Source organism: Actinoplanes utahensis (assembly GCF_016862455.1).
GTDB classification, from domain to species: Bacteria; Actinomycetota; Actinomycetes; order Mycobacteriales; family Micromonosporaceae; genus Actinoplanes; species Actinoplanes utahensis.
The window spans coordinates 57,672-173,014 of sequence record NZ_BOMZ01000079.1; the positions used below are offsets into that span (position 1 = coordinate 57,672).

At 71.7% G+C, this 115,343-nt stretch carries 97 protein-coding genes and 3 pseudogenes (2 of these 100 cut by a window edge); 67 read left to right on the forward strand and 33 right to left on the reverse strand.

Annotated elements, in window-relative coordinates; translation table 11 throughout:
• From Aut01nite_RS27020 to Aut01nite_RS27040, 5 genes are all read left to right on the forward strand, one after another.
• Positions 1-262, forward strand: partial view of a hypothetical protein gene (locus tag Aut01nite_RS27020; protein WP_043523677.1) — the final stretch only. It extends 818 nt beyond the left edge of the window; the window shows 262 of its 1,080 coding nt (coding positions 819-1,080); its start codon lies beyond the left edge, outside the window; the stop codon is at positions 260-262.
• Between the two features lie 130 nt (positions 263-392).
• On the forward strand, positions 393-821 hold the full coding sequence (locus Aut01nite_RS27025; protein ID WP_201775473.1) for an MmyB family transcriptional regulator: 429 nt from the start codon (positions 393-395) through the stop codon (positions 819-821).
• Between the two features lie 109 nt (positions 822-930).
• The gene (locus Aut01nite_RS27030; protein ID WP_043523676.1) at positions 931-1,200 is read left to right on the forward strand and encodes an Atu4866 domain-containing protein; all 270 of its coding nucleotides are present in this window, start codon (positions 931-933) and stop codon (positions 1,198-1,200) included.
• A gap of 84 nt (positions 1,201-1,284) precedes the next feature.
• Positions 1,285-2,325, forward strand: coding sequence for an LLM class flavin-dependent oxidoreductase (locus Aut01nite_RS27035; protein ID WP_043523675.1), 1,041 nt, complete (start codon positions 1,285-1,287; stop codon positions 2,323-2,325).
• Positions 2,322-3,005 (forward strand): NADPH-dependent F420 reductase, encoded by a 684-nt coding sequence (locus tag Aut01nite_RS27040; protein ID WP_043523674.1) that lies wholly within the window; start codon positions 2,322-2,324, stop codon positions 3,003-3,005. The genes Aut01nite_RS27035 and Aut01nite_RS27040 overlap by 4 nt, the downstream gene beginning before the upstream one ends.
• Before the next feature lies 1 nt (position 3,006).
• Here Aut01nite_RS27040 and Aut01nite_RS27045 read toward each other — a convergent pair whose 3' ends face one another.
• Complete coding sequence (locus Aut01nite_RS27045) at positions 3,007-3,192, reverse strand: hypothetical protein (protein WP_043523673.1); 186 nt, start codon at positions 3,190-3,192, stop codon at positions 3,007-3,009.
• 40 nt (positions 3,193-3,232) lie between these two features.
• Here Aut01nite_RS27045 and Aut01nite_RS27050 point away from each other — a divergent pair, with 40 nt between their 5' ends.
• Together Aut01nite_RS27050 and Aut01nite_RS27055 are read left to right on the forward strand one after the other, a co-directional pair.
• Entirely contained in the window at positions 3,233-3,691 is a 459-nt protein-coding gene (locus Aut01nite_RS27050) for an FG-GAP-like repeat-containing protein (protein ID WP_052163419.1), read from the forward strand.
• A gap of 26 nt (positions 3,692-3,717) precedes the next feature.
• Complete coding sequence (locus Aut01nite_RS27055) at positions 3,718-5,073, forward strand: FG-GAP-like repeat-containing protein (protein WP_052163418.1); 1,356 nt, start codon at positions 3,718-3,720, stop codon at positions 5,071-5,073.
• 83 nt (positions 5,074-5,156) lie between these two features.
• Here Aut01nite_RS27055 and Aut01nite_RS43735 read toward each other — a convergent pair.
• Positions 5,157-5,252: pseudogene (locus tag Aut01nite_RS43735) on the reverse strand (DNA-binding response regulator); the annotation flags it as partial.
• 144 nt (positions 5,253-5,396) lie between these two features.
• Here Aut01nite_RS43735 and Aut01nite_RS43740 point away from each other — a divergent pair.
• Both Aut01nite_RS43740 and Aut01nite_RS27065 read left to right on the forward strand, forming a co-directional pair.
• Entirely contained in the window at positions 5,397-6,383 is a 987-nt protein-coding gene (locus tag Aut01nite_RS43740; RefSeq protein WP_236642600.1) for an SRPBCC family protein, read from the forward strand.
• Entirely contained in the window at positions 6,380-7,555 is a 1,176-nt protein-coding gene (locus tag Aut01nite_RS27065) for a zinc-dependent alcohol dehydrogenase (RefSeq protein ID WP_043523671.1), read from the forward strand. The genes Aut01nite_RS43740 and Aut01nite_RS27065 overlap by 4 nt, the downstream gene beginning before the upstream one ends.
• A 230-nt stretch (positions 7,556-7,785) precedes the next feature.
• Here Aut01nite_RS27065 and Aut01nite_RS27070 read toward each other — a convergent pair whose 3' ends face one another.
• From Aut01nite_RS27070 to Aut01nite_RS27080, 3 genes are all read right to left on the reverse strand, one after another.
• Positions 7,786-8,358, reverse strand: coding sequence for a beta/gamma crystallin domain-containing protein (locus Aut01nite_RS27070; protein ID WP_152628573.1), 573 nt, complete (start codon positions 8,356-8,358; stop codon positions 7,786-7,788).
• Between the two features lie 131 nt (positions 8,359-8,489).
• On the reverse strand, positions 8,490-9,002 hold the full coding sequence (locus Aut01nite_RS27075) for a hypothetical protein (RefSeq protein ID WP_043523669.1): 513 nt from the start codon (positions 9,000-9,002) through the stop codon (positions 8,490-8,492).
• Positions 9,003-9,005: 3 nt separating this feature from the next.
• Entirely contained in the window at positions 9,006-9,593 is a 588-nt protein-coding gene (locus Aut01nite_RS27080; protein ID WP_052163417.1) for an RNA polymerase sigma factor, read from the reverse strand.
• Between the two features lie 270 nt (positions 9,594-9,863).
• Between Aut01nite_RS27080 and Aut01nite_RS27085 the strand changes: the two genes are divergently transcribed.
• The 14 genes from Aut01nite_RS27085 to Aut01nite_RS27150 all read left to right on the forward strand — a co-directional run bounded on the left by Aut01nite_RS27085 (position 9,864) and on the right by Aut01nite_RS27150 (position 44,874).
• Positions 9,864-10,862, forward strand: coding sequence for an ABC transporter substrate-binding protein (locus Aut01nite_RS27085; RefSeq protein ID WP_201775467.1), 999 nt, complete (start codon positions 9,864-9,866; stop codon positions 10,860-10,862).
• Positions 10,863-10,990: 128 nt separating this feature from the next.
• Entirely contained in the window at positions 10,991-12,322 is a 1,332-nt protein-coding gene (locus tag Aut01nite_RS27090; RefSeq protein ID WP_236642599.1) for a lysine N(6)-hydroxylase/L-ornithine N(5)-oxygenase family protein, read from the forward strand.
• Complete coding sequence (locus tag Aut01nite_RS27095) at positions 12,319-12,570, forward strand: phosphopantetheine-binding protein (protein WP_052163416.1); 252 nt, start codon at positions 12,319-12,321, stop codon at positions 12,568-12,570. Before Aut01nite_RS27090 ends, Aut01nite_RS27095 begins: the two co-directional genes overlap by 4 nt.
• Positions 12,567-12,779 (forward strand): MbtH family protein, encoded by a 213-nt coding sequence (locus Aut01nite_RS27100; protein WP_043523667.1) that lies wholly within the window; start codon positions 12,567-12,569, stop codon positions 12,777-12,779. The genes Aut01nite_RS27095 and Aut01nite_RS27100 overlap by 4 nt, the downstream gene beginning before the upstream one ends.
• A 56-nt stretch (positions 12,780-12,835) precedes the next feature.
• A complete protein-coding gene (locus Aut01nite_RS27105) occupies positions 12,836-27,457 on the forward strand; it encodes a non-ribosomal peptide synthetase (protein WP_043523666.1) in 14,622 nt (4,873 codons plus the stop codon).
• A complete protein-coding gene (locus Aut01nite_RS27110) occupies positions 27,454-34,716 on the forward strand; it encodes a non-ribosomal peptide synthetase (protein WP_052163415.1) in 7,263 nt (2,420 codons plus the stop codon). The genes Aut01nite_RS27105 and Aut01nite_RS27110 overlap by 4 nt, the downstream gene beginning before the upstream one ends.
• Before the next feature lie 2 nt (positions 34,717-34,718).
• Complete coding sequence (locus tag Aut01nite_RS27115; protein ID WP_052163414.1) at positions 34,719-36,353, forward strand: ABC transporter ATP-binding protein; 1,635 nt, start codon at positions 34,719-34,721, stop codon at positions 36,351-36,353.
• Positions 36,346-38,004 (forward strand): ABC transporter ATP-binding protein, encoded by a 1,659-nt coding sequence (locus Aut01nite_RS27120; protein ID WP_043523665.1) that lies wholly within the window; start codon positions 36,346-36,348, stop codon positions 38,002-38,004. The genes Aut01nite_RS27115 and Aut01nite_RS27120 overlap by 8 nt, the downstream gene beginning before the upstream one ends.
• A 1-nt stretch (position 38,005) precedes the next feature.
• Entirely contained in the window at positions 38,006-38,758 is a 753-nt protein-coding gene (locus tag Aut01nite_RS27125) for an alpha/beta fold hydrolase (protein WP_043523664.1), read from the forward strand.
• 1 nt (position 38,759) lies between these two features.
• Positions 38,760-39,563 (forward strand): siderophore-interacting protein, encoded by an 804-nt coding sequence (locus tag Aut01nite_RS27130; protein ID WP_043523663.1) that lies wholly within the window; start codon positions 38,760-38,762, stop codon positions 39,561-39,563.
• Positions 39,547-40,572: a FecCD family ABC transporter permease gene (locus tag Aut01nite_RS27135; RefSeq protein WP_043523662.1), complete on the forward strand. Its 1,026-nt coding sequence runs from the start codon at positions 39,547-39,549 to the stop codon at positions 40,570-40,572. Before Aut01nite_RS27130 ends, Aut01nite_RS27135 begins: the two co-directional genes overlap by 17 nt.
• Positions 40,569-41,624: a FecCD family ABC transporter permease gene (locus Aut01nite_RS27140; protein WP_043523661.1), complete on the forward strand. Its 1,056-nt coding sequence runs from the start codon at positions 40,569-40,571 to the stop codon at positions 41,622-41,624. Before Aut01nite_RS27135 ends, Aut01nite_RS27140 begins: the two co-directional genes overlap by 4 nt.
• The gene (locus Aut01nite_RS27145) at positions 41,621-42,424 is read left to right on the forward strand and encodes an ABC transporter ATP-binding protein (RefSeq protein WP_043523660.1); all 804 of its coding nucleotides are present in this window, start codon (positions 41,621-41,623) and stop codon (positions 42,422-42,424) included. Before Aut01nite_RS27140 ends, Aut01nite_RS27145 begins: the two co-directional genes overlap by 4 nt.
• Before the next feature lie 101 nt (positions 42,425-42,525).
• Positions 42,526-44,874, forward strand: coding sequence for an acylase (locus Aut01nite_RS27150; protein WP_043523659.1), 2,349 nt, complete (start codon positions 42,526-42,528; stop codon positions 44,872-44,874).
• 63 nt (positions 44,875-44,937) lie between these two features.
• On the opposite strand, the gene Aut01nite_RS27155 is transcribed toward Aut01nite_RS27150, so the two are convergent.
• On the reverse strand, positions 44,938-45,696 hold the full coding sequence (locus Aut01nite_RS27155; protein ID WP_052163413.1) for a DUF72 domain-containing protein: 759 nt from the start codon (positions 45,694-45,696) through the stop codon (positions 44,938-44,940).
• A 56-nt stretch (positions 45,697-45,752) separates the two neighbouring features.
• Positions 45,753-47,195, reverse strand: a complete 1,443-nt coding sequence (locus Aut01nite_RS27160) for an alpha,alpha-trehalose-phosphate synthase (UDP-forming) (RefSeq protein ID WP_043523658.1) — start codon at positions 47,193-47,195, stop codon at positions 45,753-45,755.
• Between the two features lie 27 nt (positions 47,196-47,222).
• Here Aut01nite_RS27160 and Aut01nite_RS27165 point away from each other — a divergent pair, with 27 nt between their 5' ends.
• Positions 47,223-47,582 (forward strand): hypothetical protein, encoded by a 360-nt coding sequence (locus Aut01nite_RS27165; RefSeq protein ID WP_043523657.1) that lies wholly within the window; start codon positions 47,223-47,225, stop codon positions 47,580-47,582.
• On the opposite strand, the gene Aut01nite_RS27170 is transcribed toward Aut01nite_RS27165, so the two are convergent.
• Both Aut01nite_RS27170 and Aut01nite_RS27175 read right to left on the reverse strand, forming a co-directional pair.
• A complete protein-coding gene (locus Aut01nite_RS27170) occupies positions 47,518-48,417 on the reverse strand; it encodes a YhjD/YihY/BrkB family envelope integrity protein (RefSeq protein WP_043523656.1) in 900 nt (299 codons plus the stop codon). The two genes, Aut01nite_RS27165 and Aut01nite_RS27170, sit on opposite strands and share 65 nt — an antisense overlap.
• Before the next feature lie 202 nt (positions 48,418-48,619).
• Entirely contained in the window at positions 48,620-49,657 is a 1,038-nt protein-coding gene (locus Aut01nite_RS27175) for an FAD-dependent monooxygenase (protein WP_043523655.1), read from the reverse strand.
• A 282-nt stretch (positions 49,658-49,939) separates the two neighbouring features.
• Between Aut01nite_RS27175 and Aut01nite_RS27180 the strand changes: the two genes are divergently transcribed.
• Positions 49,940-50,527 carry a hypothetical protein gene (locus tag Aut01nite_RS27180; protein ID WP_043523654.1) on the forward strand — a complete coding sequence of 196 codons (588 nt, stop codon included), beginning with the start codon at positions 49,940-49,942 and terminating at the stop codon, positions 50,525-50,527.
• Positions 50,528-50,713: 186 nt separating this feature from the next.
• Here Aut01nite_RS27180 and Aut01nite_RS27185 read toward each other — a convergent pair whose 3' ends face one another.
• On the reverse strand, positions 50,714-51,829 hold the full coding sequence (locus Aut01nite_RS27185) for an NlpC/P60 family protein (protein WP_152628572.1): 1,116 nt from the start codon (positions 51,827-51,829) through the stop codon (positions 50,714-50,716).
• 3 nt (positions 51,830-51,832) lie between these two features.
• Between Aut01nite_RS27185 and Aut01nite_RS27190 the strand changes: the two genes are divergently transcribed.
• Both Aut01nite_RS27190 and Aut01nite_RS27195 read left to right on the forward strand, forming a co-directional pair.
• Complete coding sequence (locus Aut01nite_RS27190) at positions 51,833-52,342, forward strand: hypothetical protein (protein WP_152628571.1); 510 nt, start codon at positions 51,833-51,835, stop codon at positions 52,340-52,342.
• A gap of 95 nt (positions 52,343-52,437) precedes the next feature.
• Entirely contained in the window at positions 52,438-53,502 is a 1,065-nt protein-coding gene (locus Aut01nite_RS27195) for a hypothetical protein (protein WP_152628570.1), read from the forward strand.
• Positions 53,503-53,505: 3 nt separating this feature from the next.
• Here the strand turns inward: Aut01nite_RS27195 and Aut01nite_RS27200 are convergent, their stop codons facing one another.
• Positions 53,506-54,486, reverse strand: coding sequence for a helix-turn-helix transcriptional regulator (locus Aut01nite_RS27200; RefSeq protein WP_063958737.1), 981 nt, complete (start codon positions 54,484-54,486; stop codon positions 53,506-53,508).
• A 355-nt stretch (positions 54,487-54,841) separates the two neighbouring features.
• Between Aut01nite_RS27200 and Aut01nite_RS27205 the strand changes: the two genes are divergently transcribed.
• The 3 genes from Aut01nite_RS27205 (at position 54,842) to Aut01nite_RS44900 (ending at position 58,215) form a co-directional block, all read left to right on the forward strand.
• The gene (locus tag Aut01nite_RS27205) at positions 54,842-55,939 is read left to right on the forward strand and encodes a DICT sensory domain-containing protein (protein WP_043523652.1); all 1,098 of its coding nucleotides are present in this window, start codon (positions 54,842-54,844) and stop codon (positions 55,937-55,939) included.
• Between the two features lie 236 nt (positions 55,940-56,175).
• The gene (locus Aut01nite_RS27210; RefSeq protein WP_043523651.1) at positions 56,176-57,672 is read left to right on the forward strand and encodes an MSCRAMM family protein; all 1,497 of its coding nucleotides are present in this window, start codon (positions 56,176-56,178) and stop codon (positions 57,670-57,672) included.
• Between the two features lie 291 nt (positions 57,673-57,963).
• Positions 57,964-58,215, forward strand: coding sequence for an 8-oxoguanine DNA glycosylase OGG fold protein (locus tag Aut01nite_RS44900; protein ID WP_373871554.1), 252 nt, complete (start codon positions 57,964-57,966; stop codon positions 58,213-58,215).
• Between the two features lie 73 nt (positions 58,216-58,288).
• Here the strand turns inward: Aut01nite_RS44900 and Aut01nite_RS27215 are convergent, their stop codons facing one another.
• On the reverse strand, positions 58,289-59,428 hold the full coding sequence (locus Aut01nite_RS27215; RefSeq protein WP_043523650.1) for an acyl-CoA dehydrogenase family protein: 1,140 nt from the start codon (positions 59,426-59,428) through the stop codon (positions 58,289-58,291).
• A 398-nt stretch (positions 59,429-59,826) separates the two neighbouring features.
• Positions 59,827-60,459 carry a DinB family protein gene (locus Aut01nite_RS27220; RefSeq protein WP_052163410.1) on the reverse strand — a complete coding sequence of 211 codons (633 nt, stop codon included), beginning with the start codon at positions 60,457-60,459 and terminating at the stop codon, positions 59,827-59,829.
• Positions 60,460-60,721: 262 nt separating this feature from the next.
• Between Aut01nite_RS27220 and Aut01nite_RS27225 the strand changes: the two genes are divergently transcribed.
• Together Aut01nite_RS27225 and Aut01nite_RS27230 are read left to right on the forward strand one after the other, a co-directional pair.
• Complete coding sequence (locus tag Aut01nite_RS27225; protein WP_052163409.1) at positions 60,722-61,726, forward strand: ATP-binding protein; 1,005 nt, start codon at positions 60,722-60,724, stop codon at positions 61,724-61,726.
• An 83-nt stretch (positions 61,727-61,809) separates the two neighbouring features.
• A complete protein-coding gene (locus tag Aut01nite_RS27230) occupies positions 61,810-62,547 on the forward strand; it encodes a hypothetical protein (RefSeq protein ID WP_204037700.1) in 738 nt (245 codons plus the stop codon).
• A gap of 70 nt (positions 62,548-62,617) precedes the next feature.
• Here the strand turns inward: Aut01nite_RS27230 and Aut01nite_RS27235 are convergent, their stop codons facing one another.
• A complete protein-coding gene (locus Aut01nite_RS27235; RefSeq protein ID WP_043523647.1) occupies positions 62,618-63,415 on the reverse strand; it encodes an NAD(P)H-dependent oxidoreductase in 798 nt (265 codons plus the stop codon).
• Positions 63,412-64,029 carry a TetR/AcrR family transcriptional regulator gene (locus tag Aut01nite_RS27240; RefSeq protein WP_201775466.1) on the reverse strand — a complete coding sequence of 206 codons (618 nt, stop codon included), beginning with the start codon at positions 64,027-64,029 and terminating at the stop codon, positions 63,412-63,414. Before Aut01nite_RS27240 ends, Aut01nite_RS27235 begins: the two co-directional genes overlap by 4 nt.
• Before the next feature lie 336 nt (positions 64,030-64,365).
• On the opposite strand from Aut01nite_RS27240, the gene Aut01nite_RS27245 reads away from it, so the two are divergent.
• Positions 64,366-65,325: a diacylglycerol/lipid kinase family protein gene (locus tag Aut01nite_RS27245; protein ID WP_052163408.1), complete on the forward strand. Its 960-nt coding sequence runs from the start codon at positions 64,366-64,368 to the stop codon at positions 65,323-65,325.
• Between the two features lie 33 nt (positions 65,326-65,358).
• Here the strand turns inward: Aut01nite_RS27245 and Aut01nite_RS27250 are convergent, their stop codons facing one another.
• Positions 65,359-67,485 carry a sensor histidine kinase gene (locus tag Aut01nite_RS27250; RefSeq protein ID WP_052163407.1) on the reverse strand — a complete coding sequence of 709 codons (2,127 nt, stop codon included), beginning with the start codon at positions 67,483-67,485 and terminating at the stop codon, positions 65,359-65,361.
• 301 nt (positions 67,486-67,786) lie between these two features.
• On the opposite strand from Aut01nite_RS27250, the gene Aut01nite_RS27255 reads away from it, so the two are divergent.
• The 6 genes from Aut01nite_RS27255 to Aut01nite_RS27280 all read left to right on the forward strand — a co-directional run bounded on the left by Aut01nite_RS27255 (position 67,787) and on the right by Aut01nite_RS27280 (position 73,050).
• Positions 67,787-68,788 carry an MEDS domain-containing protein gene (locus Aut01nite_RS27255; protein WP_043523644.1) on the forward strand — a complete coding sequence of 334 codons (1,002 nt, stop codon included), beginning with the start codon at positions 67,787-67,789 and terminating at the stop codon, positions 68,786-68,788.
• Positions 68,789-69,058: 270 nt separating this feature from the next.
• Positions 69,059-69,865 (forward strand): PRC and DUF2382 domain-containing protein, encoded by an 807-nt coding sequence (locus Aut01nite_RS27260; RefSeq protein WP_043523643.1) that lies wholly within the window; start codon positions 69,059-69,061, stop codon positions 69,863-69,865.
• Between the two features lie 64 nt (positions 69,866-69,929).
• Positions 69,930-70,103 (forward strand): CsbD family protein, encoded by a 174-nt coding sequence (locus Aut01nite_RS27265; RefSeq protein ID WP_043523642.1) that lies wholly within the window; start codon positions 69,930-69,932, stop codon positions 70,101-70,103.
• Positions 70,104-70,331: 228 nt separating this feature from the next.
• Positions 70,332-70,658, forward strand: a complete 327-nt coding sequence (locus tag Aut01nite_RS27270) for a hypothetical protein (protein ID WP_043523641.1) — start codon at positions 70,332-70,334, stop codon at positions 70,656-70,658.
• A complete protein-coding gene (locus Aut01nite_RS27275; protein ID WP_152628569.1) occupies positions 70,655-72,382 on the forward strand; it encodes a WXG100 family type VII secretion target in 1,728 nt (575 codons plus the stop codon). The genes Aut01nite_RS27270 and Aut01nite_RS27275 overlap by 4 nt, the downstream gene beginning before the upstream one ends.
• Positions 72,379-73,050, forward strand: a complete 672-nt coding sequence (locus Aut01nite_RS27280; protein WP_043523640.1) for a hypothetical protein — start codon at positions 72,379-72,381, stop codon at positions 73,048-73,050. The genes Aut01nite_RS27275 and Aut01nite_RS27280 overlap by 4 nt, the downstream gene beginning before the upstream one ends.
• Before the next feature lie 55 nt (positions 73,051-73,105).
• Here Aut01nite_RS27280 and Aut01nite_RS27285 read toward each other — a convergent pair whose 3' ends face one another.
• Complete coding sequence (locus Aut01nite_RS27285; protein WP_043523639.1) at positions 73,106-73,510, reverse strand: RDD family protein; 405 nt, start codon at positions 73,508-73,510, stop codon at positions 73,106-73,108.
• A gap of 356 nt (positions 73,511-73,866) precedes the next feature.
• Between Aut01nite_RS27285 and Aut01nite_RS27290 the strand changes: the two genes are divergently transcribed.
• A complete protein-coding gene (locus Aut01nite_RS27290; protein WP_043523638.1) occupies positions 73,867-74,166 on the forward strand; it encodes a hypothetical protein in 300 nt (99 codons plus the stop codon).
• A gap of 110 nt (positions 74,167-74,276) precedes the next feature.
• On the opposite strand, the gene Aut01nite_RS27295 is transcribed toward Aut01nite_RS27290, so the two are convergent.
• On the reverse strand, positions 74,277-75,197 hold the full coding sequence (locus Aut01nite_RS27295) for a hypothetical protein (RefSeq protein WP_043523637.1): 921 nt from the start codon (positions 75,195-75,197) through the stop codon (positions 74,277-74,279).
• Between the two features lie 154 nt (positions 75,198-75,351).
• On the reverse strand, positions 75,352-76,425 hold the full coding sequence (locus tag Aut01nite_RS27300) for an FAD-dependent monooxygenase (RefSeq protein WP_043523636.1): 1,074 nt from the start codon (positions 76,423-76,425) through the stop codon (positions 75,352-75,354).
• Positions 76,426-76,506: 81 nt separating this feature from the next.
• Here Aut01nite_RS27300 and Aut01nite_RS27305 point away from each other — a divergent pair, with 81 nt between their 5' ends.
• The gene (locus tag Aut01nite_RS27305; RefSeq protein WP_043523635.1) at positions 76,507-76,998 is read left to right on the forward strand and encodes a TetR/AcrR family transcriptional regulator; all 492 of its coding nucleotides are present in this window, start codon (positions 76,507-76,509) and stop codon (positions 76,996-76,998) included.
• A gap of 201 nt (positions 76,999-77,199) precedes the next feature.
• Here Aut01nite_RS27305 and Aut01nite_RS27310 read toward each other — a convergent pair whose 3' ends face one another.
• The 4 genes from Aut01nite_RS27310 to Aut01nite_RS27325 form a co-directional block, all read right to left on the reverse strand.
• Entirely contained in the window at positions 77,200-77,442 is a 243-nt protein-coding gene (locus Aut01nite_RS27310) for a hypothetical protein (protein WP_152628568.1), read from the reverse strand.
• 229 nt (positions 77,443-77,671) lie between these two features.
• Positions 77,672-78,226 (reverse strand): GAF domain-containing protein, encoded by a 555-nt coding sequence (locus tag Aut01nite_RS27315; protein ID WP_043523634.1) that lies wholly within the window; start codon positions 78,224-78,226, stop codon positions 77,672-77,674.
• A complete protein-coding gene (locus Aut01nite_RS27320; RefSeq protein WP_043523633.1) occupies positions 78,223-78,522 on the reverse strand; it encodes a hypothetical protein in 300 nt (99 codons plus the stop codon). Before Aut01nite_RS27320 ends, Aut01nite_RS27315 begins: the two co-directional genes overlap by 4 nt.
• Positions 78,523-78,602: 80 nt before the next feature.
• The gene (locus tag Aut01nite_RS27325; protein WP_043523632.1) at positions 78,603-80,237 is read right to left on the reverse strand and encodes a methyl-accepting chemotaxis protein; all 1,635 of its coding nucleotides are present in this window, start codon (positions 80,235-80,237) and stop codon (positions 78,603-78,605) included.
• A 334-nt stretch (positions 80,238-80,571) separates the two neighbouring features.
• On the opposite strand from Aut01nite_RS27325, the gene Aut01nite_RS44415 reads away from it, so the two are divergent.
• The 8 genes and pseudogenes from Aut01nite_RS44415 to Aut01nite_RS27360 all read left to right on the forward strand — a co-directional run bounded on the left by Aut01nite_RS44415 (position 80,572) and on the right by Aut01nite_RS27360 (position 86,445).
• Positions 80,572-80,706: a hypothetical protein gene (locus Aut01nite_RS44415; RefSeq protein WP_268871691.1), complete on the forward strand. Its 135-nt coding sequence runs from the start codon at positions 80,572-80,574 to the stop codon at positions 80,704-80,706.
• Between the two features lie 26 nt (positions 80,707-80,732).
• A pseudogene (locus Aut01nite_RS43745) lies at positions 80,733-80,990 on the forward strand (CorA family divalent cation transporter); the annotation flags it as partial.
• A gap of 195 nt (positions 80,991-81,185) precedes the next feature.
• Positions 81,186-81,497 (forward strand): WXG100 family type VII secretion target, encoded by a 312-nt coding sequence (locus tag Aut01nite_RS27335; RefSeq protein WP_043523630.1) that lies wholly within the window; start codon positions 81,186-81,188, stop codon positions 81,495-81,497.
• A gap of 7 nt (positions 81,498-81,504) precedes the next feature.
• Positions 81,505-83,223, forward strand: a complete 1,719-nt coding sequence (locus Aut01nite_RS27340; protein ID WP_043523629.1) for an alpha/beta hydrolase — start codon at positions 81,505-81,507, stop codon at positions 83,221-83,223.
• The gene (locus tag Aut01nite_RS27345; protein WP_043523628.1) at positions 83,220-83,741 is read left to right on the forward strand and encodes a hypothetical protein; all 522 of its coding nucleotides are present in this window, start codon (positions 83,220-83,222) and stop codon (positions 83,739-83,741) included. The genes Aut01nite_RS27340 and Aut01nite_RS27345 overlap by 4 nt, the downstream gene beginning before the upstream one ends.
• A 252-nt stretch (positions 83,742-83,993) precedes the next feature.
• A complete protein-coding gene (locus tag Aut01nite_RS27350; RefSeq protein WP_043523627.1) occupies positions 83,994-84,578 on the forward strand; it encodes a hypothetical protein in 585 nt (194 codons plus the stop codon).
• 863 nt (positions 84,579-85,441) lie between these two features.
• Positions 85,442-85,618 carry a 50S ribosomal protein L32 gene (gene rpmF, locus Aut01nite_RS27355; protein ID WP_083998621.1) on the forward strand — a complete coding sequence of 59 codons (177 nt, stop codon included), beginning with the start codon at positions 85,442-85,444 and terminating at the stop codon, positions 85,616-85,618.
• A 485-nt stretch (positions 85,619-86,103) separates the two neighbouring features.
• Complete coding sequence (locus Aut01nite_RS27360) at positions 86,104-86,445, forward strand: ArsR/SmtB family transcription factor (protein ID WP_052163404.1); 342 nt, start codon at positions 86,104-86,106, stop codon at positions 86,443-86,445.
• On the opposite strand, the gene Aut01nite_RS27365 is transcribed toward Aut01nite_RS27360, so the two are convergent.
• Positions 86,430-86,729 (reverse strand): hypothetical protein, encoded by a 300-nt coding sequence (locus Aut01nite_RS27365; RefSeq protein WP_043523624.1) that lies wholly within the window; start codon positions 86,727-86,729, stop codon positions 86,430-86,432. The genes Aut01nite_RS27360 and Aut01nite_RS27365 overlap by 16 nt on opposite strands.
• A 204-nt stretch (positions 86,730-86,933) precedes the next feature.
• Between Aut01nite_RS27365 and rpmB the strand changes: the two genes are divergently transcribed.
• The 10 genes from rpmB to Aut01nite_RS27415 all read left to right on the forward strand — a co-directional run bounded on the left by rpmB (position 86,934) and on the right by Aut01nite_RS27415 (position 95,298).
• On the forward strand, positions 86,934-87,167 hold the full coding sequence (gene rpmB, locus Aut01nite_RS27370) for a 50S ribosomal protein L28 (protein ID WP_043523623.1): 234 nt from the start codon (positions 86,934-86,936) through the stop codon (positions 87,165-87,167).
• Positions 87,167-87,334, forward strand: a complete 168-nt coding sequence (gene rpmG / locus Aut01nite_RS27375) for a 50S ribosomal protein L33 (RefSeq protein ID WP_043523622.1) — start codon at positions 87,167-87,169, stop codon at positions 87,332-87,334. The genes rpmB and rpmG overlap by 1 nt, the downstream gene beginning before the upstream one ends.
• On the forward strand, positions 87,334-87,639 hold the full coding sequence (gene rpsN, locus Aut01nite_RS27380; RefSeq protein ID WP_043523621.1) for a 30S ribosomal protein S14: 306 nt from the start codon (positions 87,334-87,336) through the stop codon (positions 87,637-87,639). The genes rpmG and rpsN overlap by 1 nt, the downstream gene beginning before the upstream one ends.
• 49 nt (positions 87,640-87,688) lie before the next feature.
• The gene (locus Aut01nite_RS27385; protein ID WP_043523620.1) at positions 87,689-87,976 is read left to right on the forward strand and encodes a (2Fe-2S) ferredoxin domain-containing protein; all 288 of its coding nucleotides are present in this window, start codon (positions 87,689-87,691) and stop codon (positions 87,974-87,976) included.
• Positions 87,977-88,333: 357 nt separating this feature from the next.
• The gene (locus Aut01nite_RS27390) at positions 88,334-89,062 is read left to right on the forward strand and encodes a class I SAM-dependent methyltransferase (RefSeq protein WP_043523619.1); all 729 of its coding nucleotides are present in this window, start codon (positions 88,334-88,336) and stop codon (positions 89,060-89,062) included.
• A gap of 139 nt (positions 89,063-89,201) precedes the next feature.
• Positions 89,202-89,966: an ATP-binding cassette domain-containing protein gene (locus Aut01nite_RS27395; RefSeq protein ID WP_043523618.1), complete on the forward strand. Its 765-nt coding sequence runs from the start codon at positions 89,202-89,204 to the stop codon at positions 89,964-89,966.
• A complete protein-coding gene (locus Aut01nite_RS27400; RefSeq protein ID WP_052163403.1) occupies positions 89,963-90,724 on the forward strand; it encodes an ABC transporter ATP-binding protein in 762 nt (253 codons plus the stop codon). The genes Aut01nite_RS27395 and Aut01nite_RS27400 overlap by 4 nt, the downstream gene beginning before the upstream one ends.
• A 34-nt stretch (positions 90,725-90,758) precedes the next feature.
• Entirely contained in the window at positions 90,759-92,261 is a 1,503-nt protein-coding gene (locus tag Aut01nite_RS27405; RefSeq protein ID WP_043523617.1) for an ABC transporter substrate-binding protein, read from the forward strand.
• On the forward strand, positions 92,258-94,021 hold the full coding sequence (locus Aut01nite_RS27410; RefSeq protein WP_201775465.1) for an ABC transporter permease subunit: 1,764 nt from the start codon (positions 92,258-92,260) through the stop codon (positions 94,019-94,021). Before Aut01nite_RS27405 ends, Aut01nite_RS27410 begins: the two co-directional genes overlap by 4 nt.
• On the forward strand, positions 94,018-95,298 hold the full coding sequence (locus Aut01nite_RS27415) for an MFS transporter (RefSeq protein ID WP_052163402.1): 1,281 nt from the start codon (positions 94,018-94,020) through the stop codon (positions 95,296-95,298). Before Aut01nite_RS27410 ends, Aut01nite_RS27415 begins: the two co-directional genes overlap by 4 nt.
• Before the next feature lie 190 nt (positions 95,299-95,488).
• Here the strand turns inward: Aut01nite_RS27415 and Aut01nite_RS44905 are convergent.
• The 9 genes and pseudogenes from Aut01nite_RS44905 to Aut01nite_RS27455 form a co-directional block, all read right to left on the reverse strand.
• Positions 95,489-95,566, reverse strand: a pseudogene (locus Aut01nite_RS44905) (methyl-accepting chemotaxis protein); the annotation flags it as partial.
• Positions 95,567-95,741: 175 nt separating this feature from the next.
• Positions 95,742-98,933: a choice-of-anchor M domain-containing protein gene (locus Aut01nite_RS45080; RefSeq protein WP_152628566.1), complete on the reverse strand. Its 3,192-nt coding sequence runs from the start codon at positions 98,931-98,933 to the stop codon at positions 95,742-95,744.
• 117 nt (positions 98,934-99,050) lie between these two features.
• Positions 99,051-99,899, reverse strand: coding sequence for an anchored repeat-type ABC transporter permease subunit (locus tag Aut01nite_RS27425; protein WP_043523616.1), 849 nt, complete (start codon positions 99,897-99,899; stop codon positions 99,051-99,053).
• A 2-nt stretch (positions 99,900-99,901) separates the two neighbouring features.
• Positions 99,902-100,624: an anchored repeat-type ABC transporter ATP-binding subunit gene (locus Aut01nite_RS27430; protein ID WP_043523615.1), complete on the reverse strand. Its 723-nt coding sequence runs from the start codon at positions 100,622-100,624 to the stop codon at positions 99,902-99,904.
• Positions 100,621-101,505: a choice-of-anchor M domain-containing protein gene (locus Aut01nite_RS44420; protein ID WP_043523614.1), complete on the reverse strand. Its 885-nt coding sequence runs from the start codon at positions 101,503-101,505 to the stop codon at positions 100,621-100,623. Before Aut01nite_RS44420 ends, Aut01nite_RS27430 begins: the two co-directional genes overlap by 4 nt.
• Positions 101,506-101,515: 10 nt before the next feature.
• On the reverse strand, positions 101,516-103,060 hold the full coding sequence (locus tag Aut01nite_RS27440) for an anchored repeat ABC transporter, substrate-binding protein (RefSeq protein WP_043523723.1): 1,545 nt from the start codon (positions 103,058-103,060) through the stop codon (positions 101,516-101,518).
• Between the two features lie 35 nt (positions 103,061-103,095).
• A complete protein-coding gene (locus Aut01nite_RS27445; RefSeq protein ID WP_052163400.1) occupies positions 103,096-104,619 on the reverse strand; it encodes a TIGR03773 family transporter-associated surface protein in 1,524 nt (507 codons plus the stop codon).
• Positions 104,620-104,657: 38 nt separating this feature from the next.
• Complete coding sequence (locus Aut01nite_RS27450; RefSeq protein ID WP_043523613.1) at positions 104,658-105,707, reverse strand: WxL protein peptidoglycan domain-containing protein; 1,050 nt, start codon at positions 105,705-105,707, stop codon at positions 104,658-104,660.
• Between the two features lie 100 nt (positions 105,708-105,807).
• Positions 105,808-107,259 carry a choice-of-anchor M domain-containing protein gene (locus Aut01nite_RS27455; RefSeq protein ID WP_043523721.1) on the reverse strand — a complete coding sequence of 484 codons (1,452 nt, stop codon included), beginning with the start codon at positions 107,257-107,259 and terminating at the stop codon, positions 105,808-105,810.
• Positions 107,260-107,541: 282 nt separating this feature from the next.
• Here Aut01nite_RS27455 and Aut01nite_RS27460 point away from each other — a divergent pair, with 282 nt between their 5' ends.
• From Aut01nite_RS27460 to Aut01nite_RS27495, 8 genes are all read left to right on the forward strand, one after another.
• Positions 107,542-108,990 (forward strand): type III PLP-dependent enzyme domain-containing protein, encoded by a 1,449-nt coding sequence (locus Aut01nite_RS27460; RefSeq protein WP_043523612.1) that lies wholly within the window; start codon positions 107,542-107,544, stop codon positions 108,988-108,990.
• Positions 108,987-110,306: a pyridoxal-phosphate dependent enzyme gene (locus Aut01nite_RS27465; RefSeq protein ID WP_043523611.1), complete on the forward strand. Its 1,320-nt coding sequence runs from the start codon at positions 108,987-108,989 to the stop codon at positions 110,304-110,306. Before Aut01nite_RS27460 ends, Aut01nite_RS27465 begins: the two co-directional genes overlap by 4 nt.
• A 1-nt stretch (position 110,307) precedes the next feature.
• Positions 110,308-111,540 carry an aminotransferase class V-fold PLP-dependent enzyme gene (locus Aut01nite_RS27470; protein WP_083998613.1) on the forward strand — a complete coding sequence of 411 codons (1,233 nt, stop codon included), beginning with the start codon at positions 110,308-110,310 and terminating at the stop codon, positions 111,538-111,540.
• A gap of 77 nt (positions 111,541-111,617) precedes the next feature.
• Complete coding sequence (locus tag Aut01nite_RS27475) at positions 111,618-112,388, forward strand: class I SAM-dependent methyltransferase (protein ID WP_052163399.1); 771 nt, start codon at positions 111,618-111,620, stop codon at positions 112,386-112,388.
• 135 nt (positions 112,389-112,523) lie between these two features.
• Positions 112,524-112,922, forward strand: coding sequence for a Fur family transcriptional regulator (locus tag Aut01nite_RS27480; protein WP_152628565.1), 399 nt, complete (start codon positions 112,524-112,526; stop codon positions 112,920-112,922).
• Positions 112,923-113,063: 141 nt separating this feature from the next.
• Positions 113,064-114,050 (forward strand): metal ABC transporter substrate-binding protein, encoded by a 987-nt coding sequence (locus Aut01nite_RS27485; RefSeq protein ID WP_043523718.1) that lies wholly within the window; start codon positions 113,064-113,066, stop codon positions 114,048-114,050.
• A gap of 1 nt (position 114,051) precedes the next feature.
• On the forward strand, positions 114,052-114,807 hold the full coding sequence (locus Aut01nite_RS27490) for a metal ABC transporter ATP-binding protein (protein WP_043523609.1): 756 nt from the start codon (positions 114,052-114,054) through the stop codon (positions 114,805-114,807).
• Positions 114,804-115,343 carry the 5' portion of a metal ABC transporter permease gene (locus Aut01nite_RS27495; RefSeq protein WP_043523608.1) on the forward strand. 348 nt of this gene lie beyond the right edge of the window, so 540 of the gene's 888 nt are visible here — the first part of the coding sequence; its start codon is at positions 114,804-114,806; its stop codon lies beyond the right edge, outside the window. The genes Aut01nite_RS27490 and Aut01nite_RS27495 overlap by 4 nt, the downstream gene beginning before the upstream one ends.

Sequence of the window (115,343 nt, forward strand, 5' to 3'; positions counted from 1 at the left end):
CGAGACCGTTCGCGTCGAGGTGTTCGGCCCCACCGGCGCGGTGGTCCGGCACATCGAGTCGCGGCACGCCACCCGGGTGACCGGCGACCCGCTCAGCAACCGGGTGGCGTACACGGCCGGCGGCCGGACCGTGGAGGTCGACACCGTCACCGGCGACATCGTGCGGACGACGGAAAAGGCTTTCGGCGCCCGGTACGACGGCTCCGGCAACCTCGTCACCGTCGACGCGAACGGCGTACCCCGCTGGCTGCCGGCGACCTGACCACCCCACAGGCTCAGGGAGGTCCCGGCGCCGTCGCGCTCAGGAGGGCGAAAGCCTCCGCGGAGCGGGATCGAGGGTCGGCTGGAGGACGGCGAACTGCTGGTGGGGCGCGCTACGAACGGCGAACGCGCTGGCGACGGCGCCGCACAGCGGTTTCGCACGGTTCGACAACCTGGCCCGGATGGTGTTCGCCGACCCGGCGGGCCGGGACTTCTATCCGGAGTGGGACCGGGCCGCGCACAGTTGTGTCGCCGAGATCCGTGCCGCGTACGGCGTCGATCCGTCGTCGCGGCGCATCGCGACGGTGGTGGGCGAGCTGAGCCGGGCCAGTGACGAGTTCGCCCGGCTGTGGCGGTTGCACGAGGTCCGGAGCAAGACCCAGAAAGGCAAACACCTCAGGCATCCGCGAGCCCGGCCGCCGAGGCCTTCCAGCGGCTGCGCGCGTCGATTGCGGCGCGCGGGCACGCCGAGTCCCCGGCCGCGGTGTGACCCGTCGAGGGGCGCCGCGGTCCTGGGAGTGACGCACCCAGGCACCGGCCGCCGGATCCGGGCACGCTGAGGTGGCGCACCGTTCGGCGAGAACCACCGGGTCCCGCCGGCGGCCGAACCGTGAGGAGCCGTCGTGATCATCCGTGTTGTCGCCCGGCCGCGGGCGCTGTAGCGCAGACGTGCGTCGCGTCCGGCGAACGTACCGGGACCTGGATCGACCGGGCCGCTGGCTGCACCAGGAACTGCTTGCCGAAGGCCGGTACGACGAGACGCGTGGCGGGCGCCGGCACGCCTACACCGGCCGTCACCGGCTCGACGGGGACCGCATCGACTACCTCGACGACTCCGGGTTCTACGCGATCGGCAGTTTCCTCGGCGAGGAGCTCTACCACGCCGAGTTCGTCATGCGGCACGGAGGAGGCGGGCGGGGCACGCCCCCTGCCCGGTGACCGGGGTGCGGGCATAAATCCGCGGGTCGTAAGGTTTACCGGACAGAATTTGCTTGACGAATCAAATAGTTGGAGGGCTGTGCCATGACGGACCTCATCATGGGTCTCGACACCTTCGGCGACGTGCCGGAGGACGACTCCGGCACCCTCATCTCGCAGGCCGCGGCGATCCGGCAGGTCATCGACGAAGCCGTGCTCGCCGACGAGCTCGGCGTCGACGTGATCGCGCTCGGCGAGCACCACCGCCCCGAGTACTCGATCTCCACCCCGGAGACCGTGCTCGCCGGCATCGCCGCGAAGACCTCCCGGATCACCCTCGCCTCCGGCGTGACCGTCCTCAGCTCCGACGACCCGGTACGCGTCTTCCAGCGCTTCGCCACCGTCGACGCCATCTCCGGCGGCAGGGCCCAGGCGATCCTCGGCCGCGGGTCGTTCACCGAGTCGTTCCCGCTGTTCGGCTACGACATGAGCGACTACGACGTGCTGTTCGAGGAGAAGCTCGACCTGTTCGTCAAGCTGCTCGACGAGAAGCCGGTCACCTGGAACGGCGCCACCCGGCCCGCGCTCACCGACGCCGAGGTCTTCCCGCACACCGAGTCCGGGCGGCTGAGCACCTGGGTCGGCGTCGGTGGCTCCCCGCAGTCGGTGGTGCGCACCGCCCGGCACGGGCTCCCGCTGATGCTCGCCATCATCGGCGGCCAGCCGCAACGCTTCGCGCCCTATGTCGACCTCTACCGGCGTGCGGCCGAGCAACTGGGCACGGTCGCGCACCCGGTCGGGATGCACTCGCCCGGCTTCCTCGCCGACACCGACGAGCAGGCCAAGGAGCTGTTCTACCCGTACTACAAGGTTCAGCGGGACCGGATCGGCGCGCTGCGCGGCTGGCCGCCGCTGCGCCGGCAGGAGTTCGACGCCGAGGTGGCGGACGGCTCGCTCTACGTCGGCTCACCGGACACCGTGGCCCGCAAGATCGCGGCCGCCGTCACGGCGCTCGGCATCGGCCGGTTCGACCTGGTCTACACCGTCGGAGCGCAGCCGGTCAGCGCCCGCATGCGCGCCGTCGAGCTGTACGGCGCGAAGGTGATCCCCATGGTCCGCGACATCCTGGCAGGTGAGCGGCGATGACCACGATCGGCATCCTCGGCGCCGGCAAGCTCGGCACCGTGCTGGCCCGGCTCGCCCGGGCAGCCGGGCACGACGTCCTCCTCGCCGGCTCGGGGGAGCCGGCGAGGATCGCCCTGATCGCGGAGATCCTCACCCCCGGCGCGACGGTGGTGACCGCGGCCGAGGCCGCCGAGCGCGCCGACATCGTGGTGCTGGCGCTGCCGCTGGGCCGCTACCGCACCATCCCGGCCGGTGCGCTGCGCGGCAAGCTGGTGATCGACGCGATGAACTACTGGTGGGAGGTCGACGGCGTCCGCGACGACCTGACCGACCCGCGGACCTCCTCCAGTGAGATCGTGCAGGAGTTCCTGCCCGGCGCCACGGTGGTCAAGGCGTTCAACCACATGGGCTACCACGACCTGGAACAGGAGGCCCGCGCCGCCGGAGCGCCCGGCCGCAAGGCGATCGCGCTCGCCGGCGACGACCCCGCCGCCGTCGCGCGGGTGGCGGACCTCGTCGACGCGCTCGGCTTCGACCCGGTGGCCGCCGGGCCGCTGGCCGAGGGCGTCCGGATGGAGCCCGGGACCGAGCTGTTCGGCGCGAACACCGGCGCGGACGAGGTCCGCGCCATGCTGAATCGGTTCGCGGACACCGAGCGGGGACGCCTCGTCAGCGCGGCCCGGGCGACCGGGCACGTCTGAGTCACCGGCTGAAGGCGCACGACGGCATGCCGTCCGGCGGGTGCACCGGTGCGGTGAGGTCCCCGCCGGCGACGTACCCCCAGCCGTCCCACTGCTGCTCGGTGCCGGCCTCGGCCCGGTCGCCGCGGGTCGACGGGGCCCTGCTGTTGTACGCCCACAGCGGTGACAACGCGGCCCCGTACGGCACGGGCCGGTCGATCGGGAGTGGCTGGGCCTCGTTCCGGCACGTGACCGTCGCCGACGTCACCGGTGACGGCAAAGCCGACATCCTCGGTGTCGCCTCCGACGGGACGCTGCTGCTGTATGCCCACAGTGGCGACAATGCGGCCCCGTACGGCACGGGTCGTCAGGTGGGCACCGGCTGGGCGGGCTTCTCGCATGTCACGGCTGCTGATGTGACAGGTGACGACAAGGCGGACGTGGTCACGGTCAGCCCGGACGGCTCGCTGCGGGTGTACGCCCACGGTGGTGACAACGCTGCCCCGTACAGCGGTGGTGCTGTTCTCGGTTCGGGCTGGCAGGGCTTCGACCGGGTGATGGCCACCGACGCCACCGGTGACGGCAAGGCCGACATCGTCGGCACGCACCCCGACGGCAGCCTCTACCTCTACACCCACAGCGGCGACGACACCGCCCCGTACGGCACCGGCCGCCTGATCGGCAGCGGCTGGAACACCCTCGCCTGACCCGACACCCCGAACGGAGTACGGACATGACCAGCTTCCTTCACCGGCGGGGCGCGACCACGGCTCTCGCCACCGCCGCCCTGATCGCCGGACTGCTGACCGGCACGGCCACCCCGGCGCACGCCTACGCCACCGTCGCCTGCAGCGCGGCGGGGGTGACCGCCGCCGACAACGCTCTCGCCGCCTCGCTCAACTCCCGGTTGCAGGCCCGGATGCGCAACCAGATGACCGGCTACCGGGTGTCCTGCGCCCGTGCCGTCGTCGCCGCCGTGCAGGCCCGTGGGCTGGACCGCCGCGCCGCCACGATCGCGGTGGCCACCGTCATCGTGGAGTCGACGATCCAGAACATCTCCGAGGAGGTCGACCACGACAGTCTCGGCCTGTTCCAGCAGCGGGCGTCCTGGGGCAGCCGGCAGCAGCGCCTCGACCCGGCCTGGGCGACCAACGCGTTCCTCAACAAGATGCTCAGCCTGTACCCGGACGGCTCCTGGCGGACCCGCCCGGTCGGTCAGGTGGCCCAGGCAGTGCAGGTGTCGGCCTACCCGAGCCGGTACGAGCCCGAGGCCGCCGACGCCGCCGTCATCACCGGGGCGCTGTTCGCCGGGTTCGGCGGGGTGGCGGCCGGGGATGTGACCGGGGACGGTTACGCGGATCTGGTCGGTCGCAGGTCCGACGGCACCTTGGCGTTGTATCCGAACAACGGTGCCGGGGCCACGGCGCCGTACGGCCCGAACCGGGTGGTGGGTTCCGGTTGGCAGTCGATGTCGACGTTCCGGGTCGCCGATGTCACCGGGGATGGCAAGGCCGACATCGTGGCGGTGGGTGCTGATGGGGCCTTGCTGTTGTACGCCCACAGTGGTGACAACGCCGCCCCGTATGGAACCGGCCGGGCGATCGGCAGTGGGTGGGCTTCGTTCCGGCACGTGACCGTCGCCGATGTGACCGGTGACGGCAAGGCGGACGTTCTCGGTGTCGCCTCGGACGGGGCGCTGTCGTTGTACGCCCACAGTGGCGACAACGCCGCCCCCTACGGCACCGGGCGTCAGGTCGGGACCGGCTGGGCCGCCTTCGCTCATGTGACCGCCGCAGATGTCACCGGTGACGGCAAGGCGGACGTGGTCACGGTCAGCCCGGACGGCTCGCTGCGGGTGTACGCCCACGGTGGTGACAACGCTGCCCCGTACAGCGGTGGTGCTGTTCTCGGTTCGGGCTGGCAGGGCTTCGACCGGGTGATGGCCACCGACGCCACCGGTGACGGCAAGGCCGACATCGTCGGCACGCACCCCGACGGCAGCCTCTACCTCTACACCCACAGCGGCGACGACACCGCCCCGTACGGCACCGGCCGCCTGATCGGCAGCGGCTGGAACACCCTCGCCTGACCCCGGGCAGGGAGACAGCTCCGGTCCATGGTCGTCAGCTCGCGTGGTCGTGGTGGGCCCCTCAGCCGAGGGGCCCACCACCGTGTGTGTGTCGGTGGCATCCGGATGTCGGCTACCACAACGTCGGGCTGATGCTCCACCACCGCGGCCAGCAACGCGTCGCCGTCGCCTACGGCTGCGCAACGGCACCCACGTAGGGGGAGTGGGCCGGCCGGCGGTTCAGCGGGATTTCGGGGGGTACACCAACCCGGACAGGCTGCGCGCCACAGGCCGCCGTGGGCCGGGCGGCGCGGCTGAGAGCGATGCGAACACGGAGGCTGCCCGTGACTCGACTGGCAACCCGAGAACAGGCGAACGACAGACAGGACCAGATGCAGCGGCGGGGCCGCGGACTCGGCTGGATGAGTCTCGGCCTGGGCGTGGCACAGCTGGCGGCGCCGGACGTGGTGCGCCGGATCAGCGGCGTGGACGACTCCGCGACCGCGCGGGCCGTGGTGCCGCTGGTCGGAGCACGCGAGTTGATCCACGCGGCCGGGCTCCTGACGAGCCGGCGGAAGGGCGCCTGGGCGTGGACCCGGGTCGCGGGCGACGCGATGGACCTGACCGCGCTGGGGATGGCCCTGGCTCACCGTGGCGGGAGCCGCCGGCGGCGGCTGCTCGCCGTGACCGGCGTCGTCGCCGGGATCACCGTGATCGACCTGCTGACCGCGGTGCGGGCCATCCGAACGAAGGAGCCGGCGGTGCACGGCGCACGCAGAGGAGGAACCATGGAGTTGACAGCGGCGACGACCATTCGCAAACCCGCCTCGGAGGTGTACGCGTTCTGGCGTGATCTGGAGAACCTCCCGACGTTCATGGCGCACCTCGAGCAGGTCCGCGCCACCGGTGACCGGACGAGCCGGTGGACCGCCGACGCCCCGTTCGGCAAGGACGTCGGATGGGACGCGGAGATCACCGAGGAGTCACCCGGCGAGAGGATCGCGTGGCGCTCGATCGGCAACGCCGACGTGCCGAACTCCGGCACCGTACGGTTCGTGCCCGCCCCCGACGGGGTGAGCACCGAGGTGCACGTCGCCCTGACGTACGACATCCCGGGCGGCACGATCGGCAAGGCGGTCGCGAAGTACTTCGGCGAGGAGCCGCACCAGCAGCTCGACGACGACCTGCGCCGGCTCAAGCAGGTGCTGGAGACCGGCGAGGTGGTCCGCTCCGACGGCGCGCCGTGGGGCAAACGGGCGCGTAAGGAGTTCCCGCAGCGCCCGGCACAGCCGCTGTCGGACGCCGAGCTCGCGAAGGGAGCGGACGCATGAGGGCGAACACCTGGGCCGGCCGTAACAAGGTCGAGGTCCGTGACGTGCCGGACCCCAGGATCCTCAACAAGCGGGACGCGATCGTACGGATCACCTCCACCGCCATCTGCGGCTCGGACCTGCACCTGGTCGACGGCTATGTGCCGACGATGCAGGACGGCGACATCATGGGTCACGAGTTCATGGGCGAGGTGATCGAGGTCGGCTCCGGGGTGCCCGGGGACAAGTTGCGGGTCGGGGACCGGGTCGTCGTGCCGTTCCCGATCGCCTGCGGCGCGTGCGCGGCCTGCGCCGCCGAGCTGTACTCCTGCTGCGAGAACTCCAACCCGAACGCCGGGATCGCGGAGAAGATGTTCGGTCACCCGACCGCCGGCATCTTCGGCTACTCGCATCTGACCGGCGGTTTCGCGGGCGGCCAGGCACAGTACGCGCGGGTGCCGTTCGCCGACGTCGGCCCCCTCAAGATCGAGTCCGATCTGAGTGACGAGCAGGTGCTGTTCCTGTCCGACATCCTGCCCACCGGGTACATGGGCGCCGAGATGTGCGACATCCAGCCCAGCGACGTGGTGGCGGTGTGGGGCGCCGGACCGGTCGGACAGTTCGCCATGGACAGCGCCCGGGTGCTCGGCGCCGCCAAGGTCATCGCCATCGACAAGCAGCCGTACCGGCTGCGGATGGCGGAGGAGGCGGGCCACATCCCGGTCAACTTCGACGAGGTCGACGTACGCTCCCGGCTGCTCGAACTGACCGGCGGGCGCGGACCCGACAAGTGCATCGACGCGGTCGGCCTGGAAGCGGACCACGGTAGCGCGCACGTCGCCGCGTACGACCGGATCAAGCAGGCCGTCCGGTCGGAGACCGACCGCCCGCACGCGTTGCGCCAGGCCATCATGTCGTGCCGCAGCGGCGGCGTGGTCTCGGTGATCGGCGTGTACGGCGGCCTGCTCGACAAGTTCCCCGCCGGCGCGTGGATGAACCGGTCGCTGACCCTGCGCACCGGTCAGTGCCATGTGCAGCGCTACATGAAGCCGTTGCTGCAGCGCATCGAACGCGGTGAGATCGACCCGACCCGGATCATCACCCACACCCTGCCGCTGGACGAGGCCGCACGCGGCTTCGAGATGTTCAAGAACAAGCAGGACGACTGCGAGAAGGTCGTCCTCAAACCCTGACGGACGACCGCGGGCGTGCCGGTGGCCGTGTCCTCGGCGCGCCCGCACTGACGGCGATCCGTCGCCCGCCACCGGACCGCTGCTGCTCCTGGGGGAGTGGCCGGAAACCCCTTCGCGGGGCGCTCTTCTCGATGGCGGCCGGCAGTGCGGAATGGCCGGCCCCGGGTCGGGCCGGCCATTCTTCGTCCCTTGCGGATTCGCCGCGGATGGCATTTACGGAACGGTGGTTATCAGCTCCAGCGCTCGGAACTCGCCTGGTTGTTCATGACGCCCAGGTTGTTACGGCTTCCCGCGTAACCGGTCGAGGAGCCGGTGTGGTTGTTGTGCTCCCAGTAGTTGACCCAGCAGTTCGCGTAGGTGAGGTTCGAGGAGACCCGGTCGTTCCAACCGGACGGCATGCTGTTGACGAAGTAATCCACGTCGGTCGACGTGGCCGTGCATCCGTTGTCCCCCGACCAGATGAACGACGTCCCGCCTGTGCCCGTGCCGTCGTAGTCGATGCTGAGCACGGTGGCGGCCTGGGCAGTGGTGGCCTGGTGGGATTTGACCTTCTCGGTCTCGTTGAGCCGGCCCTGGAAGCTCCGGTCGGTGAGGGCCTTGCCCGCGGTGTCCGGCGCGTCGGTGATGTACCCGCCGGTGGCCGCGGCGACGGCCTTGGTGAAAGTGGTGTGACACGTCATCGTGTTGCCCGCCGAAAGGTTGATGACGCAGGTCTTGGCGGGAGCGGCCGCCTGTGCCGGTGACGCGACGAGAAGCGCCCCCAGCACGGCGACGGCAGCACCCAATGTTGAGAACAGACGCATTTAATTCCCCCATAGACTGGATTTTCCCCGCAGTAAATCCAGTGGGGAACATTTCCAGTTTCATTGATCAGCGGCAATGTGTCCGGCTGTCGGTTATCGGACGCCGCCTGGCGGGAACTGATCTTCTTCTGCTATTCGGCCAGCCTGGGGAGGCCGAGCGCCCGGCACACCTCGCCGGCCGCCGGGAACACCGCGATCTCGCCCGATTTCAGGACGCAAGCGCTCAACGGAGGCACCTCGTGGGCGGCGCTCGGGTCGGTCTCCGCGTGCAGCTGCTTGTCGCCCGCCCGCAGGAAGCCCTGCCGGAACAGGTCGGCGCAGGCCGCCACCGGATCGCGGAACTCCTGTTTCCCGGACTCGCCGGACGGCACGGCCCGGGCCATCTCGGTGAAGCCGTCGGAACTCAGCTCGGCCACGCCGTAGCAGCGGATCACCTCGCGCTGCTCCGGCTCGCGATCGGCCAGGTAGGCGACGGCGCCGCCGGTGGCGAGCACCACCGCGACCCCCGCCACCGGGGCCAGCAGCCGGCGCCACCGCCGGGCCGGAGCCGGTTCCGGCGCGATCGCGTTGAGCAGCGCGGCCTTCCGCCGGGCCCGCTGTGCGGCAGGCATGCTCCGGGCCCCGGGCACCTCGTTGTCGATCATCTCTCACTCCTTGCCTTCGGCGGCGACGGCTTCTGCTAGACGGATTGGCATCAGGGCGCGCAATCGGGCGCGCGCCCGGGACAGCCGGGACCGGACGGTGCCGACGGGGACGCCGAGCGCGACGGCCGCCTCCTCGTAACTGAGGCCCGACCACACGCACAGCGACAGCACTGCCCGGTCGGCCGGCGCGAGCCGGTCGACGGCTCGCAACAGGCGCCGCATGGCCCGCTCGTCGTCGAGCCGCCCGGCGAGATCCTCGGCGAAGTCGGGCGCCGCGTCGGGCGGCCGGACCCGGGCGACCATCCGCCGGTATCGCCGGGAGGATCGGTCCGCGGCGCGAGCCGCGTTGTTGGCGACCCCGAGCAGCCAGGGCAGCACCGAGTCGTTGGCCAGCCGGACCCGTGGCCGGTGCCGCCAAACCTCGAGGAAGACCACCGACGTCAGATCCTCGGCGGCGGCCCAACTCGCCGTCCGCCGGAAGCAGTGGTTGTAGACCGCGTCGGCATGCCGCTCGAACAGCACACCGAACGCGTCGGTGCTTCCGGCCAGCACCTCGCCCCACAAGCCGGCATCGTCTCGTGCGTCGCTCATACCCCTCCATGTCCGCCCGGACAGGATGGGTTCCATGCTTCGCGCCTGCGCCGAGCGGGCGGCGTCCAAAGGTAGGCCGGGTGGCGAGGCCCGGTCCATCGCCGTGCGGGATATGGAAAACCGGCTGCTCGACAACCGGCATCGAGACTGATCGTTGTGACGCGTCGCGATCCATCGAGCACTACTAGCTTCGTGCACAGCCCCCCGAGTTGTGTGACCGCCAAGGTGTTGCTTAGGTTAGGCACACCTAAGACGTAAGGGCGACCGAACATGTCTATCAAGCTGCGCGCATTCACTTCCGTGCTTGCTCTGGCCCTCGCCGGTGGCTCTCTGGCCGCCTGCGGTGCGGACGAGAAGGAGGACGCTCCGAAGACCGGATCGTCGTCCGCCGCTGCCGTATATCCGGTGTCCATCACGCACAAGCTCGGCACCACCACTGTGGAGAAGGCGCCGGAGCGCATCGTCGCGCTCTCCGACGCCGACCTGGACGCCCTGCTGCTGCTCGGCATCCAGCCGGTGGGCGTCGGCGCCTCGGTGCACGACGGTGGCATCACCCCGTGGGCGAAGCCGAAGCTGACCGGCAAGCCCACCGTGATCGAGGTCGGGGAGAAGGGCGTGAACGCCGAGGCGGTCGCCAAGCTCAACCCCGATCTGGTGCTGGCCGGTGGCGACTACTACATCGACGACGAGTACAAGGCGCTCTCGCCGCTGGTGCCGACCACCGCGTACGAGGCGGGCCCGGTCGAGGACTCGTGGCAGACCACATTGCGCCAGGTCGCCAAGCTGGTCGGCAAGACCGAGCAGGGCGAGCAGGTCATCAAGGACGTCGAGGCGAAGGTCGCCGGCGTGAAGACGCGGTACCCGGCTCTGGCCGGTAAGACCTTCACCCTGGCGCAGGCCTTCGAGGCGGGCACCATCGGCGTGCTGCGCTCGCCGGAGGACTCCGGCGTCAAGGCGTTCAACGCGTACGGCATGGAGCTGGCGCCGGCCGTCAAGGCGCTCAAGAGCGAGGACTTCGCGGTCACGCTGAGCCTGGAGAAGGTGGCCACCCTGGACGCCGACGTGGTGATGGTCTACGCCGTCGAGGAGCAGTTCAAGACGGCGCTGGAGTCCAACACGCTGTTCAAGAACCTGACCGCGGTGCAGAAGGGTCACTACGTGGCGCTGGACCTGGAGCAGTTCACCGCGCTGCGCAACCCCAGCCCGCTGGCGATCCAGTACTCGATCGACACGGTGCTGCCGAAGATCGCCGAGGCGGCGGCCAAGTGACGGAAGCGGCGGCCTGGTCGTGTGACCGGGCCGCCGCTTTACTGCCGAAGATTAGTTAGGTTAGCCTAACCTCCTCAGCCCGCTTCGCTCCTGGAAAGGGCGTTCCCTTGGTTCCCTCGGACTCTACGGTGTACGACCTGGTCGGCATCGGTTTCGGACCGTCCAACCTGGCCCTCGCCATCGCTGTCGAGGAGCACAACACCCGCGCCGATCGGGTCGAGGACCGCATCGAGGCGGTGTTCCTGGAGAAGCAGGACGACTTCGGCTGGCATCGCGGGATGCTCTTCGAGAACGCCACGATGCAGGTCCACTTCCTCAAGGACCTGGTCTCGATGCGCAATCCGGCCAGCGACTTCAGCTTCGTGTCCTACCTGCACGCCCACGACCGGCTCGCCGACTTCGTCAACTACAAGTCGATGTACCCGCTGCGCGTGGAGTTCCACGACTACCTCAGCTGGGCGGCCGGCCGGATGAGCCACACCGTCGCGTACGGCCACACGGTCACCGACGTCGTGCCCGTGCTCGACGACGACGGTCAGGCCTGGGCGGTCGACGTGCTCACCACGCACGCCGGCGGCACCCGGGTGGTCCGGGCCCGCAACGTGGTGGTCGCGGTCGGCCTCGAGTCGAGCCTGCCGCCCGAGGTCACCGCCGGTGAGCGGGTCTGGCACAACCTCGACATCCTGCACCGGGCGGCCACCTTCACCGAGCCGCTGCCGCGGCGCTTCGTCGTGGTGGGCGCCGGGCAGAGCGCCGCCGAGTCGGTCGCCTTCCTGCACGAGCGGTACCCGAGCGCCGAGGTGTGCTCGGTCTTCTTCCGGTACGGCTACAGCCCGGCCGACGACAGCAACTTCGCCAACGGCATCTTCGACCCGGCCGCCGTCGACCTCTACTACGACGCCCCGGCCGACGTGAAGCGGATGCTGTTCGACTACCACCGCAACACCAACTACTCGGTGGTCGACGGCGACCTGATCACCGAGCTGTACCGCACGGCGTACCAGGAGCGGCTGCTCGGCAAGGAGCGGCTGCGGATGATGAACGCCTCCCGGATCGCCGAGCTGCGACCACGCCCGGACGGGGTGGAGGTCGTGGTGGAGCACCTGCCGACCGGCGAGCTGACCCCGCTGAGCGCCGACGCGATCGTGTTCGCCACCGGGTACCGGCCGGTCGACGCGGGCCGGCTGCTCGGCGCCACCGGGCCGCGCTGCCGCCGCGACGACGAGGGGCTGCTGCGCCTCGGCCGCGACTACCGGGTGGCCACCGACGAACAACTGCGGGCCGGTGTCTACCTGCAGGGCGGCACCGAGCACGTGCACGGCATAACGTCCACGCTGCTCTCCGCCGTGGCCGTCCGCTCCGGCGAGATCGTCGCCTCGGTCGCCGCCGGGCTCGCCGAGCGCCACCCGGTTCCGGCCGCTTCGCAGTGCGCCCTCGTCACCGCTGGAGAGATTCGATGAGCGACCTTCCCACCTCGGCCGGCGAACTGCACGAGCAGATCGCCCAGGTGATCGACGAACCGGCCGACAGCTTCGGCCCGGACGACGACCTGATGGACGTCGGGCTCGACTCGATCCGCCTGATGATCCTGGTCGAGCGCTGGCGCTCCGGCGGCATGCACCTCGGCTTCGTGGAACTCGCCGAGCAGCCCACCGTCAACGGATGGTGGGCCCTGATGACCGCACAGAAGGAGAGCCTGGCCCGATGAGCACCAACCCGTTCGAGGACGACGACGCCACCTACCTCGTGCTGGTCAACGACGAGGGCCAGCACTCCCTGTGGCCCTCCTTCGCCGACGTGCCGGCCGGCTGGACCGTCGCACATCCCGAGGACAGCCGGGCCAACTGCCTGGAGTACGTGGAGAAGAGCTGGACGGACATGCGCCCGGCCAGCCTGATCCGCGCGATGAACGCCTGAACCACCCCGCGTATGAGCCCGCCGCCGAGACCGGCGGCGGGTCCTACCGCCGTGCCTTGAACCTGGAGATCGACACCGTGACTGCCTCGCTGCCCTTGACCGCCGCCCAGGCCGGGGTCTGGTTCGCCCAGCAGATCGACACCACGAATCCGATCTTCAACACCGGCGCGGGCGTCGCGATCGACGGCGTGCTCGACGTCGCGGCGCTGGCCGAGGCCGGGCGGCGGCTGGTCGCCGAGACCGACGTGCTGCGGGTGCGCATCGACGGCCCGGACGACGAGCCCGTCCAGATCATCGACGACGCGATCACCGGTTCGCTCACCGTGGTGGACCTGCGCGGCGAGGCCGACCCGGACGCCGCCGCCGAGGCGTGGATCCGCGCCGACCTGGCCGACCTGATCGACCTGCGTACCGGGCCGATCTTCCGGCACGCCCTGCTGCGGCTGGCCGACGACCGGCAGATCTGGTTCCAGACCTGCCACCACCTGGCCCTGGACGCGTACACCTTCGCCCTCCTGATCAACCGGCTGGCCCAGCTCTACACGGCGCTGGCCGCCGGTGAGCAGCCCGCGCCGGCGACGTTCCGGCCGCTGAGCGACATGGTCGAGGCGGACGTCGCGTACCGCGCTTCGGAGCAGTTCGCCACCGACCGCGAGTTCTGGTCGCGGCGGTTCGCCGACCGCCCGGCGGTCGCCGGGCCGGCGCCCGGCACCGCGACCACCGCGCATTCCTTCCTGCGCGCCGAGCACCGGCTTCCCGAGCAGGTCACGGCCGGCCTCACCGCACTCGCCGCAGAGGTACGCGCCACCCGCGTCGAAGCGCTCTTCGCCGCGGTCGCGGTCTACCTGCACCGGCTGACCGGCGTCTCCGACGTGGTGCTGGGCCTGCCGGTGATGGGCCGCCTCGGCTCGGTCACCGCCAAGGTCCCCGGCACCGCCGTGAACGTGCTGCCGCTGCGGCTGCACGTCGGTGAGCGGGCGAGCATCGGTGAACTGATCGCCTCGGTGACCGCCGAACTGAAGGCGATCCGCCGGCACCAGCGGTACCGCGGCGAGGACATCCGCCGCGACCTCAAGCTGCTCGGCGGCGACAAGCGCTTGGTCGGGCCCTGGGTGAACATCAAGCCGTTCGGCGCCGCGCTGTCCTTCGGCGGCAATCCGGGGCACCCGGTCTACCGCTCGGCGGGGCCGGTCGACGACCTGTCGATCACCATCGACGACCGCGGCGACGGGCGGCTCGGGCTGACCGTGGACGCCAACCCGTCGCTCTACTCACGGCAGCGGCTCGACGAGCACGCCGAGCGGCTCGCCGAGTTCCTGCACCGCTTCGCCACGCTGGAGCCGGCCCGGCCGGTCGGCACGCTCGACGTGGTCACCCGCGCCGAGTGGGATCGGCTGCTCGCCGACGGCGCCGGGGAGTCCGCCGGACTGCCGGACGCGACCCTCACCACGCTCTTCCGGGAACAGGTGGCCCGTACGCCGGACGCGGTGGCGGTGACCGACGGCGCGTCGTCGCTGACGTATGCACAGCTCGACGCCGCGGCCGCGGAGCTCGCCGCACGGCTGGCCGCGACCGGGGCGCGACCCGGCACCATCGTCGCGGTCTGCCTCAAGCGCTCGACGCGGCTGCTGGTCGCGCTGCTCGCCGTCGCCCGGACCGGCGCCGCCTACCTGCCGCTGGACCCGGACTTCCCGGCCGAGCGCCGGGCCATGATGATCGAGGACGCCGCGCCGGTGCTGGTCCTCACCGAGGACACCGAGCTGAGCGGCGCCGGTGGCCCGGCGCCCGAGGTCCGGGTGAGCCCGGACGCGCCGGCCTACGTGCTCTACACCTCCGGCTCGACCGGGCGGCCCAAGGGCGTCGTGGTCACCCAGCGCAACCTGGTCAACTTCCTGCTCGCGATGCGGCGGCTCGTGCCGCTGAGCAGCGCGGACCGGCTGCTCGCGGTGACCACGGTCAGCTTCGACATCTCCGGGCTGGAGCTCTACCTGCCGTTGCTCAGCGGCGCGCGCGTGGTGCTCGCGCCGAAGGAGACCGTGCAGGACCCGGCGGTGTTGGAGGCGCTGGTCGCCTCGTCCGGGGCCACCGTGCTGCAGGCCACGCCGACGCTGTGGCGTGAGATCGCCGGCGCCGCGCTGCCGGGCGTGCGGGCCCTGGTCGGCGGCGAGGCGCTGCCCGCCGAGCTGGCCGACGAACTGCGCGCCGACACCGCCGGCGTCACCAACCTGTACGGGCCGACCGAGACCACCATCTGGTCCACCGCCGCGGAGATCACCACCGGTGGCACGCCGACCATCGGCCGGCCGATCCTGAACACCCAGGTCTACGTGCTGGACGCGGCGCTGCGGCCGGTGCCGTACGGCGTGGCGGGGGAGCTCTACATCGCCGGTGACGGCGTGGCGCTGGGCTACCTGGGCCGGGCCGGGCTGACCGCGGGCCGGTTCGTCGCCGACCCGTTCGGCCCGCCCGGCACCCGGATGTACCGAACCGGCGACCTGGCCGCCTGGCGTGCCGACGGCACCCTCGACGTGCTGGGCCGCGTCGACCACCAGGTCAAGCTGCGCGGCTTCCGGATCGAGCTCGGCGAGATCGAGGCGGCCCTGCTGGGCCACCCGGCGGTGACCCGGGCGGCCGTGGTGCTGCGCGACGGCCGGCTGGTCGGCTACGTGGTGGGTGACGCCGATCCGGGGGCGCTGCGCACGTTCGTCGGGGATTTCCTGCCCGACTACATGGTCCCGGCCGCGGTGCTGGTGCTCGACGAGCTGCCCACCACGCCGAACGGCAAGCTGGACCGCAACGCGCTGCCCGACCCGGTGTTCCAGGCGAGTGCCGCCGAGACCGCGCGCACCGTGGTGGAGGAGGTCCTCTGCGGGATCTTCGCCGAGGTGCTGGGTCTCGACACGGTCGGCGTCCGGGACGACTTCTTCGACCTGGGCGGGCACTCGCTGCTCGCCGCCCGGGTGGCGGCCCGGGTCCGGGCGGTGCTCGGCCGGGAGCTCACCATTCGCGACGTGTTCGACGCGCCGACCGTGGCCGGGCTCACCGGCCTGCTCAAGCGCTCCGCCGGGCTGCCGCCGCTGGTCGCGCTGCCGCCCGTCGAGCGGCCGCCGCTGTCGGCGGCGCAGCGCCGGATGTGGTTCCTGCACCAGCTCGACGGCGCCGACCCGACCTACAACCTGCCGCTCGCCCTCACCCTGACCGGACCGCTGGACGTGGCCGCGCTGCGCCGGGCCGTCACCGCGGTCGTGGCCCGGCACGAGCCGCTGCGCACCGTGTACGCCGTCGACGAGGGCGTGCCCTACCAGGTGGTGCTGCCCGCCCCGGAGGTCGAGCCGACCTTCGTGGACGATCTGGCCGAGGCGGTACGCCGGCCCTTCGACCTCGCCGCCGACCTGCCGATCCGCGCCCACCTGCACCGGGTGTCCGCCGACGAGCACGTGCTGCTGCTCGTGGTGCACCACATCGCGGCGGACGAGTGGTCGCTGACCCCGCTGCTCACCGATCTGGTGGCCGCCTACCGGGGCGAGCCGCTGGTAGCGCCCGCCCTGCGGTACGCCGACTTCGCCCGCTGGCAGGCCGGGCTGTCCCTGGACGACCAGCGGGAGCACTGGCGGTCGACGCTGCGCGACCTGCCCGGCCCGCTGGACCTGCCGACGGACCGGCCGCGCACCGCGACACCGTCGGCCGCCGGCGCCACGGTGACGGTCACCCTGCCGGACGGGCTGCCCGCCGCCCTGCGCGCGCTGTGCCGGGCCACCGGCACGACCATGTTCATGCTGACCCACGCCGCGACCGCCACCCTGCTGCACCGGCACGGCGCCGGCGACGACATCCCGCTCGGCACCCCGATCGCGGGGCGGCCCGACCCGGCCGTGGACGACCTGGTCGGCCTCTTCGTCAACACGCTGGTGCTGCGTACCGACCTGTCCGGCGATCCGGCCTTCACCGAGCTGCTGAGCCGGGTCCGTGCCGTGGACCTGGCCGCGCTGGCCCACGCGGACGTGCCGTTCGACCAGGTGGTGGACGTGGCCGCGGGGGAGCGCCGCGAGCTGTTCGACGTGATGGTCTCCTACCAGCACGCGCTTCCGGTGATCGGGGAGTGGCCGGTGCGGTTCGTCGACACCGGCACCGCCAAGTTCGACCTCTCGATCGACCTGGCCGAGCGGGACGACGACATCCTCGCCACCTTCGAATACCGCACCTCGCTCTTCGACCGGGCGACCGTCGAGGCGCTCGGTGCGCGCCTGATCCGGCTACTCACGGCGGTGGCCGCGAACCCGGACGTCCGGGTCGGCGCCGTCGACCTGCTCGGTGCGGACGAGCGGGCCGCGCTGCTGACCTGGAGCACCGCGACGGACCGGCCGGTTCCCGCCGAGTCGGTGGTGGACGTCTTCCGGCGCCAGGTCGCGGCCACGCCGGACGCCACGGCGGTGGTCTTCGGCGCCGAGACGCTGACCTTCGCCGCGCTCGCCTCCCGAGTGGACGCGCTCGCCGCGCGGCTGGTCGCGGCGGGCGCCGGGCCGGAACGCGTCGTGGCGGTGCAGCTGCCACGGTCGGCCGACTCGGTGATCGCCTGGCTGGCGGTGCTGGCGTCCGGTGCGGCGTACCTGCCGATCGATGTCGACCTGCCGGCGGAGCGGATCGAGTTCATGCTCGCCGACGCACAGCCCGTGGTGGTGCTGCGAGACCTCGATCTCGCCGGCGAGCCCCCGGTGTTCTCCGCGCCGGGGATTCACCCGCGGTCGGCGGCGTACGTGCTGTTCACCTCCGGGTCGACCGGGCGGCCCAAGGGTGTCGTGGTGCCGCACTCGGCGGTCACCAACTTCTTCCACCACCACGCGCGGGTGATCTTCCCGGCGCTGTCGGACGGACGGCGGATCCGGGTGGCGCTGACCGCGGCGCTCTCCTTCGACACCTCGTGGGAGGGCGTGCTGTGGCTGCTCGCCGGGCATGAGCTGCACGTCGTCGACGACGAGACCCGCCGCGACCCATGGCTGCTCAACGACTACGTGGCCACCCGCCGGATCGACTTCCTGGACGTCACGCCGTCGCTGGCCGATCGGCTGGTGGCCGAGGGACTGCTGACCGACGAGCGGCACGTTCCGGCATCGCTCGCCCTCGGCGGTGAGGCGGCGGGAGCGGCGCTCTGGACCGCGCTACGGGAATCCTCCACCACGGCGATCAACCTGTACGGGCCGACCGAATGCACCGTGGACACCCTGCTGGCGTGGGTGTCCGACAGCGAGTCCCCGTCGGTCGGCCGCCCGATCGGCAACACCCGAGCGTACGTGCTCGACGGCTCACTCCAGATGGTGCCGCCCGGCGTGGTCGGCGAGCTGTACCTGGCCGGGGCGCAGCTGGGGCGGGGCTACCTGAACCGGCCGGGGCTGACGGCCGAGCGGTTCGTGGCCGATCCGTTCGGCGCGCCGGGCACGGTCATGTACCGCACCGGCGACACCGTGCGGTGGACCGCCGACGGCAGTCTGGACTACGTCGGCCGCTCCGACGACCAGGTGAAGATCCGCGGCTTCCGGATCGAACTCGCCGAGATCGAGAACGTGCTGCGCACGTTCCCCGGCGTGGAGCAGGCCGTCGTCATCGCCCGCGAGGGGACGGCCGGCACGCCCAAGCGGCTCGTGGCGTACGTGGTCGGCGAGACCGACGGGGTGCGCGAGCACGCGGCGTCGCTGCTGCCGGACTACATGGTGCCGGCGGCGTTCGTCGAGCTGGACGTGCTGCCCACCACCACGGCCGGCAAGGTGGACCGCAAGGCGCTGCCGGCGCCGGTCATCACCGCCGCCACCGACGTCGCCGCCCCCCGCACCCCGCTCGAACAGGCCCTCTGCGACCTGTACGCCGGTCTGCTCGGCCTGCCCGCCGTCGGTGTGCACGACGACTTCTTCGCCCTCGGCGGCGACTCGATCGTCTCGATCCAGCTGGTCGCCCGGGCCCGCGCCGCGGGCCTGCGGATCACCCCGCGCCAGGTCTTCGACAGGCGGACACCGGCCGCGCTCGCCGCCGTCGCCGAGGTGGCCACCGCGACGGTGACCGACGCCGGCGGGACCGGCGAGGTGCCGCTCACCCCGATCCTGGCGTGGGCCCGCGACCTCGGCGTCGACCTGGACCGGTACAGCCAGGCGATGCTGGTGTACGCGCCCGCCGACCTGACCGCCGAGCGCCTGCGGGACGCGGTGCAGGCGCTGCTGGACACGCACCACCTGCTGCGGGCTCGGTGGACCGGCTCCGCCCTGGAGGTGCCGGACGCCCGGGACGCCGCCGGCCTGATCAGCGAGTCCGATCTCGAACCGGCCGCCGCGCTGGCCGCGGCGGTGGACCGGCTGTCGCCGCGCGACGGCGTGATGCTGCGGGTCGTCCGGTTGCCGGAACGGCTGCTCCTGGTCGCGCACCACCTGGTCGTCGACGGCGTCTCGTGGCGCATCCTGCTCGACGATCTGGCCCGCGCCTGCGCCGGCGAGCGGCTCACCCCGGCCGGCACCTCGTTCCGCACCTGGGCCCGCGCCCTTCCGCAGGCGGCGGCCGAGCGGACCGGCGAGCTCGGCCACTGGCTGGCGGTGACCGAGGGCGCGCCGGTGCCGCCGGTGCCCGAGGACGTGGCCGGCAACCTGACGGAGCTGACCGTCGAGGTCGGTCCCGAGGTGACCCGGGCGCTGCTCACCACGCTGCCCGAGGCGTACCACGCCGGCGTGCCGGACGTGCTGCTCGCCGCGCTCGCCCTGGCCGCCGGCCGGCCGCTGCTGGTCGGCCTGGAGGGGCACGGCCGTGAGGAGCAGGTGGTGCCGGGCGCCGACCTGACCCGTACGGTCGGCTGGTTCACCACCGAATACCCGGCGGCCATCGACACGGCCGGCGTGGCCGGCGCCGCCGCGATCAAGCGGGTGAAGGAACAGCTGCGCGCCGCGCCGGACCACGGCATCGGCTACGGCCTGCTGCGCCATCTCACCGACAGCGGCCTCGACGGCCGCCGTCATCCGGAGATCCTGGTCAACTACCTGGGCCGGTTCGACGGCTCGACCGGGCAGCCGTTCTCGCCCGCTCCCGAACTGCCCGCCCCGGCGGTCACCGTCGACGCGGACATCCCGGTGCACTACCCGATCAGCGTCAACGCCGGCACCGTGGACGGTCCGGACGGGCCGGTGCTGCGGATGCGGGTGTCCTACCTGCCGCACCGGGCGCCGTCGGTCGCCGACCTGATCGACCGGTGGGTGGGCGCGCTGACCGCCCTGGTCCGCGAACCGGGGCCGGGCGGGCGCACCCCCTCCGACTTCCCGCTGCTCGACCTGCGCCAGCACGAGGTGGAGGAGCTGGAGCGCCGGGTGCCCGGCCTCGTCGACGCCTGGCCGCTGTCACCGCTGCAGGCCGGCATCCACTTCCTGTCGTCGTTCTCCACCGACTCCGCCGACGTCTACCTGGTGCAGGAGCAGTTCGAGCTGACCGGCCCGCTGGACGTCGAGCGGTTGCACGCGGCCATGGACGCCCTGCTCGCGCGGTACCCCAACCTGCGGGGCGCCGTGCACGACCTCGGCCGCGGCCCGATCCAGGCGATCCCCGCCGAGGTGACCGTGCCGTGGCGGCACGTCGACCTGACCGGGGGCGGCGATCTCACCGCGCTGCTGGCCGCCGACCGTGCCGAGCGCTTCGACCTGAGCGCGCCGCCGCTGCTGCGGGTCACGCTGGTCACCACCGCCCCCGACCGGCACCTGATGGTCTTCACCCAGCACCACCTGCTGATGGACGGCTGGTCCGGGCCGCTGGCGATCCGGGACCTGTTCACCTTCTACGCGGGCGGCAATCCGCCGGCCGTGCGCCCGTACACCGATCATCTCGCCTGGCTGGCCCGGCAGGACACGGCGGCCAGCGACGCGGCCTGGGGCGCCGCGCTGGCCGGCGTCGAGGAGCCCACACTCGTCGCACCGGACGCGACCGGGGCGGCGGTGCCGCGGGTCGCCGAGGCGTTCCTGCCGATCGAGGGATTGACGGCGGTGGCCCGGTCGCGGGGGATCACCCTCAACACCGTGATCCAGGGTGTCTGGGCGGTGCTGCTCGGCCAGGTCACCGGGCGCGGCGACGTCGTCGCCGGCGCCACCGTCTCCGGCCGGCCCGCCGACCTGCCGGGCGCCGAGACGATGGTCGGCCTCTTCATCAACACCATTCCGGTACGCGTCCAGCCGTCGCCCGCCGACACCTGGGCGTCGCTGCTCACCCGGCTCCAGGCCGAGCAGGCGGAGCTGCTGGAACACCAGCACGTCGGCCTCACCGACCTGCACCGGATCGCCGGGCTGCCGCGGCTCTTCGACACGCTCACCGTCTTCGAGAGCTACCCCGTCGACTCGTCCGAACTGGCCGCGGGCAGCGGGCTCACCGTCCGGGCCGGTATCCCGCTCGACGCCACGCACTACCCGCTGAGCCTGGTCGTCATCCCGGAGGACCGGCTGCGGCTGCGCCTGGAGTACCGGCCCGACCTCTACACCGAGGACGCCGCCGCCGAACTGCTCGGCCGGGTGGTGCGGCTGCTGGAATCGGTCGCCGCCGACCCGGACCGGCGGCTGGCCTCGGTGTCGGCGCTCGACTCCGCGGAACTCGCCGCGCTGGAGGCGTGGAACGAGACCGCGTCGCCGGTTCCGGCCGAGTCGGTGATCGATGTGTTCCGCCGTCAGGTGGCGGCCACGCCGGACGCGCCGGCGCTGGTCTTCGAGAACGAGACGCTGACGTTCGCCGCGCTGTCGGATCGGGTGGACGCGGTGGCGGCGCGCCTGGTCGCGGCGGGCGCCGGGCCGGAGCGTACGGTCGCGGTGCTGTTGCCGCGGTCGGCGGATTCGGTCGTGGCGTGGCTGGCGGTGCTGGCGTCCGGTGCGGCGTACCTGCCGATCGATGTCGACCTGCCGGCGGAGCGCATCGAGTTCATGCTCGCCGACGCCGCTCCGGTCGTGGTGCTGCGCTCCCTCGACCTCGCCGGTGACGGTGGGGCGCCTCCCGCGCGGATCGATCCGCGGTCGGCGGCGTACGTGCTCTACACCTCCGGGTCGACCGGGCGGCCCAAGGGTGTCGTGGTGCCGCACTCGGCGGTCACCAACTTCTTCCACCACCACGCACAGGTGATCTTCCCGGCGTTGTCGGACGGACGGCGGATCCGGGTGGCGCTGACCGCGGCGCTCTCCTTCGACACGTCGTGGGAGGGTGTGCTCTGGCTGCTCGCCGGGCACGAGCTGCATGTCGTCGGTGACGAAGCTCGCCGCGACCCGCGGATGCTCAACGACTACGTGGCGCTCAACAAGATCGACTTCCTGGACGTGACGCCGTCGCTGGCGGACCGGCTGGTGGCCGAAGGGCTGCTGACCGACGAGCGGCATGTACCCGCGTCGCTCGCCCTCGGCGGCGAGGCGGCCGGTGCGGCGCTCTGGACCGCGCTGCGCGAGTCGCCCACCACGGCGATCAACCTGTACGGGCCCACCGAATGCACTGTCGACACCCTGCTCGCCTGGGTGTCCGACAGCGCGTCGCCGCTGGTGGGGCGGCCGATCGGCAACACCCGCGCGTACGTGCTGGACGGCGCGCTGCGGCCGGCTCCGCCCGGCGTCGCCGGTGAGCTGTACCTGGCCGGCGCCCAGCTGGGACGGGGTTACCTGAACCGGCCGGGGCTGACGGCCGAGCGGTTCGTGGCCGACCCGTTCGGCGCGCCGGGCACGGTCATGTACCGCACCGGCGACGTGGTCCGCTGGACGTCCGAGGGCAGCCTCGACTACGTCGGCCGGGCCGACGACCAGGTGAAGATCCGCGGTTTCCGGATCGAGCTGGGCGAGATCGAGAACGTGCTGCGTACGTTCCCCGGCGTGGAGCAGGCCGTCGTCATCGCCCGCGAGGGGTCGGCCGGCACGGCCAAGCGGCTCGTCGCGTACGTGGTGGGTGCGGAGCTGGACGGGTTGCGCGAGCACGCGGCGTCGCTGCTGCCGGACTACATGGTGCCGGCGGCGTTCGTCGAGCTGGACACGCTGCCGACCACCACGGCCGGCAAGGTGGACCGCAAGGCGCTGCCGGAACCGGACTTCGCCGCGTTCACCGTGACCGCCGCCCCGCGCACACCGGTCGAGGAGGTGCTCTGCGGCCTCTACGCGGACCTGCTCGGGCTGCCCGCCATCGGGGTGCACGACGACTTCTTCGCCCTCGGCGGGCACTCGCTGCTCGCCACCAGCCTGGCCGCCCGCATCCGGGGCACGCTGGGCGCGGCGGTCACCATCCGGGCGATCTTCGAGGCGCCGACCGTGGCCGGCCTGGCCCGGCGCCTGACCGAGGCCGCCGACCCGCGCCCGGCCCTGACCGCCCGCGAGCACGGCGACCGGCTCCCGGTCTCGTTCGCGCAGCGGCGGCTCTGGTTCCACGACCGGCTCAACGGGCCCAGCGCCGCCTACAACGTCGCGTTCGCGCAGACGCTCACCGGGCCGCTCGACGTGCCCGCGCTGACCGCCGCGCTCGGCGACGTGGTGGCCCGGCACGACAGCCTGCGTACCGTCTTCGGCGACGAGGACGGCCAGCCGTACGCCCGTCTGCTCCCGGCGGACGGCACACCGCTGGCGGTGGTGCGCTGCATTCCCGAACGGCTCGACGCGCTGCTGGCCGAGGCCGGCGGCGAGCCGTTCGACCTGGCACGCGGGCCGCTGTTGCGGGCCACCCTGTTCGTGACCGGCGAGCAGGAGGCGACCCTGCTGCTGCTGTTGCATCACATCGTCACCGACGAGTGGTCCGAGGGTCGGCTGATGAGCGACCTCGGCATCGCGTACGCCGCCCGGCAGGCCGGCACCGCGCCCGGCTGGACCCCGCTGCCGGTGCAGTACGCCGACTACGCCCTCTGGCAGCGGGACCTGCTCGGCGACCCGGCCGACCCGGACAGCCGCGCCGCCCGGCAGGCCGCCTTCTGGCGCGACGCGCTGGCCGGTGCCCCCGAGGAACTGGCCCTGCCCACCGACCGGCCCCGCCCGCCGGTGCCGTCCCACACCGGCGGGATCGTCACCTTCGACGTGCCCGGCACGGTGCACCAGCGGCTGCGCGGGCTGGCCCGGGAGACCGGGACCACCGCGTTCATGGTGGTGCAGGCGGCCACCGCGGTGCTGCTCAGCCGGCTCGGCGCGGGCGACGACATCCCGCTCGGCAGCCCTCTGGCGGGCCGCGACGAGGAGGTCCTCGACGACCTGGCCGGCTTCTTCGTCAACACGCTGGTGCTGCGCACCGACGTCTCCGGCGACCCGACGTTCCGCGACCTGGTGACCCGGGTCCGCGCCGCCGACCTGGCCGCGTTCGCCCACGCCGACCTGCCGTTCGAGCGCCTCGTCGAGGCGGTCAACCCGGAACGCTCGGCCGCCCGTAACCCGCTCTTCCAGACCATGCTGGCCTACCAGCACGTGCCCGCCGAGGTGCCGGGCCTGCCCGGCCTCACGGTCACGTCGCGGCCGATCGACACCGGGACGGCCCAGTTCGACCTGGGCATCGTGGTCACCGAACGGCACGGGGTGGACGGCCTGGCCGGCGCCGTCGAGTACGCCGCCGACCTCTACGACCGCGACAGCGCCGCGTTGCTGGCGGCACGCCTGGTGCGGCTGCTCGACGAGCTGACCGCGGCGCCGGACCGGCCGATCGGCACGGCCGGGCTGCTCACCCCGGACGAGCGTGCGGCGGTCCTGGCGGCCGGTCGTGGCCGCGTGGTGGGGCATCCGGCCGGCACGCTGCCGACGCTCTTCGCGGCGCAGGCGCGACGCACTCCGGAGGCGGTCGCGCTGGTCGACGGAGCGATCTCCTACACGTACGCCGAACTGGACGCCCGCACCAACCGGGTGGCCCGGGCGCTGCGGGCCCGCGGCGCCGGACCGGAGCGGATCGTGCTGGTCAGCCTGCCCCGCTCGGCGGACCTGATCGTGGCCGAGCTGGCGGTCAGCAAGGCGGGCGCGGCGTACCTGCCGTTGGAGCCCGGCCAGCCTGCGGAGCGGCTCGCGGCGATCGTCGACGCGGCGCGGCCGGTGCTGACCCTCGACGGGGAGCTGCCGGAGGACGCCGACTCCTCGGCGCTGGAGAGCACCCCGGAGCCGCTGCACCCGGCCTACGTGATCTTCACGTCCGGCTCGACGGGCCGGCCCAAGGGCGTGGTGGTGCCGCACGCCGGGCTGGCCGCGATGGCCGGCACCTTCCACGAGACGCTCGGCCTGCGTCCGGGCAGCCGGATGACGCAGTTCGCGTCGCCCAGCTTCGACGTCACCATCGCCGAACTGGTCGCCACCCTGACCTGCGGGGCCACCCTGGTCGTGGTGCCGCAGGAGCAGCGGCTCGGCGAGGACTTCGCGGCGTTCGTCACCGAGCACGGCATCACCCACTTCGCGGTGCCGCCGTCCGCGCTCGGCGCGATCCCGGCCGGGAGCATCCCGGCGCACGTCACCGTGGTGACCGGCGCCGACCGGTGCCCGCCCGAGCTGGTCGAGCGGTGGGCCGCCACCAACCCCATGATCAACGCGTACGGGCCGACCGAGACCACGGTCAACGCGACGTTCTGGGAGTGCGGGCCGGGCCCGGTGCTGATCGGCCGGCCGGACCACGACCGGACCGCGTACGTGCTGGACCACCGGTTGCGGCCGGTGCCGCCCGGCGTGCCCGGCGAGCTGTACCTGGGCGGGGCGGGCCTGGCCCGCGGCTACCTGGGCCAGCCGGGCCTGACCGCGCAGCGCTTCGTCGCCGACCCGTTCGGTGCGCCGGGCAGCCGCCTCTACCGCACCGGCGACGTGGTGCGCTGGGTGGACGGGCAGCTGGAGTTCCTGGGCCGCGCCGACGAGCAGGTCAAGATCCGCGGCTTCCGGATCGAGCTCGGCGAGATCGAGTCCGTGCTGCGGGCGCATCCCGCCGTCGAGCAGGTGGCGGTGGTGGTCCGGCCGGCACCCGGCGCCGTCTCCGAGGAGCCGGGACAGCGTTCCGGATCAGCCGGGCAACGGCACCTGGTCGCGTACGTCGTGGGGAAGGCCGACGGGCTGCGCGAGCATGTGGCGGCGGCGCTGCCGGACTACATGGTCCCGGCCGCGTTCGTGGCGCTGGACGAGCTGCCGCTCAACGCGGCCGGCAAGGTGGACGCCAAGCGCCTGCCCGAGCCGGTCTTCGCCCCGGCCGAGACGGTGGCCGCCGAGTCCCCGCTCGAACAGCGGTTCTGCGACCTCTTCGCCGAGCTGCTGGGCCTGAGCGAGGTGGGCGCGACGGACAGCTTCTTCGCGCTCGGCGGTGACTCGATCGTCTCCATCCAGCTGGTCTCGAAGGCCCGTGCGGCCGGTCTGCGGATCTCGCCGCGGCAGGTCTTCGAGGCGAAGACCCCGGCCGGCCTGGCCGCCGTGGCGACGGTGGACGAGGCGACGGCGGCGGAGTCGCCGGACGCCGGGCTCGGCGACGTGCCGGTGACCCCGATCGTGGGCTGGCTGCGCGGGCTCGGCGCCCCGATCGAGCGCTTCCACCAGGCGATGCTGCTGCGCGTGCCGGACGAGGTGACCGGCGACGACCTGATCCCGGCGCTGCAGGCGGTACTGGACCGGCACGACCTGCTGCGCGCCGGCTGGACCGGTGAGCGGCTGCACGTCCCGGCGCCGGGCGCCGTCGACGCGGCCACGCTGATCCGGCCGGCCGCCGGCGACCTGCACGCCGCCTACGCGGCCTCGGTGGACCGGCTCGAACCGGCGAACGGGGTCATGCTCCAGGCGGTCACCGCACCGGGCCGGCTGCTGCTGGTCGCGCACCACCTGGTGGTGGACGGCGTCTCCTGGCGGATCATCGTGCCCGACCTGCAGCAGGCCTGGGAGGCGGTGGCCGCCGGCAAGCGCCCGGACCTGGCGCCGACCGGCACCTCGTTCCGCACCTGGGCGACCGGTCTGCGGGCCGCGGCGGGCGCGCGGGCCACGGAGATGGCGTTCTGGCGCCGTACCGTCGAAGGTCTTGATCGTGTGGTCTGGCACGGCGAGACGCGGGAGCTGGTCCGGACGCTGCCGCCGGAGCGGACGGCCCCGCTGCTCACCACGGTGCCGGCGGCGGTGCACGGCAACACCCAGGACGTGCTGCTCGCCGCGCTCGCCCGCGCCCTGGCGCCCGGCGGCGACCTCGTCGTGGAGCTGGAGGGGCACGGCCGTGAGGAGCAGGTGGTGCCCGGCGCCGACCTGTCGCGCACGGTCGGCTGGTTCACCACCACCTATCCGGTACGCGTCGGCGGTGACCTGAAGCAGGTCAAGGAGCAGTTACGGGCGGTGCCGGACAACGGCATCGGCTACGGCCTGCTGCGCGACCGGATCGGCCACGTGAACCCGCCGGTGCTCTTCAACTACCTGGGCCGGTTCACGGCCGGGGACGGCATGTGGGCGCCGCACGACGAGGATCCGGGAACGGTGCCGGACGGGATGCCGCCCGGCCACGGCCTGGACGTCACCGTGACCACGCTCGACGGCGCGGACGGCCCGACGCTGCAGGTGCACTGGTCCTGGCCGTCGGACGCACACACCGAGGCGGAGGTGCGGGGCTTCGCCGAGGCGTTCGAGGCGGCGCTGGACGCGCTCGCCGCCGGTGACCTGGACGCGGGCCTGACCCCGTCCGACCTGCTGGTTCAGCTGAGCCAGGACGAGATCGACGACTTCGAGAACGAGTGGGGCGACCTGTGAGCGACAAGCCGGCTGGACTGCAGGACATCCTGCCCCTCTCCCCGCTGCAGGAGGGCTTCTACTTCCTGTCGCAGTTCGACGACGCGGACGTCTACACCGTGCAGCAGGTCCTCGAGCTGGACGGCCCGGTCGACGCCGACCGGCTGCGGGACGCGATCGCCGGGCTGCTGGAGCGGTACCCGAACCTGCGGGCCGCGTTCCGGCCGCGCAAGACCGGCGAGCCGGTGCAGCTGATCCCGGCCAAGCTCGAGGTGCCGTTCTCGGTCGTCGACCTGCACCCGGCGGCCCTGCCGCGGCTGCTGGACCAGGAGCGGGGGCGCCGGTTCGACCTGGCGAAGCCGCCGCTGCTGCGCTGGGTCCTGGTCCGGCTGGGGGAGGACACCCACCGGCTGGTGCTCACCGCCCATCACATCCTGCTCGACGGCTGGTCCGGTCCGCTGCTGGTGCAGGACCTGCTCGCCCTGTACGCGGGTCGGGCGCTGCCGCCCGCGCGGGCGTACCGTGACCATCTCGCCTGGGTGACCCGGCAGGACACCGCGGCGGCGCGCCGGGCGTGGGCCGCGCATCTGGCCGGCGTGGACGAGCCGACGCTGCTCGCCCCGGCACGGCCGGAGCGCCGCGCGGTCGTGCCCGTCGAGGTGTCGGCCGCGGTGCCGGCCGGGCCGCTGACCGCGTTCGCGCGGGCCCACGGCGTCACGCTGAACACCGTCGTGCAGACCCTCTGGGCGATCCTGCTGGGCCGGTTCACCGGCCGTGACGACGTGGTGTTCGGCGCCACCGTCTCCGGCCGGCCGGCGTCGCTGCCCGGCGCCGGTGAGATGGTCGGCCTCTTCATCAACACCGTCCCGGTCCGGGTGCGGCTGCACCCCGCGGACACGTTCCTCGACACGGTGCAGCGGGTGCAGGCCGAGCAGGCCGGGCTGCTGGACCACCAGCACCTGAGCCTGTCGCAGATCCAGCGGCAGGCCGGTGGCGGCACGCTCTTCGACACGCTCGTGGTCTTCGAGAGCTACCCCGTCGACGACGACTCGCTGGCGGCCTCGCAGGAGTCGGCCGGCCTGCGGATCACGGCGGTGACCGGGCGCGACGCCACCCACTATCCGGCGACGCTGACCGTGGTGCCGGACCCCGAGCGGGTGACGTTCAGCCTGGACTACCGGCCGGACGAGTTCTCCCCGGAGTGGGCGGCGAGCCTGCTGGAGCAGCTGACCGGCCTGGCGGCCACGCTGGTCGCCGACCCGTCGGCGCGGCCCGCCTCGGTCGACACCTGCCCGCCGCCGCTCGTCGGGGAGATCACGGCCGGGCCGGACGAGCCGGTGACGGACGTCTTCCGGCGGCAGGTGGCGGCAACGCCGTCGGCGACCGCGCTGGTGTCGGGCGGGTCGTCGCTCAGCTTCGCCGAGCTCGGCGCCCGGGTGGACGCGCTCGCCGCGAGCCTGGTGGCGCGGGGCGCCGGACCCGAGCGGGTGGTGGCGGTCGTGCTGCCGCGCGGGGTGGACGCCATGGTGGCGTGGCTGGCGGTGCTGGCCGCCGGGGCGGTGTACCTGCCGATCGACGCGGGCCTGCCGGCCGAGCGGATCGACTTCATGATCGCCGACGCGGGCGCGGTGGTGGTGCTGCGCGCCGGCGCCGGCGCCGAGCCCGGCCCCGCCGAACTGCCCGAGGTACGGCTGGAGAACGCGGCCTACCTGCTCTACACGTCCGGATCGACCGGCCGGCCGAAGGGCGTGGTGGCCGACCACGCCAACCTCGCCAACCTCTACGCCGCCCAGCGGGCGATCTTCCCGGCCGACCGGCGGATCCGGGCCGCGCTCACCGCCGCGCTCTGGGTGGACACCGCCTTCGAGGGCCTGCTCTGGCTGATCGCCGGCCACGAGCTGCACCTGATCGACGACGAGACCCGGCACGACCCGGCGCTGCTGGCCGAGTACGTCGCCACCCGGCGGATCGACTACCTGGACGTCACGCCGTCCTTCGCCGAGCCGCTGCTGCCGCTGCTCACCACCGCGCCGCGGTACCTGGTGGTCGGTGGTGAGGCGACCGGCCCGGCGCTCTGGTCGAGGCTGCGGGAGACCGGGAGCACGGTGGTCAACCTCTACGGGCCCACCGAGTGCACCGTGGACGCGCTCGTCGCGTACGCCGCCGACAGCGAGACGCCGCTGGTCGGGGGGCCGATCCGGAACACCCGCGCGTACGTGCTGGACGCGGCGCTGCGCCCGGCCGACACCGGTGAGCTCTACCTGGCCGGCGCCCACCTGACCCGCGGCTACCTGGGACGCGCCGGGCTGACCGCGACCCGGTTCGTCGCCGACCCGTTCGGTGCGCCGGGCGCCCGGATGTATCGCACCGGCGACCTGGTCCGGCGCGTCGGCGCCGGCCTGGAGTTCGTCGGCCGCACCGACGACCAGGTCAAGCTCCGTGGTTTCCGGGTCGAGCTGGGCGAGGTGCAGGCCGCGCTGGAGGCGGTGCCGGAGGTCCGGCAGGCCGCCGTGGTGGTCCGCGCGAACCGCCTGATCGGCTATGTGACCGGCGACGTCGACCCGGCGAAGCTGGCGGCGCGACTGACCCTGCCGGAGCACATGGTGCCGGCCGCTTTCGTGGTGCTCGACGCGCTGCCGCTGACCGCGGCCGGCAAGGTGGACCGCCGGGCGCTGCCGGAGCCGTCGATCAGCGTCGGCGCGGCCGCCGCCCGCAACCCGGTGGAGGAGACCCTCGCGGGCCTGTTCGCCCAGGTGCTCGGACTGCCGGCGGTCGGCGTCGAGGACGGCTTCTTCGCCCTCGGCGGCGACAGCATCCTCAGCCTCCAGCTGGTCGCTCGCGCCCGCGCCGCGGGCCTGCGGATCACCCCGCGACAGATCTTCGAGCAGCGTACGGTCGCCGCCCTCGCAGGCGTGGCCGAGCCGGTCACCGCGCGGGCCCGTCCGGCCGTGGCGGCGACCGGCCCGGTGCCGCTGACCCCGGCCGTCGGGTGGCTGGCCGAGCAGGGCGTGCCGGCCCGGTTCAGCCAGTCGATGCTGTGGCGGACCCCGGCCGGGCTGACCCGTACCACGCTCACCGGGATGCTGCGCACCCTCGCGGATACCCATGAGCTGCTGCGGGCCCGCTGGGTCGGCACCCACCTGGACGTCCCGCCGCCCGGCGTGACACCGCACCTGACCGTGCTGCCCGGCGACGCCGACGTGGAGCACGCCCGCGCCGAGGCGGTGGCCCGGCTCGACCCGGCCGCCGGGGTGATGGCCGTCGCGGTCTTCTTCGACGCGGGCGACCGGCCGGGCCGTCTGCTGCTCGTCGTGCACCACCTGGTGATCGACGGCGTCTCCTGGCGGGTGCTCGGGGACGACCTGCGCACCCTCGGCGAGGGCGGCACGCTCGCCCCGGCGCCGACCTCGTTCCGGGCCTGGGCGACCGGGCTGGCCACCGTCGACCGCACCGCCGAGACGGGGTACTGGGCCGAGGTGCTGGCCGGCGACGAGCCGCCGCTGGGCGACCGGGCCGTCGACCCGGCGATCGACACCGTCGGCGCCAGCCGGGTGGTCTCCGTGACGTTGCCGCGGCTGACCGAGGTCGCCGCGCGGTTCCGGGCGACCGTGCAGGAGGTGCTGCTCGGCGGCCTGGCGGTGGCGCTCGCTCCGCGTACCGGCGGGTCGATCCGGGTGCAGCTGGAGGGCCACGGCCGGCACGAGGAGGCCGTCCCGGGCGCCGACCTGTCCCGCACGGTCGGCTGGTTCACCACCGAGTACCCGGTTCGCCTCCAGGTGGGCCGGGAGAAGCCGTCCACCGCGGTCAAACGGGTGAAGGACCAGCTGCGGACGGTGCCGGGAGACGGGCTGGGATACGGGTTGCTGGGGCTGCCCGCCACCGCCGCCCAGGTGCTCTTCAACTATCTCGGGCGGTTCGAGGACGCCGCCGAGGGCGGCGACTGGACGGCCGTCGACGGACTCGGCGGGGACGCCGACCCGGACAGCCCGATGACGCATGTTCTCGAGATCAACGTGGCGGAGACCGGGGGAGCGCTGACGGCGCACCTGGCGTACCCGGAGGGCGTGCTCGACCAGGCGTCGGTGGCGGAGATCGCCGCGCGCTGGGATGCGGCGCTCACCGAACTGCGGGACGCGCCCGGCGGGCGCAGCACCGCGGACCTGCCGTTGCTGAGCCTCACCCAGGACGACGTCGACGACCTGGAGCGGCGCTACCCGGATCTGACCGACGCCTGGTCCCTCGCTCCGCTGCAGCGCGGCCTCTACTTCCTGTCGTCCTACGACGAGGCGGCGGGCGACGTCTACACCGTGCAGCAGGTCCTCGACCTGTCCGGCCCGCTGGACGCCGCACGCCTGCGGGCGGCCGCCGCGGAGCTGTTCGAGCGGCACCCCAACCTGCGGGCCGGCTTCGTGACCAGCCCGTCCGGCGTACCGGTGCAGGTCATCCCGGCGCACGTCGAGCTGCCGTGGCGCGAGGTCGACGGCGGCGACCTGGACGAGATCCTGACCGAGGAACGCGGCCACTTCGACCTGTCCCGGCCGCCGCTGCTGCGCTGGACCCTGCTGCGGCACGGCCCGGACAAGCACCAGCTGATCAGCACCGAGCACCACATCCTGCTGGACGGCTGGTCCGGTCCGCTGGTGGTGCAGGACCTGCTCCGCGTCTACGCCGGCGCCGCCGGGAAGACGGCACGTCCGTACCGGGAGCATCTCGCCTGGCTGGCGACCCGGGACGTCCGCGCCGCCGAGCGGGCGTGGCGGGACGCCCTGGACGGGCTGACCGAGGCGACCCGGGTGGTGCCGCCGGACGCGGGCGAGGCGGCCGGGCCCGGCTATCTCGACGCGCGGCTGCCCGATGAGCTGCGGACCCGCCTGACCGCGCTGGCCCGGGAGCGGGAGGTCACCCTCAACACCGTGGTCCAGGCCGCCTGGGGCGTGCTGCTCGGCGGGCTGACCGGCCGCGACGACGTGGTCTTCGGCGCCACCGTCTCCGGGCGCGAGTCCGGGCTGGACGGGGTCGAGGACATGATCGGCTTGTTCATCACCACCGTGCCGGTACGGGTCCGGCTGCGGACCGGGGAGCCGTGGCACGAGCTGCTCACCCGGCTGCAGGGCGAGCAGTCCCGCCTGCTCGAACACCACCACCTGGGTCTCGCCGAGATCCAGCGGGCGCACGGGCGCGGCGAGCTGTTCGACACGCTCACCGTCTTCGAGAGCTATCCGGTGGACGCCGAGGGGCTCGCCGCCGGCGAGGCGTCGGCCGGGCTCACCATCGAGGGTGTACGCCAGCACGACGCCACCCACTACCCGCTGACCCTGGTCGCCGGCGACGAGGACGGGCTGGTGCTCAACCTGGAGTACCGCCGCGACCTGTTCACCGCCGAGCAGGCCGGCACCCTGCTGGACCGGCTGACCGGCATCCTGTCCGCGCTCGCCGCCGACCCGGCGCTGCCGGTCGGCCGCACCGACGTGGTGGCGCCCGCGGAGCGGCAGCGGATGCTCGTCGACTGGAACGCCGACCGCACCCCGGTCACCGCGTCGACGCTGCCGGCGATCCTGAACCGCTGGGCCGCCGAGACCCCGTCCGCGCACGCCTTGACGGTCCGCGACGAGACCCTGACCTACGCGGCGTTCGCCGCCCGGGTCAACCGGCTGGCCCGGCTGCTGATCGAGCGCGGGGCGGCGCCGGAGCGGCGGGTCGCGCTGCTGCTGCCGCGGGGCGTGGACATCGTGGTGGCGATCTGGGCGGTGCTGGCGTCCGGTGCGGCGTACGTGCCGATCGACCCGGACTACCCGGCCGACCGGATCGCGCTGATGCTGGACGACGCCGACCCGGTGCTGGTGCTCACCGATCGTGCGCACGCCGGGCTCCTTCCGGCGTCGTCGCCACGGCTGCTGGTGGAGGACGACCCCGCGGCCGGCTACGACGGCACCCCGGTGCCGACCGATCTCACCCCGGACAACGCGGCCTACGTGATCTACACGTCGGGCAGCACCGGCCGGCCCAAGGGTGTCGTCGTGCCGCACCGTACGGTGGTCAACCTCTTCGCCAACCACGACCGTGACGTGCTCACCCCGGCCCGGCTGGACCGGCCCGGCGGCCGGCTGCGGATCGGGCACAACTGGTCGTTCGCCTTCGACGCCTCCTGGCAGCCGATGCTCGGCCTGCTCGGCGGGCACCACCTCGACCTGGTCACCGAGGAGGTCCGGCGCGACCCGGCCGCGCTCGTCTCGTTCATCAGGGACCGGGGGATCGACTTCATCGAGCTGGCGCCCTCGCACCTGGAGCAGCTGCTCGCCGCCGGCCTGGCCGAGGGCGGCCGGACCGGTCTCTCGGTGCTCGGCGTCGGTGGTGAGGCGATCCCGCAGCCGCTCTGGGAGAAGATGCAGCACCTGCCGGGCACTGCCGCGTTCAACTTCTACGGGCCGACCGAGTGCACCGTGGACGCGGTGGTGGCGAACGTGCGCGACTCGGCACGGCCGCTGATCGGCCGGGGCGTCACCAACAGCAGCCTCTACGTGCTGGACCACGCGCTGCGGCCGGTGCCGCCGGGTGTGGACGGCGAGCTCTACATCGCCGGGGCGCAGGTGGCCCGCGGCTATCACGGCCGGCCGGACCTGACCGCGGGCCGGTTCGTGGCCGACCCGTTCGGGCCGCCCGGCACCCGGATGTACCGCACCGGCGACGTGGTGCGGTGGACGGCGGACGGGCGGATCGACTTCGTCGGGCGTACCGACAACCAGGTCAAGATCCGGGGCTTCCGGATCGAGCTGGGGGAGATCGAGGCCGCGCTCGCCGCGCACCCCCGGGTCACGCAGGCCGCTCTGGACGTACGCGACGACAACGGTGTGAAGCGGCTCATCGGCTACGTGGTGGCGCCCGCCGACCTGGCGCCCGGTGACCTGCGGGCGTTCCTGGCCACCCGGCTGCCGGCGCACCTGATCCCGGCCGCGTTCGTGGTGCTCGGCGCCATGCCGGTCACCGTGAACGGCAAGATCGACCGGGCGGCGCTGCCGGCTCCGGTGATCGAGGGCAGCGGCCGGGCGCCGGTCACCGAGACCGAGCGGGTGCTCTGCGAGACGGTGGCCGAGGTGCTCGGCGTGTCCGGTGTGGGCGCCGACGACGACGTGTTCGACCTGGGTGCGGACAGCATCTCGGCGATGCGGCTGGTGGCCGTGGCGCGTACCCGTGGGGTGAGCCTGCGGACCCGTGATCTGTTCGCGGGCCGCACGGTGGAGGCCGTGGCGCGCCTCGCCGAAGCTCAGGTTAGGCTGCCCTAATCATGAGGCGGATTCTGGGCTGGGCCCTGCGCGACAGCGGCCCACGACTGAGTGTCGCCTGGCTCTTCGGGCTGCTCTACCAGGGCGGTCTGCTGGCCCTGCCGATCTGTCTGGGCCGCGCGCTCGACCAGGGCATCCGGCCCGGCGACGACGGGCGGCTGCTGTTCTGGGTGGGCGCCCTGCTGGCCGTCTCGGTGGCGCTCACCGCCGGCGAGTTCGGGATGCGCTGGTTCGGCGTGCTGGGCGCCTCGCGCACCGGCAACCGGCTGGTCGCCCGCCTCGCCGACCACGTGCTGCGGCTGGACCGCCACGGCGTCCAGCGCTACGGCTCCGGCGACCTGATCACCCGGTCCACTCGCGACGTCGAGGCGGTGCACACCTTCCTGGCCGGGGCGCCGACGCTGCTCAGCGGCCTGCTCGGCTGCGCCGCGGTGATCGTCTCGATCGCTCTGCTGGAGCCGGTCCTGGCCGTCGTCGGCCTGGCCACCCTGCCGCTGCTGGTGCTCGTCAACCTCTGGTACCCGCCCCGTTTCGAACGCTCCAACCAGCAGGTCTCGCAAGCGCACGCGGAACGCGCGGACGCGGTCGAGGACCTGCTCACCGCCGGCCTCGCGGCCCGCGGCCTGGGCGGCGAGCACATGCTGGTACGGCGCCATCACGAGCGCAGCGCGACGGTGACCGACCGGACGCTGAGCCTGGCCCGGATCACCGCGAACTGGTCCGCGCACGCCCCGTTCCTGCCCGCCCTCGCGCTCGCGGTGGGTGTGCTGGTCGGCGGTCTGTCCGTGCTGGACGGCGCCCTGACCGTCGGCGGGCTGGTCACCTTCGCCGGCTGGATGAGCCTGCTCAGCCTGCAGGTGGAGCGGATCACCGGCCGGTTCGCCCAGGTCGGCGCGGGCTGGACCGCCGCCGGCCGGATCGCCGAGGTGCTCGACATCGCGGTCGCGGTGACCGACCCGGACCGGCCCGTGCCGCTGCCCGCGCGCGGCGACCTGATCGCCACCGGCCTGCGCGCCGAGCTGCCCGGGCGCACGCTGACCTGGCCGGACCTGCACGTCACGGCGGGCGAGTTCGTCGCGATCACCGGGCCGGTCGGCACCGGCAAGACCACCCTGCTGCGCCTGCTGGCCCGGCTGGAGGACCCGGCGGCCGGAACCGTGCGGTACGGCGGTGTGCCGCTGCCCGGCGCCGCGCTCACCGACCTGCGCGCCCGGATCACCGGGGTTCCGCAGCGGCCGGTGCTGCTCTCCGGCACCATCGCCGACAACCTGCGGCTCGGCCGGCCCGAGCTGACCGACGAGGAGCTGCGGGCCGCGTGCCACGCAGCGGCCTTCGACGTGGACGCGCTGCCCGACGGCTACGCCACCGAGGTCGGCGAGCGCGGCGACGCGCTCTCCGGCGGCCAGGTCCAGCGGCTCGCCCTGGCCCGCGCGCTGCTGCGCCGCCCGTCCGTGCTGCTGCTCGACGACGTGACGTCGGCCGTGGACGGACCGACCGAGACGGCCCTCCTGGACCGGCTGCGCGGCTGGCTCCCGGACGCCACCATCATCGCCGCGACCTCGCGCCCGGCCGTCGCCGAGCGCGCCGACCGGGTCATCGAGCTGCGGTCCGACCTCGCGGAGGTGGCGCATGGCTGAGATCCGGATGCTGAACGAGGAACCCGAGCTGCGCGGCGTGCTGCGCCGGGTCTGGCCCTACCTGCGGCCGCACCGCCGGCTGCTGACCGCCGGGGTCACCGTCAACCTGCTCTCCACCCTCGCGCTCAGCCTGGTGCCGGCCGTCGTCGGCCGCGCCACCGACGCGCTCCTCGACCTGGACCGCGATCGGCTCCTGCAGCTGTGCGCGCTGCTGTTCGTCCTGGTCATCGCCCGGATGGTGCTGCTGCGCCAGGCCGAGATCCTGCTGGTGCGCCTGGGCGAGCGAGTGGTCCGCGACCTGCGCGACCGGGCGGTGGAGCGGCTCGCCGCCGCGCCGTTGCGCTTCCTGGAGACGCACCGCGGCGGAGACCTGCTGCAGCGGGTCACGGTCGAGGTCGCCGAGCTGGCCGCCTTCGTACGCCAGCAGATCCCCGACCTGATCTCGCTCACCGGCTACGTCGTGTTCACCGCCGTGGTGCTGTTCACCTCGTCCTGGCAGCTCGCGTCGCTGCTGGTGGTGCTCTTCGCGCCGGCGATGTGGCTCATCGGGCGGCGCTTCCGCCGGGCCGCCGGCGACGCGTACGCCGGGGAGGCGGCCGCCGAGGCGCAGGTCACCGCCGCGGTGCGGGAGACCCTGGAGGCCCGCGAGCAGGTGCAGGCAGCCGACGCGGCCGGTCCGTGGCGGCAGCGGCTCGGCGAGCGCCTGGACGCCTGGTTCGCTGCGGTACGGCGTACCCAGAAGGCTCTGACCTGGCTGGAGACCGCCTGGATCGTGCAGGGGGTGGTGACCGCCGGACTGCTGCTGGCCGGCGGCGCGATGGTCGCGGCGCAGACCGTGACCGTCGGCGTGGTGGTGACGTTCGTGCTGGCCAGCCGGGAGCTGTTCAGCTCGGTCGACGACCTCACCTACGTGGCCGGTGAGCTGGTCGGCTCGCAGGTCGGCCTGGCCCGGCTGCTCGACCTGCTGGACGCGACCGAACCGCCGGCGCGCGAGCGGACCGGCGGCGGCGCGGGATCGGATCTGGCCGTCGAGGGCGTCTGCTTCGGCTACGGCCCGGACCGGGTGCTGCACGAGGTGAGCCTGGAGTTCCCGGCTGGTTCCCGGGTGGCCCTGGTGGGCGAGACCGGATCCGGCAAGACCACCCTCGCCAAGCTGCTCTGCGGGCTCTACACCCCGGACGCCGGCACGGTCCGCCTCGGCGGCACCGACCTGGCCGGGATGGACGAGCGGGAGCTGCGCCGCCGCCTGGTCCTGGTGCCGCAGCAGGTGCACCTGATCACCGGGACGCTCGCCGAGAACCTGTTCACCGACGCGGACCCGATGCCGGCCGTCCGGCAGCTGGGGCTGGCCGACTGGGTGGCGTCGCTGCCCGACGGCCTGGACACCCACCTCGGCCCGCGCGGCGCCCACCTCTCCGCCGGGGAGCGGCAGCTGATCGGGCTGATCCGGGCCGCCCTGCTCACCCCCGACGTGGTGATCCTCGACGAGGCCACCGCCGACCTGGACCCGGCGACCGCGCACCGCATCGAGACCGCGGTCGCCCAGCTGCACACCGCCCGCACCCTGATCGTCATCGCCCACCGGCAGGCCACCATCGAGCGGTTCCCGTGCGTGGTACGCCTGGCCGGCGGCGTCCTGGCCGGAGCCTGAGATGTTGCACCACGAGAAGTTCGGATCCGGGCAGCCGGTCGTGCTGGTCCCGGGCGGCGGCGCCCGCGGCCGCACCTACGCGCTCTACCAGGTGCCGGCCCTGGTCGAGGCGGGCTATCAGGTCTACATCGTCGACAACCGGCCGGATGCGCGGACCATCGGCGAGCTCGTCGCCGACCTGGCCGCCTTCGTGGAGCGGGTGGTCGGCGGCCCGTGCCGGCTGGCCGGCTCCTCGATGGGCGCGCACACCGTGCAGGAGCTGCTGGTCGCCCGCCCCGATCTGGCCGTGCAGGGGGTGCTGATGGCGTCCCGGGCCCGGCCGGACGCGTTGTCGAAGGCGTACGCCGGCGCCGAACGTGAGCTGCGCGCCAGCGGCATCACCCTGCCGCCCGGGTTCGAGGCGCTGATCCGGGCCATGCAGAACCTGTCGCCGCGCACCCTCGCCGACGAGCAGAAGGCACAGGACTGGCTGGAGATCATCGAGCTGGCCGGCTCGTCCGGCCCGGCCACGCCGGAGGTGGCGGCGGTCGACTGGGACACCGACCGGCGCGACGCGTACCGCACGATCACCGTGCCCACCCTTGTCGTCTCCTTCGCCGACGACCTGGTCACGCCGGCCGCCCGCGGCCGTGAGCTCGCCGACAGCATTCCGGGCGCCCGGTACGCCGAGATCCCGGACGCCGGCCACTACGGCTACCTCGAACAGCCCGGCCCGGTCAACGAGGCCCTTCTCGCCTTCTTCAAGGAGATCTGACATGAGCACCGAAGTCCGCGAGATCGAACTCGTCTGGCACGACCTGGTCCCGCGTCTGCTCACCGTGGTGCGCAACGAGCGGATCACCCCGAAGATGGCCCGGATCACGCTGACCGGCGACGACCTGGACGTCTTCGCGTACGCCGCCCCCGAGGACCACGTCAAGGTGTTCTTCCCGGAGCCCGGCGCCGAGCTGCCGGCGATGCCCACGATCGGTCCCGAGGGCTTCGAGCCGCCCGGCCCGGACGGCCCGCAGCCGATCTTCCGCGACTACACGGTGCGCTACGTGCGCCGCGACGCCAAGGAGATCGACATCGACTTCGCGCTGCACGGGCACGGGCCGGGCGCCACCTGGGCCTCTACCGCGCGGCCCGGGCAGCGGATCGGCGTGCTGGGCCCGCGGGGGTCGTACCTGAACCCGCTCGACTTCGACTGGTACCTGGTGGCCGGCGACGAGACCGCCCTGCCCGCGCTGGGCGCCTGGCTGGAGCAGCTGCCGGCCGGCAAGCCGGTGATCGCGTACGCCGAGGTGGCCGACCCGGCCGAGGAACAGGACCTGGTGCGATCCGCCGACACCACGCTGACCTGGCTGCACCGCAGCGCCGGGCAGTCGCTGGGCGCCGCCCTCGCCGAGTTCCGGGCGCCGGCCGGCGCCGGCTACATCTGGGTGGCCGGCGAGGCCACCGCGCTCAAGCCGATCCGCCGGCACCTGCGCTCGCTGGGGCTGCCCCGCGACCACGTCGAGGTGGACGGCTACTGGAAGCGCGGCATCGTCAACCTGGACCACCATGACGCTGACGACTGACACACCGGGACGGACCGTCCCCAAGCGCCTCCTCGGCCTGCTCGGGCTGGTCCTGCTCGCGGCGTTCGCGGTGCTGCTCAGCTTCGCCCTCGGCGCGCAGGACCTGCACCCGGCCGACGTGTGGCGGGCTCTGGTCAGCCCGGACGGCACCGACGCCACCGCCGTGGTCCGTGAGCTGCGCGCGCCGCGTACGGTCCTCGGCGTGATCGTCGGCCTCGCCCTCGGCGTGGCGGGCGCCCTGATCCAGGGACACACCCGCAACCCGATCGCCGACCCGGGCCTGCTCGGCGTCTCGGCCGGCGCGTCGTTCGCGGTGGTCCTCGCCATCGGCGTGTTCAGCGTCGAGGCGTTCGGCGGCTACATCTGGTTCGCCTTCGCCGGCGCGCTGATCGCCAGCGTCCTGGTCTTCGGGGTGGGCGCCGGCAGCCGCGACGGGCCCACCCCGGTCACCCTGGCGCTGGCCGGCATGGCGGTCAGCGCCCTGCTGTCGTCGTTCACCTCGTCGATGCTGGTCACCTCACCGGAGACACTGAACGTCTTCCGTTTCTGGATCATCGGCTCGCTCTCCGGCCGGGAGATCGAGACCGCCTGGCAGGTGGCGCCGTTCGTCGCGGCCGGCCTGCTGCTCGCCGCGGTGAACGCGCCCGCGCTCAACGCGCTCAGCCTCGGTGAGGACGTCGCCCGCGGCCTCGGCCAGAGCGTCGTCGCGGCCCGGGTCGCCGGCGTCGCCGCGATCATGCTGCTGACCGGCGCGGCCACCGCGGCCTGCGGCCCGATCGGGTTCGTCGGGCTGTTCGTGCCGCACCTGGCCCGCCTCCTCACCGGCCCCGACCACCGCTGGCTGCTGCCCTTCTCCGGCCTGCTGGGCGTCACCGCGGTGCTGCTCGCCGACGTGGCCGGCCGGCTCGTCGCCCGGCCCGCCGAGATCCAGACCGGCATCGTGCTCGCGGTCGCCGGGGCGCCCTTCTTCATCTGGCTGGTCCGCCGGGTCAGGCTGGTGCAGCTGTGACCGACCAGCTCATCCTTCCCGGCCGCCGGGTGGTCCGCGCCGGCCCGGTCTCCGCCTCGGTCCCGCTGCGCCCGGTCCTGGTCACCGTGCTGGCGCTGGCCGGTGCGCTCGGCGTCGCGGTCCTCGCGGTCGGGCACGGGGAGTTCCCGATCCCCCCGGCGACCGTGTGGGAGGTCCTCACCGGCGGCGGCACCCGCATCGAGCGGCACATCCTGCTCAACCTGCGGCTGCCCCGGGTGGTCTGTGCGCTGCTCGTCGGGGTCGCGCTGGCGATCGCCGGCGCGCTCACCCAGACCTTCGCCCGCAACCCTCTCGCCAGCCCGGACGTGCTCGGTATCACGGCCGGCGCGTCGGCCGGGGCGGTCGCCGCGATCGTGCTCGGCGGGGTGGCCGGCTCGCTCGGTGTGCCACTCGCCGCGCTGGTCGGCGCCGGGATCAGCGCCACCCTGGTCTACCTGCTCGCCTGGCGGCGCGGCCTGGACGGCTTCCGGCTGGTTCTGATCGGTTTGGGCATCGGTGAGATCCTGCGCGGCTTCATCTCCTGGGTGCTGATCCGCGCCGAACTGGTCGACGCCACCCGGGCCAACATCTGGATCACCGGATCGCTCGCCGGGCGGGACTGGTCGCACGCCGAGCCGTTGGCTCTCGCGCTGCTGGTGCTGGTGCCGCTGGCGCTGGCCGCCACCATCGCGCTGCGGGTCCTGGCGTTCGGTGCGGAGACCGCCCGCGGCCTCGGCGTACGCCTGCAGCGTGCCCAGCTGTTCGTGGTGGTGATCGCGGCCGCGCTGGCCGCCGTCGCGGTCGCCGCCGCCGGGCCGATCGAGTTCGTCGCCTTCGTCGTGCCGCAGATCGCCCTGCGGCTCTGCGGCGGCAGCCGGCCGCCCCTGCTCGCCTCGGCGATGCTCGGCGCGCTGCTGGTGGTCGGCGCCGACCTGGTCGCTCAGATCGTGGTGGCGCCGAAGGAGCTGCCGGTCGGCCTGCTCACCGCGATGATCGGCACCCCGTACCTGCTCTGGCTCCTGCTTCGGCGATCAAGAAAGGTGAGCGGATGAACGCCCGCCTGCGTGGCGAGGGCCTGCACCTCGCGTACGGGGACCTGACCGTGATCGACGGCCTCGACGTCGACGTGCACGACGGGCTGGTCACCACCATCATCGGGCCCAACGGGTGCGGCAAGTCGACGCTGCTCAAGGCGCTCGGCCGGCTGCTGCGCCCGACCGGCGGGCAGGTGCTGCTGGACGGCCGCCGCATCGACCGGACCCCCACCCGTGACGTGGCCCGGGTGCTCGGCGTGCTGCCGCAGTCGCCCACCGCGCCCGAAGGGCTCACCGTCGCCGACCTGGTGATGCGCGGCCGGCACCCGCACCAGACCTGGTTCCGGCAGTGGTCGCGCGACGACGAGGACCAGGTCGCCGACGCGCTGCGCTGGACCGACATGCTGGCGTACGCGGACCGCCCGGTGGACGCCCTCTCCGGCGGTCAGCGCCAGCGCGCCTGGATCAGCATGGCGCTGGCCCAGGGCACCGACCTGCTGCTGCTGGACGAGCCGACCACCTTCCTCGACCTGGCCCACCAGATCGACGTGCTGGACCTGGTCCGCCGGCTGCACGCCGAGATGGGCCGGACCGTGGTGATGGTGCTGCACGACCTGAGCCTGGCCGCCCGGTACGCCGACCGGCTGATCGCGATGAAGGACGGCCGGATCGTGGCGAGCGGGGCGCCGGACGAGGTGCTCACCCCGGCGCTGCTGGAGTCGGTCTTCGGGCTGCGCGCGATGGTGGTGCCCGACCCGGCGACCGGCACCCCGCTGGTGATCCCCCTGCCGCGCACCGCCACCTCGGTGCGGGCCTGAAATCGATGAGCGTGGTTGCTTCATCGGCCTGCCGAGCGATGAGAGTATGTGGGCGGTAGAGCGAGTCTCGAGGGGGAGATGCCGCCGTGACGTCCTCGTACATGCGCCTGAAAGCAGCAGCGATCGCCTTCGGTGTGATCGTGGCGACCGCAGCCGTGCCGTCACCCGCTTCCGGCAGGGAACATGACGGCGGCTATGCGGCCCTGATCCGCCGGGCCTCGTACGGCGTCCCGCACATCACCGCCGACGACTTCGGGAGCCTCGGTTTCGGCGTCGGGTACGTGCAGGCCGAGGACAACATCTGCGTCATCGCCGAGAGCGTGGTGACGGCCAACGGTGAGCGGTCGCGGTGGTTCGGTGCGACCGGGCCGGACGACGCCGATGTGCGCAGCGACCTCTTCCACCGCAAGGCGATCGACGACCGCGTCGCCGAGCGGCTCCTCGAAGGGCCCCGCGACGGCGTGCGGGCGCCGTCGGACGACGTCCGGGACCAGATGCGCGGCTTCGTCGCCGGCTACAACCACTTCCTACGCCGCACCGGCGTGCACCGCCTGACCGACCCGGCGTGCCGCGGCAAGGCCTGGGTGCGCCCGCTCTCCGAGATCGATCTCTGGCGTACGTCGTGGGACAGCATGGTCCGGGCCGGTTCCGGGGCGCTGCTCGACGGCATCGTCGCCGCGACGCCACCGACAGCCGCCGGGCCCGCGTCAGCCCCGGAGGCACCCGACGCCGCCGCGATCGCCGCCGCCCTCGACGGGACGAGCGCGGGCATCGGCAGCAACGCGTACGGCCTCGGCGCGCAGGCCACCGTGAACGGCAGCGGGATGGTGCTGGCCAACCCGCACTTCCCGTGGCAGGGCGCCGAACGCTTCTACCGGATGCACCTCAAGGTGCCCGGCCGCTACGACGTCGAGGGCGCGGCGCTGATCGGCGACCCGATCATCGAGATCGGGCACAACCGCACGGTCGCCTGGAGCCACACCGTCTCCACCGCCCGCCGGTTCGTGTGGCACCGCCTGAGCCTCGTGCCCGGCGACCCCACCTCCTATTACGTCGACGGCCGGCCCGAGCGGATGCGCGCCCGCACGGTCACGGTCCAGACCGGCAGCGGCCCGGTCAGCCGCACCTTCCACGACACCCGCTACGGCCCGGTGGCCGTGGTGCCGGGCACCTTCGACTGGACGCCGGCCACCGCGTACGCCATCACCGACGTCAACGCGGGCAACAACCGCGCCTTCGACGGGTGGCTGCGGATGGGCCAGGCCAAGGACGTCCGGGCGCTCAAGGCGGTCCTCGACCGGCACCAGTTCCTGCCCTGGGTCAACGTGATCGCCGCCGACGCGCGGGGCGAGGCCCTCTACGGCGATCATTCGGTCGTCCCCCGGGTGACCGGCGCGCTCGCTGCCGCCTGCATCCCGGCGCCGTTCCAGCCGCTCTACGCCTCCAGCGGCCAGGCGGTCCTGGACGGTTCCCGGTCGGACTGCGCGCTCGGCGCCGACCCCGACGCCGCGGTCCCGGGCATTCTCGGCCCGGCGAGCCTGCCGGTGCGGTTCCGCGACGACTACGTCACCAACTCCAACGACAGTCACTGGCTGGCCAGCCCGGCCGCCCCGCTGGAAGGCTTCCCGCGGATCCTCGGCAACGAACGCACCCCGCGCAGCCTGCGCACCCGGCTCGGGCTGGACCAGATCCAGCAGCGCCTCGCCGGCACGGACGGTCTGCCCGGCAAGGGCTTCACCACCGCCCGGCTCTGGCAGGTCATGTTCGGCAACCGGATGCACGGCGCCGAACTCGTCCGCGACGACCTGGTCGCGCTCTGCCGCCGCCAGCCGACCGCGACCGCCTCGAACGGCGCGATCGTCGACCTCACCGCGGCCTGCACGGCGCTGTCCCGCTTCGATGAGCGTGCCGACCTGGACAGCCGGGGCGCGCACCTGTTCACCGAGTTCGCCCTCGCGGGCGGAATCAGGTTCGCCGACACCTTCGAGGTGACCGATCCGGTACGCACCCCGCGCCGTCTGAACACCACGGATCCGCGGGTACGGACGGCGCTCGCCGACGCCGTGCAACGGCTCGCCGGCATCCCCCTCGACGCGAAGCTGGGAGACATCCACACCGACAGCCGCGGCGAACGGCGCATCCCCATCCACGGTGGCCGCGGGGAAGCAGGCACCTTCAACGTGATCACCAACCCGCTCGTGCCGGGCGTGGGATACCCGCAGGTCGTCCACGGAACATCGTTCGTGATGGCCGTCGAACTCGGCCCGCACGGCCCGTCGGGACGGCAGATCCTCACCTATGCGCAGTCGACGAACCCGAACTCACCCTGGTACGCCGACCAGACCGTGCTCTACTCGCGGAAGGGCTGGGACACCATCAAGTACACCGAGGCGCAGATCGCGGCCGACCCGAACCTGCGCGTCTACCGGGTGGCACAGCGGGGACGCTGACCCACGTCACGCCGGCTCGGCCCGTGCGGGGGCGCAGGGCGCCGATCGTCTCTGCATCGCCGGTCAGCCGGGGCCTGCGTCGACCGGCGGCGGCCGGTCGACGCCCGCGTCCCGGCGCAGCGACTGGCTGAAGCGCCAGGCGTCGGCGGCCCGGGGCAGGTTGTTGAACATCACGTACGCCGGGCCGCCGTCGAGGATGCCGGCGAGGTGTGCCAGCTCGGCATCCGTGTACACATGCCGGGCGCCGGTGATGCCGTGCAGCCGGTAATAGGCCATCGGCGTCAGACTGCGGCGCAGGAACGGGTCGGCGGCGTGGGTCAGGTCCAGCTCCTGGCACAAGCCCTCGACCACCTCGTCCGGCCACGGGCCGCGCGGCTCCCACAACAGCCGGACACCGGCCGGCCGGCGCGCTCGGGCGCAGAACTCACGCAGTCGCGCGATGGCGGGTTCGGTCGGCCGGAAACTCGCCGGGCACTGCAGCAGGATCGCCGTCGCCTCCAGGAGCGCGGCGCAGTCGAGCGTGGTCTCCCAGGCACGTGCGACGACGGGCGTCCACCGGAATCCGCCGACCTGGGCGCGTTCCTCGGCGCTCAGAGAGGTGCGCAGCCGCCGGTACGTGGGGCTCTTCGCCTCATGTGTGATCAACTGCCAGGCCTTGACGGTGAACTCGAACGCCGGTGGAACAGCCGCCCGCCACCGCCGTAGCGTCGCCTCGCGGGGTGGCTCGTAGAACGTCTGTTGCACCTCCAGCACCGGGAAGCGCTGCGCGTAGGTCGTCAGCGCCATGCCGGCGCCGCACAGGCCCACCTTCGTCGGAGTCATGCGCCACGGATACCCCCGGATCCCGGAGGATCCACCTCGGGACGTCGGAGGAGTGATCAGGACTTCGCTGCCGCGGCCTCCCTGGCCTCGGGAGGTGCTCCGGGAACACCGAGGACTCCCAGGAAGTCACGGGCCCAGTAGTCGATGTCGTGGGCCCGAACCTGCTCCCGCATGTGACGCATCCGCGCGGCGAGGTCCTGCGGGTCGGCGTTGAGGGCTTCGAGGATCCCCCGTTTGATGTCGTCGGTGTCGTGCGCGTTGACCAGGAACGCGTCGTCGAGTTCGGCGGCGGCGCCGGTGAACTCGCTGAGGACCAGTGCGCCCTGCTCGTCGCGGCGTGCCGCGACGAACTCCTTGGCGACGAGGTTCATGCCGTCGCGCAGCGGGGTGACCAGCATGACGTCGGCGGCGAGATACAGGGCGACGAGTTCGGCGCGGCCGAAGGACTGGAACAGGTAGTGCACCGGGGCGCGGCCGACATCGCCGAATTCGCCGGTGGTGCGGCCGACCTCGCGTTCGACGCGCTCGCGTAGCTGCTGGTACTGCGTGATGCGTTGCCGGCTCGGGGTGGCCACCTGCACCAGCACGACGTCGTCGTTGGAGATCTCTCCGTCGGCGAGCAGGTCATGGTAGGCCTCGAGGCGCTGCTCGATGCCTTTGGTGTAGTCGAGGCGGTCGACGCCCAGCAGCAGGCGCCGGTCCCCGCCGAGTTCGGTCCGCAACTGCCGGGCACGCTCCTGGACCGCGGGGTCCGCGGTGAGCTGATCCACCTCGGCGACGTCGATGGAGATCGGGAAGGCTCGCGCCACGACGGTACGTCCGTCGACCTCGACCCGGTCGTCCTTCGGTTCCAGTCCCGCCAGCAGCCGTGTCAGGCGTAGGAAGTTCTGCGCTGCCAGGGCGCCCTGGAAGCCGACCAGGTCGGCGCCGAGCAGTCCCGTCAGCAGCTCCCGGCGGCGCGGTAGCTGCATGAACAGCTCGACCGGCGGGAAGGGGATGTGCAGGAAGAACCCGATACGCACGTCCGGCCGCAACTCGCGCAGCATGGCCGGCACCAGGAGCAACTGATAGTCGTGCACCCAGACGGTCGCGTCCGGCGCGGCCGCGTCCGCTGCGGCCCGGGCGAAGCGGCGGTTCACCGCCTCGTAGGCCCGTCGCCAGTCACGGCGATGGGTCGGCTGCTCGACCAGGTCGTGGAACAGCGGCCAGATGGTGGCGTTGGACTGGCCTTCGTAGTACTGGTCGACCTCCTCGGCGCTCAGCGGCACAGGCCGCAGCCGCATGCCGTCGATGTCGAAAGGCTCAGGCGCCTCCCCAGCGCTGCCCGTCCACCCGACCCAGGCTCCGCCCCTCTGGCGTACCACCGGCTGCAGGGCGCTGACCAGTCCTCCAGGGCTGCGCTCCCATCTGTGCTGCCCATCTTCGCCGGTTACCTCGTCGACCGGTAGCCGGTTGGCGACCACCACGAATTCGTGCCCGCCACCCGCGTCTTCACCCATGCCTGCGGAGTACCTCCAGACCGGCGGATGAAACGTCGTCAGCCCTCCCGACCCGCCTCACCCTGGATTCCGGCCACCGCCACCGCCACCGCCGCCACCGCCGCCACCGCCGCCACCGCCGCCACCGCCGCTTCCGCCGGCGCCGTCGCGGGGGCGGCGCCGACGAGAGCCAACGCCGCCGACCACTACAAGTCCAACACCGATCTGTACGCCCAGCCGGATTTGACCGAGGGCGTCCACTACAGCCGGCGGTTCCGCCGGCACCCGTCGTTCGACAACGATCTCACCAACACGGAGACGTTCGCGCAGGTCACCGGCCCGATCATCCGGTATCGGCCTGACCGGGGGAGGGGCCCGGCGATCCGGCATGCGCGGACAGGTCGGTGACGTCGCCCGTGTCGCTGGTCGCGGCGAGTGCGGTGGCGAACAGGATCAACTGGTTGATGATGTTGAGCGTGAACAGCAGCCCGACCGTTCCGGCGACGACCTGATACGTCGGGTTGGCCTCGACGTTCTGCACGAAGGCCCGGCCGACGGTCTTGAGCAGTTCGAGGCCGCCGGCCACGATCAGCGCGGGCACGATGACGCGGCGCAGCGGCATGCGCAACCGTGGTAGTCCGGTGAGCACCGCGGTCGCCAGCAGGGTGTTCACCGCGATGCTGACCGCGAAGCCGACCGCGGCGAGCAGCCATCGGCTCTGGGTGGCGTCGGCGGCCGGTTCGATCAGGCGGTTGACCACGGTGACGGTGAGGAACGCCGTGCCCAGGGAGGCGGCCAGCAGCAGGCCGAGGCCGAGCAGCGCGAGCAGATCGATGAGCAGCCGGGGTACGAGGGCGCCGGGGTACTCGGGCAGGCGCCACACCTTGCGGATGGACGAACGCATGGCGTCGATCCAGAACCATCCGGTGATCGGTAGCCCGAGGAACGCGATCACCCCGATGGTGCCGCGGGCTATGCGGATCCGTTCGATGTCGAGGCTGGGCAGGTGCTCGGCGAGGTACTGCTGCAGCACCTGCTGCACCTCCGGCCGGTCCAGGACGAAGCCGAAGGCCGAGAAGCCCAGCAGGGCGAACGCGAACGTCGCGAAGAACGCGTAGTAGGTGACCGCGGCGGCGAGCCGGCCGCCGTCGGCCTCGTCGTAGCGTGCGACGGCGCGGGCCAGGTGGTCGACCCGGCCATGGCGTCGCCGGGCATGCCGCCATGCCGCAGTGACCCGGTTCATCGACGGGCCGACGCTCGCGGGGCTTGCGCCGGCCCCTGGTACGGGAAGGACCCGGACACGACGACCCGACGGGCGACGTCTCCGATGGCGTACGACTCGGTTCTCTCCACGATGTTCACTATGCGATCTCCAGGGACTCGAGATGCAAGTCCCGGGCCGACGCCGGTCCGGCGCAGGGACCCATGCCCGGCCGGCCGGCGCCTCACGGGGAGCTCAGCCGGGCGCTTGCAGCGACTGTCTCCTCCGTCTCGGTACGGCGGCGGTCTTCGTAGGCGGCGAAGGCGGCCGCCGGATCGTTGTGGTCGTGCAGCGCCGCGGCCAGGGCCACGGCATCCTCGATGGCCATCGACGCGCCCTGGGCGGCGGCCGGGACCGCGGCGTGGGCGGCGTCGCCGGCCAGGACCATGCGGGCGTTGTGCCAGTGCGGGGTGGTCGGGATGTCATGGGAGTCGCCTCCCACGATCTCCGCACCGGAGGCCGCGATGAGCGCGTGGGCGGGGGTGGCGTCGTCGCGGAACATCCGCAGGGCCAGGTCGCGCCACTGCTGCGCCGTGATCCCCGCGGCCGGCTTCTCACCGGGAATGCGGGCGAACCACCAGGTCCGGCCGTCACCGCCGGGCACGGTGACGCCGAAGAACGCTCGGCTGCCGCGGATCATGTGGTACTCGTCCAGGTCCAGACCGGCCGGATTGCCGGGCGTGTAGCCGTACACGACATGCAGCCCGGCGTAGCGGGGTTCGGGCGCGTCCGGATCGATGAGCCGACGGGTCCGGGAATGGATGCCGTCCGCCCCGACCAGCACGTCTCCGGTGACCCGGCTGCCGTCGGAGAAACCGACCTCGATGCCGTCGCGGTCGCTCGATGCCGCGGTCACCCGCTTGCCGTGGTGCACCGGGATGCCTCGCGTGGCCGCGAGGTCTTGCAATGCCCGGTACAGCGCGGCCCGCGTGAGCGATCGGGCCGGGCCCTCGATCGGCCGGCGCCCGAGCTCTTGGCCCTGGGCGTCGAGCAGCGCCACCGCCCGTGCCGGGAACGACACCGCGTTCACCGCCTCGGCCGCGCCGAGCCCGGCGAGCGCGGCCATGCCGTTGCGCATGACGGTGAGGAACGCGCCGGCATCCGCGCCGCCGGAGGGGTGCGCCTCGTAAACCTCGGCCTCGATACCGGCTTGCTGCAGGGCGAGCGCGGTTGCGGTCCCCGCGACACCGCCACCAGCGATGATCACTTTGCGTACGGCCATGCCATCCATCCTGCCGCACCGTCCACTTCGTACCGCGCCGGGCACCCGCGACGTCCGAGCCCCGGCCTGGCGGAGCGGTGCGGCCGGACTGCGGCGCAAGGACTCACGGCGCCGACCTAATGGCGGGCCGCCCCGGGCCCCACCACCAGGGCCACGCGAGGGGCGCCGGGTCGTTACGATCAACCCCTTCCAGGGGATCCCGCCAGAGGCCGGCCATCGACGGCCGTCCTTCCCGGCCAGTCTCGCACCCAGCGCCGAGAGGAACCTTCCACCGTGCGAATCATGATCGCCGCCACCGCACTCCTGGGCGCCGCTCTGCTCACCGCCTGCGATTCCGGCGATCCGCCCGTCCTGGACTCGACGCTGAACACCGGCACGGCCGCCCCCTCGCCGATCGTCGCCACCGGCGCGCCCGGGAAGTGGCAGAAGCTCGCCGGTGAATGCCCGCAGATCCCCGCCGCCGCGGGCGTCCTGCAACCCGGCAAGACGAGCCGGGGGACGATCGAGAACTCGATCGTGCTCAACGTGCAGTGTGAGTACGCGGCCATCAAGGGCAAGCTCCCGAAGGCGAGCGTCAACATCGGTATCTACCGCATCGCCACCATCGAGGGACCGGCGGACCAGCTGGCCGTGGCCAATCTGGCGAAGAACAGGCGCGTCGCCGACACCGACCCGACGGTCCCCGTCCGGACGCTCCGCGGCATCGGCGACGCCGGCTTCGCCAGCGTGTTCCCGGGCAAGGGCGTGCGACTGTACGCCCAGAGCAGCAACGCCGTCGTGCTCCTCGAATACGCCGACCCCGGCGACGGCGAGCGCAGCCTCGCCCGCGCCGAGGCGTACACCAGGGATGTGCTCGCCGCTCTGCAGTGACCGCGGATCCCCGGCCCTTCTGACCGCGAGCGCTCACCGCCGTACCGAGCGTGCTCACCGATGACGAGCATGAGCGGCTGCTCGCCTGGTCGCGACCGATCGATCGCGGGTGGGCCGTCCGCGACGACGCAAGGCGGGCCCGGGAGATGTCCCGAGCCCGCCTGAGCCGTGCTGTGCGTCAGTCTTTCAGTCGCGGATCTTGTTGTACCGCCACGGCTTGTACCCGCCGCTCTTGGCCCTGCTGACCTTCACCTTGTAGTGGTTCATGTCGGACGCGGTGCTGCCCTCCTCGTAGATCCAGAAGGAGGTGTGCGACTTGTTGGCCCACTTCTCGAACATCTGGACGTGGCCGTTGCGCAGCAGCATGTCGCCGGGCTTGAGGCTCGACCAGTTGATGCGGTGCGAGACCTCGTCCAGGGTGCGGGTGTTGCGGCTGCTCTTCAGCGCCCAGCCCATCGACACGAAGCCCGAGCAGTCGGTACGGAACTTCTTGCCCTTGTTGACATCCCAGGCGTACGCCGACTGGCTGTACGGAACGTTGCGGCCGTACCAGTTCTTGGCCCGGGCGATGACCTTGGACCGCTTGATCGGCGCGCCGTACTTCAATTTCGCTGCGGCAGCGGCCGACGACTGGGCCTGGGCATCGGGGGCGTTTTCCGTGTCACCCTCGGGAGCCACGTAGTCGTCCGCCGGGAGGGTGCCCTTCTCCTCGCCACCCACCGGCGGGACCGTCGGGTCGACGTCGGTCGCCGGGTCGAACTCCTCGACCGGAAGCGCGTCGTCGGCGTCCGGGGCGGGGCGGACCTCGACGATCCTGTCGGCGCCGTCGATCTCGGCGGCGTTCGCGGGCCGCTCGTTCGGGCACCAGCCGTCGTTGGCCGTCGGCTTCTCCACGATCTCTCTGGCGTTGCCGATGTACATCCACCCGTGGGTCTGGGTGCCGTCGATGCGGCCCCAGATCCAGGTGTTGTCGTAGTCGTTCTCCACCGCGCACCAGGACCAGATCTTGGTGCCGGCCGGTGCGGTGGCATAGGTGCCACAGGCCGCGTACGGCGCCTTCTGCAGGTTGGCGGTCTCGCCGAGGATCAGGTAGCCGTCGTCGGCGTTGGTCACTGCCTGGCTGCCGCAGCTCGCCGCCGCTGCCGCCGCGGCGGCGGCCGACCGCGCCCCCACCCCGGGCTCGGGCTCGGGTCTGGCCTGCGCCGGACCGGCGACGAACAGCCCCGACGTGGCGAACGCCGCCGACACACCCACCGTGAGGGCGCGCCGATATCCGGACGGCCCTGCCATTCTCTTAATCAACTCTTGCTCCTTGTGGAAATGGTTCGAAAATCCGGCAAAGAATCGGCAGAACATGTCCTCGACGGAGCCGAGGATCCCGAAACCGGCGCGACCGTTCCGCGATGGAATACGGAAGGAACGTGCCGGGGAATCGATGGAGAAAGTCGAATGCTGAGGATCCGTGCCGTCGATGCCGGCGAATCCCGTCCCGTTCGGGCTGATGCCAGTCTTGCCGGGTGGCCGGTGAGCTCTCAAGGGCTGTGCGGTGTCAGCAAGCTGCACGGCAGCTTCACCCGCCCGGCACCGCGGCAGGAACCTGCCGTGCAGCTAACTACACCTGGTGTCGCGGCCGGCCGGCTGTCAGGATTCGGCGTGCAACATTCACGGGGGATGGAGAGCAACATGCAGCGCAAATACGGATCGGTCTCGGCGCCGGCCCGAAAGATTCTGGGCCCGCTCATCATGCTGGCGACCTCCGCCGTTTACGCCATTCCGGCCGTCATGGTCGTGACCGGTTCGACGGCGTGGGACTGACGGATCCATAAAAAGTCATCGCCCGCCGGTCGGACCTGAATCAGGGAAACCGAGTGAGACCGGCCGGCAGAGAGGCAGGGAAGCGCGTGGACCGGATGGCTCTACCACTCACCGTTGCGGGCGAGGTGGTGGTCATCGGGCCGCGCTTCGGCCCCGAGCGCAAGCACGCCGCACTGGTGGAGCGCGCCGTGCAATGGCACGGCACGCCCGGTTGGAGCGCGGCGCCGGATCGCTTGGCCGACACGCCGGTCCCGTCCGCCGGCACGGTGGTCCAGCGGGCCATCCAGCATCTGCGGCAGGCGACGCCCGGCGCCGCGGCCATCGTGGACAGGCGGGAGCAGCGGACGCTCCACCTGCGGCTGCCGGGCACCGGACGGATGCGCTGGACCGGGATCCGTAGCCTGTCCGACGTGCCGGCCGACTCGCCCGGCAACCGGACGGTGCCGCCGGAGGCGTTCGCGCGGTTGACCAATCCGGGTTCCGGCCTGTTCGCACCCGTGGTGGGCGAGCCGCCGCCGATCGGCGGGACGGCCACCGCCCGGCTGCACATCATCGGGGCGCCGGCACAGCTCAGCCTCGGCTGGGCACCGGACTCCGCATCGGCGTACGCGCGGGCCCTGCTGGCCGGCGTACGGGTGCTGTCCACCAGGCTCGCACCGACCGCTTCCCATGGCCGGATGCTGGTGGGCGCCGCCGGAGCCTCCGAGCTGCATTGGCTCCTCGACGGCGGTCTGCGGCTGCTCTCCGCGTACGGCACCGGATCCGGGCAGTGGCCCGCCACCGACAAGACGCTGCAGGTGGCGGTACACCGGGTGCCTCATCTCGACAACGAGTGGCGCATCGCCCGGGTCTTCAGCGTCTCCTCGGGCGCCCCGGTCGCCGCTGCCTGGGGACGCACCGCGCCGGAGGCCGTCGGGCACGCCCTCACGCAGGCACGCGTCCGGCTCGCGGCGTCCGTACCGGGCATGGTCTGCGACCCGCGGTACCCGACAGCCGACCCGATGCTGCAGGAGCTCTCGGTGACCGAGTTGAGCGGGCTGCAGCAGGATGTGCAGCGGTGTCTGGGCCGGCTGCGGTTCCGTCTGCTCGGTGTCCGGATAGAGACCGACGCCCTGCTCGGCGACCCCGGGCTGGCGTGGGGGGTCGTGTGGTGGGCGTGACGCTCAGGCGGCGTCGTCCGCGTCCAGCCCGGACGCGGCGAAGGCCCCGGCGATCGTCTGGTCGGTCAACAGTCCGGTGCTGCTCGCCAGAACCCCCGCCTGGAACCGGCTGGTGGCCCGGAGTTCCTCCATCAGTTCCGCGATGTGCCGTCGGCAGGTCCGTACCGAGATGCCGAGTCGGCGGGCGATGTGGTCGTCCTTGGCCCCGGTCGCGAGCATCCGCAGGATGGCGCGCTTGAGGTCGTCACCGGCGACGCCGTACCCGGCGGTGGGCGCGGAGCCGTCGATCAGCGGCAGGGACGCCGACCAGCACTGCTCCAGCCCGCGGTAGAGGTAGTCGACCACCGACGGTTCTCGTACCACGACGGCCCCACCGCCGGCCGCCCGGCTGGAGAGGACCGCCACCTCGCGGTCCAGGATGATGATGCGGTCCGCGATCTCCTCACAGGTACGGACCTCCGCCCCCGCCTCGGTGAGGGTGTGCAGGAACTCCCGCATCCGCGGATGAACCCGGGCGGAGTGCTGGTAGACCGAACGCATCCGCACACCCCGCGCCATGAGCTCGGTGTCATGGGGCACCGACTCCGCGATCGCCGCCTCCGACAGGATGCCGGGATGGGCGCTGAACACCTCGACGGTGCACCGGCGGGCGATGTCGGCCAGGGTGGCGCGGATCCGGTCGACCTCTTCGATGACGTCGATGGCCTCGCGGCTGTTCCGGGCCCGCCGACTGTCGTAGTACAGCCCTTGCAGAGGCGACAGCTCCGCCTTCAGGGTCTGCACCGAACGCTGGCGCTGCCGGATCTCCAGCTCGATCGGACCGACCAGCTCGGCGATGGCCACCTCCGGGCTCGCCGGGACCACCACGCTGCCCTGATGGGGCGCCCTCCGGAGCAGTCGCAGGCCGAGCAGGGTCTCGAAGTGTGCCGCCAGGACGTCGGCCGGCGAATGCAGCGCCTCCGCGACAGCGGCACAGTCCGCCATGTCGACGAAACCGCACTGCAGCACCCATTGATACAGATCAGCCGCGCCCGCGCAGACGACGGGTGCCCCGGCCGCCGGCGGCGTCTCCGTAGCCGGCCACTCCGCCCGTCCGCCCGGACTGTCCAATCGTCGGCTCGGATGATCACCCACGCTGCTGTCTCCCCCATGATCACAGGTGGCAGAGACTGTACAACGAAGCCGTCCTCAATGGAGGGTTGCTGCGCTGTTCCGGAACGTGCACTTCGCGGTCGACGATCAGGGGCATCGGCGGGTCGTGATCGTGGTCCTGATTTCGGTGACCCACCTCGGGGGTCTGCGGATGCGAACCGGGCCCCGTTCTCCATAGGCTACCGCCGTGCCCGCCACCCCGGCCGTACAACGGCTGACCAAGAGAACCCTCGTGACCGTCTCGCACGCCATCGAGCGTGCGGCCCTCGCCGCCGCCGAAGACGGGCCCATGGTGGTCGTCGCGATGTTCCAGCGGCTGCCGTACTTCGAACGAGAACGCCAGGTGTACGCCGACATCGCGAGCAGTGCGGCGGCGACCGTGGTCGGTCTCGTCGCCGACGAGATACCGGAGATGCCGGCCGAGAGCGAGATGGTGCTTCTCGACGAGAAGGACGAGCTGGCACGGGAGTGGACGGTCGTCGTGCTGACCCCGCGCTTCGGCGCGATGCTGGTGGCGTACGACCTGGAGCAGTTCCAGCCCGGAGCGGCGACGCTGGAGAGCGGCCGGCTGTTCGAGGCGCGCACCGCCTTCCGCCGTGACGACGCGCTGCACGAGGTGCTGCGCCTGCGTCAACGGCTCGGCGACCGCCTGTCCCCGGCGACCCGGGCGGCCGTCGACGCGGTCGTGCAACGGGTACGCCACCTGCCGGCCACGCCGGGGGAGAGCCGCGCCGACGCGGCACTGCGGCTGTTCACGGCCCGGGCCGAACGCGACCACGAACGCCTGCGGTCCGGCCCCGAACCGGCGCCGGCGCCGGAGGTGCCCGGCGACACCGACCTGGCCGGCGAGCCCGGCATGTTGCGCTGGACGGGAGCGGCCGGCACCACCGCCTCGGGGATTCTGCCGGTCGCGGTGGTCGCGGTGCGGGTCACCCACGCGGCGGGTGCGTCGGAGGGGCGGATCGGCCGCACCACCACGCGGCAACATCAGGCCGCCGTCGAACTGCTCCTCAGCCGGCTGCGTCAAGGCGACCGGGCGCTCAAGATCGGACCCGACGACTTCATGCTGCTGCTCCCGACGCTGGGCCACGACGACGCGGTGCGGTTCGCCTACGAGCTCGTCGAGGCGTTCTCCGCGGCCGAAGCGCGCAGCGCATTCCTGTCGGCGCAAGTGACGGTGGCTCTGACGGTCACCCGCCGTCGGCCGCTCCCGCAGGAGGACCTGCGGCAGGCCCTGGACTGGGCGATGTCCGAGAACACCCCGGTCGTGACCCTCGCCGACTGATCCCGACGAAGCCGGCGCGGCGGCGACCCGAGCAGTCAGTCGACGAGGGCGGGGATCGCGCAGAGGAGAAGGCGCCTCCCGAGGTAGGGGCGCGGCAGGTCGACAGCGTTCTCGGCACGTAGACGGCCGCTCCTGACGGGACCACGGCGAGCGCGGTGATCACTAAGATCAATACGTTGCAGTAAGTCGTCGCAGACGTCTGCAGTTCCCTGCCGCTCCGATCCGAGGATCGCTCCTTGCACAGATCGTTCCGAGCCCTCGGGCTCGCCATCCTGTCCGGAATCCTGGCAGCGGGCGCGTCGGCCACGCCCGCTGCCGCCGACGACCTCGGCGTCATCGCCGGCACCTTCACGGACCGGGCCGGCAACCCGATCCCCAACGCTTACACGATCATCGAGAACATCGATGGGGGCGCTGCCGAATACACCTACACCCACCCGGTGGGTGGCGACTACCAGGTGCCAGTCGCCCCCGGCACCTACCGGGTGTCGTTCCGATGGAAAGGGCTGACCCAATGGGCGCACCAGCAGCTCGACGCGGGTCAAGCGAACACCTTCACCGTCGCCGCGGGTGAGACCGTCCAGGTGAGCGACCAACTGGTGCCGTCCGGGACATTGAACGGCCACCTCACCAACGCGGACGGCACACCACTGGCGTACGCGTGGGTCAGCCTCTGGCGCGAAGGCGTGTCCGTCAACTACACCGAGTCTGACGCGAACGGCTTCTACTCCTTCCCCGCGGTGCTGCCCGGCGACTACCAGGTGCGGTTCACATCGCAGTACATCCCGGGCACGTTCACCGTCGTGACCGATCAGTCCACCACGGCGGACGGCACGCTGCAGCCTCCACCGCCGTCGACCACGCTTGTCGTCAAGGCGGTCGACGCGGTCAGCGGCGAGCCGGCGCCCGGTTTCTGCGTGCTCGTCGCCGAGCGGGAGGAGTGTGGAAACCCCGACGCTGACACCGTCACGATGACCCGGATGCCCACCGGCCCGATCAGCTTCACCCTGATATCGAAGGGGCAGTACCACTTGGACAAGAGCGGTGTGACCGCCACCCTCGTCGAGAACGAGACGACCACGATCACCGTGCCGCTGGTCCTCGGTGGCACGGTCCAGGTCGCCGCCAGCGACCCCGGGCAGTTCGGGGTCCCGGTCAGCCGCGCCTGCTTCGACCTCAAGGTGATCGGCCGCCCGGCCAACGTCGGTAGCGGCTGCACCGGGAACAACGGCATCGGCTGGACGCAGCCGGTCCCGGCCGGCACCTACACGATCTTCGTCGACGCCCCCGGCGACCTGGGTGACCAGTGGCTGGGCGAGAACGGCGGCACCGGCGACCAGCAGACGGCCGCCCGGATCGTCGTCGAGCCGGGCAAGACCACGCAGGCGCCGGACGTGCTCCTCGACCGCGCCGGATCCATCACCGGCGTGGTCACCGGGACGGACGGCACTCCGCTGGAGTCGGCCCACGTCAACGTCTTACCGGCCGCGGACCACGGCACCGGCGACCCGATCGGCGTCTACACGGACGCCTCCGGCCGGTACCTGCTCGACAAGCTCGGACCGTACTCCTGGCCGTTGCAGTTCGAGAAGCGCCCCGACTATCCGATCCAGTGGTCCGGGAACGTCAGCGACCGTTCCCAGGCCGTCCCCATCCCGGTCACCGCCGGCGCCACCAGCACCTACGACATCACGCTGACCAAGGGGGCGACGCTCCGCGGCGCCCTCTCCTAGGGTGGCTCGCATGTGCGGGCACCGTCCCACCACGCGGCCACCGGCGATCTGACCGTCGACTGACCGGCTACGACGGATCCTCGTTGTGGAGTCTCACCAGACGCTCCGGCGGTTGCCCGCCGGGGCGTCTCTCTTCCTCTACGACCGCGGTCCCCTGGGAACCCCGGGCTGGTGAGACAGCCCTTGAGGCCGGGCGGGCCGATGGCCCCTTCCGGTTTCCGGGCGCCGGGGAACCGGGGAGTCATGTCGAAGCCCGCCGGGTGAGCAGCCTCCGACCCCGGCGCCGCGTCGATCAGGGCGGAGGTCCGCGAGAAGCCGGCTGCCGGAGCTGCCGTCGGACGCGAACGAGGTCCTGTCGAGGGGTTCAGATGGATGAACAATGCCGGCAAGGTCGCGTACCCGGGCGGGCCGATCTTCACCAAGTGGTCGTACTTCAAGCGGGCCAGAACCAACTCGCCTACAGAACCGCGGGCTCTTATCTCGACTTCTGCGTCCAGATCCCATGGCGGCCTGATGTCAGCCGACACCGAGCCCGTCGGCTGACTCGGCCTGTTCTGCGCCGATGAAGGCATTGCACCACGGCGCCCGGTTCGGTGCGGCTCCCGGACCTGGATGGTCAGTAGGACAGCGGCGTCGGTGTGCCGAGCATGGCGGAGCCGTGGCCGGTCAGCCAGCCTTCGGCGGCCGCGGCGTGCTGACTGAAGGTGTGCATGTCCCGGAACCGGCGCTGGAGCGGCGACGAGTCACGGGCTGCCTGGCCGCCGCCGGCCCGGTAACAGGCGTCGACAGCCGCGGACGCGGCCTCGGTGACCCAGGCCAGCGTGGCGGAGATCCGGGGCCCGATGGCCGGCACGGTGGCCGGATCGGAGGCGCACCGCGTCCACAGCTCATCGGCGGTGGACTCCAGCAGGGCCCGTGCGGCGCGTACGGTGACGTCGGCCCGGCCCAGATCGGTCTGGAAGAGCGGGCTGTCGGCGAGGCGGGCTTTCGCGTACAGCCGCTGTTTGCCCTCGCTGGCGAGGCTGGTGGTGGCGTCGAGGGCGCCCTGGGCGATACCGACCGCGACGGCGCCGAGGTGCAGGACGAAGTGCATCAGCGGTGCCACGTAACCGGGCCCGGGGATGCAGGAGACGCCGGCGAACAGGTCGAAGGTGTGCTCGTCGGGGACCGGGATGTCGCGGATCTCGATGTCGTGGGAGCCGGTTCCGCGCAGCCCCAGCACGTGCCAGGTGTCGACGATCCTGGCCTGCGAGGCGGGCACCAGCATCGACCGCAGCTCCGGTGCCGCGGTGGACGGCTCGGCCGGAAGGACCACACAGTTGCCGAACAGCCAGTCGGCGTGGGTGCTGCCGCTGGCGAACGCCCACCGGCCGTCGGTCAGGTAGCCGTCGGCGGTGCGGGTGGCGGTGCCCTGCGGGTTGAAGCCGCCGGCGACGACCACGTCGGGGCCGGCGGCGTACATCTTGTCGAAGGTGTCCCGAGCCAGGAAGGCGAGCAACTGCGGCGTCTCCGAGCCGATCATCACGGTCCAGCCGACAGCCGGATCTGCGGTGGCCAGGGCCTCCAGGACAGCCATGCCGGTCCGCAGGTCGATCTCGTGGCCGCCGTGGCTGCGGGGCACGAACATTCGGAGGAGACCCGCCGCCCGCAGCTCGGCGATCAGGTCGTCGGGCAGTCGCCGTGCCTCGTCGAACTCGGCGGCGCGGGCTCGCAGTGACGGCGCCATGGTCCGGGCGCGGCTCACCAGGTCATGCATGTTCTTCTCCTACCGGGATACGGTGTTCCGCCACTCATCACAGTGGACGGACGAGCCGGCGCGCCAGAGCCGGGCGGTGTCCTGAATCGGACCGGACGGTATGGCCGCGCTCCTGGTAGGAAGAGCCCGGGGTGGTCCGGAGAAGGTGCTCACGGGGTGTCCCTGGTCGAAACGGCTGAACTCGTCGATGGAGTCCATGAGCAGCCACTCGATCACGCGGAGTGCGTAGGTGCGGACCGCTTCGTCGAACAGTTCGGCCTTGGTGCCGAAGGCGGCGTACAGGCTGGAGCTCGTGCGCCGCGTCCCCGGCGCAACCGTCCACGAGCTCAGCGGGCATCACCATGAACCACCGAGCGGGCACCTGTACCGGCGTCCGCTCGATCCGTTCCACAGGTGGATCAGGGAACGGGCTTGGCTGTGGAGTCCCAGCGCCAGGCGCGTCCTCGACTCTCAGGAGTACGTCCGGTGGCGGCCAGCAGGTCCTGCCAGGGGTCATCGGAACGTTCGGCGTGGGCGAAGATGCGATCGAGGCACGGCGCTACGAGCTGTGCCGGCGCCCGGTAGTCGATGTGGTGCGCGCCCAGGATGTCGCGGGTGTGCAGGACCAGTTCGACGATGCCCATCGCGGCCAGAGCCGAGCGGTCGGGGTTTCCGTACGGATGCCAGCCGGTGCGGTCGGCGGGCGCGCCGGCGATCACCGCGACCAGAAGACCTCCGACAGCGTCCAGGCAGGTGAGCACCGCCCGTGTTCCACCCTCTTCCTCTGGCCAGAACATGCACGCGGGTCGTCCGGGGGCCGGCGAGAACTCCATCAGCGGGGTCCAGCCCTCCTGACGGTGTATACCGGACAACTGCATCGCATAGGCGCCCAGGTCGTCCAGGATGTGCGCGATCGTCTCCCGGCAGGTCCATTCCAGACCGGCCGCCTGCAGCCCCCACCCGTCGTCGGGGATCTGTCGAAGGCCCGCGCGTGCATGCTCCAGCGCTGCCGAGACGAGATTGCTGTCGGGAAGGCCGATCAAGGTCACCATGAGAGCAGCTTCCCAGCCGTGACGGCTTCCGGCTAACGGAAATCATCTCCCGCATCCGGGGGAGGGGTGACGATGCGAGCGGCCGGATGAGTGTGCGCCGTCGTGTCCAGGGTACGAAGGTCGTTGTGCCTGTCGGCGCTGTGCCGATCCTGCTCGCCGCGGGGCCGTCGGCGTCCACCCATCACCGTGTACGGGAGGATCTGAGAAAAATCACGATCATGACTATTGGCGTACGGGCGACAGCGGCTGCGATGGACTGGTGATGACCGTGGACCACGCGGCCGAAGAGGGTGTGCTGGGATTCGCGCACGCCGCTCTGATCATCGACGCGGGCCTGGACCTGTCTTCGGTGCTGGGCGCGGAGCTGCGCCGGTCGGCGGAGGTCTACGACGAGGTGCTGCTGATCGTCGGCGACCGTACCCGCGCCGTGCTGGCCGACACGGACGTGCCCGGCGAGGTGGTGAGCTGGGCTGATCCCGCCGCCTTCTACCAGCGGCTCGGCTCCGCGTACGAAACGTTCCGCCACTATCTCGCCGCGCAGCATCAGGCGGGCCGGCGGGTGCACGTGATCGCCGAACCGGATCTGACCAGCACCGTGGACCCCGGGTTCCACGCCGAGCGGGTCGCGGCCTACCTGGCGTACGAAGCCGTCTGCAACGACGCGTACGCGCTCGGCGGCGGGTCCGCGGTGACCTGTATCTGGGACAGCCGTGACCATGCGGACACCGTCATCGACGCGGTCCGGTCCACGCATTCGTACCTGCTCACCGCCGCCGGACCGATGTCGTCCCCCGGCTATCTGTCTCCGGAGCGGTACCTGGCCGAACGGCACGAGAGCTCGCTGCGGCCGGCGCCCCCGTACGTGGACCGCGCAGTGACGCTGTACGAGGTCGCCGAACTCAGCGCCCTGCGTTCGATGCTGGGTGCCTGGACGGCCGAGCACGGCTTCACCGTGCAGGCGACAGAAGACGTCATGGTGGCCGTGGTCGAGGTGGCGACCAACGGACTGCGATACGGCGGAGCCCCGGTCCGAATCCGCGCCTGGCGGCACGGTGCGACCTTGATCGTCCAATGCGACGATGCGGGGGGCCACCCGATCCCGGTCACCGCCGGCTACCACCGCCCTCATCCGCTCGCCGCGGTCACCGGCGGCCGTGGGCTGTGGCTGGCCCGCCAGCTCGCCGACGTGGCCGTGATGTCCTCGGCGCCGGGCCGGACCTCGGTGCGGCTCTACTTCCCGCGACAGCTCATGCAGCCACCGTCCTGACCATGCGACGCCCGGTGGTGTGGGAATTCGGTCATTAGGGTACTTTGCGGTCTCGCTTGACTCGCTCCTGGAGAGGCGGCACGGTGACGAGACCATCAGCGCGGATTCCCATCGACCTGAGGCAGCCGTTGGTCAAGGCGCTCGCGGGGCTGGCCGACACGCCGGACGATGTGCCCGGCCTGGACGCTGATCTGCAGAAGGTGGCGCGGTTGGCCGCTGATCGGATCACCGGCATCGCCTATGCGGCGATCAGCCGACGTCCTGGCGACGGCTGCTGCACTGTCGCGGTCGGTGGCGACCTGGTGCAAACCGTCGAGGAGGCGTCCGGGGCCGCCGGCGAGGAGAAGGCGCCGCGGCATACCGGCGATGCCGCGGCCACGACGACGGCCTGGCCCGGGTTCCGCGAGAAGGCAGCAGACTGGGGCCTGGGTATGGTGTCGGTGCCGCTTTTCACCGGCAGTGGCGCCACGATCGCCACCCTCGATCTGTACGGGCGTGATGCTGCGGTGATGGCGCCGCTGACGGCGGGGATCTGCGCTGCTTACGATCCGGACCTGTGGTGGCTCGACGAGTCCGGCGACGGGCCGTCGATGGATTCCGGCGGCGCGGAATTGGTCGCCGGATTCGCGGAGGCACTGTCGGTGCGCTCGACCATCCAGCTCGCCCTCACCTTGATCGGAAAGGGGGAGAGGGTCGACGCTCGGTGTGCTTATCTCACCCTGCGCATGCGAGCCGCGGGCGAAGGTGTCCTCCTGCGGTCGGCCGCTTCGGCGGTCATCGCGTCCAGCCTCGGGAACCAGTCGGCCGGCGACACGACATAGAACCCCCTGCCGCCGAAGTCTTTCCGAGAACGGGAAGGCGCTCGCCCCGCAGGCCGGGACGCGGACCTTCTCAGGCGCGACGGGCGGAGTGAATGCCGAGATCGGTACGCCCCGGCAGGAGATCCTCGCGCAGGGCCCGGGTTCCCTGGTAGTCGCCATCGCGCAGGCGCCGGAACGGCAGGGTGGGCTCGGCATCGACGGTGCGCAGCCGCTCTCGCAGTCGCGTGGTCTCGCGTTCGACAGCGGCGGCGTCCAGACTGTCGGCGTCGTGGACGACGTGCAGGTCGAGCACGTCGATGCCGACGTACCAGAGCACGCCGTGGGTGACGGGGAACAGCAGGGATTCGATGTCGCCGCTGATGCCGCGCGGGCCGATCGATGCGGCGTCTTCGCCGGCGGTCACCACGATCAGCGCCCGGCGTCCGGCGAGGCCGCCGTCGCCGTAGCGGCGCGGCAGCCCGTCGTCGTCGACGTCGCCGTAGGCGAATCCGCTGGTGAGCACCCGGTCGAACCAGCCTTTGAGGATCGCGGGCGGCCCGTACCACCACAGTGGGAACTGGATGACCAGCAACTCCGCCGCGGCCAGTTTCGCCTGCTCGTCACGCACGTCGGCGGGCAGTTCGCCGCGGGTGTACGCCTCGCCGGCCAGTTCGGCGATGTTGCCGGGTTTCGCGGCCAGCTCACCCAGGTCGCGGTCGCTGAGCACCGGGTCGAAGCCCTGCGCGTACAGATCGGAGGTCTGCACCCGATAGCGAGCGGCCAGCGCCTCGGTGCCCGCCTGAAGGAGGTGAGCGTTGAAGGATTCCCGGCGGGGGTGCGCGTACACCCAGAGGGCGTTGCCTGTCTCGGGGGTGTGGGTGATCGTCATGAGGTCTCCTCGCTCGTGGGGTGCCGGTTCTCGGTGGCGACCGCCGTGACGACGCGGGCAAGCGCGTCGCGGGCGCGTTCGGGGCTGATCCGCCCGTCGAGGGCGCTGCGGGCGAGGGCGTCGCCGGCGCCGACGATGGCCTGCAGTCCCGCCGTGTCGATGGGGCCGGCCAGCGGCGTGAGCGCCTCGCGGCACATGTCGAGGTAGGCCGCTTCGGCCTCCTGGCGCAGCCGGTTGAGGGTTGCCGAGCCGGTCAGCGCGGCGACGACGTCGGCCAGCTCTCGGCCTTCGGCGAGGCAGCAGTCGATGTACGCCCCCGCGACCAGGTCCGCCACCGGCGGCAGGTCGGGCTCGGTCTCGCCGAGCGCGGCGCGCAGCGTCTCGCGCTGGCGGGCCTCGAACTCGCGGTACAGCTCGGCGAGGACGCCGTCCCGGTCGCCGAAGTGGTCGTAGACCAGGGGTTTGGTCACTCCGGCGCGGTCGGCGAGCCGGGCCAGGGTGAACTCGCCGGTGCCGGCGTCGCGGATGAGCTCGCGGGCGACCTGCAGCAGTTGGGTGTGCCGCTGCTGCTTGGACATCCTGCGGCGCGGGCTCACCGGGGACGGCTCACTCATCCGGCCTCCGTCAACTCGAGATCAGCAGAAGTTACTTTTAGTAAGTTACCATAAGTAGCTTAGCCCTGCAGGCCCCGCCGTGCCTGAATCACTGCCGTCCACGCCGGTGCCAACCCCTGTTTGGCGGAATCCACTCAGGGCAATACGTCCTCGACGGCAACGGATGACCGTTGCGCGACGAATCTCGTCCATCGGCTACCTGGTCAGCCGCGGCCCGGCGAAGTCAGGCAGCCGTGACCCCGCCGACGCCTGACGAATGCCGACGGCCGCCGCCGACCCCGGACGGGGCCGGCGGCGGCCGATTTCTGCACGGAAAGGGACTCTCCCGTGGATGTCATGACCATTACCGGCCCTCAACGATCAGCCGTTGTCGTGAACCCGGTGAAAGTGCCCGACCTCGACGTGCTGCGCCGTACCGTCACCGATGCCCTCACCGCGCAGGGCTGGCCGGAGCCGATGTGGCTCGAGACGACCGTCGACGACCCCGGCGCCGGCCAGGCCCGCCAGGCGGTCCGCGACGGCGCCGAACTCGTCCTGGCGTGCGGTGGCGACGGCACCGTGATGGCCTGCGTGACCGCCCTCGCCGGCTCCGACGTCGCGCTGGCCGTGCTGCCCGCCGGTACCGGCAACCTGCTGGCCGCCAACCTCGGGCTCTCCGGAGACCTCGCCACCGGCCTCGAGGTCGTCCTGCAGGGCGGGCGCCGCCGCATCGACGTGGGAGCGGTCGGCGAGCAGAGCTTCGCGGTGATGGCCGGCATGGGCTTCGACGCCCACATGCTCGACGCCACCAGCGACACCGCCAAGAAGCACATCGGCTGGCTCGCCTATGTCGCCGGAGCCGTCCAGCACCTCCGCGACCGCCCCATGCACCTGCGCATCACCCTCGACGACAAGCCGTCCTTCACCCGCCGGCCCCGTACCGTCATCGTCGGCAACGTCGGCCGGCTGCAGGGCGGCATGCGACTGCTCAGCGAGGCACGACCCGACGACGGCCTGCTCGACGTCGCCATCCTCAGCCCGCGCACCCTGCGCCACTGGGCCGCCCTCGGCTGGGGCGTGCTGCGCCGCAAACAGCGCGTGCCGCGCATGGAGACGTACACCGCCACCCGCGTGCAGATCCGCAGCAAGCGCGCGCAGCCCCGCCAGCTCGACGGGGATCTCATCGACCCGGGCAAGGACCTGCTGGTCACCGTACGGCCGAAGGCACTGCTGCTCTGTGTGCCCCAGCCCGCCACCGATCCCGACCTCACCCACGACGCGAACGCGGTCGAGCACGACGCCCACGAGGTGCGCTGATTCGGATGCCGGATCGCGGTTCGGGTGGGGGGATCAGGTCGCCGCCGGCCGGCTGCCTGCGGTGGCGGGTCGGCCGGTGGGCAGGCGGACGGTGAAGGTGGTGGCGGCTTCGTCGGGTTCGCTGACGGTGATGGTGCCGCCGTGTTGTTCGACGATGGTCCGGGCGACGGTGAGGCCGAGGCCGGTGCCGGGGATGCCGCCGTGGCGGGCGGTGTCGCTGCGGAAGAACATCTCGAACAGCTGGTCGCGGTCGTCGGCGGGGATGCGGTCTCCGGTGTTCGACACGGCCAGTGTGAGGACATGCGGGTCGGCGTGCAGGTTGATTCCGACAGTGCTGCCGGCGCCGGCCCAGGTGAGCGCGTTGGAGAGCAGTTCGTCGACGACTTGTCGCAGCCGGTCGGGGTCTCCGTGCAACGGCGCCGTGGGTGGCGTGTTCGTCTCGATCGCGATGTCGGCGGTCGAGGCCGCTCGGGCGGCGTCGACCGCCGCGTGCACCACAGTGATCAGGTCCATGGGTTGCGTGTTCAGGTCGATATGCCCGGAACGCATACCGGAGACATCGAGTAGTTTCATGACGATGCCGTGCAGGGCGTCGGTGTTACGCCGCATCACCTGCAGCATGGACCGCTGGTCCTCGGTCGTGCTCGGGTCGTCGAGCATCACCTCGGTGTAGGCCTGCACGCTGGTCAGCGGAGTCCGGAGCTCGTGACCGACCAGGGCGATGTACTCGTCGCGGGCCCGGTCGAGTTCGGCGGCGAGGCGTTCGGCGCGGCGGCGGGCGAGGAACTCGCCGAGGTGCGCCCCGACGCCGGTCATGATCGCGGTGCGGGTGTCGTCCGGGCTTTCGGCGGTGGTGCTGTAGCAGGCCAGCACTGCCAGGATGACCGAGCCGCTGGGGACGGGGATGGCCAGGGCGGTGCGCAGCGGGCCCCAATCGGTGGTCTGCTGTGCGGCGTCCGGGTGTGCGGGCAGGTTCGCGGCCCATACCGGTTCCGAGGTCTGCCAAGCGCGGCCGGGGATGCCTTGGCCGTGCAGGAGCGGGTCGGCCGGCCGGGACGGCACGTCGTAGCCGGGCTCGGCCCAGCAGCCGGCACGGCGCAGCACCTGGGCGACGTCGTCGACGGTCCACAGTTCCACCATCACCCAGCCGGCCATCCGCCCGAGAACCTCGACGACCTGGGCCAGGATCTCGTCTGCCGGGTTCGGCTTGGAGATCAGGCGGGAGATCTCCAGTTCGCATTCCTTGTAGCGGGCGGCGCGGCGGTGCAGGGTCACTTCGTGCAACGCGACCACCGCGGCCAGACCCGGCTGGCCGGTGACCGGCCGGCCGTTGGCCCGGAAGTGGCGCCGTGGCGCTGCGGGCGTGCGGACCACCATCTCGGCGTCGCGGACCCGTTGCCCTCGCAGCGCGCGTACCAGCGGCAGCTCCTGGCCGTGCATGCGCCTGCCGTCGGGGTGGAACACCGCCTGGCGCTGCGCCCACTGGTCGGCCGGTATCCCGTCGAGCAGGTCACCGAACAGCCGTCGGGCGCCCTCGTTGAACAGGACCGGCAGTCCCGCGGCGTCGCAGCCGACGACGGCGGTGTCGAGGCTGTCGAGCAGCGCGTGCAGCGTCTCGTTCTGCTGTTGCAACTCGTGGCGGGCGAAGACTTCGGCGGCCATCTGTTCGGTACGGGTCCGCAGTTGCGCGGTGAGCTCGTCCACCGCCGGAGAGTGCTGCCGGGCCTGCATGAAGGCGGTGACGTCCTCGGTGCGGTGCAGGATCCAGCGCAGTCTGCCGTCGGGGCCGAACACCGGTGCGTTGGCCGGCGCCCAGTAGCGGGTGTCGAAGCCGCCGTCCGGGCGGGGGATGTCGTACTTCTGGATCGCCATCACGTCGGTGGCCCGCTCACTGAGGACACGTCGCAGCGAGGCGCCCCACATGCTCACACCGCTGGCCGACGGGTCGTCGGGGTTGTCGGGGAACGCGTCGAAGACGGGCCGGCCCACCAGTTCGTCACGGCGGCGCATGGTAGCGGCCAGGTACGCCTGGTTGGCCTCGACGATCACCAGACTCGGGTCCAGCACGAGCACCGGCGTCGGCACCGCCAGGAACAACGACCGATGATCGACACCGACCGTGCGACCGGGCGCTCCGTCGTTCTCGCTCACTTCCCCCATCACTGCATGATATCCAATACCCGAAAAGTCGTAATTTTCCAGTAGGCCCTGACCGTGCCCCTCGCGTTGACGGCCCGGCAGCGCGCGGTGGCGATACCGGCGGTCACGGGCCTGCTCGAGGAGCTGTGCTGACCGGTCGTCTGCCCGGATTCCGGGCATGGCCCGCTCTGGTTCGGGTAGGACCTTTCATGCCCGTTCGGTCATTCTGTGGCAACCTCGCGGGTGCCCGCTGCTTCCGGTACAGAAACTCGGCGATCATGGCGACTGGTGCAAAGGCCCCCTCACCTGTGATGGTCATGTCATGATCGTGAACCGTCGCGGTCACGAGGCCGGTTCCGGCTTCGTGCACACCGCGCTGATCGCCGGCACGGACGACGAGGTGATCGACGCTCTGGTGCCCGCCCTGCGGCGTTCGGCGAGCACCTACGACGAGGTTCTGATGGTGGTCGGCAAGCACACCCGGGCACTGCTTGCCGGCCACGTCGACGATCTCGCCGGTGTCCTGCGGTGGGATGACGTCGCCGCGTTCTACCGGCGACTGGGGTTCGCTTACGAAAGCTTCCGCCGCTACCTGGCGGAGCAGGCCGAAGCCGGCCGCCGGGTCCATGTGATCGCCGAGCCGGACCTCGCGGACAAGAGCGACGCTGACCCGCCGCCCGGCCGTGCCGAGGCGTACCTGGCGTACGAAGCGGTCTGCAACGACACGTACGCGCCCTACCGGTTCCCGGTGACCTGCTTGTGGGACACCCGCCATCACTCGGCCGCCGTGATCGAGGGCGTCCAGGCCACCCATCCTCGCCTGCTGACCCCGGCGGGCCCGCAGCCGAGTCCGCACTACCGACAGCCTGATCAGTACCTGACGCTGCGCAGCCACGTGACCCTGCCGCCGGTACCGCGAGCCGTCAGCCACGACCAGATCCTGTCCGAGGTGGCCCAGCTCAGCCGGTTGCGGGCACTGCTGAACGCCTGGGCCGGCGACAACGGCTTCGCCGAGGAGAGCGCCGACGACCTCGTCGTGACCGCCGTGGAGATCGCCAGCAACGCCCTGTGCCATGCCGCCACCCCGGTCCGCGTACGCGCGTGGCGCCACGACGACACCCTCGTCGTCCAATGCGACGACACTGCCGGCATCCCGATCCCGGCCACCGCCGGATACCACCGCCCCGACACCACCGGCGCCCTGCCCGGAGGCCGCGGACTCTGGCTCGCCCGGCAACTCGCCGATGTCGTCCTCATCGACTCCCACGCCGGCCGTACATCGATACGCCTGCACTTCCCGCACGACGTCATGCACCGCGGATAGCACCCGAGGTCCGGTGTGGGCCGTCTCGAGCACACCGGCCATCGGCCGGCACCGCATCGGGCAGGCGAAACGCGTGCACCGGCGGGCCGCGTACCTCGCCGATGGGAAGACTTTGAAGGTAATGGCCGGATTCCTCCTGGGGCGTCACGGTGACCAGGTCAAACGCGAGGTCGGCCACTCGATGTGGTGACAGCCGGCGTGAATGGAGCCGTGATCGGGGGGTAGCGAATAGGCGTAGCCGTTGAATCCCCCAGAGGAAGAGAGATCCCCGTGATCACCCAGGACAAGATCAATTCGCTGTACGGGCTCGACGTCATCGACAACGACGGCGACAAGATCGGCACCGTCGGCGCGGTGTGGACCGACGGCGCCGGCCGGCCCGCGTGGGCGAGCGTCCGGACCGGACTGTTCGGCCTGAAGGAGTCGCTGTTCCCGCTGCAGAACACGGACCTGCGTGGTGACCAGCTGGTGGTGCCGTTCGACAAGGCGACGGTCAAGGACGCCCCGAACGTCGACGCCGACCACGACGAGCCGCTGGCCCAGGACGAGGTCGACCGGCTCTACCGGCACTACGACATCAACTGGGACGACACCTACCAGGCGTACCAGACCGGCGCCGCCACCGCGCACACCTCCTACACCGGCGCGGACACGACGTCGGCGGGCAGCCGGGAGTCCGCGGAGGCGACCGGCGACGCGATGACCCGGTCGGAGCAGCGCCTCGACGTCGGCACCGAACGCGAGCAGACCGGCCGGGCCCGGCTGCGCAAGTACGTGGTGACCGAGCAGCAGCAGGTGACGGTGCCGGTCGAGCGGGAAGAGGTCCGGCTCGAACGTGAGCCGATCACCGGCGCCAACCGGGACGCCGCCTACGCCGGCCCGGACCTGACCGAGTCGGAGCACGAGGTGACCCTGCACGCCGAGCGGCCGGTGGTCGACACCGAGACCGTCCCGGTGGAGCGGGTCAGGCTCGGTAAGGAGACCGTCACCGAGCAGCAGACCGTCGGTGGTGAGGTTCGCAAGGAGCGCATCGAGGCCGACCTGCCCGACGAGGACGGCCGCCGCACCATCGGCTGAACGGGCGGTTGCGACACGTTGGAACGGGTACTGCTGGTGTACATCGACGACGTGGAGGTGCCCGATGGCGTTCGACGACAAGGTCGACAACAAGGCCGAAGAGGTCGGCGGCAAGGTCAAGGAAGGTGTCGGCAAGGCCACCGACGACGAGCGCCTGGAGACCGAGGGCAAGGCCGACCAGGCCGGTTCGAACATCAAGCAGGCCGGCGAGAAGATCAAGGACGCTTTCAAGTCCTGATCACCGCCTGAGCACGGGTACGGGCTGCGGCATGCGATGGCTGCCGCAGCCCGTATCTGCTTGCCCCTGCCGACTCTCGTACGGCGTTTCCGAAGTCGTCCCGGGAGCGCCCTCCATGCCATCCTCCGTCGTTGCACCTACTCCACCGTTCCTGATCCGGATCGCGGGGTATCGCGGGTGGCGCCGGAAATGCTTTGATCGTTCCCGCTGACGGACGCGGGGGGCTGCATGGCAGGGTTCGAGGTCGATCAGGAGCTGTTGCGTGCTTTGGCGCGCTCGTACGACGCCGCGGCCGACGGCATCACGGCGATCCGCCCGCGGCTGACCGCGGTCGCCGGTGCGCTGCCCGGTTCGCTGGCCGGCAAAGCCGCCGACCCGGCCCCGGACCGGGCCCGGGACGCCTTCGGGACGGTCGCGCGGCGGCACGAGGACCTCGCCGCCCTCGTCCGGGGGACCGACGGCCAGTACACCGCGTCCGAGGGCCGGGTGGTCGAGGGTATGCAGCGCCTCATCCCGCCCGCGGCCTTCCACGGACCGTGGAGGACGCCACGATGACCTACACCGTTTCCGGGGTGCGCGCGTGGCGCCCGGAGGTGCTCAACGACGTCGCCGACGGGCTGGTCACGGCCCTGGACGCCTTCGAGGGCGAGCTGGAGCAGGCACTGCGCGCGGCCGACGAGGCGACCGGGACCTGGGGCGGCGCCGCATCCGACGCGGCGCACGCCCGGGCGATCATCGAGAACCGGATGGGCCGCCGGATCGTGGCGGCGACGGACACGGCGATCTCCGTCCTGCGCTCCGGTGCCAAGGAGCTGCGCTCCGTACGCGACCATGTCCTGGCGCGGGTGGACGACGCCGTCGGCGAGGGGTTCTCGGTGTCGGACGAGTGGCAGGTCACCGACACCGGGTCGGCCCTGTCCGCGACGGCCCGCCAGCAGCTGCCGCCCACGGAGGTGGCCCGCCTCGACGCCGAGCGCCGGGCTCGCCTGGCGCATCACGCCGACCTCGTCGGCGATGCCCTGCGCCAGCTGGGGGAAGTCGACCACCGTGCCTCGTTCGCCATCGACGGGGCGCTCGACGAGCTGCGCTCGACCGGTAAGGACGTGACGGCGGGCACCGACTACGCGCCGCCGAAGACCCTGACCGGCATGACTCCGGCGCAGCTCGGCGCGCTGCTGAACGACCCGGCGTTCGCGGCGTGGACGGCCGGGCACCCGGACGCGGCCAAGCGGCTGCTCGACGGCGCGGTCGACGCCGGCCTGCTGCCGCCCAAGGACCCCCGCTACAGAGGTTTCCTTGACCAGTTCTGGGAGCGTGAAGCGCTCGAGGGGGCGGGCATCGACATCGACGCCTGGGACCCGTCGAAGGGAACCGCGGCGAACGCGGCGATCATCGAGCAGGTCTACACGTACTACGGCGGGCTGTTCCTGAACCACCCCGAGCTGCAGTGGGCGGGGATGGCGAACATGATCGGACCCTCGTTCGCCGGCGGCTTCTACGATCTGGGGATGATTCGTGACATCGCCCGCCGTGTGCAGGAGGCCGGCGGCGACCTGCCGGACATCCCGTTCACGGGGACCGATGACGACCTGCGCAAGGCCATCGACGGTCTGGCGAAACTCAGTGACGGGGAGCTGCATTTCTACGAGTCGACGTTCCTGTCGATGCAGAAGGAGATCTTCCTCGATCAGGCGTCGATGCACGAGGCCTACCTGGTGGGCGGGACGGCGGAGATCGATCGTCTGCAGCGCGCGGGTGTCTTCGACGACCAGACCGCTCAGGCCTGGCACGACATCGCCGACGGCGTCGCCCGCGACGACCCGTCGCTCGTGGCCGCCGGCAACAAGGAGCTGCTGCGCCGGGAGCAGTGGGACATCATCCGCGACGACTACGACTCGATGCGCGGTCGTCCGGTCACGGGTGAGGTGTTCACCTACGCGGCGACCCTCGTCGGCGCCCCTTCGATCCCGGGTGCGCACACCTTCCCCCAGCAGTTCCCCCTCGTCGTGGACAACCTCGAACTGCCGGTCAGCCACACGAGCCTCGGCGAGTTGGTGACGCCGCTGCCCGACGGCAACATCTCGGTCGCCGACGACCGCTGGAAGCTCGTCGTGACCGACACGCTTCCGGCGTACCAGCACCTGCTGGCCACCGACCTGCAGGGCGCTCGTGACCTCATCGCGTCGGACTTCGGTGACCGCATCGGCGAGCAGCGGTTGACGGAACGCGCCGACGAGATCGCCGAGCGTCTCCTCACCGACTGGGAGTACCGGCGATGAGGGCCGGCCGCATCGCCGGTGCCCTGCTCACCGTCGTACTCCTGGCAGCATGCACCCCCACACCCGAGAAGAAGGGGCCGACCTTGGGACCCGGCGAATACTCCCGGCTGGACGACGCCGGGATCGCGCAGATCGAAGAGCACCGCTTCGCACGGTTCGACGTGCGCGACGGGACGCTCCTGCCGACGGACGTCGGGCTCGCCGCCGACGACACGTCCGGGCCGATCATCGGCGACCCGTCCAAGCCGGAGATGACCGTCGAGATCGTCGGACCGCACGGCACCGAGACGATCACCACGCGGACGCTCAGCGTCCAACCGGGCGAGCGCAGCGCGTCGATCAGGTTCTTCCGCGACCCCGTCGACCGCGCCGCCTCCGCCGCGCGGCTCCGCGAGGACCAGACGGTGTGGGGCATCCAGGCGAAGACCGTCGACTACTGGCTGGCCGCCACCGCCGACCCCACGGTCGGCCAGGACAGACCGTACAAGGCCGTGCTCGGCGAGGGCGTGGGCCGCAGCGGACTCGTGGGGAGTGTTCAGGCGTCGCTGAAGAACGGCGTCGAGATTCACGACGTGCTCATCCTCCTCGGGGCCCACCTCTACACGCCCGAGGCCCTCAAGATCATCCGCTCGACGGGGTCGACCGTGGACGTCCCGAGACCCCACTGAGCCTCCACCGCGGCCAACGAGCCGCCGGCATCTCGCCACCGGTGCGCCGCATCACCTATCGATGCACGACGACGGTGTCGGCCATCCGGTCGTGCAACGTCCGGCGCCGGTCCCCGAAGACCATGACGGCGTCGATCAGCGTGAAGACGCCGAGGGTCACCACGCCGAAGGTGTAGGCGCAGACGAATTTCAAGAACAGCTCCCGGTACGCCATCCGACGCCAGCCCACCGGCCGGGAGGTGCGGGCGTCGGCGACCACGTGTCCCAGGATCTGGCGGGCCGGGGTCTGCCCACGATCGAACAGCCATGAGGCCCACACCAGCCAGCCGATGCCGGCGGTCACGGCGATCAGCACGCCGTCGACGATCTGTGCCGCCAGCCGGCCGGCGGGACTCACCAGGCGAGGGGACGAAGGGTCGCCGACGTGCTGGTTGATCTGGTGGGAAGTCGCCTGAGTCATTCGGGTTCCGGTCCTTGTCGCGGATCACATGGTGGATCCGGCGACCCTATTCGATCATGTCCAGTCGCCCGGGTAGGCGCCCGCTCACGGCAGCCCGGCCGGCTGACGCTTGCCTCAGGCGTCCGCAGCGAGACTCACTCCCATGCCGCGAGTCCCGTGAGCGGGATGGCGCGCTCCGGGCCGGCCAGGCGCGGTAGCGCTCGTCAGGAACGCCGCTAGCCCAAGGTGGCGTGGACCACGTTCCTGATAACGGTCTGGACACAGGCTGTGTGATGGCTGGTTGTCGCCTCGTAGCCGGGGTAGTCGCTGGTTGCGCCGTTGCCAGACGGCTTGAACACGATCCCCAGGAGACAATCATGGCTACCAGCACTCACGCTCACAACGAGAGCGTCACCGTCAAGGGCGCCCGGTTCCGGGGCGAGGAGACCAAGCCCTCCTTCAAGACCACTGAACTGGTCGTCTACGTGCTCGCGGTCATCGGCGTACTGATCGCCTCGTACACCGTCGGTGACGGGGACGCGAACAACGGTGCCGACTACTTCGCTGCCGACAAGGCGTGGTGGTACATCACGCTGCTGACCATCGGTTACATGATCAGCCGCGGCCTGGCCAAGGCCGGCAGCCGCAGCAGCGACGTCGACCCGCGCACGCACTGATCAGTCTTGCTGCATCAGCGGGCGTGGCCGAGTCGCAAGTCTCGGCCACGCCCGTCGCGCGGTACGAGCCGAGCGACATCCAGCGGTCTGTTTCCGGGCATACCGGTGTTCTACTGGTGCCTGGCCAGCTTGGTCGCGGCGGCCTTCGCCTTGTCGCGTTCACCGGGCATGGCGGCCCACTCCGCCGCGACAGCGTCCAGTTCGTCCTTGTGCGCCGCCGCCCAGACGGTCAGCCTGTCCACGTTGCTCTCGATCAGCCGGGCCGCCTTCGCGCCTCGGCACTCCCAGTCGGCGGCAGCCGCTGCCTTCTCGAAGCCGACCGCCTCCGCCCAGCCCTCGACCTGGGTGAGGTCGGTGTTCCCGGACGGGATCGGGTACTTCTGTTCGGCCGACATCATGACGTCCGGCAGTCCTTCCTCGACCGCGATGCCCTTGCCGCTCATGCAGGTTCGGTACTCGTTGAGCAGGTCCGGGACCTGGCCTTTCTGGAGGGCATGGAGTTCCCCGGCCAGCTTTTCCTTGACGGCGGCAGCCCCGGCGGGCACGGCCAGGTCCTCGGTCGCCCTGGTGGCCGGCTCACACCCGTACTGGATGCTCAGCCACCTCTCGGCGGCGCTGCCGGTCAACTTCAGCAGCGCGGGGTTGTCTCCGGTGCCGGCCTTGGCGGCGGCCTGCCTGCGTTCGGCGATCTTGAAATCGTCGTAGCGCATGGACCAGCCCAGCATGTTGCTGACGGAGACGGTCTCGCCGGCTACGTACTCCGACGGCGGCGGGATCTCGAAGGTCGCGCCCTTGGCGGTCATGCACGCGCCCAAGGCGGTCTGCCAGGCGTAATACTGCCGCTGCTGGCCGGCGACCCGCTGCTTCGGGGTGCCGTTCAGCTTGTGGACGATCTCCGTGAGCAGCCGACCTCCGTCGCTGTCCGCAAGGGTCTCAGCTGCGGGGGCCGCAGTCGGCCGGCTGCCGGCTTGGGCACAGCCACTGAGGAACGCTGTGAAGGCGAGGGCGGTGACCGCGGGCACACGGGTCATGTGGTGGATCTCCTGAGCCGCTCGGGAACGGGAACCGGAGTGGTCACTGGTCGCACTCCACGGGTCACCGGCGGGAAGGACTGCGGGATGCCGGTGGTCCACGAACACTCAACTGTCGGCGGGGCGGATCCGCTCTGGGGCGCGAGCTGCCGATTCACGAGATGGCGGGCGGGGCTTCGCCGCCGCTGAAGCTCGCCGCCGCCTGACGGCCCGCCGCCTGGTTCTCGAGGACGTAAGGCCGCAGCCGCTCCTCGTACGCGGTGTAGGCGATCTCGTGGCGGCCGCCGGCAGCGGACAACTCCCGGGCGAGGGTCCACGCGCCGACCAGTGCCTGTGAGGTGCCCATCCCGCTGGTCGGCGCGGCGCAGTAGCCCGCGTCACCGATCAGGGCCACCCGGCCACGGTGCCAGTGGTCGAGGTGGACCTGGCAGCTGGAGGCGAAGTAGAAGTCGTCGGCCTCGCTCATCGCCGTGAGTAGCCGGGGCGCCTCCCAGCCGTATCCGGCGAACGCGTCCCGCAGCGCCTGCTCCTGTTCCGTACGCGTCAGCCGGTCCAGTGCCGGTGAGGCGGTGGCGAAGGAGAGGCTGACGGTGAGCGGCTCCGTGGGGCCGGTGCTGAACAGCAGGATGCTCGCCTTCCCGGGCATCATCAGTCCACGGCGGTCCAGGCCGAGGTGATTGGCGGTGCTGAAGCCGGCTCCGGACATCCCGAGGTGCCGCAGGGCGTCCCCGTCCGGTCCGAAGGCCAGCCTCCGAACGTTGGAGTGCACGCCGTCCGCCCCGATCACCAGGTCGAACTCGCGGGCCGGGTGGTGTTCGAACTCGACGGTGACGCCCGGCCCGTGGTCGGTCAACGCGGTGATCGAGTCGTCGAACAGGTACTCCACGTCATCGGCCGTCAGCCGGTGGAGGATGCGGGTCAGGTCACGCTTGGGCACGTCCAGCTCGCCGCCGAACGCCTCGGCAGGCAGCTGCACGACCTCGTTGCCCGCCTCGTCGACGATGGTCGTTCCGCCCATCCTGGTGTCGTGCTCGCGCAGCTCGGTGAGGATGCCCAACTCCTTGAGGACGTCGAGTGCCGGGCCGCGGAAGTCCACCGCGTACCCGGTGTCGCGGAGGGCCGGCGCCCGCTCGACGACGGTCACGTCGTACCCCGCGTGGTGCAGGAAGTAGGCGAGGGCGGGACCGGCGACGCTCGCGCCGGAGATGAGAACGTTCGGCTTCGTCATGAGAGGAACCGTAGCGACGTTCATCCACCTGGTCAATCCAAGTGGATTAACCGCGTGGATGAACTTTGTTATGCTCGGTCCATGGGAAATCGTGAGGACCTGCTCCGGGGCGCCAAGCAGTGCCTGATCGAACGCGGCTGGGCACGCACCACCGTCCGGGACATCGCCGCAGCGGCCGGCGTCAACCACGCCGCCATCGGCTACCACTTCGGATCCAAGGACGCCCTGCTGACGCAGGCCCTGGTCGAGGCGGTGGAGGACCTGTCCGAGCAACTCGCGCTGCAGGCCCGGGCCGACACCCCGGAGCAGAGGTGGCAGGCACTCATCGACACCTTCACCACACACCGGCCGTTGTGGGTGGCCCAACTGGAAGCCGCGGTCCAAGCCGAGCGATCCCCCGAGGTCCGTGAGTACCTCGCCAAGGGCCAGCACGAAGGGCGGCAAGGCCTCGGGGGCTCCGTGCCGCTCGCCCTGCTGACCGGCCTGATGATGCAGTGGCTGGTCGACCCGGAGCACGCCCCCTCCGGCGCGGACGTCACCGCCGAGCTTCGCGCACTCGCCACAGACACCTGAACCGGCCCGCGTACGAGCCCCGGGAACGGCCGAGCTGGGCCGTGAGCCCGCCGTCGCCTCGGCGCTCAGCGGTTCCATGCGGTTGCCGAGCAGGAACGACGAGCAGAGCCAGACCTGCGTGACCACGTTCTCGCCTACCAGTAGGTCACCGCCGGTGACGACATCCTGCTTCCGTCCACGATCCTTGCTGCGTCTCGGCCTCTACCCGGGCCGGGTTTCCATCTCGCCGGTGTCGGCTGCGCGTAGTAGAGCGTCGTGAATGCGGGTCAGGGCAGTGGCGGCGTCGGCGAGGTCGGCGGCGGCCTGGGGCTGACCGGCCGGGCTCCGTGCCGCGGCGCGCAGCACCTTCTGGCGGGTGGCTCGGGCGTGGAGGGCGGCAGCGAGCAGCTGGTTGACGACGTCTTGACGGTTGTGGTGGGCAGTGGCCGTTGGTGGTGGATGCATGGTCGTCCTTGCTTGCAGCGCTGCTGGGTGCCGTGGTTGCCGCGACCCTCGTTGACTTCGTGATCACGGCGCTGGCCTCACTCCCGGCGCATGGCTGATCGGTTCCCAGGACGGCTGATCCTGGTCCGGGAGCGGGGCGTGGCCGGTACACCGCCCGCGGTGGGATAGCGCAGGGCGTACCGGCAGCCTTCTGTCAGGGCGTCGGGTATGGCGGCTTCTGGAGTTCTGATCAACGGTTTTCGCCCGGTTCGATGACCGGGTCCGGTGTGGTGCGGTGTTCGGCCAGGATGTGCATGGTTTCGGCGGCGCCGTTGGTGAGGACGGTGATGTCGTGCTCGGTGAAGGTGCGGGGCGTGACGTCGATGACGCAGTGGGCGCCTAGGATCTGGCCGCTGTCGTCGCTCAGGGGTACGCCGGCGTAGCTGCGAATCGGTGACATGGCCAGCAGCGGGTTCGCCGCGTACACGGGGTCGGCGGTGCCGTCGGTGATGCAGTACGGCCGGCCGGCGAGCACGGTCTGGGTGCACAGCGCCCATTCCGCCGGGGTTCCCTGGACCTCGCTGATCCAGCCGGTCAGGCCGTGCTGGCCGATGATGAACTGCGAGGTGTCGAGCACCATCGAGATCATGGAGATCGGTGCGTGCAGCAGGTCGGCGGTGCGGGCCGCGACCGCGTCCAGCCGGGCTTGCAGGGTGGGGTCGAACAAGTCGTATCGGGCGATCTGCTGAATGCGGGCGGGCTTGCCGAGCCGGTCGAACAGGCCGGTGGGGGTGATGGTGTTCATGTGGGGCTCCTGGTCATGGTGTGCGCGGCGGACAGGTGGGTGTGCGACGACAGGCGGATCCGCAGGGCCTGGGCGCAGAGCCGGCTGACCGGGTCGAGGCCGGCCATCGCGGTGACCAGCCGGTGCAGGGCGTCGTCGCCGGTTTCGGTGCCGGACAGCCCGGCGGCTTGCAGGAGTCGTTCCCAGGCGGAGCGGCCGGTGTGGCCGTGCACCCGGTGCATCGCCTCGCGTGCGTCGGCCATGGTGGGACGGTGCAGCCCGTACGCTCCGGCGCTGTCGTCTGGTGTGGTCGGCATGGATGCCTCCTCGGGTGCCGAGCAGGCCGCGCGGCCTGCTCCAGGTGAGCCGTAGCGCCGGGTGCGCAACACGGAGCCGGTCAGTGGCGGAAGCTGCCGACCAGGCTGGTCAGGTCGCTGGCCAGGCGGGTCAGGTCGCCGGCGGCCTGCTGGGTGGCTTTGGCGCCGTCGGCGGTGGCGTTGGCGACCTCGGCCACCCCGGACACGGTGCGGGCCACATCCGCGCTGCTGGACGCGGCTTCGGCCACCGACCGGCTCATCTCTCCGGTGGTCGCGGTCTGTTCCTCCACCGCGGAGGCGATGGTGGTGGTGTAGTCACCGATCTGCCCGATCACGGCGGTGATCTCCCCGATCGCGGTGGCCGCGCTCGCGCTGGAGGTCTGGATGTTGGCGATCCGGACGGTGATCTCCTCGGTGGCCTTCGCGGTCTGCTGCGCCAGATCCTTGACCTCCCCGGCGACCACCGCGAATCCCTTGCCCAACTCCCCCGCGCGGGCGGCCTCGATGGTCGCGTTCAACGCCAGCAGGTTGGTCTGCTCCGCGATGCTGGTGATCAACCGGACGACGTCGCCGATCTCCACGCTGGCCGCGCCGAGCGCGGCGACCTGACTGGTGGTGCGCTCGGCGACCGCCATCCCGGTCTGCGACACCTCGGCCGCCCGGCCGGCATTCGACGCGATCTCGGTGATCGAAGCGCTCATCTGCTCCGCGCCGGCGGCGATCGACTGCACTCCGGCGTTGACCTCTTCGCTCGCTGACGTCGCCGTGGTAGCCCGCTGCGCCGCGTCCGCAGCGCCGACCTGCAGCTGGGTGCTGACCGCGGACAGCTCCTCCGAGGCGCTGGCCAGCGTCACCGCCGAACCTCCGATGGTGGTCACCGCCTGGCGCAGCACGGCGACCGCGGCGTCCAGGGCGCGGCCCATCTGACCGGGCTCGTCCCGAGAGGTCAGCCCGGTGCTGCGGGTCAGATCGTTACCGGCCAGCGCGTCACACACGGCCTTCACCTTGTGCAGCGACCGCACGATGGACCGGGCGACGAACACGCCCAGGCCCAAAGCCAGCGTCACCCCCACCACGAGCAGCACGATCGACTGGATCCGGCTGGCATCGTAGGCCGACTGCGCCGCCTCGGCGTTACGGGCCGCGTCGGCGTCCTCGGCCGCGGTCAAGTCGGCGAGGTTCTTGTTGACCACACCGATGAGCGGCAGGACCTGGGTGTCGCGGGTCTTCGCCCACGCGGCCAGGTCGTTTCTGTTACCGGCCGGTAGCTGCTTGCTTTCGAGGAGGTCGGCATAGGCCTGCCACTTCGTCGCCAGGTCGTCGATCATGGCGGGGTCACCGGCCGGGTTGCTCTGCCGGTAGGCGGTCAGGCCCGCCTCGACCTCCTGCAGGCCGGCGGTGACCGCTTCGGTGAAGCGGGCCGTGGCAGCGGCATCCAGCGACAGAGCTTGATTCGCCGCGTCGGATCGCACCTGGGTCATCGCTCCGTCCACCACGCCGATGGCCCTGATGCTGGCCACGTTGCTGCGGTAGATCAGCTGTGCGGACCCGCTGGCGTCACCCAGCGCCGAGAGACCCAGCAACCCGATCAGCAACGCGACCAGCGCAGCGAGTCCCACCGCCGTCAGAATCTTGACGTTGACGCTGAGGTCAGCCAAGGATCGCCGCCCCCGGGCCGCAGGCGCCACCGGAACGGTGCCGGCATAGGTGTTCATATCGATTCTCCTTGGGACGTGTCAGAAGCACCCCAGTCGTTTCCCGGCCGGTCGGTTCCTACGATCGGCCCTCCGTCAGCCGCACTACTCCCGATCGGCAACCATCGCCACCCCCTGAGCCCACCGCCGTGATCTGCGGACGGGCAGTGACCCGGCGGCCGCGAGTTTCGGCGCACGGCGGAATGGTGCGGGTCCAGCAGCGAGACGAAGCGGAGCAAGCGCGCAACCGGCGCCTCACCGGCCTTGCGGGGTTGCCCGCTGGAACCTGGTTCCGCAGTGGTGGTGCTGGGAAACAAAGGACCGGCACCGTCCTCACCCGTGGAAGGACCGATTGATGGACCCGACATCCGAAAGCCCGTCTCTGCGGCGACGGATGCGCCGGTGGGCGCCCGCGCTGATCTGCGTGCTGGCGCTGGTGTGGATCCTGTGGCTGGCGGTGTTGATCTCCGGCATGCCCACGGTGGAGTAGCCGTACTGGAGCGCGCCGCTGCCGTCAACTACGACGAGCTACTGAACGCGATCCTGCAGGCCCGGCTGGGGCAGGTGACCGTCGACCAGAACAACGACATGCGCAAGATCGCCTCATGGGCGGCGATCGCTGCCATGCAGACCGCCATCGCCGGCATCTACGGCATGAACTTCACCTACATGCCCGAACTGAAATGGCGGTACGGCTATCCCGGCGTCCTGCTGGTCATGCTCGTCAGCTCGGTCCTGCTCTACCGGCGGCTACGCCGTGCGGGCTGGCTATGATCCGGCATCAGCACCGCTGTGAGGGCATTCGCGGGTCCGGTGCCGCCGGAGCGGCCGCTTCCCCGATCCGTGCAGGGAAGCATGTCCCTGTCAGCGCGGTCCGACAGTGCGCCTATCGGCTTGGCAGCTTGAGCCGGACCGACCTGCCCGACAGTGCTGGTCCGCACGTGGCAACCCATTGATAGGTTTCGGATCATGGGGACCGAGGAAGTGCGGGTGGAGCCGGTAGTCCTGGAGGCGGCAGCTCGTGTCTGTGCCGAGCTGGCCGACCGGGTCAAGGAAAGTAATCGTGACGTCGGCCCGGAGACCGAGGCGGCGATGACCGGGCTCGGAGGGTGGAAGACCCGGTACTCCCTGGAATTGCTGGCGACGGCGTGGACCGACGACGCGGAGGACCTCGCCGGGTATCTGTCCGCGCTCGGCGACGCGTTGAGTGGGTGTGCCCGGGACTACCAGCACACCGACCGTGCCACCGCGGCCTTGTTCGACATCACCCGGGGCAGGTGACCGGCCCGTGATCACCTTCGCTGACCTCGAAGACGCCCGCGTCGGCCTGCTCGCCGCGGCGGCCGAGGAATGGCAACGGGTGGCCGACAGGTACGCCGCGCTGAGCGCGGACACCACCGGCACGCTGACCCGCCCGATACGCCAGTCCGGATGGGCCGGCGACGCCGCGGCGGCCGCGACCGCCCGGCTGGAGATCCTCGACGACGAGTTCGAGGTGGCCGCCTCCCGGGCCCGGATGGCCGCCGTCGTACTGCGGCGGGCCGTCGAGGACATCACCGACCTGCAACGGCGGCTGCGCGGTGTCGTCGACGGGGCCGTCGCGGCCGGACTGAGCGTGACCGATGACGGCCGGGTGATCCCGCCATTCATGAGTACGGCCGAGCAGAGCACTCCGGAAGGCCGCACGGTGTCCGAGCGCAACGCCGCGAACGCCGGCGTCTACGCCGACCTGCTCTGGAAGATCCTGGTCGAGGCCGGTGAGGGCGACACCCGGATCGCCCTGGCCCTGGAGAGCATCTGCGGCGTCGGCAAGCTGCCTGCCGGGCAGCACGCGGGCGAGTACAACGATGTGACCAAGGCGGCCCGGTCCGCAGCCGCCGCCCTGGGCCTGACCGAGGACGCCATTCCGGCCGCCGGCACCGACCCGGCGGCGGTCAAGGCGTGGTGGGACGGCCTGTCCACTGACGAACGGCAGCTGTACGCGGCCGCCTGGCCGGAGAAGGTCGGCGGGCTCGACGGGCTGCCCGCCACCGACCGGGACACCGCGAACCGGCAGGCCCTGCGCAACTACATCGGTGACAACATCAGTGGTGGCGACACCTACCGCAACGCCCCGCACGACCGGGCCGTGTACCTGCTCCAGCGCCTGGAAGGCGAGGGCGAGCACGACACCGGCCCCGCGCCGATGTACCTGCTGGGCTTCGATCCCGACGACGACGGGCAAGCGATCGTCGCTTTCGGCAACCCCGACACCGCCGCCCACACCGCCGTGGTCGTTCCCGGCGTGGGTACCGAACTCGACGAGTACTACAAGGAACTACGCCGGGCACAGATTCTGCAGGAGGCCGGCACCGCGGCCGGCAAGGGCGAGCCCGTCTCGGTGATCACGTGGCTCGGCTACGACACTCCCGGCGGTGGTCTCACCGGCATCGACATCGTCACCGCCCCCTTCGGCGGCAAGAGCGAAGCCGGCGCCCGCGCCCTGGACACCTTCGTCGACGGGCTGCGGGCCAGCCACGACGACTCACCGTCGCACATCACCGGCATCGGGCACAGCTACGGTTCGACCGTGTTCGGCGAGGCCGCCAGCACCGGTGACGGCATCGCCGTCGACGACATCATCGTCGCGGGAAGCCCCGGTATGCGCGTCGACTACGCCAGCGAACTCAACACCGGCACCGAACACACCTGGGCCACCGCGGCCGTCGACGACAGTTTCGTGGCCCGTCCCGAGAAGCTGCAGGAGAAGCTGTACCCGGAGATCGGCGAGATCCCGGTGGGCCCCGGCCCGGTGGTGCTCTTCGGCGAAGGGCTGGAAGCGGTTCACGGCCCGGCACCGCACAACCCCGAGTTCGGCGCGAAAGTGCTGCAGGCCGACACCTCCGGCCACAGCGGCTACTGGAAGGACCCGAAGGAACAGGTCACCGACATCCTCAAGGCACAAGCAGCCGTCATCGTCGGTGACTACGAGAGAGCCGAAGCGCTCGGAAAGGTCCCCGCCCGATGATCCGGACACCCGCCGGGATGCTCGCCCTGACCGCAGCGTTCGCCCTCACCGCGGGTTGCACTCCCACCGATCCGAAAGGCAAGGACGCGCCGTTGCCCACCCGCCCGTTCGCCGAAGTCACCCAGCAAGCCGAAGCAGACGCGAAGATCATCACCGATGCGGCGCCCGACGCTGAGAAGAGCCTCTGGACTGCCACGCCGGCACCCTGCACCGGGCAGAACGGTGAGTTCGCCGACGACGACCGCTGGTACCTCGCCGCGGGCTTCGTGCTCGACGTGCCCCCGTCCGACCAGTTCACCACCCTCGGGCGCATCAAGACCGCCCTCCAGAACAAGGGCTGGGTGATCACCGGGGAGGAGAGTTTCGCCGACGGCACCCGTGGTGACCTGACCGCCCACAACCCCGCGACCGGTCATACCACCAACCTCTTCACCACGAAGGACCGAACAGGCATCGCCGTCTCGGTCGACAGCCCCTGCTACATGCCCAGCCCCGGCGAGAACCCCCTCAAGGGCTGACGATCGTTCCATCGCCCGGGGCCCGCGGCGAACGCCGCGGTCTGGCCGGGCGCCCGGGGACCTGCTCGGCACCGTGAGGGCGCCCATGGCGCGGCGATCGAGGCCGGCTTTGGCGGTGACACCGAGAGCCGCCTGTCGCTGACCACCAGCGCCGACCCACGACGACCCGGCATGGTACGTCCGCGACTCGCGGCTTTTGGCATTCGGGAAGCGGTGAATTCGCGGCGAGTCCACTTCTGCGATCATGGCGGAGTGTTCGAGCAGGGATCGCGTTCCAAGCAAGTGGCCACCTTCATGTTGCCTGCTGACGTCGCGGCCTTCAGCGAAGTCGTGGCTGAGCCGATCGCGGACCTCGCGTCCTGGGAGACACACGATCGGACTGCGGGCGTCGTGCTGCACAACTCTTTGAGCGAGGCGCTGCTGCACAACGGAGTGCAGGCGTTCCTGCGCCTGCTCGGACGAGAGGGTGGGACGGTAGGACCTCTCATCCAATATCTGCACACCTCTGTGTTCACCAAGGACGAAGATCTACTGGCGGCCACCGGAGGTCGGTATCGACCTCTTGGTGGCGAGGGCGAGAAGATGGAGCCGGGACGACTGGCGTTCAAGTGGTTCCCGGAGGATCAGACAGACTGCGTGCGCCGTGATTTCGTTGTGCTGGTCGACTTGGCGTGGAAGGCGTTGCAGAAGGTGACATCACCCCACGTCACGACGGTGGATGGAAAGCCTCTGCGTCGGTATCGAGTGGGGCCGGCGGCGAAAGCGTGGGCGTTGAAACATCCGGAATGTGTCCTCCGAGACGGCGGCCTGGTCCTCAAAGTCAAAGACGGTGGCTGACCCTCCGGGCCCGTTCGATCAAGTTTGCTGCGCTCGTTCCGGCCAAACGGTCATGGCGTAACGCAGCGCCGGCTTGGCGGTGAGGCCGAACGGTGAGGCGGGAAGAGCTGACGTGTTGCTCAGGTCGCCCTCCAGGAAACAGCCATCGTGAGGTGCCCTGGTCACCGAGACGGGCGTGGCCGCGACGGGTGGCGACGAGTTCGTGCCGCTCGACGAGATGGTCCAGGCTGTCCTGTTCCGTCCCCGCTGACCGAGAAGACGAAGACCCCGAGAAGGCCTCGAGATTGGGCTCGTGCACGCCACTCATTGGCGGGACCCGGCAGTGGTACAGCGTTCTGATGGTCAGGTCGCCGGGGGTGGGTGAACTCCGGCGCGCTCGCCATATATACAATGAAAATCGTTATCTCTAAGCGGTGTGTGGAGGCTTCGTGAAGTCAGATGCGAGTCACTCGAGCCGTGGGGCGCCCGCATGGCAAGCCTGTGCCGGATCCGGGTGATCCCGGTCAGCGGCGTGCGGGACAGCTCGATGCTGTCGGCCCGCATGTCGCTCCGGCTCTGGCTTTCGGATGCCTCGCCGGCTCGCCACACCATCGACCTCGGTCGACAGGCGCCTCTGCTCCTGGATGGAGCCGGCGGTCTGGCGCGCATCGGCTCCCACCGGGCGTGGAACGGCCGGGCGGTCGTTGACGCGCAGCGCCGTCCGTCGGTCTCGACGACGGCGCTGCCGAGCTCGTTCACGCATTTCACCGTTGCCTCCTCATCGATGAGGAGCCGGCGACCGCGGCCGGATCTGGGACGGGCCCTGCCCCGGACCGATCACGCCAACCGCCTGACCTCGTAACCGATCCGACCAAGGAGTTCTGATGGCTGTCCCCAAGCGGAAGATGTCTCGCAGTAACACCCGTCATCGCCGTGCCAACTGGAAGGCGACGCCGGTGGACCTGGTGCCCCTCCACGTCGGTGGCACCACCTACCAGGTTCCTCGTCGCCTCGTCCGCGCTGTGCAGCGCGGATACATCGACCTGAGCACTCTGCGCTGAGTCGTCCGGTGCGCGATCGGTCAGGACGAAGCTCCGGCCGATCGCGCACCGGGGCCTGGGAGATGAAGAGGATGTGGGGTACGGCCGGCGAAGGCTCACAGGCGGGTGCTGCTCGAAGACCTGGGTGACCGGGCCCGCCTGCTGCTCGGCCGGTGGGGTGGCGTAGCGCTCGCCGCCGGTGGGATCGCCTCCGGTCGGGACCAGGCGCCGGCTGGGAGGGGCTTGCGCGCCGAGGGCTTGCAGGAGCCGCGCCTGGGTCTGTTCGTTCGCGGCGACGATGCCTAGATCACCGAACCCGTGCCTGTGGACGCGATCCCCAACGAGATCAGCGGCACCGTCTCGGGCCACTGACGAACTGCTCAGCGACGGGCCTCGTTCGTCATGAACGTGGGGCGACGGGTTCTCCCGGCCGCGACATGTGGCCTGGAGAGCCCGTCGATGGCAGCATGCTGACGGGGCCGGTGGGGCGTGGAAACATACGCTGCATGCAGCGGCGCGAAATGACTGGGTACGAGGCGGCGGGCGAGCTGTTCCGGGCATTGTCGTCGCCGGTCCGCCTGGCGATCGTCGACCTGCTGGCGTCCGAGCCGCGCTTCGTGCATCAGCTCGTCGCGCTGACCGGCCTCACCCAGCCCCATGTGTCGCAGCAGCTGCGCGTCCTCCGGGACGCTGGAGTGGTCCGCGGAGTCCGGCAGAGCCGGGAGACCGCTTATGTGCTCCGTGACGAGCACGTGGCGCACATCGTCCGGGACGCCCTGGCTCATGTGGCCGAGGACGGCGACGGCCCGCCGGCCTCTCCTCCGCAAGCCGGTCAGTGCTCGTCGTAGTGGTTCTCGTGCGCCGCGTGGCGGTGCCCGTCGTGGAGGAAGTCCACGTGGTCACCGTGTGACACGGCGGTGTGCCCGCAGTCGTCACCGTGGGCGTGCTCGTGAGTCTCGGCGGCGACGTGGCTGTCGAGGGCGCACTCGTCGTAGTGGCCGGTGTGCTCAGTGTGCACGTGCCCGTCATGCAGGTAGTCCACGTGGCCCTGGTGCTCGACGGCGACGTGCCCGCAGTCGGTGCCGTGCAGGTGCTCGTGGGTCTCATGGATCTCGTGCGTCGCGGTGCTCATCGTTACCTCCATCTGTCGGATCTTGACTGCTGCCGACGGTAGCATGCCGCGATGCGCATATTGCAATTATCGCATAAATGGGGCCGGCGGCCCCCGTAGCCGTCGCGCACCCTCTTCGATGTCGGGAGGTGGGTGTGTCGACGGGATCCGAGGCGCTACGCCTCTACTTGATTATGACAACGGTTTTCATTATATAGTCGGGGCATGTCTCTCGTCTGTGACGTGACCGGCGCGAAGCCGAGCTTCGGCAACGCCGTGTCGCACTCCCACCGCCGCACCCGGCGCCGCTGGAACCCGAACGTTCAGCGCCGCCGTTTCCGGCTCGCCGACGGCACCACCGTTCGCCTGAACGTCAGCACCACCGGCATCAAGATCATCGACCGGGACGGCATCGACTCGGTCGTCGCCCGGCTGCGGGCCAAGGGGGTGCGGGTCTGATGGCCAAGAGCACCGACGTCCGCCCCGTGATCAAGCTGAAGAGCACTGCCGGCACCGGGTACACGTACGTCACCCGCAAGAACCGCCGTAACGATCCGGACCGCCTCGTGCTGCGCAAGTACGACCCCATGGTCCGTAAGCACGTCGACTTCAAAGAGGACCGCTGATGGCCCGCCTGAGCCTCACTCTGCGTGAGAAGCGCCGCGCCGAGCTTGCCGAGCGCTACGCCGAGCGCCGTGCCGCGCTGAAGAGGGCGATCTCCGCGCCGTCGACCGACCCGGAGGAGCGGGCGGCCGCCGTGCGGGCCCTCGCGTCGCTGCCCCGTGATTCGAGCCGTTGCCGGCAGCGCAGCCGCGACCAGATCGACGGACGGCCCCGTGGGGTGCTGACCCGGTTCGGCCTGTCCCGGGTCCGGTTCCGTGGACTGGCACACCGCGGCGAGCTCCCGGGCGTTCGCAAGGCCTCCTGGTGACGGTCCAGGGGCGCTGGTGGCGGTGGGGGCCGGAGGAGACGACCCGGGGATGACCGTAGTCATCTGCGACGGGCATCGATGCCATGCCCTGCAGGGGCGTACCGACACCGGTGTCGCCGAAGGGGAAGCCGTCACCCTGCTGGGCGCGCTGCGCCAGAAGGTCCGCGCCACCCGGTGGGCGATCCTGATCCGCAGCGATTGCCTGGGCGCCTGTGACAAGGCGCCGGTGGTGTTGCTGAGCCGGCGCGGCGACCGGGCCGCGGGTCTGCTCTTCGGGCCGGTGGAGCAGCCGGGCCAGGTGCGGGCCGTGCTGGACGCCGTGCGGGCCGACGATTGACGGTGGATCAACCGTGGGGACGCCACCGATCGGCGGTGTCCCCACGGCGTGTCAGGCGATCACTCCCAAGACGGTCCGGCCGATCCGGGTGGTGCCGTCTCCGTAGCCGATCACGCCCAGGTGCCGGGGCGGTGGTGCCGACGGTGACGTTCCGACCTCCGCCGGCACCGCGATCGGGCTGCGCACGTCGGATGGCGGCGCTGCTGCCGAGGCCGGCCTTCTGTCCGTCGGCGGATTCGGGCTCGGCGAGAGTCTCGAAGCAGTCCAGGACCGATGGCGGCTCACCGGATGAGGACATCGGCGCCGCGCACCAGCCACTGATTCGGAAGTGACATTCATTCTCGATAGGGTGATGCTGTGACGGATGAATACAGCACCTCCGGCGAGTTCCTCGACATTCTCAGCCGTGACGCCTGGACGGCGTTGCGGGAGCCGGTCGCGCTCGCTCTGCGCGGGCTGGACCCTGTGGCCGGGCCCCTGCTCGACCTCGGTGCGGGCGGTGGCCGGGGGACGCTCCTGCTCGCCGAGCTGGCCCCCTCCGCCGCTCTCGTCGCTGTCGAGCCTTCGCTGGTCCAGCGTGCGGTGTTGCTCGCCCGGCTGGCCGACGAGCCGACGCTGGCGCAGCGGGTGTCCGTGATCGCGCAGCGAGCCGAAACGGTCGACCTGCCCGACGCGGTCGGTGGGGTGCTCGCCATGAACATGATCGGTCACCTGAGCGCGGTCGACCGCCGGCGCCTCTGGCGCAGGCTGGCCGATCGGATGGCTCCGGAGGTGCCCCTGGTCGTCAACCTCCAGCCGCCCGCACGGGCCGAGGCGGTACCCGATGCCGACTTCGCCGCGGTCCGGATCGGCTCCTGCACCTACGAGGGTGGAGGGCGTGCGGAGCCGGCGGGCGCTGACGCCGTGGTCTGGCACATGCGTTACGGCGTTCGTGATCAGCAGGGTGACCTCGTCCGGGACGTCACCGCCGCCTATCGATGGCATGTGCTCGACGAGGAGACGCTGCTCGCCGAGGTCGCGGCGGTGGGTCTCGCCGCGCAAGCGTGCGGAATGGGCGTCTATCGGGTGGCCCGTACCGTCGGCTGACCGTCGCGAAGTGCCGCGCCACGTCGAACCTTACTGCAAACGATACCCATTCCGAGCAGGGGGACGCCACGTCGCGGCCTCGCCGAGCTCCCGTTAGTCTGGCAGCGAAACGAAAATCGTTGTCGTTTCGGGAGGTGTGATGGAGCAGGCTGCTGTGCGGGTGACGGGCCTGTCGCTGCAGGGCGGCGGCGGCGCCTTGCTCGCCGGCGTGGATCTGGTCTGCCGGGCCGGCGAGCGGGTCGCTCTCGTCGGCGCCTCCGGCTCGGGCAAGAGTCTCACCGCGAAAGCCGTCCTCGGGGTGCTGCCGCCCGGCCTGACCGCGGAGGGAAGCGTCCGGATCGCCGGGACGGAGGTTCTCGGCGTGCCGTGCGCCCGCCGGGCCCCGGACCGGCGTCCTGCCGCCGTGCTTCAGGACTCCGCCCTCGCCCTGCATCCACTGGTCACCGTCGGAGAACAGATCGCCCTTCCCCTGCCGGGGCGCCTCCGTCGTGCCGACACCCGGCGCCGGGTGCGCGACCTGCTCGCCTCGGTGGGACTGCCGGACCAGATCGCGGAACGCTATCCGGGTCAGCTGTCCGGTGGCCAGCGCCAGCGCGCCTGTCTCGCTCTCGCCCTGGCCGCACAGCCCCCGTTGCTGGTCGCCGACGAGCCCACCACGGCGCTCGACGTGATCACCCAGGCCGCGATCGTGAGCCTGCTCAAGGACCGCACCGGGCGCCCGGACGGCCCCGCCCTGCTGTTCATCACCCATGACCTCGCGGTCGCCGCCGGCCTGTGCACCCGGATCGTCGTCATGCACGGCGGCCGGGTGATCGAGAACGGTCCCATCCTGGACGTGCTGCGCGAGCCCCGGCACGAGCGCACCCGCGAGCTGGTCGGCGCCGCCCGGAGCGCCGCCGCGTGAGCGTCATCGACTGCGTGCGGGTGCGGCACTCCTACACACCGGCTACGCCGGTGCTGCACGACGTGGACCTGGCCATCGGCGACGGCGAGCGCGTCGCGCTCCTCGGCCGGTCCGGGTCCGGCAAATCCACCCTGGTCCGCGCGATGCTCGCCCTCGAGCCTCTGGCGTCGGGCGCCATCCACTGCGACGGACGCGTGGTCACCCCCGGCCCGGTACGTCGGCTGCGCTGGTTCCGCCGCCTCGTCCAGTACGTTCCCCAAGACCCCGGCGCCACCCTCGACCCGCAGGCGCGGGTCCTGGACATCGTCGCCGAACCGCTGCGCCGGCTGTGCGGCGTCACCGACCGGGCCCGGCTCACCGCTGCGGCGGCCACCGTCCTGGAGGCCGTCGGCCTGCCGGCGGCCCTGCACACCGTTCGCGCCCGTGACCTGTCCGGCGGGCAGGCCCAGCGGGTCGCCATCGCCCGCGCGCTGGCGCCGGAGCCGCGCCTGCTGATCGCCGACGAACCGATCAGCGGCCTCGACGCACCGCTGCGCGCGCATGTCATCGACGCGCTGCGCCACGCTTCCGCCAGCCGTGGCACCGCGCTGCTGCTGGTCACTCACGACGTGTCCGCGGCTGCCGCTCTCAGTGACCGGATCGCGGTCATGCACGACGGCCGCATCGTCGAGGACCGCCGCACCGGCGACCTGCTCGCCGCCCCCGACCACCCGGAGACCCGCGCGCTGCTCGCCGCGGTGCCCCGGTTCCCGGCCTGACCGGGCTCTTCCCCTTTTGGTTTGGAGATTCACCGTGCCACATCCCCGCGTCCGTCTCGCCGCCGCCGCAACCGCCGGCCTGCTGCTGCTCACCGGCTGCTTCAGCAACTCCGGCGACACCGCCGACAGCAGCGGCGACGACCGGATCTCGCTGGCCATGCTGCTGCCGCCGCGCAGCGGCCTGAGCCCGTTCAGTGACGACGCCTTCAAACTGTCCCGCTGGTCGACCGCCGAGACCCTGGTCACCCTGGACGCCGACGGCGTCGCCCAACCCGCCCTCGCCACCGCCTTCACCCAGACCCCGGACGCCAAGACCTGGCGTTTCGAGATCCGCGACGGCGTCACCTTCCACGACGGCACCCCGCTCACCGTGGCCTCCGTGGTCGCCGCGCTGACCGCCGCCACCAAGGCCGGCCCCAAGCCGCGCATCCTCGACGGCGTCGACCTGACCGTGCGCCCCGACCCGGCGGCCGCCGGCAAAGCCGTACTCGTCAGCACGGCCGAGGTCGACCCGCTGATCCCGCAGCGGCTGTCCAGCCCGCAGCTGTCCATCCTGGCCACCGCCGCGTACGGCGCCGACGGTGCGGTGAACCCGGCCGGGCACGGCACCGGCCCGTTCAAACTGATCTCCAGCAACACCACGACCGCGAAGCTCGACCGCTACGACGCCTACTGGGGCGGACCGGCCAAGGCCGCCGGCATCGACGTCAGCTTCGTGCCCGACGGTACCGCCCGCGCCGCGGCCCTGCGTACCGGCACCGCCGATGTGGTGGAGGCGATCCCGGTGTCGCAGGCCGGCCTGCTCGACGGCGGCAAGGTGCACGAAGTGCCCATGCCGCGCACCAACACCCTCTACCTGAACACCGAGAAGGGCGCGTTCGCCGACCCCGCCGTCCGGGCCGCCGCCCGGCAGGCGATCAAGCGGGAGCCGATCGTCGCGAACGTCTACGAGAACCGTGCCGACGTCGCCACCGGACTGCTCGGGCCGGCGCTGCCGTGGGCGGCGAAGGCCCGTCAGCCGCGTACCGAGACCGCCCCGAAACCGGTCAGCGGCACGGAGATCGTCCTCGCGACCTTCACCGATCGTGCTGAGCTTCCCGAGGTCGCCGTCCAGTTGCAGCAGCAGCTCGAGGCGGCCGGTTTCAAGGTGCGCCAGGAGGTCCGTGAGTACGCGCAGATCGAGGCCGACGCCCTTGCCGGTGAGTTCGACGCGTTCATCCTGTCCCGCGCCACCGTCCTGGACTCCGGCGACCCGGTCGCCTACATGTACAGCGACTTCTCCTGCGAAGGCTCCTTCAACATCGCCCAGCTCTGCGACCCGGCCATCGACGCCGCGCTGAAGAAGGCCGCCGGCATCGTCGCCGGACCCGAGCGCCAGACGGCGATCATGGAGGCGGAGAAGCTGATCCTGCAGTCCGACGCCGCCGTCCCGCTGCTGCACGAGCGGGTCATCCAGGGCGAGTCGGGCGCCTTCACCGGCGTGCGACGCGACTCGCGGGAGCGCACGCTGATCACCGCCGGGACCGCCCCGGCGTGACGGCGACCAAGGTCAAGATCAAAAGCCCTTCCCGGTACGGGCGAAGCAGACCGGCCGCCCTCGCGGCCGGTCTGTCCCGGGCCGGTGCCGTCGCGGTCGTCGTCGCCGTCGTGGGCCTGCTGCCCTGGCTGTCCGGCCGGGACCCGGCGCTGACCGTGCTGCGCGGCCGGTCCGCCGAACAGGAGGCCACGCCGGAGGCGCTCGCCGCGGTCCGCGAGCAGCTCGGCCTCGACGCCGGGCCGCTCACGCTGCTGGGCCGCTGGCTCGGCGGCATCCTCCGCGGTGACCTCGGCGCCTCCTGGGTCAGTGGCCGGCCGGTGCTGCCCGACCTGCTGCGCGCCACCGGCGTATCACTGACCCTGATGGGTTTCGCGGCCCTGGTCGCGCTGGTGGTGACCGCGGCCCTGACCGCACCCGCGCTGACGGCGGCGGTACGCGGACGGCAACGGCGCAGCGGCGGGGCGGCCGCCGCGGCGCTGACCGCGCTCCCGGAGTTCCTGCTCGCCTCGGTGCTGCTGCTGGCCGGCGCCGTCGCTCTGCGCGCCTTCCCACCGTACGGCTGGGACTCGGCGCACCATGCCGTCCTGCCGGCGCTCGCTCTCGGCCTGCCGGCCGGCGGACTGATCGGGATGCTGCTGGCCGACGCGGTGTCGAGGGTCGCGGGCGAACCGTGGACGGTCACCTGGGCGACCGCCGGCGCCGGCCGCGCCCGTACCGTGGCTGCTCTGCTGCGCCGCGCCCTGCCCGGCCTGATCCCGCAGATCGCCCTGGTGCTCATCGGCCTGACCGGTGGCGCCGTCGCCGTCGAACGGGTCTTCGCCGTTCCCGGCCTGGGCCGGGTCACCCTGGGCGCCGCCCAGACCCAGGACCTGCCGGTGCTGCAGGGTGGCGTGCTGATCCTGCTGGCTCTCGGCGTGATCGCCGGGATCGCCGCCGAACTGCTGCGCCGCGCCGTGCTGGGCCCTGCGCTGCGGGCGGCGAGCCTGCCGGTGGCCGCGCACACCCCGGCGCCGCACCGTGGACTGTGGATCACCGCCGGGGCCGCGCTGGCCGTGCTGACGGCACTGATCGCCGCCGGATTGGCCGGGGATCCGTACACCGCCGACCGGGGCCGGCTCGCCGCCCCGTCGTGGGACCTGCCGTTCGGCGCCGACGCCTCCGGCCGCGACCTGCTCGCCCGCCTCGGCCACGGCGCCGCCCTCACCATCGGCGCCGCTGTGCTGCTCTGCGCCGCCTGCCTGCTGCTCGGCCTCCTCATCGGCCTGCTGCCACGGACGGCGACCGGGCCGCTCGAGGTCGCCAACGCGGCCCCGCCGGTACTCGCCGGTCTGCTGGTCGCCGCGGTCACCGGCCCGGCCGCCGGAGCGGCAGCCGTCGCCGTCCTGCTGGTCGGATGGGCGCCGCTGGCCGCGCACACGGTGACACTGGTCGCCGAGGCCCGGGCCCGGCCGCACGTGGCCATCCTGCCGGTCCTCGGCGTCGGCCCGGCCCGCGCGCTGTGGCGGCACATCGTGCCCACGATCCTCGGACCGCTGACCCGCCACGCCGTCCTGCGGGTCCCCGGCATCGCCCTCGCCCTGGCCGCCCTCGGCTTCCTCGGCCTCGGCCCGCAACCACCCACCCCCGACTGGGGCCTGGTGCTGTCCGAGGGCATGCCCTATGTGGAACGCGCGCCCTGGACCGTGCTCGGGCCGTGCCTGTCCCTGGTCGCCCTCTCGGTGCTGGCCGTCACGGCGTCGGCGTTGCGGCGTGCCCGGTGATCCGGAGGGTGGTCCGCCGCTGGTCGGTCCTCGGCGGTCTCCGGGAACTGTCGCCGGTGGCTCGCCTGCTGGTGCTCACCCAGCTGGCCTTCAACGTCGGGTTCTTCCTGGTGCTGCCGTTCCTGGCCGGGCACCTCGGCGACGACCTCGGACTGGCCGGCGCCACCGTCGGCCTGGTCCTCGGGGTGCGCACGTTCAGCCAGCAGGGCCTGTTCGTGCTCGGCGGCACCCTCGCCGACCGGTACGGCACCCGCCCACTGGTGCTGACCGGCTGTGCCCTCCGGGTCGCCGGCTTCCTGGTGCTGGGCTACGCCGGTGAGCTGGTCACCGTGCTCGCCGGGGTGGTGCTCACCGGGCTGGCCGCCGCGCTGTTCTCCCCGGCGGTCGAAGCGGCACTGGCCCGCGAAGGCGCCCGCAGCGAGGCCACCGGTGGACCGCCGCGTAGCCGGCTGCTGGCCATGTTCGCCGTCGCGGGGGAGATCGGGGCGGTGACGGGCCCGGTCCTCGGCACGATCCTGCTGGCCGCCGGCTTCCGGGCCACCTGTCTCACGGCCGCGGCCGTGTTCGTCCTGATCCTGGCTCTGCACGCCCGGTTGCTGCCGCGCGAGCCCGGCGCCCACGCCGCGGAACCCCCGGTCGCCGGGTTGCGCCGGGTCCTGCGGCACCGGCGGTTCCTGGCGTTCGCCGCCGCCTACAGCGCCGGCCTCGTCGCCTACAACCAGCTCTATCCGGCATTGCCCGCCGAACTGGAACGCGCCGGCCACACATCGGCGCTCGGCTGGTTGTTCGCGCTCGCCTCCGCCCAAGTCGTCCTCGGGCAGACGGCGGTCACCGAGGGCGCCCGGCGGCTCGGCGCACGCCGGGCTCTCACCGTGGGATTCGCCGTCACCGCGCTCGCGTTCGCGCCCGCCGCGTTCGCCGCTCCCGCCGGCCTTCGCGGCCCGCTTCCGGCGGTGACGATGGTCGTGCTGCTGACCTGCGGTCAGATGCTGATCACCCCGGTCGCCACGGACGTCGCCGCCCGGCTCGCCGGCGAGCAGCATCTCGGCGCCCACCTCGGTGTCCTCTCCACCGCCGGTGGTCTCGCCGTGCTGATCGCCGGCACGCTCACCGGCGGCCTGCTCGAGCTCGTCCCGGACGGTGGGGCCCTCGCCGTCACGCCGTGGGCGGTGCTGGCCCTCATCCCGGCCGCCGCGGCCACGGCGATGTGGATGCTGCTGCGCCCCTCGGCCGTGCCCTACCCGGGCGAGCACGTCAGTCGCGCCATGTCGCGCTGACAGCGGCCGGGGTGCCGGGCGGTTCGCGAACCACGGCGGGCGACCAGATCGGTCCCAGCCACCCACTTCGATGTCCCCGGTGCTGAACGCTGACTCGTCGATGCCGGTCCGACTGATCGGCCGGTGCGGTGGCGGCGGCGCGTCGGGAGAAGACGTCGGCCCCGGGATCCGGGCCGGTAACGCTGCCGGCGCCGGCTACTACGGCGGAGCCCTTGCCGAGTTCGCCGGCGCGGGCGGCCTGCACGGGGGCGTTCAAGGCGAGCAGGTGGCCTGTTCGGCGCCTTACCTGCAGCGCTTCGAGCTGCCCGAACGATCCAGTGGAGCGCCGCCCGGCCCCAGAAGGGGCAGGGGCAGGGCGGCGGATGGTGATGCCACCGGCCGTCAGCGGTGGATCGACGGGCACGAGGTGACCCGCGCGGCGCTGACGGTCGGTGGCAGTCGACTCAGATGGCGGTCAGGGTCAGGGTGCCGGTGTAGGTGCCGGCCGCGGTGTCGGTCGGCACGCTCAGCTTCAGCTGCGCGTCGAGCCGGGCGGTGCCCCGTCCCGCGCCGCCGGGAGCCGTCGCCAGCACCGCGCCGTCGCCGAGTCCCGTGCCGGACTGCCCCGGTACGGACGGAACAGCGACCGGCCCGGCCACCACGCCCTGCGTTTCACCCTGCGCGACGACGGCGGGCGCCCAGCCGAGGTGGCTCCCGGCGAAGGTCTTGCCGTCGTCGGTGCGGAACCCGTCGGCGACCTGCCCGGACGCCGTCCACCCGGGCCGGCCGGACCGGGTGTCGGTGACGGTCACCGGTTTGAGCGCGCCGCTGCTCTCCCACCTGTCACCGGCCCCGTTCAGTGTGGCCGCCGGCAGGGTGACGGCCCGGTCGGCGTCGTCGACGCTGATCACGAGAGCACCGTCGGTGTCGCTGATCGTCGCGGTCACCGTCTTCGCCGCGGCGCCACCCTGCGGACCGTCCGCGACCTTCACCGTGACCGGGCTGCTGACGGCGGCCACCGTCGTGCCGTCGTACAGTTTGACCAGGTATTGAGCACCGTCGAGCTCCTTGGTGGCGGTGAATCCGTAGGAGGCGCCGGTCTCGCCGGCGACGGGTGTGAAGTCGGCGTCGCCGTCCCGCTTGACGAACCACTGGTAGGCGGTCAGCGGCCCTTGCGGTGACTGGACGGCCTGCAACGTGACCGCGTCACCGGGCTGGTACTCGCCGTCGGCCATGCCGGACACCGACAGGGCCAGGTCACCGGGTGCACCGGTCCCGTTCACGTGCAGGGTCACCGGCGCGGACTCGACGTACTTGCGGCCGTCGTCGAAGGTCAGCCGGGCGACGACCGCGGCGCCGTCGTGCTCGCCGGCTGCCGTGAGGGACAGTTGCGCGCCGTTCTGGCCGGGGACGAGTTGCCCGTCGAGGTACCACTCCCAGCGGGCCAGCACCGAGGCGGGCGTCACCGAGGCGGACAACCTGATCTCGTCGCCGGTCCGGTAGCTGTCGGCGACACCGTCGACGGTCGCCTTCTGCCGCGGCGCGGCGCCGTGGTCGTCCACGTGGATGGTCGCCGGCTCACTGGTCGCCAGCAGCGTGCCGGCTGCCGAGTACAGCTCCGCCTTGATCTGCGCGCCGTCGAGGGCCTGCTCGGCGACGATCTCGTGGCTGGCAGTGGTGACCTTGTCCATGACGGCGAACGCGGCCTGGTCGGGTCGTTTCCACAGCCAGCGGTAGGTGTCGGTGTCGCTGGCGGCCGGGTCGCCGAAGGCGCGCAGGCGGATGGTGCCGCCCTGGTGGTAGTGGCCGGACAGCGAGTCGAGGAACAGTAGTTGCTCGCCGGGTGCGGCGTCGGTGACGCGCAGCTCGTGCTGGGCGCTGGCGACGAAGTAGCCGGTGGCGGCGTCGGTGATGGTCAGGTACAGGCTGGTGCCGTCGAGGTCCGCGGTGACCGGCAGCTCGATCGAGGAGGAGGTGGCGCCCGGGATCGGGGTCCACTGGTCGGCCGCGATGCCCCACTCGTAGGCGAGGCCGTCTCGTGCGGGGTAGACCTCCGACTTCGCCGTGATGGTGTCGCCGGCGCGGTAGACGGTGCGCAGGCCGGAGAGCTGCAGTTCCCGGTCGATGATCTTCGCGGTGATGGCGGGGGAGCGGCCCACCACGGTGCCGTCGGAGGCGACGATCTCGTACGCCCACTCGTTCTGGTTGACCCACAGCGCGTCGATCAGGTGGGTGCGAGGGCTGCCCGGGTCCGTCTTGGGCATCGCCCATTCGCCCACCTCCTCCCACGCGACGGCACTGGGGAAGCCTCGGATGAGCCACCTGGTCCTCTCGCCGGCGGCCAGGGTGCGGTGTTCGACGGAGACGCGGACCGGGTCTCCCATGTGGTAGCTGTCGCGGAGCCCGGTGATCGTGACGGATTCCCCGGATCCGACGTCGGGGCCGTCCACGTTGAGGCGCCGGTATTCACTGTCCTGCACGAGCTTGTTGCGCGCGTCGAGGATCTGCACCTTGATGTCCGCGCCGTCGAGGGCGACGGTGGCGTCGCGGGTGTACCGGTCACCGAGGACCGCGTAGTACTCGGTGGTCTGCCCCTTGGGCCGGATGAGCCAGATCGCCTGGTGGCCGTCGCCGAGGGTGACGCCGGTGAACCGCAGGTCGATCTGCTCGCCGGCGCGGTAGCGGTCGGCGAGTCCGGTGATGGCGAAGACGTCACCGCCGGCCTGTTCGGTGACGGTGACGCTCACCGGGTCCGAGGTGGACCGGCCATACCGGTTGAGCACGTGCGGCACGAACCGGGCGCTGACCGACCGCCTGCCCAGCGGCAGCGTGGCCACCTCGAAGCGCGCTTTCCCGTCGCTCACGGCGGTGTGCCCGAGGACGGTGCCGCCGTCGAGGAACTCGACCCAACCGGTTGCGTCCGCCGGGGTGACGGTCGCGTCCAAGCGCACGTTGTCGCCGGTCACGATGCTGGTCGCGCTCGCGGTCAGCGCTGTCGTGGTGGCGGTCGCGGCGGGGAGCCCGCCGACGACGAACGTGTAGGTGGCCTCCGCGGTCTGCTCCCGCCCGGCAACGGTGACGGCAGCCCGGACGCCGACGCGGTAGGTGCCCGCCGCGGTGAACGCCCAGTTGGCGTGCATGTGGGTGCGGCCCACGGTGAACGCGGTGAAGCCGTCCTCGTCGGAGGACCACAGGCGCTTGGTGCCACCGAACCCGGCGGCGGTGAACAGTTCCAGGCTGCCGGGCCCTTCGAGGCCGGTCAGTGTCAGCGTCGTCCGGTCGCCCTCGATCGCGCCGAGCGGAACCGCCTCGGTGGAGAAGCCGGGCCACAGCCGGCCGGCTCCGGGGTTGGACTCCGGCGCGATCCAGACCTCGGTGCCGGCCGGGGCGAGGAACTCGTAGCCGGCGGGCACGGTGGCCTTGGCGTCGTCGGCCAGGTGGAACCAGACGTCGTCGGCGGCGAACCGGGTGCCGTTGCCTTCGGCGACGTCGGCCCGCGACGCCAGGGTCAGGCGGCCGTCGTCGAGGAACGTGGAGACGGCGTCGGTGTGCACCCCGGCGATGACCCGGTGTTCCCGCGGTTGCGGGGCGGGACCTTCGGCCGCGGTCGCGGTCGTCGCCGGGGCGAGCACGGCGGCGGTCGCGACGGTGAGCACCGCCAAGGCCGTGGCCCGGCGGCGTGGTCGTGAGCGTATGAGCACTGCTTTGCCTTCTCGAGGATATGGCGGTGGAACGCCCGGCGATCGCCGGGCGTGGGAGGCGAGGGCGTGAGGTCAGGCGGCGAGCCGGGCGATCAGCCCGTGACGCGGTGCCGCCAGCTGTGCGATCAGGAAGGCGCCGGTGAGGGTGAGCACGACGGTGCCGCCGACCGGCAGGTCCCACGACCAGGACAGGTAGAGGCCGACGAGGGCGCAGCCGGCGCCGATGGCCGGTGCCAGGGCCATCATCACCGCGAGACGGTCGGTGAGCAGCCGGGCGGTCGCGGCCGGGGTGACCAGCAGGGCCAGGACCAGGATGTTGCCGATGGTCTGCACGGCCATCACCACGGCCAGGGTGACCAGCACGTACAGCATCAGGTCGAGCCAGAACACGCGCAGGCCCAGCGCGCGGGCCATCTCCCGGTCCAGGGTGACGGCGACGAACTCCTTGTGCAGCAGGAACACCGTCAGCAGGACGGCGATGGTGGTGGCGCCGACCACGTACAGGTCCCGGTCCGGGATGCCGGTGATCGAGCCGAACAGGAACTGCTGCAGGGAGCCGGCGTAGCCCGGCGCCCGGGAGATGATGACGATGCCGAGGGCGAAGGCGGCGACGAAGAAGATGCCGATGACGGAGTCCTCCTTGAGCCGCCGGTTCTGGGCGAACACGGTGACCAGCAGGGCGGTGACGACGCCTGCGATCGTGCCGCCCAGCACCAGGCTGCCGGAGAACAGGAACGCGATGGCCAGGCCGGGGAACACCGCGTGGGCGACGGCGTCACCGATGAACGCCATGCCGCGCAGCACGACGTAGCATCCGACGACCCCGCACATGATCGCCGACAGCACGGCGATGGTCAGGGCTTTGGGTAGGAACGCCAGGTCGGGGTTGGTGAGGTCGGCGAGGAACTGCCAGGGGGACACGGTCAGGCTCCCACGAGGTCGAGGGCTTTGAGCAGGTGGCTGCCGGGACCGACGTCGAAGGTGCGCATCCAGACCTCCGGGTCCTTCAGGTCCGCCGGGGGTCCGGACGCGATGACGGTGCGGTTGAGCAGGATCAGACGATCACAGGTGTACGCCGCCGCGGTCAGATCGTGGGTGGCCATCAGCACGGCGCGTTCCCGGGCGATCTCGGTGAACAGGTCGGTCAGGGTCTCCTGGGCGGGCATGTCGAGGCCGGTGAACGGCTCGTCGAGCAGCAGCACCGCCGGTTCCAGGACGAGCGCCCGGGCGACCAGAACCCGCTGCCGCTGCCCGCCGGACAGCTCCCCGACCGGGCGTTTGCGCAGGTCACCGAGCTTCACCTGGTCGAGGGCGGCCCACACCGCCTGCCAGTGGGCGACCTTCGGGCGGCGCAGCAGGCCGATCCGGCGGACCAGGCCGCTGAGCACGGCGTCCTGCACCGAGGCGGGGAAGTCCCAGGTGAACTCGTGGCGCTGCGGCACATATCCGGCGCTGGCGGTGCTGACCGTGCCGGCGCGTAGCGGGAGCAGGCCGAGGGCGGCCCGCATCAGGGTGGTCTTGCCGGCGCCGTTCGGGCCCAGCAGGGCGGTGAAATCCCCGGCGTCCAGGCGCAGGTCGACGTCGCGCAGCACGGGCCGCCCGCCGAGGTCGGCGGCGACCCCGGTCATCTGCAAGGCGGCGGTCATCGTGGCGGCTCCTGCTCGGCGCGGCGGCGGACGGCGGCCTGGCGGAGCACGAGCAGGACCAGGATCAGGACGGCCACCCCGACGGCTACGGCGACATAGATGAGCGCGTTGCCCGTACCCGACGAGGGTTTCTCGGCCTGGGCGGACGCGGAGCTGGACGCGGACACCGCGGCCAGAGGTGCGGTGAAAGCGGCGCCGAAGGCGTCGTCGGGATTGGTGGCGTCGCCGACGGCCAGGCGCAGGACGGTGCTCGCCGAGGCGGTGGAGCCGTCGGCGAGATCGGCGGTGACGTCGACGGCGAGCAGGTAGGCGCCGGGTTTGCCGAACACCCAGTTGGCGTGGGTGTGCGTGTTGGTCTCCACCCACAGTGGCTGCGGGTACGGCTTCGCCGAGCTCCACAGCACCTGCGGGGCGCCGAGGTTGCCCGACTGCAGGAAGACGTCGACGGGGCCGGGCCCCTGCACGCCGCGCAGGGTCAGCGTGACACCGCGGCTGATCGCGCCGAGCACACCCGGGTCCTGGGTGTTCCAGCCGATCCAGACGACGCCCTGTTTCTCGGTCTGCGGCACCACGTGCACGTCGGTGCCCGCCTGCGCGCCGAGGAAGGCGTAGGCCGGGTCGTCGGGAACCTGCTGGCGGGCGGTGTCGCGGATCCGCAGGACGGTGTCGGCGGGTTCGCGCCACACCGACGGCACGGCGTGGTCGTCGTGGATCTGAATCGTCCACTTCCCGTCGCGCAGCCGCGGGCCGATGTCGACGTGGCCGGTCTCCAGCACGGCACGTCCGGCCGCCTGGGACTGGTTGGCGTCCAGCGTCTGGCCGAGATCGGGAGAGGGGGTCGGCGCTGTCGCGAGCACGAGCGCCAGGAGAGCTTTGATCACGGATGTCTCCTCAGGTCAGGCACTGTCGGAGGGAGTCGGCGTTGAAGCGCATCAGCTGCGCGTAGGTGCGCACCCGGTCGTCGAAGGCATCGCCGTAGATGTCGCAGACCCGCACGTCCTCGTGCTGGGCGACCTCGACCAGGGTGGAGGAGCGGGCTCGCAGGTTGGGTTCCAGGAACACCGCTTTGATGTGCAGGTTCCGCAGGGTCTCGGTGAGGCGGCGCCGGTCGGCGAGGCTCGGCTCCACCGCCGGGTTCGGCGTGACGAATCCGGCCACCGGGATTCCGTAGGCTTTCGCGAGATAGGCGAAGGCGTCGTGGGTGGTCACCAGATGGCGGTTCGCTTGCGGGATCCCGGCGATCCTTTCCCGGACGTACGCGTCCAGCGCGCTCAGTTCGGCCAGGTAACGGTCGGCGTTGGCGCGGTACTGCGCGGTCCCGCCCGGGTCGGCGGCGATCAGGGTGTCCCGGATCAGTTCGGTGTACGCCTGCGCGTTGCCGACGTCCTGCCACAGGTGCGGATCGATCTCGCCGTGCACGTGCCGTCCGAGGACGGCCTGCGGCAGCTGGTAGATCCGTGTTCCCGGCCGGCCGAGGAAGCGGAATCCCGGTCCGGCGGGCACCTCTTTCAAGGCCTTCGCCGGAACCTCGATGACGGTACGGGCGGGATCGTGCCGCTCCTGGTGGGTGCCGTCCTCCCCGTCGGAGTACAGATACAGCTCGCCGGTGTCGATGTCGGCGGTGACGTCGGTGTGCCCGTCGCGCAGCACCAGCGCCCCGGACATGCCCGGCACGGTGTGCGGATCGACACCGACGGCGAAGGTGAACGTCTGCTCGCCCATCGGCACCGGCTTCGCGTCGGCGGACACGGCGAGCTCCGCGCGCAGGGTCAGCCGATAGACTCCCGGTTCGGTGAACGCCCAGCTCATGTGGGTGTGCGCGTCGGGCGGCAGGGTCATGGTGTCGTCGCGGTAGCCGTTGGCCGGCTCCAGGCCGTCACCGGAGTCGAACGCGGTGTCCGGGTTGCCGAACGACTCGGTCAGATAGGCGGACAACCGGCCCGGACCGTCGATGCGGGTCGCCGAGAGCCGCACATCCGAGGAGCGCGTGACACCGTGCGCCGCGCCGTCGCCTCTGGCCCGCAGCCCGAGCCAGATGGTGTCCAGGGAGACGTCCTCGACCAGCGGGATGATCTCGGCGGCGTACTTGGTGGCGCCTTCGGCGAGGGAGATCTGCTCGACGCCGTCCGGCAGGTTCGCGTCGAGCGTCTTGATCACGCTCTGGGCTTCCAGAAGGAGATAGTTGCTGAACGCCACGTCGGCGTAGACGATGTTGCGCACGTCGCGCAGAGTCGGCTCGTACGCGTGCGCGTCGGCGTTGTCGGGCACGATCGAGTCGACGAGCACCCGGTCGCCGCCGACGTTGCGGACCAGGTCGGCGAGGATGCCGGTGGTGGTGACCACCTGGACCCGGCCGTCGGTGCCGGACAGGGCGGGCGGCGGTGCGCAGCCGGCCGCCGTAGCCACCGTCAGGACGGCGGCGAGGAGGCGTCTCATCGATGTCGGATGCGGCGCGGCGGTGGAACGTGCCATCAGGACGGTTCCGACGTGGGCGCCGCGGTCGTCTCGCCGCGCCGGCGGCGGGTGAGGACGAGGACGCCCGCCCCGGACGCGAGCAGCACCGCGCCGCCACCGGCGATCGACACGAGGTTCATGCCGGTCTTGGCCAGGCTGCCGCCGCCGTTCTTGCCGCCGCTGTCGTCGCCGGTCCCGGATCCGCCACCGGTCCCGTTGCCGCTGCCGGCGGACCCGTTGCCGCCGGTGCCGGTGCCGGTGCCGTTGCCGCCGTTGCCGGTGTCGGTCGAGTCGCCGACGGCGATGGTCAGCGTCTTGGTGTCCGAGACGGTCTTCCCGCCGGTCGTGGTGGCGGTCATCGCGACGTTGAGCTTGTAGATCCCGGCCTTGGTGAAGGCCCAGTTGCCGTGCGCGTGGGTGTTCGGCGCGATGCTGAGCTGCTGCGGCAGTGACTTCGCCGAGTCGAAGACGACCTCCGGGGTGCCGAACGAGCCGGTCAGGAACAGCTTGAACGCGCCCGGGCCGGTGACTCCCTTGAGCTGCCACGTGACGTTGCCTCTGGTGCCCTTGACGATCGATTCGTGCTGGGTGTTCCAGCCCGGCCAGACGATGCCGGACTGCTGGGACTGCGGCAGCAGGTACACCTTGTCGCCGGCCTTGCCGAGGAACGCGTACCCGGCGCCGGCCGGCACGTCGATGATCGCCTTCTGAGTCACCTTGAGCGTGACGTCGGCGACCTCCCGCCACGTCGGGGGAGTGGTGGAGTCGTCCTTGAGCCGGATGGTCATGGCGCTGCCGCTGAGGTTCGGGCCCATGTCGACATGCCCGTCGGAGATCACCTTCTTGCCGGTGGCGGCCGGGGCGGCCTTCGCGGCGGCGGCCTCGGCAGCGGCTGGTGCCGCCTTCGCAGCCGCCGGCTGCTGCGGTGCGGGCGCCTGCGCTGCGGGGGTCTTCACCGCCGGCGCCGCCTGTGCCTGGGTGGGTACCGAGACGCGGTAGACCGCCTGGTCGCGCAGCGTCTTCGCGCCGGTGTGCGCGGTCGCCTGCAGTGTCACGCGGTAGTCGCCGACGGCGTCGAACAGCCACACCACGCCGCCGAGTCGCTGCCCGGCGGGCAGCCGGGTGCTCTTCCGGCCGTCGCTGTCGAGCAGCAGGGTGGGCCGTCCCCACTCGGACAGTGTGTAGGCGGCGAAGGAGCCGGGACCCTCCACCGACGCCAGTTCGAGGGTGAGCTCGCCGTCGTTGATCGCGGTGGTGTCGAAGGTGGAGAACGGCGAGTCCTCCTGTAGCGACCACACCGGTGCGCCGGGCCGGCCGAGGAAGGCGAACGCGGGATCGTCGGGGATGACGCCGACCGGTGATCCGGACGCGGTGAAGCGCACCGACTGGGGATCCGTGCCGGCCTTTCCGGCATCGCGGAAGCTCATCCGCAGCTGTCCGGACTCGACGGAGAGCGCGATCAGGTCGGCGCCGTCGGCCGGGGTGGCCGCGACGGCCGGTGCTCCCGCGGTCAGCGCCACGGCGAGAGAGGTCGTGACCACGGCGGCAGCCCGGTGAAGGCGGATTCTTCTCCTGCGGGTCATGCGGTTCCTTCCTTCTGCAGGGTCGCGTTCGCCTGTTCGCGCCCGCGCTGCTCGGCGGCGGCCAGCGCCGCCTGCAGACGGCTGCGACGCCGGCGGCGGGCGAACAGCCAGGCGAGCAGGAGCGCGACGGCGAGCGTGATGAGGGCGAGATGCGGCCACGGCATCAACCACAGGGTGTGGTCGGAGACCGCGCGGGCCGGTGTGGGATCGATGGTGCGGCCGTCGGCGGGCGCGGGGAGGATGTCGAGGGTCAGGCTCTCGTGGAAGAGTGGCGGCACCGAGTCCAGCGTGACCGTCGTGGTCAGGGAGCCGCCGGGCAGGATCTCCGGGATCGCCGGCGCCGCGGCGGTGCGGCTGCCGAGGCCGAAGGGGCCTTCGATCCGGGCCGACGGGGTGCCGGTGAGGCGTACGTTGCCGGTGTTGACGATGGTGAAGCTGGCCGTGACGCGCGGCAGTGTCAGCGGGTTCCAGGACGTCGCGGTGTCGATCCGGACGTCGGTGATGCCGAGGGCCGGCTGCAGCGGCCCGGTGACGCGCAGATGGACGCGGGCGCCGACCCGGTGATCGACGGAGACCTGGTTGCCGGCACTGTCCGTGGTGGCGGCGGCGAGCGAGGCGACCACCCCGGCCGCGTGGTCGCCGGGCGTGGCGTCGGCCGGCACGGTCACGGTGAACGGCACGACGGCGCGGGACGACGCCGGCAGGGTGATCGTCGACTGGGCCGGTTCGATCCAGCTTCCGGCGTCGGTGGGCGCGGCGTTGCCGGCGCGCAGGGCGAAGCCGCCGCCCGCGGTGGTGAACGCGTCGTTGGCGTAGAGCCGCAGGGTGAGCGGGCGCTTCGAGTGGTTGGTGACGGCGACGTGGTCGGTGATGGTGGCGCCGGGGTCGAGTTTGTAGTCCAGTGCCGAGCGGCCGTTCGGGCCTTTCGGCCCGGATGGCGCCACCGACCAGGTCAGCGCGTCGCCGCTGGGCGCTGCCTGTGCGGGCACGGGGCTGAGGAGGGCGGCTGCTACGGCCAGGACGGCCGCGATGACGCGGGTACGCATGAGGGGTCTTTCACATCGGTTCGAAGATCGAGGCACAGCGGATCGAAGGTCGCGGGGCGGCCGTGGACAGGGGGTGTCTCGTGGGCCGCCCCGCGACGTCTCAGATGGCCGTCAGGGTCAGGGTGCCGGTGTAGGTGCCGGCTGCCGTGTCGGTCGGGACGCTCAGCTTGAGCGCCGCGTCGAGCTGGGCGGTGCCCAGACCCTTGCCATGCGGTGCGGTCGCCAGGACCGCGCTGCCACCCAGACCGGTCTGGGTCTGCACGGTGCCGTACGGTGCCGACACCGGCCCGGCCACCACGCCCTGCTGGGTGCCCTGCGTGGTGATGCTGGGCGTCCAGCCGAGATAGCTGCCGGAGAACGTCTTGCCGTCGGTGGTCCGGAACCCGTCGGCGACCTGGCCGGAGGCGGTCCAACCGGGCTTGGCGGCCCGGGTGTCGGTCACCGTGACCGGCTGGAGGGCGCCGTTGCTCTCCCACCGGTCACCTGACGCCGACAGCGTCGCCGCCGGCAGGGCCACCGTCCGGTGCGCGGGATCCACGCTGATCACCAGGGCGCCGTCGGCGGTGTTGATGGTGGCGGTCACCGACTTGGCGGCGTTGCTGCCCTCCGGCGGGAAGGCCACCCACAGCCAGACCTCGGTGCTGGTCGCCACGACCTTCTCGCCGTCGTACAGCTTGACGGCGTACTGATTGCCGTTGAGGGCCCGGGTCGCGGTGAAGCCGTACGACGCCCCGGTCTCGCCGGAGATCGGCGTGAACTCGGCTTCGGACGGCTTCTTGCTGAACCACTGGTACCTGGTCAGCGGGCCCTGCGGGGACTGCACCGCCTGCAGCGTCACGGTGTCGCCGGGCTGGTACTCGCCGTCGGACATGCCGGAGACGGTCAGGCTGAGGTCACCGCCGCCGGCCTGAAGGTCGCCGACGACGAACTTGTAGTCGACCGGGCCGGTGCTGACCGTGCCGCCGCCGGCGAGGGTGGCGTCGGCCTGGAACGTCAGCGTGTACGTGCCCACCGCGGAGAACACCCAGCCGGCGTGGGCGTGGGTGTGCACCGGCACGTCGAGCTTGTCGGGCAGGCCGTCGTTGCTGCGGAACTTGATGCTGGGCGTGCCGAGCGAGTTGGTGTCGAACAGGGTCACGTCGCCGGGACCGTCCACACCGACCAGGCTGATCGACACCTTGTCGCCGGCGAAGACGCCGGAGTCGAGGTGGCCGGTGTTCCAGCCCGGCCACAGCAGCGCCGGGTCCTGGACCTGCGGCAGCATCCAGATCTTGCGGCCCGGGGCGCCGAGGAACGAGAAGGCCGGCAGGTCCGGCACCGTCGTCTCGGCGGTGGGCAGCACCTGGAAGGTGACGTCCGCCGGATCGCGGACCACCGCCGGGCTCACCGTGTCGTCCTTGACCTTGAGCTTCAGCGCCCCGCCCTCATAGTGGACGTCGACGGCGTCGGTGTGCCCTTTGGACAACACCGCCGTGTCGGCGGCCAGCGCGGACGTAGCGCCGATGAGGGTCGTGACGAGGGCCAGACCGAGCGCAGCGGACGTGACCCGCAGATCGGGTCTTCTCACGCATCGACTCCCTTCCGAACGAGCATACAGTTGAAAACGACTCTCGTTTTCGCTGGGACGCTAGCACGTTGAGGTGGGGGAAGTGATGCCGCTCGACAGCCGGCTCGAGGTCTAATCGGTAACGATATCGATTTTCTTTAGCTCGCGCAGAGACTGATACATGCACAATGTTGCATTCAGTGATGAGCCGGTCACCTTGTGCTGATGATCCTCTTGGGTTTGATCAGTTCATCGATTACGTTGGGATGACCGGCTTCCGGGAGTGTGATGACGCTTTATCTGCAACCGCGTGTGGACGGTGACCTGCGGCTCGTCCTGGAGGACCGGGATCTGCCGCATCGGCTCGCCGACGGGCTGGGGTCGCCGCTCAACCTGGTCCTGCCCGGCCGGGTCGGCCACAACGTGCGGCGTTTCCGTGACATCTACCACCGGCATCACCTCAGCGGAGGTGTCTACTTCGCACACAAGGCCAATCGGTCGGCGGCTCTGCTCCGCGCGCTCGCGGCGACCGACGCCGGCGTGGACGTGGCCTCGCTCGGCGAGCTCCAGCACGCCCTCGGCGCGGGCTTCGACCCGGGCCGGATCATGGCCACCGGCCCGAAGAGCCGGGAGTACCTGTGGCTGGCCGCCCGGACCGGCGCGGTCGTCAACGCCGACTCCACCACCGAGCTGAGCGAGCTGGCCGGCATCGTCGCCGCGCATGCCCTGCCCCGGGTGCGGGTGATGGCCCGCCTGTCCGGGTTCACCTCGTCCGGGACCAACGTGATGAGCCGGGCCAGCCGGTTCGGTGTTCCAGCCGCCGAGCTCGGCGCGCTCTGGGAGGTCCTCGGCAAGCATCGCGAGCAGCTCGACTTCCTCGGTGTGGCCTACCACCTCGACACCGTCGGCATGCCGGAGAAGGCCACCGCCCTGGAAGGCTGCCTGCTCGCGGTGGAGGAGGCCTACCGCCATGGCCTGAGCCCGCGCGCGGTCGACATCGGCGGTGGCTTCGGCGTCAGCTATCTCGCCGACGGCCGGCAGTGGGAGGCGTGGACCAGTGAGCTGACCGCCGCGGTCCTCGGCAAACGTCCACCGATCACCTGGAACGGGCACGGCTACGGGCTGCGCAACGAGGGCGGCACCGTGCGGGGCGCCCTCAGCGTCTACCCGGCACATCGGGGCGTCGCCGGGCCGGACTATCTGGAGAGCCTGCTGACGGCCGAGTCGGCGGTGCACCGGCGACCCTTCGGCACGCTGCTGCTCGACGGCCTCCACGACTTGCACGTCGAACCGGGGCGGGCGCTGCTCGACCAGTGCGGCGCCGTGCTCATGCGGGTCGAGGAGGTCCGTGGCGACGGGCGGGGCGAGACCCTGGTCCGGCTCGCCGGCAACAGCGGCGACGTCGCTCTGGAGGCGCACGGCGTACTGATGGATCCGCTCCTGCTGTCGCGGGGCGAACCGGGACCGGAGGAACCGGCCGGTGTCCATCTGACCGGCAACCTGTGCCTGGAAGCCGACCTGATCACCCGCCGCAAGGTCTTCCTGCCCCGCCTGCCGCGGCCCGGTGACCTGCTGGCCTTCGCCAACACCGCCGGCTATCTCATGGATTTCAGCGTCGGGAACGCGCTGATGCAGCCCACCGCCCGGACCGTCGCCGTCGTCCGGGACGGCGACCGGTGGCGGTGGTGCCTGGACGAGCAGTACTGGCCCGTGCTGGGCCGGGAGGAGACCGGGTGAGGTTCGACCACGTCACCGACGTCATCGGCGACACGCCACTGGTGCGCATCGACGCGGCTGTGCACGGCCTGAACAACATCGACCTGTACGCCAAGATGGAGCTGTTCAACCCGTTCGGCTCGGTCAAGGACCGGGCCGCCTGGAACATGGTCCGCCACCGGCTGCCCGGCGCCGCCGACCGGGGCGAGACCGTGGTCGAGCTCTCCAGTGGCAACACCGCCAAGGCCCTCGCCGTGATCGCCGGCATGCACGGCCTGCCGTTCCGCAGCGTCACCAACCGGATGCGGATCCCGGAGGTCAAGGATCTGCTGCTCCTGCTCGGCGCCCAGATCGACGAGCTGCCCGGGCGGTCCGAGTGCCTGGACCCCTCCGACGCCGACGACCCGCTCACCCGGATGTACCACACGGTCTCCGCCGACGGCGCCGGTTACCTGCACACCGACCAGTACTTCAACGACCTCAACATCGAGGCGCACCTGCGGGGTACCGGCCCCGAGATCATCGCCGACCTGGACGGGCGGGCGCCCGACTACTTCATCGCCTGTGTCGGCACCGCCGGCTCGTCCACCGGCGTGGCCCGGGCACTGCGCGCCCACGACCCGGCGGTCACCGTCGTCGGGCTGGTCGCGGAGAAGTCCGACTTCGTCCCCGGCATCCGCAACCTCGACGAGGTGCACGAGGTCGGGCTGTTCGATCCGGACGTCTACGACACCATCGAGGCGGTCAGCTCCGACGACGCGATCGACGGGCTGCTCACCCTGGTCCGCCGCTGCGGGACCCTGGCCGGGCCCACCGGCGGCGGCGCCTACCAGGGAGCGGTCCGCTACCTGCGCCGGATCGACGCCGGGCTCACCGAACGGCGTACCGCGGTGTTCATCGTCTGCGACCGGGTCGAGAGCTACCTGAGCTACCTGCGCGAACGCCGTCCCGCCCTGTTCCGGCAGCAGGCCCGCGCCAACACCGTGCGCAGCCTCACCGCCGAGGACGTGGCGGCCGCCCGCACCGTCGGCGTCGCCGACGCGCGGACGTGGATCGACAAGGAGCATCCGCTGATCGTGGACCTGCGCAGCCCGTTCGCCTACCGTGCGCAGCACATCGACCGGTCGATCAACATCGTTGACGAGCAGTTCGGGGAGATGCTGCACGGCGGTCTGCCGTTCAGCACCCGGCAGCCGGTCCTGCTGGTCTGCCCGGTGGGGGAGAAGTCCGCCCGGTACGCGGCGCTGCTGGCCCGGATGGGGCATCCGGACGCGCGGTCGCTGGCCGGAGGTGTGATCGCCTGGCGCGACGCCGGCGCCGAACTGGTTCGGGACTGACGTGACGACCGTGTCCGCGCCCGCCCGCTACAACCACGGCCCGGCCTTCCCCGACGACTTACGGCCGTGGCAGGCCGGGCTGCGTGAACAGTTCCCGATCCTGACGCGCCATCCCGGCCACTCCTACCTGGACAGTGCCGCCACGTCGCAGAAGCCGCAGGCCGTCCTCGACGCCGTGAACGACTACCTGACCAGCGGCAACGCCAACGCCGGCCGGGGCACCTACCCGTGGGCGAACCGGACGACCGCGCTGATCGAGCAGGTGCGCCACCGGGTGCGCGAGTTCCTCGCCGATCCGGAGCCGGACCGCTCCGGTGTGCACTTCGTCGGCGGCACCACCGACGGGCTGCGGCTGATCGCCCGGGACTGGCTGGTCCACCATCTGCGGGACGGCGACGAGATCATCGTCCCGTTCGCCGACCACTCCGCGAACGCCCTGCCCTGGCAGGAGGCTGTGGACCTGCTGGGCCGGCAGGGTGTGCGGGTCACGGTGCGGGCGATGCCGTACGACCCGGCTCACGACTACGACCACCGGGCGCTGCCGGAGCTGGTCACCGAACGGACCCGGTTCATCGCCACCACCCATGTGCACCACGTCTACGGCGGCGACATGAACATCGGCCGGATCCGCGCGGCGGTCGGCCCGGACGTGGTGATCTGCCTGGACGCGGCGCAGAGCGTGGGGCACCTGCCGGTGTCGGTGGCCGATCTCGACGTCGACTTCGTGGCCTTCTCCGGGCACAAGGCGATGGCGCTGCCCGGCATCGGCGCCGTCTGGGCGGCGAACCGGCGCGGGGCGGCGTTCGTTCCCGCGGGCTGGGCCGGGACGCCGAACACCAGCGGCATCGTCAGCCTGCACGCCGCCCTCGACTGGCTGCAGGCCGCGGGCGTGGCGGACGTCGCTCGCTGGACGGTCGCGCTCGGCGCCCGGCTGACCGACGGCTTGAGCCGGCTGTCGGCCTACGAGATCCTCGGCTGCCAGCGCAGCCTGGCCGCCGATTCCCCGGTGCAGCAGCGGCACGGCATCGTGACCTTCCGCCATCGCGACATCGGCTCCAACGACCTGGGTTTCATCCTGGCGGCGGAAGGGTTCATGGTCCGGGCCGACGGCCACTGCCAGGCCGGCGGCGGGGAGAAGACCACATCGGTACGGGCCAGCCTGCACGTCTACAACACCGTCGAGGAGGTCGATCGGCTTCTGGAGGTGCTCGCCGGGCTCGACACGGGCGCCTGACAGTCCACGCATTGTTGAAAACGGTTTCCGTTATACTCTGCTGGCCGATCCCGATCGCCCGCACCCCGAGGTAGCCGATGTCGTCTCTCCCGGAAGCGTCCCTTGCCGCACCGAGCCTGGACCGGCCGGTCGTCGACCGGTTGCGCTCCGGCTGGGACGAGGTGATGGCCGGGTTCCTGCCCGCGGCGCAGAGTGGTGAGGCCGCGATGCTCACCGTCGCCGAGGCGGTGTGCGGCGGCCCGCCTCGCCGTGTGCTCGACCTGGGCGGCGGCCCGGGAGTCTTCGCCGAGCGGATGGCGACGCGCTGGCCCGCCGCCGACGTCGCCGTGCTCGACCTCGACCCGGTGCTGCTCGCGCTCGCCGCGGCGGCGGCCGGCGACCGCCTGACGCTGCACCGTGGGGACCTCGAGGCGTCCTGGTGGGCCGATCTCGCCGCCGCCGGGCCCTACGACCTGATCACCACTGTCATGACCATTCACTACCTCGCCGCTGATCAGGCGCGGGCCCTCTATCGGGCCGCCCGTGCCCTGCTGAGTCCCGGCGGCCTGCTCGTGGTCGCCGACCTGATGCCCGAGCCCGCGCTGACCGGCGTCATGGACCGGCTGCACCCGGCAGTCGACGAGGCCGTCGCCGGGCTGGCGTGGACGCGCTGGTGGGACCAGTTGCGGGCGGACGCGTCACTGGAGCCGCTGATGAGCGAGCGGGCATCGCTCCTGCGTGATCGAGTGCCGGCCGAGTTCACCCCGCCGGTCGACTGGCACCGGGCCGCTGCCCGTGATGCCGGTTTCGGTGAAGCCGGTGTCGTGTGGCGGTGGGGTGCCCATGCCGCGCTCGCCGCCGTGGCGTGAGCCGCGCGATGTGCCGGCCCGACGCCGGCCTGCCCTGGCCCACCGCTCACCGATGGGCCGTTCGTATGCTCACCATTGCATAATTGCGGGACTGCCGCGGCGCCCGCGCGGCCATATCGTGACGGAGCAGACGCCGTGAAGACCGTGCCGACCGCGACCCGCAGCACCCGCCAGCGTGCGGACATCCTCTCCTTGCTGCAGGAGGTCGATGGGGCCCGCAGCGCCCAGCAGCTCTACCTGATGCTGCGTGAGCGCGACGTCAAGGTCGGTTTGACCACCGTCTACCGCACCCTGCAGATGCTGGTCGACGCCGGCGAGGCGGACACCACTCGTCTGCCGGGTGGCGAGCAGTTGTTCCGGCTGTGCAGCCCGACCCACCACCACCATCTGGTGTGCCGGACCTGCGGCAAGACCGTCGAGGTCGACGGCCCCGCCGTGGAGCGATGGACCGACGAGGTGGCCGCCGAGCACGGTTTCACCGACGTCGGTCACACCATCGAGATCTTCGGCACCTGCCGGGACTGCGCCGCCTGAGTGTCCGTCCGGCATGTCCCGATCCGCACCGTCGTCCGGCGTGCGCGGGCGCGCCGTCCCCCATACATCGTCAATTTGCCATTAGACGATACTTTTTGACAACGATTATCGTTTCGCTCCTCAGTGACAGGAGTGAGATCGATGAAGCACGGTCGTTTGTCCCTTATCGTGGCCGCCGCAACCCTGCTGGCCGGCTGTGGCGCCGAAGCCGCCACCGACAACCCGCCCGCCGCGGCGGCGCCGAAGCTGGCTGTCGTCGCCACCACGCCCGAGGTCGCCGACTTCGTCCGCAGCATCGGTGGCGACGCGGTGGCCGTCACCCAGATCCTCAAGCCCAATGTGGATCCCCATGACTACGAGCCCACCCCGGCCGACCTGCAAGCCATCGCCGGCGCGAAGCTTCTGGTGAAGAACGGGGTCGGCCTCGAGGAATGGCTCGACCGCACCATCGAGTCCGCCGGCTACAAGGGCCCGGTCGTCGACTCCAGTCAGGGCGTGACCCTGCGTGAGGGTGGGCACGAGCACGAGGAGGGCGAGGAGGAGCACGCCGGGGAGGAGCCGAAGGAGGAGCACGCGGGCGAGGAGGAGCACGACCCGCACATCTGGCACGACCCGCGCAACGCCAAGACCATGGTGACGAACATCCAGAAGGGTCTCGCCGCCGCCGAGCCGGCCCAGGCGTCCGCGTTCGCGGCGAACCTCACCACCTACTCCGCCGAACTCGACAAGCTCGACGCCGAGAACACCGCCGCCTGGGCGAAGATCCCGGCCGCGGACCGCAAGCTGGTCACCAACCACGACGCGTTCGGCTACTACATCGCCCGCTACGAGCTGAAGTTCGTCGGCTCGGTCATCCCCAGCCTCGACACGTCGGCGGAACTGTCCGGCAAGCAGCTCACCGACCTGGTCGCCAAGATCAAGGGCGCCGGCGTCAAGGCGATCTTCGCGGAGAGCTCGCTGCCGCCGAAGACCGCCGAGGCGATCGGCCAGCAGGCCGGGGTCAAGGTGGTCGCCGGTGAGGACGCGCTGTTCGGCGACAGCCTCGGCGAGCCGGGCACCCCGGAGGGCACCTACCTGGGCGCCCAGCGGCACAACACCAAGACCCTCGTCGACGCGTTGGCCGGCTGAGATGACCTCCGCTGCTCTGCGCTACACCGGGGTCAGCGTCGGATACCAGGGCACACCCGTTCTCACCGGAGTGGACCTGGAACTGCAAGCAGGGCAGCGGCTCGCCCTCGTCGGCCCGAACGGCGCCGGCAAATCCACGCTGATCAAGTCGGTTCTCGGCATGTCACAGGTTCTCAGCGGTTCGGCGAACGTTCTGGGGCGTTCGCCGGCCGCGGCCCGGGGACTCGCCGGTTACGTGCCGCAGACCGACACCCTCGACGCCGACTTCCCGGTGAGCGTCCGGCAGGTCGTCATGATGGGCCGCTACCGGCAGCTCGGCTGGTGGCGGCCCACCCGCCCGGCCGACCGCCGCGCGGTCGCCGACGGCCTGGAACAGGTCGGGCTCGCCGACCGGGCCCGGCACCGGTTCGGCACCCTCTCCGGCGGTCAGCGCCAGCGGGTGCTGCTGGCCCGCGCGATCGTCGCCGAGCCGCGGCTGCTGCTGCTCGACGAGCCGTTCAACGGGGTCGACGCGGTCAGCCAGGAGGCGATCGTCCGGGTGCTGCGGGAGCTGAGCGCCGCCGGCACCGCCTTGATCCTCAGCACCCACGACCTGGCCGTCGCCCGGGACCTGGCCGACCTGGTCTGCCTGATCAACGGCCGGCAGTGGGCGGTGGGCGCGCCGGGCGAGACCCTCACGGCCACGGCCCTGCGGCAGACGTACGCCCATGCCGCCGTCGACCTGGCCGACGGCCGGATGGTGCTGGTCGAACCGTGATCGAGCCGTTCACCGTACCGTTCATGGCCCGTGCCCTCGCCGAGATCGCGCTGCTGGCGGTGATCTGCGGCCCGGTCAGCGTGTTCGTCTTCGCCCGCCGCCTGGCGTTCGTCTCCGACGCGCTCACCCACACGGTGTTTCCCGGCGTGGTCATCGGTTTCGTCGCCGCGGGTCTGGAGGGCGTGTTCGCCGGCGCGCTCGTCGCCGGGCTGCTCACTGCCGTGGTCCTGACCGTCCTGACCCGCGGCGCCAAGGTGTCCGACGACGCGGCCACCGCCGTGGTGCTGACCGCCATGTTCTCGATCGGCGTGGTCCTGGTGTCGCGGCGTTCCTCCTATACGAGCGATCTGACGTCGTTCCTGTTCGGCCGGCTGCTGACCGTCACGGGTCGCCAGTTGGCCGAGACCGCCGTGCTGGCCCTGGTGATCCTGGTCGGGCTGCTGGTCGGAGCCCGTGCGCTGATCTTTCGCACCTTCGACCCGGTCGGCGCGAGCGCGGCCGGTTTCCGGGTCGGCTGGATCGACCTCTGGCTCAAC

What these genes read in the sequence shown, in the direction of transcription:
- Aut01nite_RS27035 (WP_043523675.1), top strand. Translation starts at nt 1,285, where the DNA reads ATGACGGACCTCATCATGGGTCTCGACACCTTCGGCGACGTGCCGGAG.
- Aut01nite_RS27040 (WP_043523674.1), top strand. Translation starts at nt 2,322, where the DNA reads ATGACCACGATCGGCATCCTCGGCGCCGGCAAGCTCGGCACCGTGCTG.
- Aut01nite_RS27055 (WP_052163418.1), top strand. Translation starts at nt 3,718, where the DNA reads ATGACCAGCTTCCTTCACCGGCGGGGCGCGACCACGGCTCTCGCCACC.
- Aut01nite_RS27065 (WP_043523671.1), top strand. Translation starts at nt 6,380, where the DNA reads ATGAGGGCGAACACCTGGGCCGGCCGTAACAAGGTCGAGGTCCGTGAC.
- Aut01nite_RS27070 (WP_152628573.1), bottom strand. Translation starts at nt 8,358, where the DNA reads ATGCGTCTGTTCTCAACATTGGGTGCTGCCGTCGCCGTGCTGGGGGCG.
- Aut01nite_RS27075 (WP_043523669.1), bottom strand. Translation starts at nt 9,002, where the DNA reads ATGATCGACAACGAGGTGCCCGGGGCCCGGAGCATGCCTGCCGCACAG.
- Aut01nite_RS27080 (WP_052163417.1), bottom strand. Translation starts at nt 9,593, where the DNA reads ATGAGCGACGCACGAGACGATGCCGGCTTGTGGGGCGAGGTGCTGGCC.
- Aut01nite_RS27085 (WP_201775467.1), top strand. Translation starts at nt 9,864, where the DNA reads ATGTCTATCAAGCTGCGCGCATTCACTTCCGTGCTTGCTCTGGCCCTC.
- Aut01nite_RS27095 (WP_052163416.1), top strand. Translation starts at nt 12,319, where the DNA reads ATGAGCGACCTTCCCACCTCGGCCGGCGAACTGCACGAGCAGATCGCC.
- Aut01nite_RS27100 (WP_043523667.1), top strand. Translation starts at nt 12,567, where the DNA reads ATGAGCACCAACCCGTTCGAGGACGACGACGCCACCTACCTCGTGCTG.
- Aut01nite_RS27115 (WP_052163414.1), top strand. Translation starts at nt 34,719, where the DNA reads ATGAGGCGGATTCTGGGCTGGGCCCTGCGCGACAGCGGCCCACGACTG.
- Aut01nite_RS27120 (WP_043523665.1), top strand. Translation starts at nt 36,346, where the DNA reads ATGGCTGAGATCCGGATGCTGAACGAGGAACCCGAGCTGCGCGGCGTG.
- Aut01nite_RS27125 (WP_043523664.1), top strand. Translation starts at nt 38,006, where the DNA reads ATGTTGCACCACGAGAAGTTCGGATCCGGGCAGCCGGTCGTGCTGGTC.
- Aut01nite_RS27130 (WP_043523663.1), top strand. Translation starts at nt 38,760, where the DNA reads ATGAGCACCGAAGTCCGCGAGATCGAACTCGTCTGGCACGACCTGGTC.
- Aut01nite_RS27135 (WP_043523662.1), top strand. Translation starts at nt 39,547, where the DNA reads ATGACGCTGACGACTGACACACCGGGACGGACCGTCCCCAAGCGCCTC.
- Aut01nite_RS27145 (WP_043523660.1), top strand. Translation starts at nt 41,621, where the DNA reads ATGAACGCCCGCCTGCGTGGCGAGGGCCTGCACCTCGCGTACGGGGAC.
- Aut01nite_RS27150 (WP_043523659.1), top strand. Translation starts at nt 42,526, where the DNA reads ATGCGCCTGAAAGCAGCAGCGATCGCCTTCGGTGTGATCGTGGCGACC.
- Aut01nite_RS27155 (WP_052163413.1), bottom strand. Translation starts at nt 45,696, where the DNA reads ATGACTCCGACGAAGGTGGGCCTGTGCGGCGCCGGCATGGCGCTGACG.
- Aut01nite_RS27160 (WP_043523658.1), bottom strand. Translation starts at nt 47,195, where the DNA reads ATGGGTGAAGACGCGGGTGGCGGGCACGAATTCGTGGTGGTCGCCAAC.
- Aut01nite_RS27165 (WP_043523657.1), top strand. Translation starts at nt 47,223, where the DNA reads ATGAAACGTCGTCAGCCCTCCCGACCCGCCTCACCCTGGATTCCGGCC.
- Aut01nite_RS27170 (WP_043523656.1), bottom strand. Translation starts at nt 48,417, where the DNA reads ATGAACCGGGTCACTGCGGCATGGCGGCATGCCCGGCGACGCCATGGC.
- Aut01nite_RS27175 (WP_043523655.1), bottom strand. Translation starts at nt 49,657, where the DNA reads ATGGCCGTACGCAAAGTGATCATCGCTGGTGGCGGTGTCGCGGGGACC.
- Aut01nite_RS27180 (WP_043523654.1), top strand. Translation starts at nt 49,940, where the DNA reads ATGATCGCCGCCACCGCACTCCTGGGCGCCGCTCTGCTCACCGCCTGC.
- Aut01nite_RS27195 (WP_152628570.1), top strand. Translation starts at nt 52,438, where the DNA reads ATGGCTCTACCACTCACCGTTGCGGGCGAGGTGGTGGTCATCGGGCCG.
- Aut01nite_RS27200 (WP_063958737.1), bottom strand. Translation starts at nt 54,486, where the DNA reads ATGGCGGACTGTGCCGCTGTCGCGGAGGCGCTGCATTCGCCGGCCGAC.
- Aut01nite_RS27215 (WP_043523650.1), bottom strand. Translation starts at nt 59,428, where the DNA reads ATGCATGACCTGGTGAGCCGCGCCCGGACCATGGCGCCGTCACTGCGA.
- Aut01nite_RS27220 (WP_052163410.1), bottom strand. Translation starts at nt 60,459, where the DNA reads ATGGTGACCTTGATCGGCCTTCCCGACAGCAATCTCGTCTCGGCAGCG.
- Aut01nite_RS27225 (WP_052163409.1), top strand. Translation starts at nt 60,722, where the DNA reads ATGACCGTGGACCACGCGGCCGAAGAGGGTGTGCTGGGATTCGCGCAC.
- Aut01nite_RS27235 (WP_043523647.1), bottom strand. Translation starts at nt 63,415, where the DNA reads ATGACGATCACCCACACCCCCGAGACAGGCAACGCCCTCTGGGTGTAC.
- Aut01nite_RS27240 (WP_201775466.1), bottom strand. Translation starts at nt 64,029, where the DNA reads ATGAGTGAGCCGTCCCCGGTGAGCCCGCGCCGCAGGATGTCCAAGCAG.
- Aut01nite_RS27245 (WP_052163408.1), top strand. Translation starts at nt 64,366, where the DNA reads ATGACCATTACCGGCCCTCAACGATCAGCCGTTGTCGTGAACCCGGTG.
- Aut01nite_RS27250 (WP_052163407.1), bottom strand. Translation starts at nt 67,485, where the DNA reads ATGGGGGAAGTGAGCGAGAACGACGGAGCGCCCGGTCGCACGGTCGGT.
- Aut01nite_RS27255 (WP_043523644.1), top strand. Translation starts at nt 67,787, where the DNA reads ATGATCGTGAACCGTCGCGGTCACGAGGCCGGTTCCGGCTTCGTGCAC.
- Aut01nite_RS27265 (WP_043523642.1), top strand. Translation starts at nt 69,930, where the DNA reads ATGGCGTTCGACGACAAGGTCGACAACAAGGCCGAAGAGGTCGGCGGC.
- Aut01nite_RS27270 (WP_043523641.1), top strand. Translation starts at nt 70,332, where the DNA reads ATGGCAGGGTTCGAGGTCGATCAGGAGCTGTTGCGTGCTTTGGCGCGC.
- Aut01nite_RS27275 (WP_152628569.1), top strand. Translation starts at nt 70,655, where the DNA reads ATGACCTACACCGTTTCCGGGGTGCGCGCGTGGCGCCCGGAGGTGCTC.
- Aut01nite_RS27280 (WP_043523640.1), top strand. Translation starts at nt 72,379, where the DNA reads ATGAGGGCCGGCCGCATCGCCGGTGCCCTGCTCACCGTCGTACTCCTG.
- Aut01nite_RS27285 (WP_043523639.1), bottom strand. Translation starts at nt 73,510, where the DNA reads ATGACTCAGGCGACTTCCCACCAGATCAACCAGCACGTCGGCGACCCT.
- Aut01nite_RS27290 (WP_043523638.1), top strand. Translation starts at nt 73,867, where the DNA reads ATGGCTACCAGCACTCACGCTCACAACGAGAGCGTCACCGTCAAGGGC.
- Aut01nite_RS27295 (WP_043523637.1), bottom strand. Translation starts at nt 75,197, where the DNA reads ATGACCCGTGTGCCCGCGGTCACCGCCCTCGCCTTCACAGCGTTCCTC.
- Aut01nite_RS27300 (WP_043523636.1), bottom strand. Translation starts at nt 76,425, where the DNA reads ATGACGAAGCCGAACGTTCTCATCTCCGGCGCGAGCGTCGCCGGTCCC.
- Aut01nite_RS27305 (WP_043523635.1), top strand. Translation starts at nt 76,507, where the DNA reads ATGGGAAATCGTGAGGACCTGCTCCGGGGCGCCAAGCAGTGCCTGATC.
- Aut01nite_RS27310 (WP_152628568.1), bottom strand. Translation starts at nt 77,442, where the DNA reads ATGCATCCACCACCAACGGCCACTGCCCACCACAACCGTCAAGACGTC.
- Aut01nite_RS27315 (WP_043523634.1), bottom strand. Translation starts at nt 78,226, where the DNA reads ATGAACACCATCACCCCCACCGGCCTGTTCGACCGGCTCGGCAAGCCC.
- Aut01nite_RS27320 (WP_043523633.1), bottom strand. Translation starts at nt 78,522, where the DNA reads ATGCCGACCACACCAGACGACAGCGCCGGAGCGTACGGGCTGCACCGT.
- Aut01nite_RS27325 (WP_043523632.1), bottom strand. Translation starts at nt 80,237, where the DNA reads ATGAACACCTATGCCGGCACCGTTCCGGTGGCGCCTGCGGCCCGGGGG.
- Aut01nite_RS44415 (WP_268871691.1), top strand. Translation starts at nt 80,572, where the DNA reads ATGGACCCGACATCCGAAAGCCCGTCTCTGCGGCGACGGATGCGCCGG.
- Aut01nite_RS27335 (WP_043523630.1), top strand. Translation starts at nt 81,186, where the DNA reads ATGGGGACCGAGGAAGTGCGGGTGGAGCCGGTAGTCCTGGAGGCGGCA.
- Aut01nite_RS27345 (WP_043523628.1), top strand. Translation starts at nt 83,220, where the DNA reads ATGATCCGGACACCCGCCGGGATGCTCGCCCTGACCGCAGCGTTCGCC.
- rpmF (WP_083998621.1), top strand. Translation starts at nt 85,442, where the DNA reads ATGGCTGTCCCCAAGCGGAAGATGTCTCGCAGTAACACCCGTCATCGC.
- Aut01nite_RS27360 (WP_052163404.1), top strand. Translation starts at nt 86,104, where the DNA reads ATGCAGCGGCGCGAAATGACTGGGTACGAGGCGGCGGGCGAGCTGTTC.
- Aut01nite_RS27365 (WP_043523624.1), bottom strand. Translation starts at nt 86,729, where the DNA reads ATGAGCACCGCGACGCACGAGATCCATGAGACCCACGAGCACCTGCAC.
- rpmB (WP_043523623.1), top strand. Translation starts at nt 86,934, where the DNA reads ATGTCTCTCGTCTGTGACGTGACCGGCGCGAAGCCGAGCTTCGGCAAC.
- rpmG (WP_043523622.1), top strand. Translation starts at nt 87,167, where the DNA reads ATGGCCAAGAGCACCGACGTCCGCCCCGTGATCAAGCTGAAGAGCACT.
- rpsN (WP_043523621.1), top strand. Translation starts at nt 87,334, where the DNA reads ATGGCCCGCCTGAGCCTCACTCTGCGTGAGAAGCGCCGCGCCGAGCTT.
- Aut01nite_RS27385 (WP_043523620.1), top strand. Translation starts at nt 87,689, where the DNA reads ATGACCGTAGTCATCTGCGACGGGCATCGATGCCATGCCCTGCAGGGG.
- Aut01nite_RS27395 (WP_043523618.1), top strand. Translation starts at nt 89,202, where the DNA reads ATGGAGCAGGCTGCTGTGCGGGTGACGGGCCTGTCGCTGCAGGGCGGC.
- Aut01nite_RS27430 (WP_043523615.1), bottom strand. Translation starts at nt 100,624, where the DNA reads ATGACCGCCGCCTTGCAGATGACCGGGGTCGCCGCCGACCTCGGCGGG.
- Aut01nite_RS27440 (WP_043523723.1), bottom strand. Translation starts at nt 103,060, where the DNA reads ATGAGACGCCTCCTCGCCGCCGTCCTGACGGTGGCTACGGCGGCCGGC.
- Aut01nite_RS27450 (WP_043523613.1), bottom strand. Translation starts at nt 105,707, where the DNA reads ATGCGTACCCGCGTCATCGCGGCCGTCCTGGCCGTAGCAGCCGCCCTC.
- Aut01nite_RS27460 (WP_043523612.1), top strand. Translation starts at nt 107,542, where the DNA reads ATGACGCTTTATCTGCAACCGCGTGTGGACGGTGACCTGCGGCTCGTC.
- Aut01nite_RS27475 (WP_052163399.1), top strand. Translation starts at nt 111,618, where the DNA reads ATGTCGTCTCTCCCGGAAGCGTCCCTTGCCGCACCGAGCCTGGACCGG.
- Aut01nite_RS27485 (WP_043523718.1), top strand. Translation starts at nt 113,064, where the DNA reads ATGAAGCACGGTCGTTTGTCCCTTATCGTGGCCGCCGCAACCCTGCTG.
- Aut01nite_RS27490 (WP_043523609.1), top strand. Translation starts at nt 114,052, where the DNA reads ATGACCTCCGCTGCTCTGCGCTACACCGGGGTCAGCGTCGGATACCAG.